This is a genomic window from Novosphingobium sp. FW305-C-30-35, assembly GCF_058783135.1.
In genome coordinates, this window is record NZ_JBYSYJ010000001.1 from 2191623 (window position 1) to 2301903 (window position 110281).

At 65.0% G+C, this 110281-nt stretch carries 116 protein-coding genes, 1 tRNA gene, 1 other RNA gene and 1 pseudogene (2 of these 119 only partly in view); 44 read left to right on the forward strand and 75 right to left on the reverse strand.

The features are described 5' to 3' along the window. Both AC3WLM_RS10790 and AC3WLM_RS10795 read left to right on the forward strand, forming a co-directional pair. Positions 1-382, forward strand: the final stretch of a protein-coding gene (locus AC3WLM_RS10790; protein WP_062344830.1) for a lipopolysaccharide biosynthesis protein. 1097 nt of this gene lie to the left of the window's left edge; only the last 382 of its 1479 coding nucleotides appear in the window; its start codon lies off the left edge, out of view; the stop codon is at positions 380-382. Between the two features lie 31 nt (positions 383-413). Beyond that, the gene (locus AC3WLM_RS10795; protein ID WP_492477355.1) at positions 414-971 is read left to right on the forward strand and encodes a helix-hairpin-helix domain-containing protein; all 558 of its coding nucleotides are present in this window, start codon (positions 414-416) and stop codon (positions 969-971) included. 1 nt (position 972) lies between these two features. On the opposite strand, the gene AC3WLM_RS10800 is transcribed toward AC3WLM_RS10795, so the two are convergent. The 4 genes and pseudogenes from AC3WLM_RS10800 to uvrB all read right to left on the reverse strand — a co-directional run bounded on the left by AC3WLM_RS10800 (position 973) and on the right by uvrB (position 4457). Then, a complete protein-coding gene (locus AC3WLM_RS10800; protein ID WP_052242573.1) occupies positions 973-1539 on the reverse strand; it encodes a hypothetical protein in 567 nt (188 codons plus the stop codon). 7 nt (positions 1540-1546) lie between these two features. Continuing rightward, positions 1547-1897 (reverse strand): addiction module antidote protein, encoded by a 351-nt coding sequence (locus AC3WLM_RS10805; protein WP_492477356.1) that lies wholly within the window; start codon positions 1895-1897, stop codon positions 1547-1549. Beyond that, positions 1846-2004: pseudogene (locus AC3WLM_RS10810) on the reverse strand (type II toxin-antitoxin system RelE/ParE family toxin); the annotation flags it as partial. The pseudogene AC3WLM_RS10810 and the gene AC3WLM_RS10805, both read right to left, overlap by 52 nt. 263 nt (positions 2005-2267) lie before the next feature. Beyond that, the gene (gene uvrB / locus AC3WLM_RS10815) at positions 2268-4457 is read right to left on the reverse strand and encodes an excinuclease ABC subunit UvrB (RefSeq protein ID WP_492477357.1); all 2190 of its coding nucleotides are present in this window, start codon (positions 4455-4457) and stop codon (positions 2268-2270) included. A gap of 133 nt (positions 4458-4590) precedes the next feature. On the opposite strand from uvrB, the gene AC3WLM_RS10820 reads away from it, so the two are divergent. Next, positions 4591-5139, forward strand: a complete 549-nt coding sequence (locus AC3WLM_RS10820) for a DUF3617 domain-containing protein (protein WP_427467647.1) — start codon at positions 4591-4593, stop codon at positions 5137-5139. A 14-nt stretch (positions 5140-5153) separates the two neighbouring features. Here the strand turns inward: AC3WLM_RS10820 and AC3WLM_RS10825 are convergent, their stop codons facing one another. After that, positions 5154-5330: a DUF1674 domain-containing protein gene (locus AC3WLM_RS10825; RefSeq protein WP_082013427.1), complete on the reverse strand. Its 177-nt coding sequence runs from the start codon at positions 5328-5330 to the stop codon at positions 5154-5156. A gap of 73 nt (positions 5331-5403) precedes the next feature. Between AC3WLM_RS10825 and AC3WLM_RS10830 the strand changes: the two genes are divergently transcribed. Continuing rightward, the gene (locus AC3WLM_RS10830) at positions 5404-6663 is read left to right on the forward strand and encodes an RsmB/NOP family class I SAM-dependent RNA methyltransferase (RefSeq protein WP_492477358.1); all 1260 of its coding nucleotides are present in this window, start codon (positions 5404-5406) and stop codon (positions 6661-6663) included. 113 nt (positions 6664-6776) lie between these two features. On the opposite strand, the gene AC3WLM_RS10835 is transcribed toward AC3WLM_RS10830, so the two are convergent. From AC3WLM_RS10835 to AC3WLM_RS10845, 3 genes are all read right to left on the reverse strand, one after another. Continuing rightward, the gene (locus tag AC3WLM_RS10835) at positions 6777-7142 is read right to left on the reverse strand and encodes a hypothetical protein (RefSeq protein WP_492477359.1); all 366 of its coding nucleotides are present in this window, start codon (positions 7140-7142) and stop codon (positions 6777-6779) included. A gap of 452 nt (positions 7143-7594) precedes the next feature. Beyond that, positions 7595-8239 carry a hypothetical protein gene (locus AC3WLM_RS10840; protein WP_492477360.1) on the reverse strand — a complete coding sequence of 215 codons (645 nt, stop codon included), beginning with the start codon at positions 8237-8239 and terminating at the stop codon, positions 7595-7597. A 35-nt stretch (positions 8240-8274) separates the two neighbouring features. Further along, positions 8275-9270: a sterol desaturase family protein gene (locus AC3WLM_RS10845; RefSeq protein WP_492478118.1), complete on the reverse strand. Its 996-nt coding sequence runs from the start codon at positions 9268-9270 to the stop codon at positions 8275-8277. A gap of 282 nt (positions 9271-9552) precedes the next feature. Between AC3WLM_RS10845 and AC3WLM_RS10850 the strand changes: the two genes are divergently transcribed. Then, the gene (locus tag AC3WLM_RS10850) at positions 9553-10083 is read left to right on the forward strand and encodes a biliverdin-producing heme oxygenase (RefSeq protein WP_492477361.1); all 531 of its coding nucleotides are present in this window, start codon (positions 9553-9555) and stop codon (positions 10081-10083) included. Continuing rightward, a complete protein-coding gene (locus tag AC3WLM_RS10855; RefSeq protein WP_492477362.1) occupies positions 10080-12650 on the forward strand; it encodes an HWE histidine kinase domain-containing protein in 2571 nt (856 codons plus the stop codon). The genes AC3WLM_RS10850 and AC3WLM_RS10855 overlap by 4 nt, the downstream gene beginning before the upstream one ends. A 179-nt stretch (positions 12651-12829) precedes the next feature. Here AC3WLM_RS10855 and AC3WLM_RS10860 read toward each other — a convergent pair whose 3' ends face one another. From AC3WLM_RS10860 to glnE, 4 genes are all read right to left on the reverse strand, one after another. Next, complete coding sequence (locus AC3WLM_RS10860) at positions 12830-13543, reverse strand: M23 family metallopeptidase (protein ID WP_039336239.1); 714 nt, start codon at positions 13541-13543, stop codon at positions 12830-12832. A 185-nt stretch (positions 13544-13728) separates the two neighbouring features. Then, positions 13729-14526, reverse strand: a complete 798-nt coding sequence (locus AC3WLM_RS10865) for a ferritin-like domain-containing protein (RefSeq protein ID WP_492477363.1) — start codon at positions 14524-14526, stop codon at positions 13729-13731. 15 nt (positions 14527-14541) lie between these two features. Beyond that, complete coding sequence (locus AC3WLM_RS10870; RefSeq protein ID WP_062345892.1) at positions 14542-15015, reverse strand: peroxiredoxin; 474 nt, start codon at positions 15013-15015, stop codon at positions 14542-14544. Continuing rightward, positions 15015-17687: a bifunctional [glutamate--ammonia ligase]-adenylyl-L-tyrosine phosphorylase/[glutamate--ammonia-ligase] adenylyltransferase gene (gene glnE, locus AC3WLM_RS10875; RefSeq protein ID WP_039336233.1), complete on the reverse strand. Its 2673-nt coding sequence runs from the start codon at positions 17685-17687 to the stop codon at positions 15015-15017. Before glnE ends, AC3WLM_RS10870 begins: the two co-directional genes overlap by 1 nt. Before the next feature lie 109 nt (positions 17688-17796). Here glnE and AC3WLM_RS10880 point away from each other — a divergent pair, with 109 nt between their 5' ends. Then, the gene (locus AC3WLM_RS10880) at positions 17797-18795 is read left to right on the forward strand and encodes an agmatine deiminase family protein (RefSeq protein WP_492477364.1); all 999 of its coding nucleotides are present in this window, start codon (positions 17797-17799) and stop codon (positions 18793-18795) included. Between the two features lie 129 nt (positions 18796-18924). Here AC3WLM_RS10880 and wecC read toward each other — a convergent pair whose 3' ends face one another. Together wecC and wecB are read right to left on the reverse strand one after the other, a co-directional pair. Beyond that, positions 18925-20229 carry a UDP-N-acetyl-D-mannosamine dehydrogenase gene (wecC, locus tag AC3WLM_RS10885; protein ID WP_492477365.1) on the reverse strand — a complete coding sequence of 435 codons (1305 nt, stop codon included), beginning with the start codon at positions 20227-20229 and terminating at the stop codon, positions 18925-18927. After that, the gene (gene wecB, locus AC3WLM_RS10890) at positions 20219-21358 is read right to left on the reverse strand and encodes a non-hydrolyzing UDP-N-acetylglucosamine 2-epimerase (protein ID WP_492477366.1); all 1140 of its coding nucleotides are present in this window, start codon (positions 21356-21358) and stop codon (positions 20219-20221) included. The genes wecC and wecB overlap by 11 nt, the downstream gene beginning before the upstream one ends. Before the next feature lie 106 nt (positions 21359-21464). Between wecB and AC3WLM_RS10895 the strand changes: the two genes are divergently transcribed. Together AC3WLM_RS10895 and AC3WLM_RS10900 are read left to right on the forward strand one after the other, a co-directional pair. Then, positions 21465-22802 (forward strand): nucleotide sugar dehydrogenase, encoded by a 1338-nt coding sequence (locus tag AC3WLM_RS10895; RefSeq protein ID WP_492477367.1) that lies wholly within the window; start codon positions 21465-21467, stop codon positions 22800-22802. Positions 22803-22929: 127 nt separating this feature from the next. Beyond that, complete coding sequence (locus AC3WLM_RS10900) at positions 22930-23928, forward strand: GDP-mannose 4,6-dehydratase (RefSeq protein WP_492477368.1); 999 nt, start codon at positions 22930-22932, stop codon at positions 23926-23928. Positions 23929-24026: 98 nt separating this feature from the next. On the opposite strand, the gene AC3WLM_RS10905 is transcribed toward AC3WLM_RS10900, so the two are convergent. Continuing rightward, positions 24027-24698, reverse strand: a complete 672-nt coding sequence (locus tag AC3WLM_RS10905; RefSeq protein WP_039336219.1) for a glutathione S-transferase family protein — start codon at positions 24696-24698, stop codon at positions 24027-24029. A gap of 131 nt (positions 24699-24829) precedes the next feature. Here AC3WLM_RS10905 and AC3WLM_RS10910 point away from each other — a divergent pair, with 131 nt between their 5' ends. After that, positions 24830-26758, forward strand: a complete 1929-nt coding sequence (locus tag AC3WLM_RS10910; RefSeq protein WP_492477369.1) for a beta-L-arabinofuranosidase domain-containing protein — start codon at positions 24830-24832, stop codon at positions 26756-26758. Here AC3WLM_RS10910 and AC3WLM_RS10915 read toward each other — a convergent pair. The 10 genes from AC3WLM_RS10915 to AC3WLM_RS10960 form a co-directional block, all read right to left on the reverse strand. Continuing rightward, positions 26755-27165 (reverse strand): DUF1801 domain-containing protein, encoded by a 411-nt coding sequence (locus tag AC3WLM_RS10915; protein WP_492477370.1) that lies wholly within the window; start codon positions 27163-27165, stop codon positions 26755-26757. The genes AC3WLM_RS10910 and AC3WLM_RS10915 overlap by 4 nt on opposite strands. Before the next feature lie 43 nt (positions 27166-27208). Next, the gene (locus tag AC3WLM_RS10920; protein ID WP_492477371.1) at positions 27209-29308 is read right to left on the reverse strand and encodes a TonB-dependent receptor plug domain-containing protein; all 2100 of its coding nucleotides are present in this window, start codon (positions 29306-29308) and stop codon (positions 27209-27211) included. Positions 29309-29398: 90 nt separating this feature from the next. Further along, complete coding sequence (locus tag AC3WLM_RS10925; RefSeq protein ID WP_039336211.1) at positions 29399-29650, reverse strand: hypothetical protein; 252 nt, start codon at positions 29648-29650, stop codon at positions 29399-29401. A 21-nt stretch (positions 29651-29671) separates the two neighbouring features. Next, positions 29672-30115 (reverse strand): chemotaxis protein CheW, encoded by a 444-nt coding sequence (locus AC3WLM_RS10930; protein ID WP_039336209.1) that lies wholly within the window; start codon positions 30113-30115, stop codon positions 29672-29674. Between the two features lie 22 nt (positions 30116-30137). After that, entirely contained in the window at positions 30138-30509 is a 372-nt protein-coding gene (locus AC3WLM_RS10935; RefSeq protein WP_082013426.1) for a response regulator, read from the reverse strand. Between the two features lie 23 nt (positions 30510-30532). Then, positions 30533-31090 (reverse strand): chemotaxis protein CheD, encoded by a 558-nt coding sequence (locus tag AC3WLM_RS10940; RefSeq protein WP_052242571.1) that lies wholly within the window; start codon positions 31088-31090, stop codon positions 30533-30535. Position 31091: 1 nt separating this feature from the next. Continuing rightward, complete coding sequence (locus AC3WLM_RS10945) at positions 31092-32111, reverse strand: protein-glutamate methylesterase/protein-glutamine glutaminase (RefSeq protein ID WP_062345870.1); 1020 nt, start codon at positions 32109-32111, stop codon at positions 31092-31094. Then, positions 32108-32977: a CheR family methyltransferase gene (locus tag AC3WLM_RS10950; RefSeq protein ID WP_039336206.1), complete on the reverse strand. Its 870-nt coding sequence runs from the start codon at positions 32975-32977 to the stop codon at positions 32108-32110. Before AC3WLM_RS10950 ends, AC3WLM_RS10945 begins: the two co-directional genes overlap by 4 nt. Further along, the gene (locus AC3WLM_RS10955) at positions 32974-35190 is read right to left on the reverse strand and encodes a chemotaxis protein CheA (RefSeq protein WP_492477372.1); all 2217 of its coding nucleotides are present in this window, start codon (positions 35188-35190) and stop codon (positions 32974-32976) included. Before AC3WLM_RS10955 ends, AC3WLM_RS10950 begins: the two co-directional genes overlap by 4 nt. Next, complete coding sequence (locus tag AC3WLM_RS10960; RefSeq protein ID WP_052242570.1) at positions 35187-35447, reverse strand: STAS domain-containing protein; 261 nt, start codon at positions 35445-35447, stop codon at positions 35187-35189. Before AC3WLM_RS10960 ends, AC3WLM_RS10955 begins: the two co-directional genes overlap by 4 nt. Positions 35448-35648: 201 nt before the next feature. Here AC3WLM_RS10960 and AC3WLM_RS10965 point away from each other — a divergent pair, with 201 nt between their 5' ends. Beyond that, a complete protein-coding gene (locus AC3WLM_RS10965; RefSeq protein ID WP_492477373.1) occupies positions 35649-36677 on the forward strand; it encodes a chemotaxis protein CheB in 1029 nt (342 codons plus the stop codon). 113 nt (positions 36678-36790) lie between these two features. On the opposite strand, the gene AC3WLM_RS10970 is transcribed toward AC3WLM_RS10965, so the two are convergent. Genes AC3WLM_RS10970 through AC3WLM_RS11055 form a run of 18 tightly spaced genes read right to left on the reverse strand, consistent with a single transcriptional unit; the run spans position 36791 to position 51847 of the window. Next, entirely contained in the window at positions 36791-37174 is a 384-nt protein-coding gene (locus AC3WLM_RS10970; protein ID WP_039336200.1) for a flagellar export chaperone FliS, read from the reverse strand. Position 37175: 1 nt separating this feature from the next. Next, positions 37176-38618 (reverse strand): flagellar filament capping protein FliD, encoded by a 1443-nt coding sequence (gene fliD, locus AC3WLM_RS10975; RefSeq protein ID WP_492477374.1) that lies wholly within the window; start codon positions 38616-38618, stop codon positions 37176-37178. Positions 38619-38623: 5 nt separating this feature from the next. Then, positions 38624-39787, reverse strand: coding sequence for an EscU/YscU/HrcU family type III secretion system export apparatus switch protein (locus tag AC3WLM_RS10980; protein ID WP_492477375.1), 1164 nt, complete (start codon positions 39785-39787; stop codon positions 38624-38626). Positions 39788-39796: 9 nt separating this feature from the next. Further along, positions 39797-40579: a flagellar biosynthetic protein FliR gene (gene fliR, locus AC3WLM_RS10985; RefSeq protein WP_062345860.1), complete on the reverse strand. Its 783-nt coding sequence runs from the start codon at positions 40577-40579 to the stop codon at positions 39797-39799. Positions 40580-40583: 4 nt separating this feature from the next. After that, a complete protein-coding gene (locus AC3WLM_RS10990) occupies positions 40584-40859 on the reverse strand; it encodes a flagellar biosynthetic protein FliQ (protein WP_039336195.1) in 276 nt (91 codons plus the stop codon). A 5-nt stretch (positions 40860-40864) separates the two neighbouring features. Next, positions 40865-41593, reverse strand: a complete 729-nt coding sequence (fliP, locus tag AC3WLM_RS10995) for a flagellar type III secretion system pore protein FliP (protein ID WP_052242576.1) — start codon at positions 41591-41593, stop codon at positions 40865-40867. 53 nt (positions 41594-41646) lie between these two features. Then, positions 41647-41928 carry a flagellar biosynthetic protein FliO gene (locus tag AC3WLM_RS11000; protein WP_039336193.1) on the reverse strand — a complete coding sequence of 94 codons (282 nt, stop codon included), beginning with the start codon at positions 41926-41928 and terminating at the stop codon, positions 41647-41649. After that, complete coding sequence (gene fliN, locus AC3WLM_RS11005; protein ID WP_039336191.1) at positions 41928-42233, reverse strand: flagellar motor switch protein FliN; 306 nt, start codon at positions 42231-42233, stop codon at positions 41928-41930. The genes AC3WLM_RS11000 and fliN overlap by 1 nt, the downstream gene beginning before the upstream one ends. Positions 42234-42257: 24 nt before the next feature. Next, positions 42258-43145, reverse strand: a complete 888-nt coding sequence (locus tag AC3WLM_RS11010) for a FliM/FliN family flagellar motor switch protein (protein ID WP_062345857.1) — start codon at positions 43143-43145, stop codon at positions 42258-42260. Positions 43146-43185: 40 nt separating this feature from the next. After that, positions 43186-43785 carry a flagellar basal body-associated FliL family protein gene (locus AC3WLM_RS11015; RefSeq protein ID WP_039336187.1) on the reverse strand — a complete coding sequence of 200 codons (600 nt, stop codon included), beginning with the start codon at positions 43783-43785 and terminating at the stop codon, positions 43186-43188. A 30-nt stretch (positions 43786-43815) separates the two neighbouring features. After that, positions 43816-45051 carry a phosphotransferase gene (locus tag AC3WLM_RS11020; RefSeq protein ID WP_492477376.1) on the reverse strand — a complete coding sequence of 412 codons (1236 nt, stop codon included), beginning with the start codon at positions 45049-45051 and terminating at the stop codon, positions 43816-43818. Positions 45052-45084: 33 nt separating this feature from the next. Next, the gene (locus AC3WLM_RS11025) at positions 45085-45516 is read right to left on the reverse strand and encodes a hypothetical protein (RefSeq protein WP_039336183.1); all 432 of its coding nucleotides are present in this window, start codon (positions 45514-45516) and stop codon (positions 45085-45087) included. Continuing rightward, positions 45513-46850: a FliI/YscN family ATPase gene (locus AC3WLM_RS11030; protein WP_174544611.1), complete on the reverse strand. Its 1338-nt coding sequence runs from the start codon at positions 46848-46850 to the stop codon at positions 45513-45515. The genes AC3WLM_RS11025 and AC3WLM_RS11030 overlap by 4 nt, the downstream gene beginning before the upstream one ends. Further along, a complete protein-coding gene (locus tag AC3WLM_RS11035; RefSeq protein WP_492477377.1) occupies positions 46844-47458 on the reverse strand; it encodes a FliH/SctL family protein in 615 nt (204 codons plus the stop codon). Before AC3WLM_RS11035 ends, AC3WLM_RS11030 begins: the two co-directional genes overlap by 7 nt. Next, positions 47451-48470 carry a flagellar motor switch protein FliG gene (gene fliG / locus AC3WLM_RS11040; RefSeq protein ID WP_062345849.1) on the reverse strand — a complete coding sequence of 340 codons (1020 nt, stop codon included), beginning with the start codon at positions 48468-48470 and terminating at the stop codon, positions 47451-47453. Before fliG ends, AC3WLM_RS11035 begins: the two co-directional genes overlap by 8 nt. Beyond that, a complete protein-coding gene (gene fliF, locus AC3WLM_RS11045) occupies positions 48467-50188 on the reverse strand; it encodes a flagellar basal-body MS-ring/collar protein FliF (RefSeq protein WP_492477378.1) in 1722 nt (573 codons plus the stop codon). Before fliF ends, fliG begins: the two co-directional genes overlap by 4 nt. Before the next feature lie 4 nt (positions 50189-50192). Then, positions 50193-50567, reverse strand: a complete 375-nt coding sequence (fliE, locus tag AC3WLM_RS11050) for a flagellar hook-basal body complex protein FliE (RefSeq protein WP_039336180.1) — start codon at positions 50565-50567, stop codon at positions 50193-50195. Next, entirely contained in the window at positions 50564-51847 is a 1284-nt protein-coding gene (locus AC3WLM_RS11055) for a sigma-54 interaction domain-containing protein (protein WP_492477379.1), read from the reverse strand. The genes fliE and AC3WLM_RS11055 overlap by 4 nt, the downstream gene beginning before the upstream one ends. A gap of 238 nt (positions 51848-52085) precedes the next feature. Between AC3WLM_RS11055 and AC3WLM_RS11060 the strand changes: the two genes are divergently transcribed. Beyond that, entirely contained in the window at positions 52086-52913 is an 828-nt protein-coding gene (locus tag AC3WLM_RS11060) for a flagellin N-terminal helical domain-containing protein (protein WP_039336176.1), read from the forward strand. 145 nt (positions 52914-53058) lie between these two features. On the opposite strand, the gene AC3WLM_RS11065 is transcribed toward AC3WLM_RS11060, so the two are convergent. The 14 genes from AC3WLM_RS11065 to flgB all read right to left on the reverse strand — a co-directional run bounded on the left by AC3WLM_RS11065 (position 53059) and on the right by flgB (position 64154). Next, positions 53059-54285: a S8 family serine peptidase gene (locus AC3WLM_RS11065; RefSeq protein WP_492477380.1), complete on the reverse strand. Its 1227-nt coding sequence runs from the start codon at positions 54283-54285 to the stop codon at positions 53059-53061. 147 nt (positions 54286-54432) lie between these two features. Beyond that, positions 54433-55272 (reverse strand): flagellar motor protein MotB, encoded by an 840-nt coding sequence (locus AC3WLM_RS11070; protein ID WP_193827650.1) that lies wholly within the window; start codon positions 55270-55272, stop codon positions 54433-54435. Positions 55273-55284: 12 nt separating this feature from the next. Next, positions 55285-56148: a flagellar motor stator protein MotA gene (gene motA / locus AC3WLM_RS11075; RefSeq protein WP_039336172.1), complete on the reverse strand. Its 864-nt coding sequence runs from the start codon at positions 56146-56148 to the stop codon at positions 55285-55287. 28 nt (positions 56149-56176) lie between these two features. After that, positions 56177-57097, reverse strand: a complete 921-nt coding sequence (locus AC3WLM_RS11080) for a flagellin N-terminal helical domain-containing protein (RefSeq protein WP_492477381.1) — start codon at positions 57095-57097, stop codon at positions 56177-56179. Positions 57098-57103: 6 nt separating this feature from the next. After that, positions 57104-58447: a flagellar hook-associated protein FlgK gene (gene flgK, locus AC3WLM_RS11085; protein ID WP_193827652.1), complete on the reverse strand. Its 1344-nt coding sequence runs from the start codon at positions 58445-58447 to the stop codon at positions 57104-57106. 3 nt (positions 58448-58450) lie between these two features. Continuing rightward, complete coding sequence (locus tag AC3WLM_RS11090) at positions 58451-58762, reverse strand: hypothetical protein (protein ID WP_039336165.1); 312 nt, start codon at positions 58760-58762, stop codon at positions 58451-58453. Next, positions 58759-59859, reverse strand: coding sequence for a flagellar basal body P-ring protein FlgI (locus AC3WLM_RS11095; RefSeq protein WP_039336163.1), 1101 nt, complete (start codon positions 59857-59859; stop codon positions 58759-58761). The genes AC3WLM_RS11090 and AC3WLM_RS11095 overlap by 4 nt, the downstream gene beginning before the upstream one ends. Positions 59860-59870: 11 nt before the next feature. Next, the gene (locus tag AC3WLM_RS11100; protein ID WP_492477382.1) at positions 59871-60611 is read right to left on the reverse strand and encodes a flagellar basal body L-ring protein FlgH; all 741 of its coding nucleotides are present in this window, start codon (positions 60609-60611) and stop codon (positions 59871-59873) included. 5 nt (positions 60612-60616) lie between these two features. After that, positions 60617-61405, reverse strand: coding sequence for a flagellar basal-body rod protein FlgG (flgG, locus tag AC3WLM_RS11105; RefSeq protein WP_039336161.1), 789 nt, complete (start codon positions 61403-61405; stop codon positions 60617-60619). Positions 61406-61423: 18 nt separating this feature from the next. Continuing rightward, positions 61424-62176, reverse strand: a complete 753-nt coding sequence (locus AC3WLM_RS11110) for a flagellar basal body rod protein FlgF (RefSeq protein WP_492477383.1) — start codon at positions 62174-62176, stop codon at positions 61424-61426. Between the two features lie 26 nt (positions 62177-62202). Then, positions 62203-63030, reverse strand: a complete 828-nt coding sequence (locus AC3WLM_RS11115; protein WP_039336157.1) for a flagellar hook-basal body complex protein — start codon at positions 63028-63030, stop codon at positions 62203-62205. Positions 63031-63048: 18 nt separating this feature from the next. Continuing rightward, positions 63049-63393 carry a flagellar hook assembly protein FlgD gene (locus AC3WLM_RS11120; protein WP_039336156.1) on the reverse strand — a complete coding sequence of 115 codons (345 nt, stop codon included), beginning with the start codon at positions 63391-63393 and terminating at the stop codon, positions 63049-63051. Next, positions 63393-63803 carry a flagellar basal body rod protein FlgC gene (gene flgC / locus AC3WLM_RS11125; RefSeq protein ID WP_039336154.1) on the reverse strand — a complete coding sequence of 137 codons (411 nt, stop codon included), beginning with the start codon at positions 63801-63803 and terminating at the stop codon, positions 63393-63395. Before flgC ends, AC3WLM_RS11120 begins: the two co-directional genes overlap by 1 nt. A 3-nt stretch (positions 63804-63806) precedes the next feature. Then, complete coding sequence (flgB, locus tag AC3WLM_RS11130; protein ID WP_492477384.1) at positions 63807-64154, reverse strand: flagellar basal body rod protein FlgB; 348 nt, start codon at positions 64152-64154, stop codon at positions 63807-63809. Between the two features lie 216 nt (positions 64155-64370). On the opposite strand from flgB, the gene AC3WLM_RS11135 reads away from it, so the two are divergent. The 11 genes from AC3WLM_RS11135 (at position 64371) to AC3WLM_RS11185 (ending at position 73335) form a co-directional block, all read left to right on the forward strand. Then, positions 64371-65093: a MotA/TolQ/ExbB proton channel family protein gene (locus AC3WLM_RS11135; protein WP_492477385.1), complete on the forward strand. Its 723-nt coding sequence runs from the start codon at positions 64371-64373 to the stop codon at positions 65091-65093. Then, positions 65090-65509, forward strand: a complete 420-nt coding sequence (locus tag AC3WLM_RS11140) for a hypothetical protein (RefSeq protein ID WP_492477386.1) — start codon at positions 65090-65092, stop codon at positions 65507-65509. The genes AC3WLM_RS11135 and AC3WLM_RS11140 overlap by 4 nt, the downstream gene beginning before the upstream one ends. 96 nt (positions 65510-65605) lie before the next feature. Further along, complete coding sequence (locus tag AC3WLM_RS11145; RefSeq protein WP_039336148.1) at positions 65606-66130, forward strand: flagella basal body P-ring formation protein FlgA; 525 nt, start codon at positions 65606-65608, stop codon at positions 66128-66130. Positions 66131-66238: 108 nt separating this feature from the next. Continuing rightward, positions 66239-66538, forward strand: coding sequence for a flagellar biosynthesis anti-sigma factor FlgM (gene flgM, locus AC3WLM_RS11150; RefSeq protein ID WP_039336146.1), 300 nt, complete (start codon positions 66239-66241; stop codon positions 66536-66538). After that, positions 66538-66885, forward strand: coding sequence for a hypothetical protein (locus AC3WLM_RS11155; protein ID WP_052242566.1), 348 nt, complete (start codon positions 66538-66540; stop codon positions 66883-66885). The genes flgM and AC3WLM_RS11155 overlap by 1 nt, the downstream gene beginning before the upstream one ends. Positions 66886-66967: 82 nt before the next feature. Further along, positions 66968-67861 carry a lytic transglycosylase domain-containing protein gene (locus tag AC3WLM_RS11160; RefSeq protein WP_231735589.1) on the forward strand — a complete coding sequence of 298 codons (894 nt, stop codon included), beginning with the start codon at positions 66968-66970 and terminating at the stop codon, positions 67859-67861. Positions 67862-67864: 3 nt separating this feature from the next. After that, positions 67865-69973, forward strand: a complete 2109-nt coding sequence (locus AC3WLM_RS11165; RefSeq protein ID WP_492477387.1) for a flagellar biosynthesis protein FlhA — start codon at positions 67865-67867, stop codon at positions 69971-69973. Next, complete coding sequence (locus AC3WLM_RS11170) at positions 69970-70704, forward strand: sigma-70 family RNA polymerase sigma factor (protein ID WP_062345823.1); 735 nt, start codon at positions 69970-69972, stop codon at positions 70702-70704. The genes AC3WLM_RS11165 and AC3WLM_RS11170 overlap by 4 nt, the downstream gene beginning before the upstream one ends. Before the next feature lie 66 nt (positions 70705-70770). Continuing rightward, entirely contained in the window at positions 70771-71751 is a 981-nt protein-coding gene (locus AC3WLM_RS11175) for an NAD(P)H-dependent flavin oxidoreductase (protein ID WP_492477388.1), read from the forward strand. Next, entirely contained in the window at positions 71748-72530 is a 783-nt protein-coding gene (locus tag AC3WLM_RS11180; protein WP_492477389.1) for an SDR family oxidoreductase, read from the forward strand. The genes AC3WLM_RS11175 and AC3WLM_RS11180 overlap by 4 nt, the downstream gene beginning before the upstream one ends. Before the next feature lie 10 nt (positions 72531-72540). After that, complete coding sequence (locus tag AC3WLM_RS11185; protein ID WP_492477390.1) at positions 72541-73335, forward strand: SDR family oxidoreductase; 795 nt, start codon at positions 72541-72543, stop codon at positions 73333-73335. Between the two features lie 45 nt (positions 73336-73380). Here AC3WLM_RS11185 and AC3WLM_RS11190 read toward each other — a convergent pair whose 3' ends face one another. From AC3WLM_RS11190 to AC3WLM_RS11200, 3 genes are all read right to left on the reverse strand, one after another. Next, positions 73381-74064: a L,D-transpeptidase family protein gene (locus AC3WLM_RS11190; protein WP_039336132.1), complete on the reverse strand. Its 684-nt coding sequence runs from the start codon at positions 74062-74064 to the stop codon at positions 73381-73383. Between the two features lie 113 nt (positions 74065-74177). After that, on the reverse strand, positions 74178-75404 hold the full coding sequence (locus AC3WLM_RS11195) for a DUF418 domain-containing protein (RefSeq protein WP_492477391.1): 1227 nt from the start codon (positions 75402-75404) through the stop codon (positions 74178-74180). A 4-nt stretch (positions 75405-75408) separates the two neighbouring features. Continuing rightward, positions 75409-76542: an SPOR domain-containing protein gene (locus AC3WLM_RS11200; protein WP_039336130.1), complete on the reverse strand. Its 1134-nt coding sequence runs from the start codon at positions 76540-76542 to the stop codon at positions 75409-75411. A gap of 335 nt (positions 76543-76877) precedes the next feature. Between AC3WLM_RS11200 and AC3WLM_RS11205 the strand changes: the two genes are divergently transcribed. Genes AC3WLM_RS11205 through AC3WLM_RS11215 form a run of 3 tightly spaced genes read left to right on the forward strand, consistent with a single transcriptional unit; the run spans position 76878 to position 79463 of the window. Then, positions 76878-77603, forward strand: a complete 726-nt coding sequence (locus AC3WLM_RS11205; protein WP_039336128.1) for an AAA family ATPase — start codon at positions 76878-76880, stop codon at positions 77601-77603. 13 nt (positions 77604-77616) lie between these two features. Continuing rightward, a complete protein-coding gene (locus AC3WLM_RS11210; RefSeq protein WP_039336296.1) occupies positions 77617-78141 on the forward strand; it encodes a hypothetical protein in 525 nt (174 codons plus the stop codon). Between the two features lie 20 nt (positions 78142-78161). Further along, entirely contained in the window at positions 78162-79463 is a 1302-nt protein-coding gene (locus AC3WLM_RS11215; RefSeq protein ID WP_492477392.1) for an SPOR domain-containing protein, read from the forward strand. A 257-nt stretch (positions 79464-79720) separates the two neighbouring features. On the opposite strand, the gene AC3WLM_RS11220 is transcribed toward AC3WLM_RS11215, so the two are convergent. Both AC3WLM_RS11220 and AC3WLM_RS11225 read right to left on the reverse strand, forming a co-directional pair. Further along, positions 79721-80950 carry a dihydroorotase gene (locus AC3WLM_RS11220; protein ID WP_062345809.1) on the reverse strand — a complete coding sequence of 410 codons (1230 nt, stop codon included), beginning with the start codon at positions 80948-80950 and terminating at the stop codon, positions 79721-79723. After that, a complete protein-coding gene (locus AC3WLM_RS11225) occupies positions 80947-81972 on the reverse strand; it encodes an aspartate carbamoyltransferase catalytic subunit (protein ID WP_492477393.1) in 1026 nt (341 codons plus the stop codon). The genes AC3WLM_RS11220 and AC3WLM_RS11225 overlap by 4 nt, the downstream gene beginning before the upstream one ends. 87 nt (positions 81973-82059) lie before the next feature. Here AC3WLM_RS11225 and sppA point away from each other — a divergent pair, with 87 nt between their 5' ends. Further along, the gene (gene sppA, locus AC3WLM_RS11230) at positions 82060-83937 is read left to right on the forward strand and encodes a signal peptide peptidase SppA (protein WP_492477394.1); all 1878 of its coding nucleotides are present in this window, start codon (positions 82060-82062) and stop codon (positions 83935-83937) included. 19 nt (positions 83938-83956) lie between these two features. Beyond that, positions 83957-84160: a hypothetical protein gene (locus AC3WLM_RS11235; protein ID WP_193827668.1), complete on the forward strand. Its 204-nt coding sequence runs from the start codon at positions 83957-83959 to the stop codon at positions 84158-84160. A gap of 141 nt (positions 84161-84301) precedes the next feature. Here the strand turns inward: AC3WLM_RS11235 and AC3WLM_RS11240 are convergent, their stop codons facing one another. Continuing rightward, a complete protein-coding gene (locus tag AC3WLM_RS11240; protein WP_492477395.1) occupies positions 84302-84484 on the reverse strand; it encodes a hypothetical protein in 183 nt (60 codons plus the stop codon). Positions 84485-84616: 132 nt separating this feature from the next. On the opposite strand from AC3WLM_RS11240, the gene AC3WLM_RS11245 reads away from it, so the two are divergent. Together AC3WLM_RS11245 and tig are read left to right on the forward strand one after the other, a co-directional pair. Further along, a tRNA-Leu gene (locus AC3WLM_RS11245) sits at positions 84617-84701 on the forward strand. Positions 84702-84770: 69 nt separating this feature from the next. Continuing rightward, a complete protein-coding gene (gene tig, locus AC3WLM_RS11250; protein WP_039336121.1) occupies positions 84771-86339 on the forward strand; it encodes a trigger factor in 1569 nt (522 codons plus the stop codon). 383 nt (positions 86340-86722) lie between these two features. Here tig and AC3WLM_RS11255 read toward each other — a convergent pair whose 3' ends face one another. Further along, positions 86723-86965 (reverse strand): hypothetical protein, encoded by a 243-nt coding sequence (locus tag AC3WLM_RS11255; RefSeq protein WP_156135833.1) that lies wholly within the window; start codon positions 86963-86965, stop codon positions 86723-86725. On the opposite strand from AC3WLM_RS11255, the gene AC3WLM_RS11260 reads away from it, so the two are divergent. Beyond that, positions 86964-87317, forward strand: coding sequence for a hypothetical protein (locus AC3WLM_RS11260; RefSeq protein ID WP_492477396.1), 354 nt, complete (start codon positions 86964-86966; stop codon positions 87315-87317). The genes AC3WLM_RS11255 and AC3WLM_RS11260 overlap by 2 nt on opposite strands. Positions 87318-87363: 46 nt before the next feature. Further along, the gene (locus tag AC3WLM_RS11265; RefSeq protein WP_492477397.1) at positions 87364-88080 is read left to right on the forward strand and encodes a thermonuclease family protein; all 717 of its coding nucleotides are present in this window, start codon (positions 87364-87366) and stop codon (positions 88078-88080) included. 5 nt (positions 88081-88085) lie between these two features. Here AC3WLM_RS11265 and AC3WLM_RS11270 read toward each other — a convergent pair whose 3' ends face one another. Further along, entirely contained in the window at positions 88086-89549 is a 1464-nt protein-coding gene (locus tag AC3WLM_RS11270) for an amidase (RefSeq protein WP_492477398.1), read from the reverse strand. A gap of 199 nt (positions 89550-89748) precedes the next feature. Between AC3WLM_RS11270 and clpP the strand changes: the two genes are divergently transcribed. Both clpP and clpX read left to right on the forward strand, forming a co-directional pair. Further along, entirely contained in the window at positions 89749-90441 is a 693-nt protein-coding gene (clpP, locus tag AC3WLM_RS11275; protein WP_039336292.1) for an ATP-dependent Clp endopeptidase proteolytic subunit ClpP, read from the forward strand. A 150-nt stretch (positions 90442-90591) separates the two neighbouring features. After that, positions 90592-91848 carry an ATP-dependent Clp protease ATP-binding subunit ClpX gene (gene clpX / locus AC3WLM_RS11280; RefSeq protein WP_039336115.1) on the forward strand — a complete coding sequence of 419 codons (1257 nt, stop codon included), beginning with the start codon at positions 90592-90594 and terminating at the stop codon, positions 91846-91848. 97 nt (positions 91849-91945) lie between these two features. Here clpX and AC3WLM_RS11285 read toward each other — a convergent pair whose 3' ends face one another. The 6 genes from AC3WLM_RS11285 to AC3WLM_RS11310 form a co-directional block, all read right to left on the reverse strand. Beyond that, a complete protein-coding gene (locus AC3WLM_RS11285) occupies positions 91946-92521 on the reverse strand; it encodes a fasciclin domain-containing protein (RefSeq protein WP_492477399.1) in 576 nt (191 codons plus the stop codon). Positions 92522-92871: 350 nt separating this feature from the next. Then, positions 92872-93831: a cation diffusion facilitator family transporter gene (locus tag AC3WLM_RS11290; RefSeq protein WP_193827674.1), complete on the reverse strand. Its 960-nt coding sequence runs from the start codon at positions 93829-93831 to the stop codon at positions 92872-92874. A 42-nt stretch (positions 93832-93873) separates the two neighbouring features. Further along, an RNA gene (gene rnpB / locus AC3WLM_RS11295) (RNase P RNA component class A) lies at positions 93874-94284 on the reverse strand. Positions 94285-94291: 7 nt separating this feature from the next. Beyond that, positions 94292-94996, reverse strand: coding sequence for an N-acetylmuramoyl-L-alanine amidase (locus AC3WLM_RS11300; RefSeq protein WP_039336291.1), 705 nt, complete (start codon positions 94994-94996; stop codon positions 94292-94294). A gap of 6 nt (positions 94997-95002) precedes the next feature. Beyond that, positions 95003-95650, reverse strand: coding sequence for a histidine phosphotransferase family protein (locus tag AC3WLM_RS11305; protein WP_039336109.1), 648 nt, complete (start codon positions 95648-95650; stop codon positions 95003-95005). Positions 95651-95729: 79 nt separating this feature from the next. Continuing rightward, the gene (locus AC3WLM_RS11310) at positions 95730-96140 is read right to left on the reverse strand and encodes a M67 family metallopeptidase (RefSeq protein WP_492477400.1); all 411 of its coding nucleotides are present in this window, start codon (positions 96138-96140) and stop codon (positions 95730-95732) included. A gap of 899 nt (positions 96141-97039) precedes the next feature. Here AC3WLM_RS11310 and AC3WLM_RS11315 point away from each other — a divergent pair. The 3 genes from AC3WLM_RS11315 (at position 97040) to AC3WLM_RS11325 (ending at position 99959) form a co-directional block, all read left to right on the forward strand. Next, positions 97040-97456, forward strand: a complete 417-nt coding sequence (locus AC3WLM_RS11315) for a secondary thiamine-phosphate synthase enzyme YjbQ (protein WP_492477401.1) — start codon at positions 97040-97042, stop codon at positions 97454-97456. Positions 97457-97649: 193 nt separating this feature from the next. Continuing rightward, complete coding sequence (locus tag AC3WLM_RS11320; protein WP_492477402.1) at positions 97650-99569, forward strand: methyl-accepting chemotaxis protein; 1920 nt, start codon at positions 97650-97652, stop codon at positions 99567-99569. 39 nt (positions 99570-99608) lie between these two features. Next, on the forward strand, positions 99609-99959 hold the full coding sequence (locus AC3WLM_RS11325; RefSeq protein WP_039336097.1) for an energy transducer TonB: 351 nt from the start codon (positions 99609-99611) through the stop codon (positions 99957-99959). 111 nt (positions 99960-100070) lie between these two features. Here AC3WLM_RS11325 and AC3WLM_RS11330 read toward each other — a convergent pair whose 3' ends face one another. The 4 genes from AC3WLM_RS11330 to ligK all read right to left on the reverse strand — a co-directional run bounded on the left by AC3WLM_RS11330 (position 100071) and on the right by ligK (position 104040). Then, entirely contained in the window at positions 100071-101354 is a 1284-nt protein-coding gene (locus AC3WLM_RS11330) for a Xaa-Pro dipeptidase (protein ID WP_492477403.1), read from the reverse strand. A 61-nt stretch (positions 101355-101415) separates the two neighbouring features. Beyond that, positions 101416-102306 carry an amidohydrolase family protein gene (locus tag AC3WLM_RS11335; RefSeq protein ID WP_492477404.1) on the reverse strand — a complete coding sequence of 297 codons (891 nt, stop codon included), beginning with the start codon at positions 102304-102306 and terminating at the stop codon, positions 101416-101418. Then, a complete protein-coding gene (locus tag AC3WLM_RS11340) occupies positions 102303-103373 on the reverse strand; it encodes a 4-oxalomesaconate tautomerase (RefSeq protein WP_039336091.1) in 1071 nt (356 codons plus the stop codon). The genes AC3WLM_RS11335 and AC3WLM_RS11340 overlap by 4 nt, the downstream gene beginning before the upstream one ends. Then, positions 103366-104040 carry a 4-carboxy-4-hydroxy-2-oxoadipate aldolase/oxaloacetate decarboxylase gene (gene ligK, locus AC3WLM_RS11345; protein ID WP_039336089.1) on the reverse strand — a complete coding sequence of 225 codons (675 nt, stop codon included), beginning with the start codon at positions 104038-104040 and terminating at the stop codon, positions 103366-103368. Before ligK ends, AC3WLM_RS11340 begins: the two co-directional genes overlap by 8 nt. A 105-nt stretch (positions 104041-104145) precedes the next feature. Here ligK and ligR point away from each other — a divergent pair, with 105 nt between their 5' ends. The 7 genes from ligR to AC3WLM_RS11380 form a co-directional block, all read left to right on the forward strand. Then, entirely contained in the window at positions 104146-105297 is a 1152-nt protein-coding gene (gene ligR / locus AC3WLM_RS11350) for an aromatic metabolism transcription factor LigR (protein ID WP_492477405.1), read from the forward strand. Positions 105298-105360: 63 nt separating this feature from the next. Next, positions 105361-106182 (forward strand): NAD(P)-dependent oxidoreductase, encoded by an 822-nt coding sequence (locus tag AC3WLM_RS11355; RefSeq protein WP_062341957.1) that lies wholly within the window; start codon positions 105361-105363, stop codon positions 106180-106182. Next, on the forward strand, positions 106179-107204 hold the full coding sequence (locus AC3WLM_RS11360) for an amidohydrolase family protein (protein WP_492477406.1): 1026 nt from the start codon (positions 106179-106181) through the stop codon (positions 107202-107204). The genes AC3WLM_RS11355 and AC3WLM_RS11360 overlap by 4 nt, the downstream gene beginning before the upstream one ends. After that, positions 107201-107623, forward strand: a complete 423-nt coding sequence (gene ligA, locus AC3WLM_RS11365) for a protocatechuate 4,5-dioxygenase subunit alpha (protein ID WP_427465948.1) — start codon at positions 107201-107203, stop codon at positions 107621-107623. Before AC3WLM_RS11360 ends, ligA begins: the two co-directional genes overlap by 4 nt. Position 107624: 1 nt before the next feature. Further along, complete coding sequence (locus AC3WLM_RS11370) at positions 107625-108467, forward strand: class III extradiol dioxygenase subunit beta (RefSeq protein ID WP_039336079.1); 843 nt, start codon at positions 107625-107627, stop codon at positions 108465-108467. A gap of 71 nt (positions 108468-108538) precedes the next feature. Beyond that, positions 108539-109483 (forward strand): Gfo/Idh/MocA family oxidoreductase, encoded by a 945-nt coding sequence (locus AC3WLM_RS11375; RefSeq protein ID WP_039336078.1) that lies wholly within the window; start codon positions 108539-108541, stop codon positions 109481-109483. 156 nt (positions 109484-109639) lie between these two features. Beyond that, positions 109640-110281, forward strand: the 5' portion of a protein-coding gene (locus tag AC3WLM_RS11380; RefSeq protein ID WP_492477407.1) for a CmcJ/NvfI family oxidoreductase. Its footprint extends 147 nt past the window's final position; the window shows 642 of its 789 coding nt (coding positions 1-642); the start codon lies at positions 109640-109642; the stop codon falls past the right edge of the window.

The following is a 110281-nucleotide window of genomic DNA, read 5'->3' on the forward strand; positions in this document are numbered from 1 at the left end:
GTGGATCAGCTTGGCCACGATTGCGCTGCAAGCGGTGCTGACCATCGTCTTGATTCTCGTCGCCGAGCAGGTGACGCCGGGGCCGATGTACGTCGCCGCTGCCGCTTCGCTGGCTCTGGCGATCTCGCTTGGCCTCTCTTCGGCGGTCAAGTCGCGGGTGCTGACCCGTATTCTCGGCCATTCGATCAGCAACTGGCGCTGGGGCCTCGCCTGGGCGATCGTTCCGGCCATTGCGGTCGGTGTGGCAATGACCTGGGCACCCGAATGGGCTGAACTGGCCGTTGGAATTCCGGCAATTCTCGGTATTTACTGCTACATGTTGTGGGTCCGCGCGTTCGGGCCCGAGGACCGCGTGCTGTTCCGCAAGCAGCAACCGGCCTGAGATCGTCGCTGAGATTTTCGCGTAAGGGGTCATGCAGATGCTGCAATCGCTCGAAGCCAACCAGATTCTGCTGGCGGGCATCGTTCTTCTCGTCGCGTTCGTGGTGTGGTGGGTGTGGGGTCGCGCCAGGCCAGCCCCAAAGCGGCGCGAATACACCGACGTCCTCTCGGATGGCGCCGAAAAGGCCGCCCGCAACATGGCCCTGATCGATGCGCCAAGCGCTGCTGCTCTCGTGACGCCGCCTCCGGGCGTTGGCACCATGGCCGGGATCGGCGAAGTCGTCGCGGCTGCTGCTGCCGAGGAAGTGGTCGAGGCGGCGTCTGTTTCTGCTCCTGCCCCTACGCCGCAGGGCGGCGATGACCTCGGCCGCATCAAGGGCGTTGGCCCCAAGCTCAAGGCCCTGCTCGCCTCGCTTGGCGTCACCAGCTATGCCCAGATCGCAGCGTGGACAGATGAGGACATCGCGAAGATCGACGCCCAGCTTGGCACTTTCGCCGGCCGCGCCACGCGCGATAACTGGGTGGAGCAGGCCAAGCTTCTCGCCAGCGGCGATACCGCCGCCTACGAAGCCAGGTTCGGCAAGGTCTGACCTATTCGGCGATCTGCGCCGGAGCGACAGGCTCCGGTGCGGCAACCGGCGCAGAGCGGCGGCACTTCATGACAAGATCGCGCACCGGCGCTCCGGCCGCAACCTTGATCATCCCCGCCCCCGGCAGCGTGCCGTTGTAGGACCCGCCAAGCACCTTGGTCCGGCTGTCGTCGGCCGAGATCGTCCCCTGCCAGATATAGCCGCGCTGCCCCGGCACCGATGTCGCATCCACGGGCAGCCGCATGATCCCATCGCTCCCGACCAGCGCGAACAGCGCCTGCGCCCCCACTGGTGCGGCAGCATGGCGCGTCACGGTCAGCACGCCTTCGCGGCAGGAAACTGATACCAACGGCGTCTCCCCGGGATGCCCATAGCGCACCGAAAGCCCATCCGAACCCGCAGCCCACGACGCTTGCGAATCTCCATCACGCACCCCCGGCAAGGCCTCGCCCTCAGGCATGGCCATGCGCACCGCACCATCCGGCGCCCCCTCACGCGCGGGCATCGCGGGCGATTTCGAGCAAGCAGCAAGGGCGAGGGCGGCAATGGCTACGATCAGATTTTTCACGACAGTATCAGGCGGCCCGCTTCTGGACGGTTAATTCAAGCCCAAGCACCGACAGCACCGCCACAAGAGTTTCAAGCGTGGGGTTACCGTCTTCCGAAAGAGATTTGTAGAGGGCTTGACGTCCCAGTCCGGTTTTCCGGGCTATTTCGCTCATGCCCTTTGAGCGAGCAATGTTGCCCAACGCCGCGGCGATATGCTTGGGGTCGTTCCCTTCCATCGCGGCCTCAAGGTAGAGAAGGATGTCCTCCTCTGTCTCAAGGTAGTTGGCGGGATAGCTCCATTGGTGCGCTCGATCTCTTCCTTCAGCCGCCTTGCATGGGCAATGTCGGCATCCTGCGTGCGCTTGTCGCCTCCGCAAAGCAGAATGACAAGCTCTTTGCCCCGCTGGAAGAAATACACCCGGTAGCCCGGTCCATAGTCGACGCGAAGTTCGTGAACGCCGCCCTTCAAGGACTTGCTGTCACCAAAATTCCCGTCTGCCTAGCGTTCGAGACGAACCACGATCCTTGCCCGCGCTCGCCGGTCCCGCAAGGAGCCGAGCCAATCCGAGAAGTCGGGCGTTTCCGACAGCTGAAAGGCCTGTCCTTTATAGGGGACATTTGCTCGCGGGTCAACGGATTGAGTCAAGGCCATCTCCTTCGAGAGAATGCCTAGCCCATTGCATTGTTAAGGTCGGGTCTCACTTTTGACCATTTTGGAGGCAGGCGACATCACGGGGGCGCGTGCTCTCACTTCCCCCACTTCGTCTTCTGACTCTTCCCGTACCGCGTCTTGCGCGTCCCCGGTTTGCCCTCGTTGCTCCGCCCGACAATCGGTGCCTTGCGCTCACCCTCCGGCAGGCCAAGCTCCGACGCTTCCAACTGCCTGATCTCGTCGCGCAGGCGTCCAGCCAGTTCGAACTCCAGATCCGCCGCCGCGGCCCGCATCTTCTTCTCCAGTTCCTCGATGTAGCCGCGCAGGTTGTGGCCGACGAGGTTGTTGGCGCCGTCGGCGTCAATGTCGACCAGCACGCCATCGCGGCTTGCCGTGTCGGCAACGATATCGTGGATATTGCGCTTGATCGTCTGCGGGGTGATGCCGTGTTCTTCGTTATAGGCCTGCTGCTTGGCGCGGCGGCGGTCGGTTTCGGCGATCGCGCGCTCCATGCTGCCGGTCATGCGGTCGGCATACAGGATCACCCGGCCATCCACGTTGCGCGCGGCGCGGCCGATGGTCTGGATCAGAGAGGTTTCGCTGCGCAGGAAGCCTTCCTTGTCGGCATCGAGAATGCAGACGAGGCCGCATTCGGGAATATCCAGGCCCTCGCGCAGCAGGTTGATGCCCACGAGCACGTCATAGACGCCCAGCCGCAAGTCGCGGATCAGCTCGATGCGCTCCAGCGTCTCCACGTCGGAGTGCATGTAGCGGACTTTCAGCCCTGCCTCGTGCATGAACTCGGTCAGGTCCTCGGCCATGCGCTTGGTCAGGGTGGTGACGAGCGTGCGATAGCCTTGCTGGGCGGTCAGCTTGCACTCGTTGATGCAGTCCTGCACCTGGTCCTCGACCGGGCGGATCAGCACTGGCGGGTCGATCAGGCCAGTGGGGCGGATGACCTGCTCGGCAAACACGCCGCCTGCCTGCTCCATTTCCCATTGCGCTGGCGTGGCCGAAACCGCGATCGTCTGCGGGCGCATCGCGTCCCACTCGTTGAAGCGCAAGGGCCGGTTGTCGATGCAACTGGGCAGGCGGAAACCATACTCCGCCAGCGTCAGCTTGCGACGGTGGTCCCCGCGCGCCATCGCGCCGATCTGCGGCACGGTCTGGTGGCTTTCATCGAGGAACAGCAGGCAGTTGTCGGGCAGGTATTCGAACAGCGTCGGCGGAGGCTCGCCTGGCAGGCGGCCGGTCAGAAAGCGGCTGTAGTTCTCGATCCCTGCACACGAACCGGTGGCAGCGATCATCTCCAGATCGAAGTTGGTCCGCTGTTCCAGCCGCTGCGCTTCAAGCAGCTTGCCTTCCTCGATCAGCTCCTTGAGTCGCTCGGTCAGTTCGAAGCGGATAGCCTGCGCCGCCTGCTGCATCGTCGGTCCGGGCGTCACGTAGTGCGAATTGGCATAGACGCGCACGTTGTTCAGCTTCGCGCCGCTCTTCCCGGTCAGCGGATCAAACTCGACGATCTCCTCCACCTCGTCGCCGAAGAAGCTGATCCGCCACGCGGTATCGTCATAGTGCGAGGGAAAGATCTCGAGATTGTCGCCGCGCACACGGAAGTTGCCGCGCGCAAAGCCGGCATCGTTGCGCTTGTACTGCAGTGCCACCAGCTTGCGGATGATCTCGCCGCTGTCGACCGTCTGCCCGACCTTCAGGTCGAAGATCATCGCCGAGTACGTCTCGACCGAGCCGATGCCGTAGATGCACGAAACCGAAGCCACGATGATCACGTCATCGCGTTCAAGCAAGGACCGCGTGGCCGAATGGCGCATCCGGTCAATCGCCTCGTTGGTCGAGCTTTCCTTCTCGATATAGGTGTCCGACCGGGGCACGTAGGCCTCGGGCTGGTAATAGTCGTAGTATGAGACGAAGTACTCGACCGCGTTTTCCGGGAAGAAGCTCTTCATCTCGCCATAGAGCTGCGCGGCGAGGATCTTGTTGGGCGCCAGGATCAGGGCGGGGCGCTGCAGTTCCTCGATGACCTTGGCCATGGTGAAGGTCTTGCCCGAACCGGTGACGCCAAGCAGCACCTGCGTCTGGTCGCCATCGCGCGCGGCAGCGACAAGGTCTGCAATCGCGGTGGGCTGGTCGCCGGCAGGCTGGTAGTCGGACACTACCTTGAAACGCTTGCCGCCTTCCACCTTGTCGGGGCGCTGCGGCTTGTGCGGCACAAAAGTGCCCGAGGTGTCGGGCTCTTCGAGTCCCCTGCGAATAACGAGTTCGGCCATCGCCCGAATATGGGGAACAAACCGCGCCCATACAACCGTGCCCGGAAGAGTCTCTGGCAGGGTGACGCGACGCACTGGCGCTTTTTCGGCGGAGTGTTAGCCTGCGTGCCGGAACGAGAGAGGACGAGACCCGATGCGTGCTGCAATTGCCCTGATCCCGCTTGCCCTGCTTGCCGCCTGCAACGATGCCGGCACCGTCGACAAGAAGAACGCCAGCACTGCCGAGGTGGCCAAGTCCGTGGCCGATGCGGGCATGAAGCTCAATCCCGGCCGCTGGGAATTGACCATGCAGTTCAAGAAGTTCGAGGTGGAAGACATGCCGCCCGAGGCCAAGGCCATGATGCAGAAGATGCTCGGCGAGACCAGGACCTTCGCCTCCTGCCTGACCAAGGAAGAGGCCGAAAAGCCCGACGGCAAGTTCTTCGGCCAGCAGGGCGAGGACTGCAAGTACGACACGTTCACCATGGGAAACGGCAAGATCGACGCCACCATGACCTGCAAGGGCACGGGCGAGGATGCCGGCAACATGGCAAAGATGACCCTCGCCGGAACCTACAGCCCCGATACTTACGACATGACCATGGACATGAACGGCACTGCCCCCAACGGCAAGGCCATGGTCATGCAGATGGCTCTCACCTCAAAGCACAAGGGCGAATGCAAGGGGGACGAGCAGGGGTAAACACGCCTGCAATTTCAGAAATCGATCGCGATCCCGTTCTTTTCCCAGTCGCCGAAGCGTGTGGGATCAAGGCCATCGGGATCATCACCGCGCTCCATTGCCTTGGGGGCAGGGGCGGGGTCATTGGTCCAGTGCGCGGGCGGAGTGAAGTCCGCGGGGCGCTTCGTCGCACGGGGAGTGGGCTTTTCCATGCCTGCGCAGATGGGGCTTCCCAAGCCGAACTGCAATTGCATATTGGGGCACAAGCGCCGATAGGCTCCCCTGATGGCCCGCTCCACTCCTGCCGATGAAGTCCCCGGCGTTCCCGCCCGCCGCGCCGCGCTGCGCATGCTTGATGCCGTGCTGCACCGGGGCGATCCGCTCGATCAGGCAGCGCCGCCGATCCTGCGCGCGATCGAACGCGCTGATGACCGCGCGCTTGCCCTTGCCATTGCGCAGGAATCGCTGCGCTGGATGGCCGATCTCGATGCGCTGATCGATGGCGCGACCAAGCAGCCTCTGCCCGAGGATGCCAAGGCCCGCTCGGTCCTGCGCCTGATGCTGGCGCAGGCGCTGCGCCTGAACCTGCCCGGCCACGCCATCGTCGCCACCGGGTTGCCGCTGCTCATGGGCGGCCCGCGTCGGCTTGCGCACGGCGTGTTCTCCGCCGTCACCAAGAGCGGCGCCAAGCTGCCCGAAGCACCCACGCTTCCCCCTGCCGTCGCCGCCCGCTGGCAAGTCGCATGGCCCGAGCGCCTCGGCGCGATCGCCCAGGGCCTCGCCGAACCGCCGCCGCTCGACCTGACCTTGCGTGATCCGGCACAGACCGCGCACTGGGCCGAACGCCTGGGCGGCCAGTCGCTCGCCCCCGGCCACGTCCGCCTCGCCCGCGCCGGTGCCATCGAAGCGCTCGAAGGCTTCCGCGAAGGCGCATGGTGGGTGCAGGACCTCGCCGCAAGCGTGCCCGCGCGCCTGTTGGGCGAAGGAAAGGGCCGTCGCGCCCTCGATCTCTGCGCCGCGCCGGGCGGCAAGACCCTGCAACTCGCCGCCGCCGGGTGGCAGGTCACCGCGCTCGACAAGTCCGCACGCCGCACCGAACGCCTCGCCGAAAACCTCAAGCGCAGCGGCCTCACGGCGCAAGTCGTCGTTGCCGATGCCCTGAACTGGCAGCCCGAACACCCGTTCGACGCCATCCTGCTCGACGCCCCCTGCAGCGCCACCGGCACCTGCCGCCGCCACCCCGACGTCCTCCACCGCCACGCCAACCTCGCCGAACTGACCGCCCTGCAATCCGCCATGCTCGAACGCGCCGCCACCTGGCTCGCCCCCGGCGGCACGCTGGTCTACGCGGTCTGCTCGCTGGAACGCAAGGAAGGCGAGTTGCAGGCGCTGGCCTTCGACAAGCTGACCCCCGCGCCGGTCACCGAGGCCGGACTGCCTGATGGCCTCACCCCCGCCAACGGCCACTTCCGCTCCGATCCCGGTATGCTGGGAGAACAAGGCGGCATCGATGGCTTTTTCGCTGCGCGGTGGGTGAAGGGTTAGGACGCAGCTTGCTTAGTCAAACGGCGGCTATTGAGAGCTGCTGGACCGAAAACCGTCATTCCGCTTGCCACGCCATTGCGGACATTTCGAAGGCCTGCCCTTCGAACACTCTCCTAGCGAAGGTCGATACGCACGCACTCCAACTCCACTGCGTCGCCGACAGCCAGCCCGCGCGGTAATTCTCCGACTTGGAAGATCAACTCGCCAACAGACAACAAGTCGTTTTCGACATCCAAAACTTTCGCAACTCCGAAATGCCGAAAACCTACGTCTCCGGTGCTTTCTATCCGAGGTTCCGCGTCCTCGAACATCAGGCAGATGGCCTCATCGAAGAGTTGCAATGGCTCTGTGACAACTTCGCCTTCGACTGCGTGACATGGATAACTGAAAGCGCGGCAGTGATACTGCCTATCTGTGACAGTCACATCAGCCGATTCAGATTTATGGGCGAAGGGAGTTACGGCAGAAACATACATCATGACATGGTTTTACAGTGCGTGCAGAAGCCTGACCACCGGTAAGGCCGCCATTCGCCAAACCACCCCATTCCCGCCGATAGTACAGCAAGGCTGGAAAACCGATAGCTGCCATTGGTCGAGGTTGGCGGCGAATGGCCGCTTTCGGACATTAGCGACCAAAAGCTGCCGGTCAGGTCACGACGCCATTGCGGTCATTAGCGCATTAGATCACAACGGCTTCATGAAGCGGAGAACGATACTCTTGGCACTCCTTTGTGGACTCATCGGTTCCTGCTTTGGTTTCTGGGTTCGCGGCTACGTTGACAGTGATTCTTGCTATGACGCGGGAGGTGTTTGGGAGAGCCGTGGAGGCTATTGCTATGGAGCGCGTTCAGCGGACGAATAATTTCCGCAAACCACGCAGTTGCGCCCTCCAGCCTAGATGCGGTGCTATCCGGTAGCGGAAGTCGCCCCTAACCCTCCCCCGCCAGCCTCCGCCTAAACATCCGCCGCACCAGCCACGGCTCCAGGAACCGCCCGACCAGATAGAGAAACGCGAATATCCCCGAGAACACATAGGCTGCCGTTGCCGAAGGCTTGCGCTTGCGGCTGCCGCCTTCGCCGTCCTTGGGCTTTTCCGGGGCGGGTGCGCCAAGGAATTTGTCGATCGGGTGCAGGGTCAGGACCGGCTCGTCCTTCTTCTTCTCGTCCTTCTTCGCCCCATCGGCCTTCTCCTTCGCCTCGGCCTGCGCCTTCTGGTAGGCGCCCACGGCGAGCGTCAGCTGGCCAAAGCCGATGAACACGAACGGCAGCAGGAAGCAGAACAGCATGAAGCGGCTGGTCAGGCGATAGCGCAGCACGCGCCCCGTCGCCGTTTCCTCCACCCGCAGCGCACCCTTTTCGAACGTGGCCAGCGTGTCCTGCGCGGCGGGGGAGGGGTTGGCATAGGCAAGGCCTTCGCCCGTCGGCTGAACGCTGTAGCCATCGCTTTCGAACGCCGGCGAAACCCGCGCCAGTGCTTCATCCGCGCCCAGCCCATCGGGTACAGGCACTTCATCTCGCACCGTCCAGATCCAATCGATCAGGCGCTTGGCCGAGCGCGGCTTTTCAGGCGTCATCGGTTGCGTCCAGGGCGATGTCGCAGCCAGACCGCTCATTCCGCCGGAACCGCCGTATGCGCGCCACCGAGTCCACCGCCGAACTTCGCCCGCAGCGTCTTCCATGCCTCGCTGAACGGATAGTGCATCACCTCGCGGATATGCATGCGGCGGCCGCCTTCCATGCCCAGCACTTCGGCCTCGCCGTCGACGCAGGTGCCGAACATCCGGTCGATGATGATCCACGTGCCCGAATAGTTGCTGCGCGTGGCTTCATAATCGAGCGAGTGGTGCACGCTGTGATGCTCGGTCGTGTTGAACAGGAAGCGCCACCAGCGCGGCGTGTTGAAGCGCACGTTGATGTGCTGATAGGTGCTCACCGCCAGGCCGAACGTGCCCGCGATCAGGAAGGCGCGCGGCAGGAAGTCGAAGAAGCCGCCGATGCCGAGGCCGATCAGGAACAGCTCCACCGGATTGCCCACCGCGCCCTTGTTGATGTTGAGCTGGGTGATGAAGTGGTGCGGCGCATGGGTCAGCCACAGCGGATACCAGTTGTGCATGCCGCGATGCATCCAGTACTGGCCGAAGTCGAACACGAACGAGATCAGGAACGCCTGCAGCAGCAGCGGCAGCCCGGTGAACCACGCCACCTTGCCGAAATCGAAATTGCTCTGCAACATGCCGATTACCGCGTCCGAACCGATGAACTGGTCAACGATGCGCAACACTGTGTAGCCAAGGCCGACATAGAACAGGTCGGTCACCAGCTCTTTCCACGTCAGCTGCCATGAACGGAAGCGCGGGTTCACCCACTCCAGGGCGAGCAGCAGCACCTTGAAGCCGATGCCGATGGCAATGCCGGTCGATGCCACGGCCCATTCGTTCGGCGCATAGTACCAGAAGAGCAGGAAGCCGAAGAAGGTGACCGGCTGGAACCAGGTGAAGAATGCCCGCTTGAAGGGACCTCCTTCCACCTTCGGCACGTTTTCCCAACCGACTGTCACTGGCGCGTCTGCGCCGATGATCCGATTGCTAACCTGAACACCTGCCATCTGCCGACCCTCGATCTGCATGCCATGCGGCGGGAAAAAGGCCCCGCTTCGGATCGCACTATGGAGACTCCGCCGTGTAGGTATACGCGTCGAATGACGTATGCCCTTTGTGGCGGGATTTCAGGGGCTTGCTCACGGCTCAGCCCGGGAATCAGGCGATCTGCACAGGATTTGAAGTCGGCGCAGGAAACTTTTGCCACGCGGTGCGTTCATTGTCGTTAACGTTAGTCTTGTGGTCGGTGGCCGTTGTCGATTCCTGAATTCTCCGGCCAGTCGGCCCGCATGCTCCTTCGCGAAAGCACCCGCCCGGATCACGATCGCGTCGACGCCGCCTTTGCCCGGTTCGACCTTGGCGATCCTGTCGATTACCGCGCGTTCCTTCTCGCCCAGGCGTCGGCCTTGCTCCCGATCGAAGCCGCGCTGACCGCTGCGGGCGTGCAGGAGGTCGTCTGCGACTGGCCGCAGCGGCAACGGGCAAGCCGCGTCCTTGCCGACCTCGCGGACCTTGGCCTCGGCACTCCCAGGGCACTGGAGGCGCCGCAGCTTGGCTCAACGGCGCAGATGCTGGGGGCTCTCTATGTCGTCGAAGGCTCGCGCCTCGGCGGAGCGATGCTCGCCCGACGCGTGCCCGCGCATCTGCCCTGCCGCTTCCTTTCGGACTCGGACTCCTCGCGCTGGCGCTCGCTGGTCGCGCTGATCGATCACGAACTCGCCTCTCCCGCAAGCCAGGCGGCAGCCTTTGCCTCTGCCCGCGCGGCGTTCGCCCTTTTCGAAGCCGCCGCTCATGCGCAAGCCGGAGTTCGCGTCCCTTGAGCACTGACCCATTGGGCACTGGCAGCGCGGTCGACCTGACCAACTGCGATCGCGAACCGATCCACATCATCGGCACCATTCAGCCCAGCGGCTTCCTCATCGCGTTGACCGCCGACTGGTTGATCGCCCGCGCCTCGGCAAACCTTCCGGAATTCATCGGCTGGGAGCTTGCCGATACCTACGGGCGCTCGCTTGAAGAGGTTTTCCTGCCGCAGGCCGTGCATGACCTGCGCAACCGCACCACCATGCTCCGCAACGAAGACGCGGTCGAACGCATGTTCGATGTCCCCCTCGTCGCGGGCAAGGGCAACTTCGACGTCGCCGTCCACTACAGCGGCGGCCAGATCGTCATCGAGGCCGAACCTTCGCGCGGCAGCCTCGGCGACGTCACCGGCATGGTCCGCTCTATGTTTGCGCGGCTCGATCAGTGCAAGAACATGACCGCGTTCTACCGCGAAGGCGCCCGCCAGATCCGCGCGCTGATCCAGTTCGACCGAGTCATGGTCTATCGCTTCGCTCCCGACGGATCGGGCGAAGTCGTGGCCGAAGCCTGCCGCCCCGGCATCGGCCAGTTCCTCGGCCTGCATTACCCGGCCAGCGATATTCCGGCCCAGGCGCGCCAGCTCTACTTGCGCAACGTCCTGCGCGTGATCGGCGACGTCCACGCCACGCCCGTGCCGGTGCTTCCCGCGCTGGACGAGACCGGCGCCCCGCTCGACATGTCGCTCTCGCTGTTGCGCTCGGTTTCGCCGATCCACATCGAGTATCTCAAGAACATGGGCGTCGATGCCTCGATGTCGATCTCCATCATCGTCGATGGCAAGTTGTGGGGCCTTTTCGCCTGCCATCATTATTCGGCCAACAACCCCAACTTCGAACGCCGCGCGGTGGCAGAGCTGTTCGCCCAGATGTTCTGCATGCGCCTCGAAAGCCGCGAGCGGCAGGATACGATGGAGTTCGAACGCCGCGCCCGCGATATCTCCGACCAGCTGCTCGGGGCTGTCGCCTCTGATGAAACGCTGCTGCGCGATCCCGACTGGCTGGCCGACATCCTCACGCACGCCATTGCGGCGGACGGCGTGGGCGTCTGGCTCTCGGGCGGTTATGCCTTCTCCGGCCAGTGCCCGCCCACGGAGGACTTCCGCCGCATCATCCGCGCGCTGAACACCACTGCCGCCGGCAAGGTCTACGCGACAGATCATATCGGCTCGCTGATTCCGGATACCTACCGTTTTTCCGACAAGGTCGCGGGCCTGCTTGCCATCCCCATCTCACGCTCTCCGCGCGATTACGTCGTGCTTTTCCGGTCGGAGATGGTGCGCTCGGTCCGCTGGGCAGGAGATCCGCACAAGCCCGTCGAGTACGGCCCCAACGGCCCGCGACTGTCCCCGCGCGAGAGCTTTGCCGAATGGAAGGAACTGGTCCGGGGCAAGTCCAGACCATTCACCTCCTCGGAACTGCGCGTAGCCGAAACCCTGCGCGCCACTCTGATCGAGGTCGTTTTGCGCCTGTCGGACGAGGCCACCGCCGAACGCCAGCAGGCAAGCGACCGGCAGGAACTGCTGATTGCCGAGCTAAACCACCGCGTCCGCAACATCCTCGGCCTGATCCGTGGCCTCATCCGCCAGTCGCAGGCGAGCGATCCGGCGCTGGCGGGCTTCGTCAAGCTGATCGACGGCCGCATCCATGCGCTCGCCAGGGCGCACAACCAGATCACCGAGGACCACTGGGGCCCGGCGCCACTGCAATCCCTCATCGACGCCGAGGCGGCGACGTTCATGGTGGACAGCAGGCGCATCCGCAGTTCGGGCGAGCAGGTCATGCTCAATCCGCTCGCCTATTCGACGATGGCCTTGGTCCTTCACGAACTCGTCACCAATTCCAGCAAGTACGGCAGCCTCTCGGTCCCCGATGGTCATGTCACGATCGCCTGGAATTTCTCAGCCAAGGGTGACCTTCTGGTCGCATGGCGCGAGGTTGGCGGCCCGCCCGTGCGCGAACCGCAGCGGCAGGGCTTCGGCACCACGATCATCCAGCGCTCTGTGCCCTACGATCTCGGCGGCGAGGCTGCGGTGCGCTTTCAGGAAAGCGGGTTCAAGGCTGACTTCTGCATTCCCAAGCGCCACGTTGCCGAGGCCTCGGGTGCAGCGCGCGTGATCCATTTTCCCAAGTCAGGCCCCGGCCACGTCGAGGAACCTCCGCAGAACCTGCTCACCGGTCAGCGCGTCCTGCTGGTCGAGGACAGCCTGATCATCGCGCTCGATGCCGAGGATATCCTCTCCCGTCTTGGCGCCGAGTCTGTCGTGACCGCAGGCTCCGTCGACGCCGCCCTCGATCTGATCGACGCAGCCCGGCCGACCATCGCCTTGCTCGACATCAATCTCGGCATCGGCACCAGCTTCCCGATTGCCGATGTCCTGCATGAACGCGAAGTGCCTTTCATGTTCGCAACCGGATATGGCGAGCAGGCAAAGTTCCCGGACGTCCACCGCGCCCGCCCGGTGGTGCAGAAGCCCTATACCATCGGCAACATCGCAAGAGCTTTGGCGACGCTGCTGCCGGACTGAAGAGGTGCTTGAACTCCCCCTCCCGCAGGCGGGGAGGGGCTGGGGGTGGGCATTCGCCGTCAGGCGAAGTTTGCGCAAAGCCTGAGGCACAAACAGAAAAGGGCGCCGTCACCGGCGCCCTTTTCCGCATCCTCTCCAAGATGCTCCGTGATGAAACGGGTCTTTGGCGACCCTGTTCCTTATTCTTCCGGACCGCCGCGGCCTTCGGCCTTGTCGTTCGAGGCATAAAGCGCGTCGCCCTTGCCCTGCATGTAGGGCAGCGGGTTCACAGCTTCGCCCGAAACGCGGACTTCATAATGGAGGTGAGGGCCGGTCGAACGGCCGGTCGAACCGACGTAGCCGATGATGTCGCCCTTGCGGACCTGCTGCCCTTCGGCAACCGCCACGCGCGACATGTGGCCATAACGGGTTTCCATGCCACCGCCGTGGTCGAGGCCAACGAACAGGCCGTAGCCGCCGAACCATTCAGCCTTTTCCACGACGCCATCGGCGCTGGCGCGGATCGGGGTGCCGGTCGGCGCGGAAAGATCGATGCCCTTGTGGGCGCGGCGGCCGCCGAGCACAGGATGTTCGCGCATGCCATAGCCGCTCGAAAGGCGGGTCATCGCCACAGGCGCCAGCGACGGGATCGAAACCGATGCCTTGCGGATGGTGGTCGGCTTCGAGGAAGGCAGGATGCCGTTGTCGAGCTGCTGCCAGCTGGCGAAGAGGCGGCGGAATTCTTCGTCACCGCGATCGGCCGAGACGCCTGCCTTGGCGGCTTCGGCAGCGCGAAGCGGGGCGGCGATGTCTGCGGAAGCGGCGCTGTTTGCGAATGCCGGCGCGGAAGAGAATGCAACAACTGCCGTAAGGGCGCTGAATACAGTCTTGAAGGTGTTTGTGTTGAACAACATTACGACCCGTACGACCTTTTTCTCGGCTCTCCGCTTCCGGCGTTAGGCCGTGAAGCAGCAAGCCCTGAAACCCCCAGAGCGAACCCGATTTGCGGCAACAGACAGACGTGCGGCCTGTCGCCCGGGATTTTTCAGAGTTGGTCGGAACCCCCCGCCATCTCGTGAATTGGGGTATGCGGGGCAGGTTACTGGCAGGCAACCCCTGCCATCATTTCGCGCGACAAACCGGCTGATCGACGCGCCGAGTCGTTGAACGGTGGCTTAACGACACCGCGAAAGTGCTGCCGGACCAAGGTTTTCCAAAGGTCCGCGGGGGATTCGCCCCTCGTTTGGCAGACTGCGGCGAAATGTGTTGTGCCGAACCGCACATGGCGAATTTCATCGTCAACGATTCTTTGCAGGATACGGGCAGAGCGATCGTCACCGCCTGCCAGAAACCGCTCGACGGTCGCGGGCGTCACATCCAATGCACGTGCTTCCAGCACCATCGGCACCACGGCCAGCCGAGCCGCCACATCGTGCGCGGTCTCGCGCGCCGCATCCCACAATCCGTCATGCGCCGGCATCGCTCCATAGAAGCTGCCCAGCGTGCGCAAGCGGCGGGAAATCAGCGCAAAATGCATCGCTTCGTCCGCTGCGACCGACAGCCAGTCGTCGACGAACTGCCGCCCCATCTCCGCACCGAATCGTCCCGCCGCATCCAGCGCCAGGTCGATCGCCACGAATTCGATGTGCGCCAGCGCATGAAGCAGGGCGAGCCTTCCGTGCGCCGATCCGCGCCCGCGCTTGGGCATGGCACTGGGCGGCAGCAGCTCCGGCTTGTCTGGCCGGGCCGGATAGTCAGGCATCGCCACGTCGAACACCATCGCCAGCTCACCGCCACGCCAGCGGCGCACCACGTCGCGCGCCGCCATGACCTTGTCACGCGGCTCAGGCGTCAGCATCACCGCGCGGATGGCGCGGGCGAGGGTAGGTGCGTTCATTGCTCGTGTTGCCGGTCAGAGCGCCTTGGCTGCAGCCAGCACTTCCTCGGCGTGGCCCTTGACCTTCACCTTGTTCCACACCTGCGCAATCTTGCCATCCGTGCCGACAAGATAGGTCGTGCGCTCCATGCCCATGTAGGTGCGGCCGTACATCGACTTCTCGGTCCAGATCCCCAGCGCATCGGAAACCCCGCCTTCCTCGGCATCGCTGGCGAGCGGCGCGACAAGCGCGTGCTTTTCGGCAAACTTGGCATGCTTCTGCGGCGGGTCCTTGCTGACGCCGAGGACGGCAACGCCCGCGGCCTCGAACTCGCCATGAAGCGCCGAAAAGTCCTTGTTCTCGGTGGTGCAGCCCGGTGTGTCGTCCTTGGGGTAGAAGAACACGACCAGCTTGCGCCCTGCGAAATCCGAAGCCTTCACGCTGCCGCCATCGGGCTTGGTCATCGCGATGTCGGGGAATGCCTCGCCCGTTCCGATCCGCTCGCTCATCATGCAATCTCCAGTTGAATATCGAACACCTGCGCCCAGCCACGGCCCACGCAATGCCGTGCTGCCAGCACCGCATCCAGCAGCGCGTCCCAGCTTTCCAGGCCGCAGGACCGCGCGACGATGCCCCGGCTCGCTTCTGGCGGGAACATGCCATCAGGGGCAACCAGCCGCACCACCACCAGCAATCGCGCCAGCAGGTCATGCGCCTGCCGCATGCCGGCGGGCAGCAGCCCAAGGTCTTCGAGCGCCTGCACCGCCGCGCCAAGATCCGGCGTCTGCGCCAGATGGTCGCGCAATTGCAGGAAATGGACCATGAATTCGATGTCCACCAGCCCGCCCCGCGCCAGCTTCACGTCGAGAGGGCCCTTGGCCGGCTTGTGCTCAGCCATGGTCCTGCGCATTTCCAGCACATCGGCGCGCAGCTTTTCCGGGTTACGCGGGCGCTCCAGCACCCGCGCGATGATCGCCGAAAGCGCCGCCCGGTCCGCGTCGGTCCCGAACATCGCCCGCGCCCGGCACAGTGCCATGTGCTCCCACGTCCAGGCATCCTCGCACTGATACTTCTCGAAGCTGTCGAGGCTTACGGAGATTGGCCCTTGCGCCCCCGAAGGCCGCAGCCGCGTGTCCACCTCGTAAAGCGCGCCCGCCGCCGTCGGCACCGAAAGCGCGGCGATCACCCGCTGCGCCAGCCGGTTGTAGTACAGCGTCGCCCCCAACGGCCTGCGCCCGTCGGATTCGCTCGCATGATCGCCGCTGAACAGGAACACCAGATCAAGGTCCGATGCATGCGTCAGCGCTGCACCGCCCAGCCGCCCGAGGCCGAGGATCGCCAGATCGCTCTCCGGCACCACACCGTGATTGACACGAAACTCCTCGATGGCCGCACGGCCCAGCACCTCGATCGAAGCCTCGGCCACCCGGCTCAGCGCCGCTGCCACCTCAAGCGGATCGCGCTGCCCTTCAACCAGCTGCACCCCCAGCGCAAAGCGCATCTCGCCCACGCGCAGGCGCACTGCATCGAGCAGCCGCTGGTAATCGTCCCCTGCTTCCCCGCGCGAAAGCTCGGCCGCAATCTCGGCAACGCTGCCCGGCAGGTCGAACGCCGACCGGTCGATCAGGATGTCGAGCAGGTCCGACCGTCGCGCCAGCTCGTCCGCCAGGGTCGGTGCGTGGGCCAGCACTCGCATGACGACGGCCAGCAATCCCGGCCGCGCCTCCAGCAGGCGGAACACGTTGATCGCACTCGGCAATCCCTCCAGCAGGTGTTCCCACCGCAGCAGTGCCCGCTCCGGGTCCGGCGCCTCGCACAGCGCACGCAGCAGCTGCGGCCGAATCCGCGCAAACGCTTCGCGCGCCTCGGCGGAGCGCAGGCAACGGTACTGCCCGCCCTCCCAGGCCTGCACCCGCTCGGCAAAGCGATCGACCACCGGGTCGGACTGGTCGGGCACCTCCACTTGCACCGCGCCCGTCGGCGCATACGTCTCGATCAACGCATCGAACCGCCGCCCGACCGTCTCGGAGATTGCCGTCAGTTCCGCCACCAGCGCCGCGCCATCTGCCAGCCCGTCCAGCCGCGCCACGCCATCGAGCGCGGCCGCATCTCCCGGCAGCGAATGCGTCTGCTGGTCCGCCACCATCTGCAAGCGGTGCTCCAGCGTCCGCAGCCGGTCATAGCTCTCGCCCATCACGGCGGCATCCTCGGCCCCGATGATCCCGGCTTCGGCGAGCGCATCAAGGCTCGCCCGCGTACCCCGGAGCCGCAGCGCGGGATTGCGCCCGCCATGGATCAGCTGGTGCGTCTGCGCGAAGAACTCGACCTCGCGAATCCCGCCGCGCCCGCGCTTCAGGTCATAGCCCGGCCCGATCGCCTGCCCTGCCGAATAGTGATCGCGGATCCGCGTCGTCAGCCGCCCGATCTCGGCAATCGCCCCGAAATCGAGGCTGCGCCGCCACACGAAGGGCCGGATCGTATCGAGGAAGGCCTGTCCCCGCGCCACATCGCCCGAAGCCGCCCGCGCCCGGATATAGGCCGCCCGTTCCCACGCCAGCGCGCTCGATTCGTAATGCGTGATCGCCGCTTCGAACGGCAGGGCGAGGGGGCTGACCTCCGAGGCGGGCCTCAATCGCAAGTCCACCCGGAAGACATAGCCATCGCCCGTCACCGCAGACATGATCTCCATCAGCGACCGCGCCACGCGCTGCGCCGCATCGGCTGGATCGTCGCGCTCGCGGCGCGGCAGGACATCGGGATCGTAAAGCAGGATCGGATCGATGTCCGATGAATAGTTCAGCTCCTGCGCCCCGTGCTTGCCCAGCGCTATGGCGGTAAATCCGGTGCTGTCCGCATCGGGCACGCGCCGCCGGATCGCCGCCGCAATCGCCGCGTCGAGCGACCGGTCGGCAAAGTCCGATAGCTCCGCCACCACGCGCCCCAGCGGAAACGCCCCCGCCAGATCGCCGATTGCCACGACCAGCGCCAGCGCCATCCGCTCCCGCCGCAGCGCCACGGCGGCATCCTCGATGCCAGAGCCGGCAGCCTTGGCCCGGGCCAGCGCCCCTTCGGTATCCCCTGCCGCCAGCAAGGACTCGACCTCAGGCAAGCGGCCAAGCGCCATCGACAGAAACGGGGAGTGCGCACGCGCGCGGGCAAGGGCGCTTGGGAAATCGGTCATCGTCCGTCCCGAATGCCCCGCTTGCCGCGCGTGATCAAGCGCCATGGAAAACGCCCGCCTTCTGCTCTAAGGCGCGGGGCCAATTCCTCGGATTCCGGACCAGACAGCCATGACCGCCCACTTCACCATGCCCCCCGAATGGCACCCCCAGGACTGGCTGTGGATCGGCTTCCCGCACCTCGCCGAGGAATGGTCGGGGGTGATCGACAAGGCGCAGGAGCAGATTGCTGCCTTCGCCAGCGCCGTCGCCGACAGCGGCCAGGAAGTGCGCCTTGTCGTGCGCGATGCCGCCAACGAAATGCGCGCAAAGTCGCTGGTCTCTGCGGCAGTAAAGCTTGAACGCCGCACCTATGGCGATGTCTGGCTGCGCGATACCGGCCCGCTCGTCGTGCTCGATGAAGCGGCCAATCGCAGCGCCCGCCTGTTCGGCTTCAACGGCTGGGGCGAGAAGTATCTGATGCCGGGCGATCAGGAGATCGGTGCAGACCTCGCCGTTTCGGCCGGCCTCGAATCCTCGAAGGCTGACTGGATTCTCGAAGGCGGCGCACTGGATGGCGATGGCACCGGCCTCGTCGCCACGACCGAACAGTGCCTCCTCAACCCCAATCGCAACCCGCACCTGACCCGCGCGGACCTCGAGATGCGCCTCAACCGCGATCTCGGCTACACCCGCGTCCTCTGGCTGGGCGACGGGTTGATCAACGACCACACCGACGGCCACGTCGACAATCTCGCCCGCTTCGTCGGCCCGAACCGCCTTGCGCTCCCCCGCGCTACCGGCCCGAACGACCCAAACGCGGCGATCTATGCCGACGCCAAGGCCCGCGCCCAGGCCGCGAGCGTGGACGTGGTCGAAGTTCCGTCGCCGGGCCGCATCGAGTGGGGCGACATGATCCAGCCTGCCAGCTACATGAACTTCGTCATCACCACGAACCTCGTGGTCGTGCCGATCTTCGGCTCGCCCCACGATGAAGATGGCGTCGCCGCTATCGCCGAACTATTCCCCGACCGCGCCACCATCGGCCTGATGGGCGATGCCGTCCTCGCAGGCGGCGGCGGCTTCCACTGCGCCAGCCAGCAGATGCCGAAAGCGGTTTCCAGGCAATAACCGAGCGTCACCGTCACCCCGGGCTTGACCCGGGGTCCCGCTGCCTTCTTGGCCGAGCTGAAACTGAAAAAAGCGGGACCCCGGATCAGGTCCGGGGTGACGAGTTTCTTTATTGATTAGCGGACGGCCTCAACTCGCCAGCCGCAACCCCGCACCAGCCACATCAACCCCCGGCTGATCCGGCCAGATCCCGCGCGTATCGTAGACGACCTTGCCCGAACGCTCGGCCAGCGGCACCACCTTGAACACATCGTGGTCCACCAGCACGATCAGCACGCCGCACTCCTCCAGCGCGGTATCGAGGTCGATCTGCACCGCACCCGTTCCCTCGAACTCGCGCGGCAACTGGCCCGCATAGGGCTCCACCACGTTGATCCGGCTGCCGAACTTGCGTGCCAGGCTCGCCGCCACATAGCGCGCCGGGCTCTCGCGGAAATCGTCGATGTTGGCCTTGAACGCCAGCCCCAGGCAGGCAACCTTCACGCCCGGATGCGCCTCGACCAGCGCCGAGGCCTTGGCGACGACATGGTGCATCTTGCCATCGTTCACGTTGCGCGCGGTGCGGATCAGCGGCGTTTCATCAGGAGCGCCCGCGACGATGAACCATGGGTCCACCGCAATGCAGTGCCCGCCCACGCCAGGGCCGGGCTGCAGGATGTTCACGCGCGGATGGCGGTTGGCCAGCCGGATCACTTCCCACACGTCCAGCCCCATCCGGTCCGCCACCATCGAAAGCTCGTTGGCAAAGGCGATGTTCACGTCGCGATAGGCGTTCTCGACCAGCTTGGTCATCTCGGCCGAGCGCGCATCGGTCGTCACGCAGGTCCCGCGCACGAAGCGCTTGTAGAACGCCAGTGCCTTGCGCGCGCAACGCGGGGTGATGCCGCCGATCGAACGGTCGTTGTTGGTCAGTTCCTCGAGAATGCGTCCCGGCAGCACGCGCTCCGGGCAATAGGCGATGGAAACGTCGGGCGTCTCCTTCGTCTTTCCGGGGAACTTGAGGTCGGGCCGCAGCCCCGCCATCAGATCCCGCATCTGCTCGGTCGTGCCGACAGGCGAGGTCGATTCGAGAATCACCGTGTCGCCTGCCTTGAGCACCGCCGCAACTTGCGTCGCAGCCGCAAGCACATAGGAAATGTCCGGCGTGTGATGTCCGTCCTTCTCGAACGGTGTCGGCACCGCGATCACGAAAACGTCGGACGGCGCGATCTGCGTCGATGCGCGCAGCAGCCCGCGCTGCACCACGCCATGGACGAGTCCATCAAGGTCGACTTCCTCGATATGGATCTCGCCGCGATTGATCGTGTCGACCACGTGCTGCGACACGTCGAGGCCGAGCACCTTGCACCCTGCGCGGGCTATGATGGCAGCGGTTGGAAGTCCGATATAGCCGAGCCCGACAACACAGACGTCCGGCTTCACATCACCCATCATTCGCCAGCAACTCCACGATACGGCGCGCCGATTGCCCATCCCCGAACGGGTTGTGCGCACGCGCCATGGCCGAATAGACAGCCTTATCGTCGAGCAGGGTGAAGATTTCGGTAACGATGGTGTCCACGTCGGTGCCGACCAGCTTCGCGGTCCCGGCAGTCACGCCTTCGGGCCGCTCGGTCGTCTCGCGCATGACCAGCACCGGCTTGCCCAGCGCAGGGGCCTCTTCCTGCACGCCGCCCGAATCGGTCAGCATGATCTCGGCCACGGACAGAAGGCGGGCGAAGTGCGGGTAATCCAGCGGCTCGATCATTGCCACGTTGGGCAGACCGTTGAGCGCCGCGTCCATCACCTTGCGCACATTGGGATTGGGGTGGACCGGAAACACCACTGCCACGTCCTCGCGCGCAGCAATCTGCCGCACGGCCTCGGCAATGTTCTCCAGCCCCCCGCCAAAGTTCTCGCGGCGATGGCTGGTCACCCCGATCACGCGCTTCCCCGCAAACCGCGCCTCGATTTCGGCAAGCCCGGAAGCAAGCGCCGGTTCGGCCTCGATCTTTGCCGAAACCCATTGGAGCGCATCGATCACCGTGTTGCCGGTCACGTGTACGCCCTTGGCATCGACATTCTCCGCCAGCAGCGCCGCTGCCGAAACATCGGTCGGCGCAAAGTGCAGCCTGGCAATCGTGCCGATGATCTTGCGGTTCACCTCCTCGGGCCAGGGGTGATAGATGTTGTGGCTGCGCAGCCCCGCCTCGACATGGGCCACCGGCAGCTTGCGATAATAGGCGGCCAAGGCGCCGGCCATCGCGGTCGCGGTGTCGCCCTGAACCACCACCCAGTCGGGGTTCACCTGATCCATCACCTTGCCCAGTTCCGTCAGCAGCGCAGCCGTCAGCCCGTCGAGCGTCTGGTCCGGCTTCATCAGATCGAGGTCGTATTCCGGCACGATCCCGGCAATCTCCAGCACCTGATCCAGCATTCCGCGATGCTGCGCCGATACGCAGGTCACAACGCGCGTGCGCGGATCGGCCGCAAGCGCGTGGACCACGGGAAACATCTTGATCGCTTCGGGGCGGGTGCCAAACACCACGAGGATCGTCTTTGGGAGGATGGCCTTTTCCGTCATGGCGCTTCCAATATCGGCTGAGTGTTAACCGTGAAATAAGAGCCTCGATTTAAGCAAGGCGGCGATCCGGCGCTTCAAGCGTCAACCATGAAAGGCCGCCTGTCCCGTGACAGTCCAGTTCCCGACGCTTGCTCCTGCTCCAGTTCCCGGTCACCCTCGGGGCCTCGATCCGCTGGTTTCGGCGACTACCCGCGTCACCGTGCTCGGCCTTGGTTACGTCGGCCTGCCGCTGGCTGTCGCGCTCGCCAAGAAGTTCTTCGTCACCGGCTTCGACATCGACGTCCAGCGCATTTCGGAATTGTCCGAAGGGCATGACCGCACACGCGAGATCGAGCCGGCGCTGCTTTCGATGTCGAGCCTTGGCCTCACTTGCGATGCCGGGGTCTGCCCGCCGAGCGACTTCTACATCGTCACCGTGCCAACGCCCATCGACAACCAGAATCGACCCGACCTGCGCCTTGTCGAATCCGCCTCGCGGACGGTCGGCAAGATGCTGCCCGCTGCCGTCAAGGAAGGGCGCGCGCCTGTCGTCGTGTTCGAAAGCACCGTCTATCCGGGTGTAACCGAAGACATCTGCGGTCCGATTCTCGAGGAAGTTTCCGGCCTCAAGTGCGGTCAGGACTTCTTCCTCGGCTACAGCCCGGAACGCATCAACCCCGGTGATCGCGAACATACCATCGAGCGCATCACCAAGGTCGTCTCCGGCCAGACGCCCGAAGTGCTCGATCGCGTGGCCGATCTCTATGGCGCGATCACGTCTGGCGGCGTGTTCCGCGCCGCTTCGATCAAGGCTGCCGAAGCCGCCAAGGTGATCGAGAATGCCCAGCGCGATATCAACATCGCCTTCATGAACGAGATCACCCAGATCTTCTCGAAGATGGACCTCTCGGTCTGGGACGTGCTCGCCGCCGCCGGCACCAAGTGGAACTTCCTGCCCTTCACCCCCGGCCTGGTCGGCGGGCACTGCATTGGCGTCGATCCCTATTACCTCTCGGCCCGCGCCGAAGCCCTCGGCCACGATCCCCAGGTGATTCTCGCCGGGCGCGGGGTGAACGATGGCATGGCGCAATGGGTCGCGCAGCAACTCCATGCCCAGCGCGGCGGCAAGCCGGGCACGGTCCTCGTCCTTGGCCTGACGTTCAAGGAAAACGTGCCGGACCTGCGAAATTCCAAGGTCGCCGATGTCGTCGCCGAACTCCAAGCGCTCGGCCACAAGGTCGCCGTCCATGATCCCCATGCCGACAACGCCGAGGCCATGCTCGAATACGGCATAGAGCTGGCGGGCGACGCCTTCGATCAGACCTTCGACCTCGTCTTCCTCGCCGTGCCGCACAAGTACTACCTTGCCGCAGGAGCAGACCGCATCGCGTCACTGGTGGCGCCGGGCGGCACATTGGCGGACCTCAAGGGCGTGCTGGGTGACCGCGCCGACTGGAAACTCTAATTTATCCCTTTACCCTGCGTCCCCGCGAAGGCGGGGACCTCGGTGTTCTGACGGAACGCCAGCATAAACCGACTGAGGCCCCCGCCTGCGCGGGGGATCAACTGCTTGATTCGAAAGTGAAGCCAACGTGAAAGTCCTCGTTACCGGAGCCGCCGGCTTCATCGGCTATTCGCTCATCACCCGCCTGCTCGCGCGGGGAGACGAGGTCGTCGGCGTCGACATCGTCAACGATTATTACGACGTCAGCCTCAAGGAAGCGCGCCTCGCCCGGCTGGTGGAGCAGGGCGGTTCGCGTTTCTCGTTCTGTCGCAATGACTTCAGCGATCACGCAGGCCTTGTCGCCGCGCTGGAAGGCAAGCAGTTCGAACGCATCGTCCACCTCGGCGCGCAGGCCGGGGTGCGCTATTCGATCGAGAATCCGCACGCCTATGTGCAGTCCAACCTCGTCGGCCACCTCAACCTTCTCGAAGTCGCCCGCCATCGCGGCGCGGAGCACATGGTCTATGCCAGTTCCTCCTCGGTTTATGGTGGAAATACAAAGCTTCCCTTCTCGGTGGACGACCGCGTTGATCACCCGCTCTCGCTCTACGCCGCCACCAAGAAGGCGGACGAACTGATGAGCGAGACCTACGCCCACCTCTACCGCCTGCCGCTGACAGGCCTGCGCTTCTTCACCGTCTATGGCCCATGGGGCCGCCCCGACATGATGATGTGGCTGTTTACAAAGGCAATTCTGGCGGGCGAGCCGATCAACGTCTTCAACCACGGCGACATGTACCGCGATTTCACTTATGTTGACGACATCGTCAGCGGCGTCATCGCCTGCCTCGACAACCCGCCGCCGGACGACGGTTCGGTCAAGGCCGGGGGCAGCGAGAAGCCCCACCGCCTCTACAACATCGGCAACCACAAGTCCGAGCACCTGATGAAGGTCATCGCGATTCTGGAGGAGCAGCTGGGGCGCAAGGCCGAGATGAATCTGATGCCGATGCAGCCCGGCGACGTCCGCCAGTCCTTCGCCGACATCGATGCGATTTCAGGCGACCTTGGCTATCGTCCGACGACGAGCATCGAGGTCGGGGTGCCCAACTTCGTGAAGTGGTACAAGGACTACCACGGGTTGTGACCTTGCGCCCCGGAGTTGCGGGGGAGTTCGCGAGAGTTGCCGCTTTGCCCCCGGGAGTTGGGGGTGAGTCAGGGGTGAGTTGGAAAACCCCGGTTTCGTCAGGCGTTCACGTCGGCATAGTGGCTCGGTGGCTGGATCACGTCCATGCGTTCGGCCAGGAGCGGGCGGAAGCTGGGGCGGCTCTTGAACACCGAATACCACCCGCGCGCCTGCTCGTGCCCCGACCAGTCGATCCCGCCGAGATAGTCGGCCACCGAGATCTGCGCGGCGGCGGCAAGATCGGCAAGGCTCATCGTCGAGCCTGCCAGCCAGGGCCGGTTGTCGATCAGATAATCGATATAATACAAGTGCTCATCGGCCAGCCGCATTGAATCGCGCAACCGCTTGCTGTCTGGCGGGCTGCGATAGACCAGCCGCTTCTTCATCCGCTCTTCCAGCAACGGCAACGTGACGTCGGCATAGAAATTCTCGTCGAACAGGGCCACCAGACGGCGGATCTCCGCGCGGTTCACCGCCGTGCCGTTGATCATCGGCGTCTTGTCGACGGTCTCTTCGAAATACTCGCAGATCGCGCGGCTGTCGGCCAGAACCACGCCGCGTTCAGGGTTCTGGATTGCCGGAGTGCGATAGGCGGGGCTCAGCTTCCCGAACGCCTCGGTCCGCTCCCACGGGTTCTCCCGCACGAGATCATAGGCCACGCCCTTCTCGCTGAGGAGAAGGCGCACCTTGCGGCTGAACGGACACAGGGGAAATTGATGTAGCTGCCACATGCGTGGAAGCTTTGCGCGGGGAGCGACGCAGGGTCAAGGACATGCGGCATGCTGCGTGCTTGACCACAGTAGTGACAAGTCCGCTCTTGGCAGTTAGTCTGACTAATTCCGAACTCTTGCAAGTGGCAGGCATGACTGTAATCCCCCTCGGCCTTGGTGCGACCCGGCGCTCGTTTCTTCAGGGAGCAAGCGCACTTGGCCTGTTCTCGCATGATGTCAGCGCGTTCGCGGCAGCTGCAAAACCGGGGCAGACACAGGCCATGAACCGGGTCCAGCCTTTCGACATGTCTGACATAACGCTGGCCGAGAGTCCGTTTCTCCATGCCCAGCGCATGACCGAGGCCTACCTCCTGCGGCTGTCGCCTGACCGGATGCTGCACAATTTCCGCAGGAATGCGGGGCTCGAGCCGCGCGCGCCGGTCTATGGCGGATGGGAGTCCGAGAAGACCTGGGAGGACATCAATTGCCACGGTCACACCCTCGGCCATTACCTTTCCGCCTGCGCACTTGCCTGGCGCGCCACTGGCAAAGCCGAATATCGCAACCGCATCGAATACATCGCCAGCGAGCTTGCGGCGTGCCAGAAAGCTTCGGGTTCAGGCCTCGTCTGCGCCTTTCCCAAAGGTGCGGCGCTGGTGGTCGCGCATCTGCGCGGAGAGAAGATCACCGGGGTTCCGTGGTACACGCTGCACAAGGTCTACGCCGGCCTGCGCGACGCGGCGCAACTGGCGGACAGCGACAGGGCGAGGGACGTGCTGCTGCGGCTCGCGGACTGGGGCGTGATCGCGACGCGGGACCTTTCCGACGAAGCGTTCGAAGCGATGCTGGATACCGAGCATGGCGGCATGAACGAGATCTATGCCGATCTCTTCGCGATGACCGGCAAGGCGGAGTATCGGACGCTTGCCCTGCGCTTCTCTCACAAGGCCATCCTGCGTCCGCTGGCAGAACGCCGCGATCATCTCGACGGGCTGCATGCCAATACACAAGTGCCCAAGATCGTGGGATTCCAGAGGGTTCATGAAGTGACGGGCGCGCCGGAGTATCACCGCGCCGCGCAGTTTTTCTGGCAGACCGTCACCGGGCCGCGGGCCTTCGCCACCGGGGGACATGGCGACAACGAACATTTCTTTCCCATCGCAGATGGCGCGGCACACGTCTTTTCCGCCAAGGGTTCGGAGACCTGCTGCCAGCACAACATGCTCAAGCTCACGCGCGCCCTGTTCATGGCTGAACCCAAGGCGGAGTACGCCGACTATTACGAAGGGGCGCTGTACAACGGCATCCTCGCCTCGCAGGACCCTGACAGCGGCATGGCGACGTACTTCCAGGGCGCAAGGCCGGGCTACATGAAGTTGTACCACACGCCCGAGGATTCGTTCTGGTGCTGCACCGGAACAGGCATGGAGAACCACGTAAAGTATCGGGATTCCATCTATTTCCACGACGCGGCCGCGCTCTGGGTCAATCTGTTCATCCCTTCCGCTGTGCGCTGGCGCGGCATGGGTGCGGAACTCGCGCAGGAGACCGCTTTCCCGGAAAGGGCAGAGACCTTGCTGCGGTGGAAGTGCGCCCGGCCGTTCGAGGCGACGCTGAACCTGCGTCACCCCAGCTGGAGCCGGACGGCCCGCGTTCTGGTCAACGGGGCAGAAGTCGAGACGTCAAACGAACCCGGGCATTTTCTCGCGGTGCGCAGGACATGGCGCAACGGTGACACGGTTGCTTTGCAACTGAAGATGGAAACGACCGCCCAGGCCCTGCCGGCAGCGGACGACATCGTGGCGTTCAAGCATGGGCCGCTGGTGCTTGCCGGAGCGCTGGACCCGGTTCTGCAGGGTAGCGACATCGTGGTCAACGAGCGGCTCTATGGTGCCTACAACGATGCACCGGTGAAGGTCCCGCACCTGGCTGGCGAGGCTCAAGATCTGGCGAAAGCGATCCGCAGCAGGGCCAAACCGCTGGAGTTCGAACTGCCGGCGGCGGATGGCTCGGCTATCCGGCTGTTGCCGTACTTCAGGATCGCCCACCAGCGCTACGCGACCTATTGGAAACTCGCCTAGCGCTTGCGCGCCGGCTCCTTTGCCAGATTGAACGCCACCGCCGCACGAATCAGTGCGACGAAGGCCTCGCCATCAAGCGCATCGCCCTCGCGCAGATCGATGGCACGGCGCGTGCCGCCGGTCAGGCTGGCATTGAACAGGCGATCAGGATCGGGCAGCGCGGCGCCGTGGACGAAAGTCAGCTTCACGTAGGCCTTGTAGACCTCGCCGGTGCAGATCACGCCGCCATGCTCCCAAGTCGGCACGCCTGCGGGATTCGTGGGTTTTGCCCACTTCACGCTTTCGATCACGCCCGGGTCGGCGCGATGGATAAGCTCCCGCACTCGAGCGAGCATCTCGCCGCGCCAGTCGGCAAGCTCGGCGATGCGGGCGTCTATTCGGCTGGCGGGAGAGGCTTGCTCGGTCATCGTCTGAGGTTGGCAGTCAATGCCTTATAGATAAATAGGAATCTCAGATGCTCCCCTTCACCGTCAGGGTGAAGATCGGGCCGATCAGGCGATCGCGGGTCTCGACGAAGGCGATGGGCGAATTGGGGCGGGGGCCGGCGAAGACCTCGCGGTCCCAGCGCTGGCGGCCGTTGAGCAGGTTGTTGGCGCTCGCTTTCACCGTCAGGCCCATGACGTTCTTGTGCTCGATGTAGACTCCGGCAAACACCGGTCCTTCATAGGCGCGACCACGCTCGAAGCGGCGGTGGTAGAGCGACTGGTGGTTGTATTCGTAGGATGCGCCTGCCGCCCAGTCCGTACCTTGGAAGTCCTGGCGGAAGTTCAGCTCCCAGTAGCGGTCGGTGATGCCGCCATAGGGGATGTGGTTGGCGGGATCGAACGGATCGCGCAGCTTGGTGAAGGTCAGCTCGACGTTGAAATCGAGCCGCGCGCCTTTCCAGCCAAGCGGATCGAACTGCAGCGTGGTGTTGCTGACAATCTGCCGTTCCTGCGCCGATCCGACGTTGCCGATGGATTCGCCGTTCGTGCCGATCGGGATCACGGTCACGTAATCCTGCACATTGCGGCCGACGAGGCGCAGCTTGGTCGAGCCCAGCTTGCCGAAGGTGCGATTGAGTTCGAGTTCGGCCGACCAGTCCTGCTGCGGCACGAGATCAGCGTTGCCGCTGTTGGCATTGCCATCATCGAGGAAGCGGCGGGCAAGGAAGTCGTAGAACGAAAGCTGGCCGACCGAGCGCTTGATCTTGAACGAGACATCGAGGCTTTTTGCGGCCTTCCAGCCCAGCGAGAGCGAGCCCTTGGGCCGGAAGAACGAGCGGCTGAGGTTGCCGTTGGGGCCTGTCGCGCCAGTCTGCATCAGCGTCGATTTCTCGGCGCCGGCGATCAGCTGCAAGGTCAGGGTGCTGGAAAGCGGGCGGCTGAATGAGAGGCTGGCATCATAGCGGTCTTCTTTCACGCCGCCGGTGCCTTCGGGGAAGGGGATCTCCACGAACTGGCCGGTGTCATCGAGTTCGGCAAGGCTGGCGACGTTGCGCAGCGAATTGAACGCGCCTTCTCCCGCGAGTTGCCAGTCTCCGCCCAGCATCTTCCAGGAATATTCGCTGCGAACGATGCGCTCGCTGCTGTCGCCGGTCTGGGCGAACCGGTCACCCACAGCGGGCGAGCCGTCACCAAACGTGGTCACGACCTGCTGGCTGTAGGGCTCGTGCTCCTCGCGGTTGAGGCCGATCAGCTTGAGGCGGCCGGGCCCAAGCGCGAACTCGTAATCGCCGCCGATTTCCCAATTGCGGGCGGAGGATTTGTCAATCAGGTCGCGCACCACGGTCGAGCCATCGACATTGGTACGTACCGAGTGTTCGGTGAACCGGCGGGGCACGCGCTGGAACGAGCCGTTGAGGTTGGCGATGGACGAGCCGGGGCCGTCGATGGTCAGGCGCACAGCGAGCTTGGGATCATCGCGGTTGGCCTTGACGACGTCCTCGCGGGTCTGGATCACCGCGCCGTTGCGGTCGGTGATGATCGTCGGCCCACCGGCTGCGCCGCGATTGGCGTTGTTGGTGAGGCTGATTGTGTATTCGACCGGCCCCTGGCGGCCCGATACCGACACTTCGCCGTTGGTGTAGCGCGGGTCTGCATAGTGTGCGCGGTATTCCGGGCTGTAGCGGAACTGGCCGGAAAAGCTGGAGGAGCGGGCAACGACATTGGCGACCTGTCCCGTGAGGCCGGGGATGTCGAGCTTGGCGCCATCGACCAGTTCGATACGCTCGACGGTGGAGGCCGGGATGCGCGAAAGCTGGGTCCAGATATCGTCCGACTTGGATGACAGGCGCTTGGAGTTGACCAGCACGTTGCCGCTGGCCTGGCCGAGGCCTCGCGCTTCCTCGCCTTCGCGGATGGTGAAGCCCGGAACCTGGCGCAGCATGTCCAGGGCATTGCGCGGGGCGAAGCGTTCGAAGTCCTTGGGCGTGAACGTGCTGCGGCTGCCGGTCGTCTGGGCGGCGGGAGGGGCAGTTTCGGGGGCTTCCTCTGCGGCGCGCACCGGCATGGCAAGGGCAAGCATGGCGCAACCGCACAGCAGCGGGATTTGTTTCGATAGAAACTTCATGCCCCGCCGATGGCGCAACTCTGCAGGGCTGACGCGACAGGCTCGACCAACGACATGCGCGGGCCGACCAAAGCCATGTGTCGGTTGGAATCAGCCCGAAAGGCGCATCCGGTCACGCAGGACGTCGATCGCGATGCGTTCTATCGCGTCAGCAGGGCGATCAGCCAGCAGGAGACGAGCGAGCGTGCGCTGCTTCTGCGCGATAAGGTCGATCGCCTGGAGCTTGTCCATGTGGTTGATGGCCACGCTCATGTCGTCGCACAGGGCGGAGCCAAGTGCTTCGACTTCTTCGGCCAGCTCATCAAGGACGACCGCAATCTGGCGATGGGTGGCTTGTGCCATGGGCCTTTGCCCTCCCTTGGGTCAGGCTGCTTCGGCGATCTGGGCGCCATCGGAAAGGGCGGCGAGGTTCAGGACCATGACCATGCGGTCCTCGATCGCGGCGAGGCCTTCAAGGAAGGGCACCACCGTATCGCCTGCCGTGGTCGGCGGCGGCGGCTGGAGCGCTTCGCTGTCGATGGTCACGATGTCGCTGACCGAATCGACGATCCAGCCTGAGATCTGTGCGCCCTGCTGGGTAACGATGATCGCGTGACGGGGCGTTGCTTCGGTGGCGCGCCAGCCGAGTCGGGCGGCGAGGTCCACAACCGGAAGGACCGTGCCGCGCAGGTTCACGACGCCTGCGACATAGTGCGGCACGCGCGGCAGGCGCGTGGTGGGCGACCAGGCGCGGATTTCGCGGATGGCCATGATGTCGAGGCCGAAGACCTGGCCTTCAACCTCGAAGGTGATCAGTTCACGCAACATGTCTGGTTCCTTCCAGCAGGGTTCAGTGGGAGACGCGGCGGACGGCGGCGACGAGCTTTTCCGGGTCGAACGGCTTGACGATCCAGCCAGTCGCACCGGCCGCGCGGGCGCGAGCCTTCTTCTCGTCCGAGCTTTCGGTCGTCAGCACGAGGATCGGGCGATCGCGGTGGCGGCTGCCCTCGCGCAGGCGCTCGATGAGGCCGAAGCCGTCAAGCCGCGGCATGTTGATGTCGGTAATGACCACATCGACCTCGTTCATGGCCAGCCAGTCGAGCGCGGCCATGCCGTCCTCGGCCTGCGATACGTCGAAACCGTGCCCCGAAAGGGCATGGTTGAGGAGCGCCCGCATGGAGGGGCTGTCGTCTACGGTAAGGATCCGGGTAGTGTTGCTCATGGATGGGACTCGCTTCTCGACGATCAGAACAGTTCGACATCGCCACGAGCAAGTGCCGGGCGCGGGGTGGGCTGGACGGGTGGCGCGAACCGGTCTTCCACAGTGCGGTGGCGGACCTGGCCCGATGCCGGGCGGAAATCGACGCGGCGCGCCTGGGTGCCGCCCAGGTCCTCACGCAGGAGCGCAATGCCTTCACGACGGAGGAATTCGCGCGCGAAATCGGCGTTCATCGAGCCGATGCGCATCATGTTGCGATTGACGTTCGCGCCGCCATAGAGGTGCGCCTTGAGGTTGCCCTTGCGGGCGCCTCGGGCGAGCATCTCGTTGACCAGCAGCTCCATGAGGTAGACGCCGTAGTGCTCGTCGACCTTGGTGCCTGTAGCGTTGGCGGGCGGCTCGGACAGCAGGAAGTGGTTCATGCCGCCGATCCGCGCCTCCGGATCATAGAGGCAGGTGGCCACGCAAGACCCCAGCACGGTCGAGTACTCGATAGAGGGGCTGCCGCTTGCCAGCGCCTGGCCCTGCATGACCGTTACCCGTTCGAGCGGCGGCGCGCCGGGAATGGGGGTTTCGAAGCTCATTTCAGGCCGCCTTGCTGAAAGCGTGGCGCGCGATTGCACCGAGGGGGGCGACAATCCGGGCAGCGCCGAGATGGATGGCAGCGCGGGGCATGCCGAACACGGTGCAGGTTGCCTCGTCCTGGGCAATGGTGCGCGCGCCGCTCTGCGCCATGGCGAGAAGGCCCTGCGCTCCGTCGGCACCCATGCCGGTCAACAGAATGCCAACTGCCCGAGAGCCGACAGTCTTCGCCACGGATTCGAACAATACGTCGACGCTCGGCAGGTGGCCCGAGACCGGGGCTCCGGCACGCAGCTTGCAGTGCAAGGTCGAGGAGCCGCCGAGCGAGAGGTGGCGATCATCGCCGGGGGCGAGATAGACGTGGCCATCCTTGAGCGGCATGTCGGGTTCGGCGACGACGATGCGCGGCGGGCAGGACTGGTCCAGCGTGCGCGCGACGGCGGGGGCAAAGCGCGCGTTGATGTGCTGGACGATCAGCGTGGGCGGGCAGTCGGCCGGGAAACCCGAAAGCACGGTCTGCAGCGCTTCGACGCCGCCGGTCGAAGAACCGATGGCGATCAGGGCAGGGCGATCCGCCAGCAATCCGCGCGCTTCGCTGGCGACGCGGCGCGTTTGTGGGGCGCGCGCGGTGAATTGCACTTTCGCGGCTTCACGGATCATGCCGGCAAGCCGGCCTGCGTCGTCCAGCCCGTGCCCGCCACCCGACTTGGCATAGCAATCGACGGCGCCGAGCGCGAGCGCGCGGGCGGTCATCTCGTTGCCTTCCTGCGTCGAGCCGGACACGATGATCACCGGGGTCGGGCGCAGTTCCATGATCTTGGCGAGGAAATCGAGGCCGTTCATGCCGGGCATCTCGATGTCGAGCGTGACCACGTCCGGGTCCAGTTCACGGATCATCTGCCGGCCTTCGGCGGCATTCGCAGCGGCGGCGACGACTTCGATATCGGGCTCCTTGCCGAGCCGGTTCATCAGGATCGCGCGCATGGTGGGCGAATCCTCGACGATGACGACGCGAATTGTCATGCAGCCCTCTTGCGGTAGATGGTTGGTCCCATGGTGGAGAGTTGGTCGAGAGCCGGGCCGGTAACCCGCTCGGAATGACCGATGTACAGCCAGCCGCCGGGCGCGAGCTTTTCGGCGAAACGGGCGACCAGACGTTCCTTGGTCGGGCCGTCGAAATAGATCATCACGTTGCGGCAGAAAATGGTGTCGAACTGCCCCTGCATCGGCCAGTCACCAAGCAGGTTCAGTGACCGGAAGCGCGCGATCTGCTGCACCGCCGGATCGATCGTGCATTCATCGCCCGCTGTGCGCGTCCAGGCACGGCGGAGGGCTTCGGGAACAGGCTTGAGATCTTCGGCGCGGTATGTCGCGGCACGGGCCTTGGCGAGCGCGTGGCTGGCGATGTCGCTGGCGAGCAGCCGCAGATCCCGTCGGGCAATGGCGTGGCCAGCCCCGGAGTCTTCGCCCAGTAGCGTCATCAGCAACGACCAGGTCTCCTCACCGCTCGAACAGCCTGCTGACCACAGGCGGACCTTGCCGCCGCGCTGGAGTCGATCGACGTATTCAGGCCGGACATCGCTGGCGAAATGCTCGAAGTGATGTGCCTCGCGATAGAAGAAGGTGTGGTTCGTGGTCAGCGCGCAGATGGCCTTCTGCCGTTCGGCAAGGTTTTCGCGGATGCGCAGGACATAGGCCCCGAACGTGACGCATCCGGAATCGCGCACCAGCGGCGCAAGGCGGGAATAGACCAGCATGGCCTTGCCCGGCGGCAGCACGATGCCGGCTTCCGCATGGGCGATCTCCGAGATAGCGCGGAAATCGGCCTCGTCGAACACTCCAGGGCTGACCCCCGGCATGCTCGCGTCAAGAACATCCATCAGGCTCATGCGGCTTCGGCCATGGCAGCGGAGGAGGCCGATGAAAGGCTGCGCGAGACCAGCCCGTCCACGTCAATGATAAGGGCAACCCGGCCATCACCCAGGATGGTTGCCCCGGCGACGCCCTCGACAGACCGGTAATGGGTGTCTAGGCTCTTGATCACGACCTGGCGCTGGTCGCAGATGGCATCGACCATCAGCGCGGCTCGGCCTGCGCCTTCGGTTTCGACCACGATCAGCACGGCCTCGCGCGGGTCGCTGACGGCTTGCGCCGCGCCGACCGAATGGGCCAGCGAGATGACGGGAATGAACCTGCCGCGCACGTTGATCATGCTGCGGCTGGCGCCAAGGCCTTGCACTTCATGCGGTTCCGGGCGAAGGCTTTCGACAACGTTGGCGAGCGGCACGACCAGCGTCTGGTCGCCGACGTTGACGACCATGCCGTCCGAGATGGCCAGGGTGAGCGGCAGGGTCAGGGTAAATGTCGTGCCCTTGCCCGGTTCGGAATCAATCGTGATGCGCCCGCCCAGATCCTTGACGTTCTGGCGGACCACGTCCATTCCGACCCCGCGACCCGAAATGTTCGAGACCTGCTGTGCGGTTGAGAAACCAGGGGCGAAGATCAGCAGATCGATCTCTTCCTTGGACAGGATGGCATCGGGTGCGATCAGGCCCTTTTCGACGGCCTTGGCAAAGACGCGCTCGCGATCGATGCCCTTGCCGTCGTCGCCAATGCGGATGAGAATCCGGCCGGAACGATGCTCGGCCGAAAGGGTCAGCGTGCCCTCGGCCGCCTTCCCCGCAGCGATACGCTCGTCGGCCGGTTCGATGCCATGGTCCACGGCGTTGCGGATGAGGTGGGTCAAAGGTTCGCCCAGACGCTCGATCACGGTCTTGTCGAGTTCGGTGCTTTCGCCCGATACTTCCAGGCGGACATGCTTGCCCGTGGTGGACGACAGTTCACGCAGGATGCGCGGCACGCGGCTGAAGACCGAGCCGATCGGTTGCGCACGGATCGACATGGCCGATTCCTGGATGTCGCGGGTCAGGCCCTCGATCATCGCCATCTCCTCGGCAACAGCGAGGCCTTGTCCGGCAAGGCGCTGCGCCATCATGGCTTGCGCGATCACAAGCTCGCCGACAGCATCGATAAGCTTGTCGAGCTTGCCAAGTTCGATGCGGATGGACTGACCCGGAGCGGGGGGCGCGGGCGGTGCCGAACTGCTCGAGGCGGCGGCGCGCGATGGCGTAGCATCCTCGGCAGCGGCGGGAGCGCTTGAAACGGGGGCAGGCGCCGGTGCCTCGACGGCGACGGGAGCCGGGGTCTGCGGTGCCGCAGGTGACGGCGGCGCAGACTCGGCTATCTGCACCGGCGGCATCTCCGCGTCGGCTCCGAACGCCAGCGAGCAATCATCGCCGACGAAGTCGAAGATGTCGCGGATGCTGGCTTCGGCAACGTTTGAGGGAAAGCTGAACGCCCAGCCGAGGTAGCCGCGGCTGGGATCGAAGGAATCGAGTGGTGGGACCGAGGAAACGTCGCAGACTTCGCACCGGCCGCCCAGAGCCGCCATTTCGCGCAACATCAGCAGCGGCTCGCTGCCATTGCGCATCGCGCCGCTGTGGGGGCGAAGGCGCATGTGCCAGCGTTCCTGCGTCGTTTCGATATCAGGGGCAGGCGCGGCTTCTGGCGTGATTTCGCCTGAAATGTCGTCAAGCAGGGCATCGAGATCGAAGTCGAAATCGTAGCCGTCGTCGCTTGATGCTTCGACGGCAATCGGCTCGACGGCGACTGCCGGCTCGGGCTGCGGGGCTGGCGCCGGAGCTGCGGCAGGGGCGACACCGGCATTGGCAGCCATTGCTGCGGTAAGTTCAGCCTGGAGCGCGCCGTCCTCGGGGGGCTCGGTACCATCGCGCGCGGCAGTCACATGATCGCTCAGCGTATCGAGCGCACGCAGGAGAAGGTCGGTGAGCGGGCCGGTAATCGGCACGGTGCCGTCGCGCACATCGGACAGCAGCGTTTCGAAGGTATGGGTGAAGCCCTGCAGCGCGACGTAGCCGAACGCCCCCGCGCCGCCCTTGATCGAATGGACTCCGCGGAACACGGCGTTGACGGTATCGCTGTCCTGGGTGCCTTCGCGGCAAGCGGCGAGACCCTGTTCGGCTGCGGCCAGCGATTCTTCGCATTCGGCAAAGAAGATCGCCTGGATTTCGTCGGCGGTCATGCCAGCACTCCCGAGAAGAGTTCGTCAGCGAGCCCGGTCAGCGCGGCGGCTTCGCTCAGGGCATCGGAAGGGAGAATCACCGCGCCGTCACCCGTCTGGCGGGCGCTCACCAGCAGTTGCAGCATGGCCTGTCCGATCTGCCGGCACTCGCGCGCATCGATCTCGAGCGGGCCGGATCCCAGCGCTGCCAGCATTTCGGGCAACAAGGCTTCGGCAGCGGCGCGGTCGCAGCGCTCTGGCAGGGTGATCGATGTCATGGAGATGCTCTTCCTCCGGCTCGGTTGGGCCGACCGGGGAGACCCGACGCGGCAACTGGTCTTCCGGAATAGAGCACGAGGGAAAAGGCGGGCTTTCGCCGGGCCTACGGTGAGATACGTAAGGGCCGGAACATGAATTGATGGTGCTTCGCGCGTAGAACGAACCGAGGCGAAACAGCGCCTTGGAAGGTTTCTCTTGAAATGCACGAAGCCCGTGTTCTTGTAGTCGATGATTCCGCAGCAATGCGGGCTCTGTTTTCCGACATCCTCGATCAGTCCAAGAACGTGACCGTGATCGGCGCGGCGGCAAATGCGGCCGAAGCGCGTGAACAGATCAAGGAACTGCGACCCAACGTGGTGACGCTCGACGTCGAGATGCCCGGCATGAGCGGCATCGAGTTCCTGGAAGAGATCATGGGCTCCAACCCCTTGCCGGTGGTCATGCTTTCCAGCTTGACCCAAGCCGGAACCGAGACGTCGCTGAAGGCATATGAACTGGGTGCGGTCGAGTGCTTTCCCAAGCCGCTCAAGGCAACGCCCGAACAGTTCAGCAAGACCGTGGGCAAGCTCGGCAAGATCGTGCTGGCGGCGGCAAACAGCAACGTGAAGGACCGCAAGGCGCCACGCGAACACAAGCAGGCTGAAGCGCACTTCGAATGGAACGGACACCTTCTTGCGCTGTCCGCTTCGATGGGCGGCATCGACGCCCTGACCCAGCTGCTTTCCTATTTTCCCGAAAAGTGCCCTCCCACGGTGATTGCCCTCAACGCCGAGCCAGGCATTGTCGAGACGTTCATCAAGCGCATGGACGGCGAGCTGAAGTGCAGCGTCAAGGCGGCCAAGGACGCCACGCCCCTGACGCAGGGCACCATCCACATTGCATATGACCCCGAACGTCACGTGGTGATAGAGCCGGGCACTCCGGCGAAGTTGCGCCTGATCGATCGTGACCCGGTGGATGGCATGCGGCCTTCGGCCAATCTGCTTTACGGTTCGATCGCGCGCGGTTCAGTCCCGGCGGCAGGCGCGATACTGACCGGCATGGGCGCCGACGGCGCCAAGGGCCTGAAGCTGATGCGCGATAACGGGTGCAAGACTTTTGCCCAGGCGCGTCAGTCGGCGCTGGTCGCCGAAGCCCCGGCTGCCGCCATCGATGCCGGCGCGGCCGAGAGCGAGCTTGACCTCGATGGTCTGGGCGAGGCGCTGATCGCAGCCTGCAACATCGGGTAGGAACCATGTCCTGGAGATCCTGCGCGGTCCGTCCCCGTCCGCGCAGGTGAGGAAGGCCCGGAACCGTCAAGGTTCCGGGCCTTTTCCTGACGGCTAGCGGCCGAGAACCGGTATCAGGCCGGGATGCTGCGCAGCATGGCCTCGCGGATTTCGGTGAAATCCTGTCGGATGGCCTGCAGCGTGCGCGCATCGAAACGCGTCACGCAATCGAGGATCGCATTGCGGGCCGATTGATACAGCTGGATCAGCGCGCCGGCGGTTGGATTGGCGAGGTCCACGCCCATCTGCAGCGCGGTAAGAGCGGAGATTGCACGGGTCAGCGCAGCGCTCTTCGCGGCGTTGTCGCCCCGCTCCTGCGCATGGACGGCGCGGCCGACCGAGCCGATGACCTGTTCGAGGCACAAGTCCACCAGCTGGCGTGAATCGGCCCCGCGAACACGGGCGTCGAAATCAACGCGGCGATAGGCTTCGGTCGGGTCTTTTCGATGGTGCAGCATATCAGTTGTTGCTCGATGCGTTCCAGGCTTCGATCTGGGCCTTCAGGAAGGACAGGGTGGATTGCGAACCGCTGACGCGCGTGTCCATGGCGGCAAAACGGGTGACGAGCTGCTGGCGCAACGTCTCCTGCTTTTCGGCGAGGGTGGCGGACCGGTCTGCCAGCGTTTTCTGCAGGGCTGTGTTGCGCGTGACCGAACTGCCCAGCGAGATTCCGGTCGTTGAATTGGCATTGCGCGCGATCTTGTCGATCGCCGCGAAAACGCCGAAAATGCCGGTCGTCCACATCGCTCCGGCTTCCTGGGGGGAATTCTTGAGCGTCTGGTTCAGGCGAGCCGTATCAAGGCTGAAAGTGCCGTCACGCTCGGTCTTGAGACCCAGGTCCGCCAGGGTTGATGGAGCGCCGGGTGCGGCATTGACCATGATCTTCTGACCGGCGAGCGACATCAGCGCGTTGCGCAGTGCGCGGGCGCCGGGGTCGTTGTTCAGCTCGCCCGTGTCCTTGTTCATGGCCTGGTTAAGCTGCGAGGCAACTTCATTGAGCGCATCTTTCAGGTCGCTCATCGCCGTGGCAATGCCCGACGATGGATCGCTGAAGCTGATCGTTGCCGTATTGCCGACGTTCGTTGCCGTCAGCTTGAGGTTGAGGCCGGGGAGCGCGTCATTGATCGTGTTGCTCGTGCCCGTATAGGCAACACCGTCGAGCAGATAGGCAGCATCGGTTGCGGTTGATTTGAGCTGGGTGGTGTTCGTCGCAGGTGTCCACGCAAGATCCGACAGCGCTTCGCCGCCGACCGCAGGGGTTGCCTCGATGACAAAGCCGCTGTTCGCGCCTTCCTTGCCCTTGACCACCAGTTGCGCGCCTGCAGAACCGTTGGCGACATAGGCCGATACGCCAGCGCCCGAAGCGTTGATGGCGGTGGCTACATCGGCAAGCGTCGCTCCGGCAGGGACGTTGATGTCAACGGCATCCTGCGCGGCATCTGCAGTGAACGCACCGCCCGAAACGGTGCCGAAGCGCAGCGTCAACGTGCCTTCGCCCACGGGCGAGGTCGAAGAGGCGTAGGCCGGCATCACCAGCTTTTGCGCATTGGCAAGCGAAGTCACTTCAAGGCTGTAGGTGCCGCTGCCGCTCAGCGTGCCCTTGCTGACCGTAGCGACGCTGGTGTTCGAGATCGAGGGCTTTACCGCCAGATCGCCGGTGCGGATCAGTGTGCCGATCGATGACGAGAGCGTGCTGATAAGGGACTTGAGGTTCGACGCGCTGGAGATCTGGGCTTCGAGCTTCTCGGTCTTTGCCGAGAGCTGATCGATCCGTGTTGCGAACTGCGCAGCCGCCAGCTGTTCGGCAAGCTGTGCGGTGTTGATGCCACTACCCGCGCCCAGCGCCGAGACGATCTGCGCCGTGGCGGACGTGGATGCCGTGGAGGATGTGGTCGTTGCCATGGTTGTTAGGACGGCTGCCTTGATGCGGTCTTAAGGTCGATCACCGCTTCGGGGCGGCCATCTGCGTCGAACCGCATGTGGATCGGCAAGTCGATGGCGGGCAGTTGCACCTGATCGCCCCGCTTGAGCGAGAGCACGAAGGCCAGGACCGACGCGACGGCGGCATAAAGATCCTCGCGGATCATCTGGTTTTCGCGCGTGGTGAAGTAGACGGAACGGGCAAGCGGCGGCAGTTCGAGCGTAGGAACGCCGAGTTCTGCTGCCAGCTCGCGCATGGCCAGCGCCTTTTCGCCACGTCCCTTGGCCAGCACGACTGGCGCGGGGGCAAGTTCAGGGTCGTAGACCATGGCGACCGAGAAGTGCGTCGGGTTGGTGATGACGAACTGCGCCTTCTGCATCGCCTGCTGCATCGCCCCCATCGCCAGCTGACGCTGCTTGTTGCGGATGGCGGCCTTCTTCTCGGGCGAGCCTTCGGCTTCCTTGTGCTCGTCCTTCACTTCCTGCAGTGTCATGCGAAGACGCAGGAAGCGGCGGACCCATTGGATCGGGAAGTCGATCAGGGCGATCACGATCAGCCCGGACGCAAGCGCGAAGGCAAGCGAGGTGATCGTATCCCACGCGGTGACAAGCTGGCCGTGGATGCTGCCTTGGCCGAGGCCGACGATCGCCGCGATGCGCCCTGACGCCCAGAAGTATGCAATCGAGCCAAGCAGTACGAGCTTGGCGAGGCCCTTGGCCAGTTCGATCCAGCCTTGCGGGCCGAACATGCGCTTCAGGCCCGACAGTGGATTGATGCGCGAAGCCTTGGGCGCGAGATTGGCAGGGATCCAGCGCCCGTCGGACAGGCCGATCTGTGAAAAGACCGAAGCGGCCAGCACCATCAGGCCGAGCAGGAAAACCGGCGGCAGGACGGCAACCATTGCGCCCGTCAGCAGCTTTGCCGGGGCGAAGTCCTCGATAGCCGCGCGATCGAGCGTAAACGAGGCGCGCAGCGTGTCCTGCAGGGCGTCCATCATCCACGGCCCCGCGAACTTCAACCAAACCGCGCCTACCAGCACGCCGACGGCGGTTGCCAGGTCCTTCGAGCGCAAGACATCGCCATTCCTGGCGGCATCCTTCTTGCGCTTCTCTGTCGGGGCAAAGGTCTTTTCGCCTTCCTGCTCGGCCATCCCCGCCTCCTACTTCAGGACCAGCGCGCCGGCATTGGCGACGGCGGTGGCGGAGATCTCGACCATCACGTCGGTCAGCATCGGGGCGGCGGCGATCATGGCGGCAAGGCCGGCAAGCACGCCTGCGGGCAGGCCGAGCGAGAACAGGTTCAGGCTAGGGGCCGAGCGGCTGATGATGCCGGTGGTCACCTGAACCAGCAGCAGGATCAACGTGACGGGCAAGGCGATGAGGATCGCGGTTACGAACATCTGCGTGGCGAACTGGCCGATCAGGTCGATGCGGTTGGCCGCCAGCCACGACGTGCCGGGCGGGAAGGTGCGGTAGCTGTCGACCAGCAGAGCGATCCAGTTGAGGTGCGCGCCGGTGCCGAGGAAGATCACGGTGAGAACGACGGCGAAGTACTGGCCCATCGCCGGGGAGTGCGCGCCGCTGACCGGGTCGGCCGTGGTGGCAATGGACATGCCCATGCCGCCGCCGATCACTTCGGCGGCAAGCGTAGGCGCGGCAAAGGAAAGCTGCAGGGCAAAACCCATGGCAAGGCCGATCAGGACTTCGTTGGCCGCGCTGAGCAGGCCATTGATCGAAAGCAGCGCGGTCGGCGCTTCAACCGGGGTCCAGCCGCACACCAGCATCGCGATCGCGCCCGAGGCGACGATGCGGATCTGGTAAGGCACGGTGCCGGTGCCGAACAGCGGCGCTGCAAACATGGCGGCGGCAATGCGTGTCATCACGAACAGCCAGCGCCAGAAGTCCGCTTCCAGCGCGCCAAAGCCGAAGTTCAGCTGCAGCACAGCATCAGCCTTTTCCGGTCATGGCGATCTGGTCAAAGATTTCCTTGGTGAAATCTCCAACCAGCCCGAGCATGGCCGAACCGAACAGCACAAGCACGAGTGCGGTGACGGCAAGCTTGGGTACAAAGGTCAGCGTCTGTTCGTTGACCGAAGTTGCCGCCTGAATCACGCCGACGACGAGGCCGACGGCGAGCGAAGCAATGAGGATCGGCGCGGCCACCAGTGCGGTGATCCACAGCATCCGGTCAGCCAGCGCGAGGAGGGAGGCAGTGTCTTCCATCGCCCTTACCCGAAGCTGGCCGCAAGGCTGCCCATCAGCAGCGCCCAGCCATCGACGAGGACGAACAGCAGCAGCTTGAACGGGAGCGAGACAATCGTCGGGCTCATCATCATCATGCCCAGGCTCATCAGCACCGAGGAGACGACGAGGTCGATCACAAGGAAGGGCAGGAACAGCATGAACCCGATCTGGAAGGCTGTCTTGAGTTCGCTCGTCACGTAGGCCGGGAGCAGGATCGAATAGGGCACGTCGGCCGGAGTCGCGAACTTGGGCGCCCGTGCCATTTCCGAGAACATGCGCAGGTCGGTTTCGCGGGTCTGGCGGATCATGAAGGCGTGAAATTCGCGCCCGCCGGCAACGAAGGCCTGCTCGGCACCGATTTGCCCGGCGGAATAGGGCTGGATGGCGTTGGCGTTCACCTTGTCGAGCGTCGGGCCCATGATGAACAGCGAGAGGAACAGCGACAGGCCGATCAGCACCTGATTGGGCGGCGATTGCTGCAGGCCCATGGCCTGGCGCAGGATCGACAGGACAACCAGCACGCGGGTGAAGCTGGTCATCATCAGGATCAGCGACGGCAGGATCGTCAGCAGGCCCATGATGAGCAGCAGCTGCAACGACAGCGACAGCGAGCCGCCGCTCTGTGCGCCTGCCATTTGCCCGAAGGCGCGGTCAAGCGCGCCTGAGATTGCGGCCGGTTGCTGGGCCGGGGCGGGGCCGGCAGCCTGTGCCATCGCGTAATGCGGCAGCAGTGTCAGCGTCGTGACAAGGATCGCGAAAAGGCGCTTCACTGTGCGTCCTCCGCTTCCACCCTGGGCCGCGCCGGGGCTTCGGCAAGGCGGACGAGGCCGTTCTTGCCGGCAGAAACGAGAATCTCGCGGCCGTGAAACTCGATCACGGCAAGCCGCAGGGTGGGGCTGAGCATCTGCGTCTCGACGATGCGCACCGACTTGGGCGCGCTGCCCGCCATGAAGCGGCCTTCCATGCGCTTGGCGAACTTGAGACTGGCCCAGGCGAGGCCGCCGATCAGCGGCAGCAGCACCAGGAGCTTGAGGACGTACCAGAACATCAGGCGACATCCCCCTTGGCGGCTTTCTTCGCCGGGGCCGCAGGGGCTTCCTCGGGCTCGCTGCCGGCAAGCTCGACGATCCTGAGGCCGAAGCGGTCGCCTTGTGCAACCACTTCGCCGCGCGCGATGAGCTTGCCGTTGACCATGACATCAAGCAGCTCGTCGGTCAGGCGGTCGAGCATGACCACGGACTCCTCGGTAAGGCCGAGCACGTCCTTCAGCTTCATCGATGTGCGGCCGAGTTCGACGGTCAGGCGAACGTCCACGTCCTTGAGGAAATCGAAACCGCGGGGCTGGAAGGTCATGGGGTCAGGGCCTCTTCGGGTAAATCAGGAAAGCTGGTTGAGCTGGATGGCGACGCGGTCTTCGAGCGCGCCGATAGTGCCGGTGGCGTAAGTCTTGTCGCCGACCTTGACCGGCACGTTGCGTGCGATCGGCACGGGCAGGACCTGTCCGATGCGCAGGCCCGAGACGACCGCGAGCGGGAGCCGCATGTCGACCAGCACCGCCGCAAGCTCGACCGGCAGGTCGGCAAAGGGGGCGTCGGTCGGCTGCGCCGGACCGCGCCGGGGCTTGGTGGGGCGCTTGGCATCGCCGTGGGCGAACATCAGGCCAAGCGTATCGTGCGGGAAGGCAATCGAGATGGCCCAGGGCATCCGTCCCTGCTCGACGACGTTCAGCGTCAGTCCGGCAACCCTGGTCGCATCGGGCATCGCCTGAAGCTGGGCAAGGCTGGCATCGCGCCGCACCGCACGGATTGGACCGCCACTGCCGCCCAATGCGACGGTGAGCGCAGAGGCGACGAGCTGTTCGATCCGGCCGATCATCAGCTCGGCAGAAAGCGGGAATTCCTTCGGCAGCGACGAAGGGGTATCGCCGGGACCGCCAAAAGCGCGGTCGACCAGGCGCAGCACGTTTTCGCCTTCGACGGTGACCATGAAGGGGGCGCTGCCGATGTGCATCAGGCTGTTGGCGGCAAGTCGCGGGATTTCCGAGCAGAAATCGGCAAAGTCCGTGTCCATCGGCTTCATCGGATTGATCTGCGGTTCGGCTCCGCCGAGAAGGGGGACGAGCGCCCCGCGCACCGCCTTGGCCAGGCGTTCGCTCATCCGGGTGAGCGCCGGGATCAGTTCCGCGGCACTGGGACCGGGGCGCAGCAGGGCCGGATCGTGCCGGGCAATGGCACGTTCGGCGATGAAGGCGCGTTCTGGTTTCATGGGGCGCTGGAGCTTTCCGGCTTGCTGGACGATGCCAGAATTACTGAACGATGAAGGTCTTGAAGTAGACGTTGTCGACGCCGCCAAAGCCTTCGTTCTCGGTGAGGACCTTGTTGATCGCGGCAGTCAGGCGCTTCTGCAGGCGTGCCTTGCCTTCCGGGCTGATGACCTCTTCCTCGGGCGTATCGGCAATGGCGATGAGCAGCGCCGAGCGGATTGCCAGCTCGTGCTTCTTCATCCACAGCACCACGCGATAGTCGCGGCGAGTGGAGGCCGAGATGTTCACCTGCAGCAGCGCATCGGTATTCTTGAGGTTCGAGGTGAAGTCCTCGGCGAAGTTGTAATAGACAGTGCGGAATTCGCTGCCGCCTTCACCATCGGTTTCGCCTGCCCCGCCTTCGCCTTCACCTTCCTTGGCGACCGGCGCATAGGGGTCTTCCTCTCCCTTGCGCACCAGCTTGGGATTGTTGTCCACCTTGACGACTTCATGCGTGCCGCCGCCGATGATGCCGGCAGCAACCAGTCCGAACACGCCGCCCGCGCCGACGCCCAGCAGTGCGACAGCGCCGACGATCTTGATGATCATGCCACCGCCCTTCTTCTTCTTGGGCTTGTCTTCCTTGTCGCTCTTGTCGCTCATCGGGGTTCTCTCAGGAAATGGGGATCAGGATCAGGCGTAGATGCCGCGATCGTCGCTGCGGCGGCGGGGCGCTTCTTCCTCGCGGGACGAAGTGCCATTGCCGGAGAATGGGCGGGTCGGAGCCTGCTCGGCCTGGCGCGGCTGCTGGCGCTGGCTTTCGCCCTGGCCGCCCTGCGTGCGCGGATCGGCTTGCGGCTGATGGTTCTGGCCGGCGCTTTCGCCGGAGGTGCGCGCTGCTTCGGCAGTGGCGCTGACCGCGCGCGCAAAGCCGGGATCGGCGCTGGTCATCGCCACCGACATGCCGCGATCCTCGCCCTGGTCGAAGCGCAGGGTGACCCGGCCGAACTCGGCGTGGTTGATCGACGCGGTCACGGCACGCGGTGAGGCTTCCTCGCGAGCGCGGGCCAGATTGTCGACCAGCGCGGCGAAATCGACGCGTTCAATGTGGGCTTCGTGGCGGACCGGCGAAGGGGCAGTGTTGTCTGGCGTTGGGAGGGAACGGTCCGCGAGCAGGCTCGTGGTACTGGTCGCTTCGACGCGCGGTGTTTCGGCCCGTTCGCTGTCCATAAGTGGCTTCGCACCGGCAACCAAGGCAGGCTGCGCCGATGCTTCGGAAGTTTCACCTTCTGCGCCCGTTGACTTGTTCTGGCGAACCTGACGTGCGGCCATGATCTGCGCGGTCGGCGTGGCTGCGACCGCTTCGGGCTGGACCGGGGCAGTAGCCGTCTCCGGCTCTGTCGTCAGTTCGATCTGTGCAGTGCGGGCCAGCGCAATTGCTGTCTGAGCGGGGGATTGGGGTGCAGTCGGTGCTGGCGCCGCCGAGGCAACGGTTGCGCGAGGGAGTTCAGTTGAAGGGCGGGCACCGGTACCCTCGGCCGGCACCAGGCGATCCGGCGCGGCGAAGAGCGCAGCGATAAGGGCCGCGTCTGGCAGAGCGGCGTCCGGCAGTTCCGGTACATCCCGGAAGTCGTCTTCGGCGTACTCGGCATCGGTCCGCGGCGTTGCGGGCTGAGTTTTCACCGGCACATCGGCCGGGCGCACTTGCGGCAAGGCGGCGAGCAGCTTTGCCGCATCCGGCAAGATCTTGCCGCTTTCCGGCAAGGGCGCGTCTGCCGGTTCTGCCGGGGTGAACTGCATGGCAAGGAGTGCATCGAAGGCAATACCAGGGGCAGCAGTGATGCCATCCGCATTTCCGCCATTCTGTAACGGCGCAGCCTGCAGGGCAGGAGCGGCTGTCGGCTGGGAAAGGGCGGCAAGATCGAACATCAGCAAGGCTCCGTGGCGGTGCGTTAACCGTGTTTATTCAAGACCCGTGCCAGATTGCCTTTTGCCGGTAGTAGGTGTTGTTGCGGATGCCACCTTGCGCGCGATCAGACGCTCCTGCGCCTCGGCGCGCTCTTCCACGGCGGCGCGCCGACGTTCTGCGGCGGCGGCCTCCTGCGCCTTGGCATCGGCGATCCTGCGCGCAGCATCGGCATCGGCGCGTGTGCCCGACGTGATCCGGTCGAGTCCGGCCACGAACTGCCGCAATTGCTGCAACCCGTGCGCGTCGCGCGCATCGGTGCGGGCGGCGTACTCCGTCGAAAGACGTTGAGTCCTGTCTGCCAGCCCCTGCAACTGCGCCAGCGTGCCCTCGGCCTTGCCCGCTTCGGCGAGCGCGGTCTGGCGGGCGATGTCCCGGATGCGCTCAAGCCGTTTCAGGCGCGCCAGACGCTCGCGCTCAGCCTTCATGCACCGATCAGCTGGCTGAGCGCGGCGACGCTTGCCGCCATCGACACGACTTCACGCTGCGGCTGGCTGATGAACCCGGTCAGCGCCTCATGCATGGCGATGGCCCTGTCGAGCTGGGGATCGGCCCCGCTGCGATAGGCGCCCATCAGGACCAGATCGCGGTTGGCCTCGTAACTTGCCACAAGCGCACGGAAGGTGCGGGCGGCGCGCTGGTGCTCGGGTGCAGTGATGTCGTTCATCACGCGGCTCAAGGATGCCGCAATGTCGATGGCCGGGTATTGCCCACGCTGCGCCAGATCGCGCGAGAGCACGATGTGTCCGTCGAGGATCGAACGCGCGGTGTCGACCACCGGATCGTCCTGGTTGTCGCCATCGGCAAGGACCGTGTAGAGCCCCGTCACCGACCCGCCGCTTTCCGCCGAATTGCCGGCGCGTTCGACCAGCTTGGTGATCGTCGCGAGGGCCGAGGGCGGATAGCCGCGCGCCGCGCCCGGTTCGCCCAGCAGCAGCGCGATTTCACGGCCCGCGTGGGCCACACGCGTCAGGCTGTCCATGATCAGCAGCACGCGCTTGCCTTGGGCTCGAAAGTATTCGGCGAGCGCCGTCGCCATCATCGCGCCGCGTATGCGCAAGTTGGGCGCATGGTCGGCAGGGACCGCGACAACGACGGAGCGTTCGCGCTTGGAGCCCTGCATGTGCCGCTCGACGAAGTCGGAGACTTCTCGTGCACGTTCGCCAATCAGGCCGACGATGACGATCTCGGCCTCGGCGCCATGCGCGATCATGTCGAGCAGCACCGACTTGCCGACGCCTGATCCCGCCATGATGCCGATACGCTGGCCGATGCCGAAGGTCGTCAGCGCATTGAGCGCGCGCACGCCGGTATCGAAGCTCTCGCGCACTGGCGAGCGGTCGAGCGCGGCGGCCCGAATGCCGCCTGCCGGCCATTCGCGGCGGTTGTGGATCGGCCCCTTGCCATCAATCGGCTTGCCCTCGCCATCGATCGCGCGGCCGAGAAAAGCCTCGCCTACCGGCACCATCCCGGGGCGGCCTTCGGGCCTTACCCTGGCGCCGGGGCGCAGCAACACCGGATCGCCCAGAAGCATCATCAAGGTACGACCATTGCGGAAGCCGATGGTCTCTGCCGTCAGCGATCCCGACCCATGAGCGATGCGGCATTGCGTGCCAATGGGGACCGACAGCCCCGACACTTCAAGCATTCCGCCATCACACGCGGCCAGCAAGCCATAGCGCGCAGGCGTGAAGTCGGGTTCGCACAGTGCCAGGGAATCCAGCGCCCGGTCGAGCACGGAGAAAGTGGGTCCCATCAGCATTGGCGGAGCGCCTCATGGATGGCCCGGCGCCATTGTTCAGGTCCATCCTCGACTCCGCCGGTCGCGCCTTCCACGCGCAGAGCGCCGCGTTCGAGCGAAGCGTCGGGTTCGAAGTGCCAGTCTTCCGGCAATCGCGCGGCAATCAGGGCAAGGTCTTCGGGATGGAGCCGTATCACGCGCTGGTCTTCGGCGCGGGCGAGCATGGTGGCGGCTGCCTCGACCCGGCGGGTCAGCGCGTCGGGGTCAAGGGCCGCAGGCGCAATGGCAGCCTCGCACAAGGCGATCACCGTCTCGCGCAGTCGGTCTTGCAGTTCGGTCTGCATCGCCACATCGAGCTTGCCGAGCGCGAATTCGATCTTCTGACGCGCTGCTTCCTGTTCGGCAATGAGCTGCGCGGCGGCTTCCTGCGCCTCGCCCAGACCCTTGGCATAGCCATCGGCCCACGCCTCCGCGATAGGTTCGTGCAGCTCGCGCTCGTCTTCCACCGGCACCATGACAGGTTCCGGTTCGGGCGCTGCAAATTCGCGGAAGAAGCGGCGATCACGCGCGAAACCTGTGGGCACTTGCCCAAGGTCCGCCAGCGAGATCGCCCGCAAGCTGTCAGACATAGTCGTCGTCGCCCGCGCCGAACACGATCACGCCTTCGGCCGAGAGACGGCGGGCTGCCGTGACCATGGCCTTTTGCGCCTCGATCACTTCGGCCATCTTCATCCGGCCACGCGCGGCAATCTCGTCGCGCACGCCGTCCGCAGCACGGCTCGACATGGCGCGGAAGAAGCATTCGCGCTGCTCTTCGGGGATGCCCTTGAGCGCGGCGATCAGCGCATCGCTGTCTACCTCGCGCAGCAGTGCTCCCATCGACTTGTCGTCGAGCGCGAAGAGGTGCTCGAACTTGAACATTTCGTTTTCGATAGCCTTGGCAAGCTGGCGATCCTGCTTGGCAATCTCGGGCATGACGCGCTTTTCGACCGCTCGGACCGAGGCGTTGATGATGTCGGCCGCTTCGCGCGGCCCGCCCATGGCAAAGGCGCCCTGGCCGTGCCGTTCGCCGATACGCTGGTGGAGCATTTCCTCGAGCATCGCGATGGCTTCGGGTGCAACCGGTCCGAGCGTGGCGATGCGGTGGACGACCTGCGGTTGCACCTCGTCGGGCAAGCCATGCAGGACAGCCGCGGCCACTTCCGGATCCAGCTGAACCAGCAGCACGGCAATCGCCTGGGGATGCTCGTCACGGATCAGAGGCACGATCACTTGCGGAGTCAGCCATCTGGCAAGCTCGATGCTGGGCGTGCGCGAGGGGTCGTCAGGCAGGATGCGCTGCATCAGGCTGTCTGCCTTTATCTCGCCCACGGCGCGAGTCATGAGCGAGCGCACTTGTCCGACGCGATCGTGCGCGATCAGGCCAAGCCGCTCGGTCTTCTCGACAAAGCCGGCAATCGCCTGTGCGATCGCAACCGGGCCGATCTCGCCCAGCGCACACATCTTTTCGCCCAGCAGGCGAAGTTCTGCGGGCTCCAGCTGCGCGAGGATCTGCGCGGCCTGATCGTCCTCCAGCAGCATGACCATGACGGCTGCGCGTTCGGGATCGGAAATGGCGGGGGCTTCCATCAGATCGCTCATGCGCTGGCACCTTCCTCTTCAGGCTCTTTCAGCATCTGCTTGAGGGCAACCAGCGCACTGTCGGGCTTTTCGACGACAAGCCGCTGGGCAAGGCTGACCTGCCGGGCCAGTGCCTCGGCATCGACGACGCCCGTTTCGGGATCTTGCGCGGGCTGGATTGCCTGTGCGACTTCATCAGCGGTGACAGCCTCGATCGCCCCTTCTTCGGCCTCTCTGGCGTCCTCGTCCTCGTCGCCCGTCGCTTCACCTTTCTTGCGCTTCTTTGCAACCTTCACTTCGGCCGGCGCGGGTTCCTTCTTCAGCGCCTTGATCAACGGACGGACGCCGAGCAGCAGGACAAGCAGGACCGCGATCAGCGCCACGGCATTGCGCAGGATCGTGGCGAACCACGGCGTTTCCCAGAACGGTGCGGGGGCAACGTCTGCGGGCTTGAAGGCACGGACGGCCACGGCAACCTGATCGCCGCGGGCGGGGTCGGCGCCGACCGCAGCGCTGACCAGCTGCTTGATCTGCTCGATGTCCTGCGGCTTTGCCTTGGCCATGGTCTCGGCGCTCAGCGCGACAGCGACGGACAGGCGCTTGATCTTGCCGGGGGTCTGGTTCGATACCGCAACCTCGCGGCCGAGTTCATAGGTGCGCGAGGAACTGGATTCGCCGTTGGCGCCGGGGGTTGCCGCAGCCGCGGGCGTTCCTTGCGGGGCGCCGGGCTGGGCAGTCGTGGCAGGGGGCGGCGTGTTGGCGGTGACGCCGGGCACGCCCTGGGCAGTGCCGGCGCCGGTCTGCTGCGAGGCGCTTTGCGTTTCCTGCCGGACGACGCCTTGCTTGTCATAGCTTTCGCGCGCCGACGTCACCTGGTCCATGTCGAGATCGAGCTGGATCTCGGACGAGAAGTTCCCTTCGCCCAGCATCGGCGTGAGCAGTTGCGCGACCTGCTGGCGAAGCTTCTCCTCCATGCGCTGCTGGAGTTCGAGCCGGTCGCCATCGGGGCCGGACGGGTCGGACAGCAATGCGCCGTGCTGGTCAACGACCCGCACCGCGTCTATCGAAAGCCCGGGCACGGAACCCGCGACCAGGTTGACGATCGCGCGGACCTGGCTTTCGGAAAGCTGGCGACCGCGCTTCAATTTGACCATGACCGAGGCCGATGGCGGCACGTTCTCGCGCACGAAGACCGACTTTTCCGGTTCGGCGAGATGGACGCGCACGGCCTCCACGCCGTCGATCTCCATGATCGTCAGCTCAAGCTCGCGCTCGCGCGCGGCCTGCAGGCGCTGGCCCTCAAGCCCCCGGCTCGCGCCCATCGGCAGCTTGTCGAGCATCTGCGTTCCGGTTTCGGGCGTCGCGATCGCGCCATCCGATGCGGCGGCCATGCGCGCCCTGTAAAGGTCGTCCTCGCCCACAGTGATCGCACCGGTTGCGTTGTCGATCTGGTAGGCGATGTTGGCCTTTTCGAGGCTGGCGGTAACTTCGGACCGCTCGCTGTCGGAAAGCTGGCTGTAGAGCATGCGCTGCGGTGCGGGCGCCATGGTCAGCCACAGCACGCCGGTCAGGCCGGCTGCGGAAACGCCGGCGAACCACGGAAGGGTGCGCCTCACGGGCGGCTGCGCCAGAAACGCCTTGGCCCGCGTGCCGAAGCTTCCGGCTGCGGGATCGGTCAGGACGCCGAAAGTGGATGGAGCTGGCGTGGCAAGGCCAGAGGCGGGAACGAGGTCAGCCATTCAATCACACTCCCATCCGCATGATGTCCTGGTAGGCGTTCAGCAGCTTGTTGCGCACCTGCAGCGTGGCCTCGAAGGCAACCCCAGCTTCCTGCCGCGCCAGCATCACCTTGGCCACGTCGACCACTTCGCCTTTTTCATAGGCTTCGCTGATCGCACTTGCCTTCTGCTGGCTGGCGTTGACGTTATCGAGCGCACCCTTGAGGCTCTCGGTAAAGCTACCAGCCGGGCCGGTGCTGGCCTGTGGTCCTTGTGCACCCTGCGTCGCTTCGGGTGACTTGACCTGCTGGAGCAGCTGCGAGCGCTCCATGATCTGCTGGCGCAGCGCCATGATGTCCTGGATGCCGGAAGCCCGGCCGCCGATGCCGGAAACGCTCATCGCCTGCCACCGACGGCTCTACCGTCCACTGACCGGCCGTTCACTTCAATCCCGGCCTCACGGAAGCTGGCGAGGCGATAGCGCAAGGTGCGTTCGGAAATGCCGAGCTGGCGGGCAGCGGCAACGCGGCTGCCGTTGCAGGCCTCGAGCGTCGAAAGGATCGCGCGGGCTTCGGACATCTGCACGATGTTGGAAAGCTTGGCATCGGCCGCGGCAGGAACCGCAACCGGTTCGTTGATCAGGCGGGCAGGGCGATCGAACACGATATGGTTCGGCTCGATCACGGAAGCGTTCCCTGCAAGCACCAGAGCGCGACGCATCACGTTCTCGAGTTCGCGCACGTTGCCGGGCCAGCTATGCGCCGCCAACATCGCCAGCGCTTCGTCGGAAATCCAGGGAGCGACCTGCGAATGGCGCATCGCCATCGCGAAGGCGAGCGGCGCGATATCGTCGGGCCGCTCACACAGAGCGCGCAGGGCCAGCGGGAAGACGTTTAGGCGGTAATAGAGATCGGCGCGGAAGCGGCCTTCCTCGACTTCCAGCGGCAGATCGCGGTTGGCGCAGGCGATTACCCGCACGTCCACCTTTACCGGCTGCGTTGCCCCCAGCGGCACCACTTCGCCTTCCTGCAGCGCGCGCAGCAGCTTGGCCTGCAGCGTCAGCGGCATCTCGGCGATCTCGTCGAGGAGCAGCGTGCCACCGTCAGCCGCGCGGAAGAAGCCTTCGCTGGCTGCATTCGCGCCGGTGAACGCGCCCTTCTGGTGGCCGAACAGCAGCGCCTCGAGCATGGCTTCGGGCATGGCGGCGCAATTGATGGCGATGAACGGCTTGTCGGCGCGGGCCGAGTGTTCGTGAATGAAGCGGCTCAGCACTTCCTTGCCAGTGCCGGTCGGGCCGTTGATCAGGACGGGGATGTCGGTGGCGGCGATGCGTTCGGCCAAGGCAAGGACAGACAGGCTTTCAGGATCGGCGGCAATGGGCGCGCCTGGCTTCGCGGCGCAGGCCAGCAGTGCCGACAGCGCAGCCTCGCCCGCCCCATCGGTGTATCGCAGGGTCGCCGTCCGGCTGCCGGGCTGGCGCTCGATCGCTGGCATAGCCGAACGCTCCAGCAGCACCACCTGCTTGCGCGGCGGGAGCTTCGCGTCCTCGAAGGCATCAGCCAGCATCGACTGTCCTTCCGCACCGTAGCTCGAAAGCACCGAAGCTGCGCGCTGGACAAGCGCTGCGTGGGCTTTCGCCGCCGCTTCGGTGAACTGCAGTGCCCCGCAATCGCGAATCATTTCAAGACCCCTGTTAACCATCCTGTCTGTGACCTTCTTTCGCGCGGGACCGACAAACAGGTTGAAACTTTAAGGGGACGGGTAACCCTAAGGGCGACTACGTAAGTCCGGCATTCTTTTGCCGGGCGGCAACTTAAAACCGGCTGCCATTTGCCGGTCTTAGTCCCGACAGCCGTGTCGATCCTCTGACCCGGCGGTCCTTTCGGGAACGACACACCACCCTACCGGAGAATGGAAAATGGCGGTTATCAATACAAACATCAGCGCCTTGAAGGCGACGAACTCCTCCAACACGGCCAACAAGATGCTTGGCCAGGCGATGGAGCGACTGTCGACCGGCAAGCGCATCAACGGCGCCAAGGACGACGCGGCCGGTCTGGCAATTGCCACCAGCATGACTGCCCAGATCAAGGGCATGAACCAGGGCGTTCGCAACTCGAACGACGGCATCTCGCTGGCACAGACCGCGGAAGGCGCGCTGAACGAAGTTTCGAACATGCTCCAGCGTGTCCGCGAACTGGCCGTGCAGTCGGCTTCGGGCACGTATCAGGACGCCACGGACCGTGCCTACATGCAGACGGAAGTTGACGAACTGACCGCGCAGATCGGCCAGATCATCGACAACACCAAGTTCAATGGCACTCAGCTGTTCGACGGCTCGCAAGCGACCGTGACCGTTCAGACTGGTGCGAACGGTTCTGACACCGTCGACCTGACCATGGCAGACCTCACCACCCTTTCGGCGAACGGCGGTGCTGCAGGGTCGTACGACGTGTCCAGCGCAACGGCGGCGAACACGCTCCTCGGCACGCTTGACACCGAGCTGGACTCGATTTCGAGCGCCCGTGCAACGCTCGGTGCCGGCATGAACCGCCTTGAATCGGTGGTGAACAACCTCAACGACAACATCACCAACCTGTCGGACGCCCGTTCGCGCATTCAGGACACCGACTACTCGACCGAAACGACGCAGATGGCCAAGGCCCAGATCCTTTCGCAGGCATCGACCGCGATGATCGCCCAGGCCAACCAGAGCCAGCAGAACGTGCTGTCGCTGCTGCGCTAAGCCATGACCTCCGCCTGTCTCCACCAGGCGTGATCACAAGCCCGGCGGCCCATCCCAGGCCGCCGGGCCTTCGTGCGTTCCCCGGTAAAGAAGAAGGGCGGCTCCTTGCGGGGCCGCCCTTCGACGTTTCAGCAAGGCGCCGTGATCATTTCACGCCGATCGGGAACCCGACGCCATTCGGCGCTGCGGTGGACAGGCGCCCGTCGCTGCGCGGGCCACCGATGAGGACAAGACCGGCAAGGTGCGGTGTCGCCATGGATGTGCCGGAGATCGTGTTGTAGCCGCCGTTGAGCCACGTCGAGAGGATCGACACGCCCGGTTCGGCAAAGTCCACCGGATCGTTGATCACGGAGTAGTTCGAGAAGCTGGCAAATGTGTCCGAGCTGTTCACCGCCGCCACGGTGTAGATATACGGGCCATCGGCGCGCGCGGGCGAGTGATTGTTGGCATCATCGGTTTCGTTACCGGCGGCAAGGGCAAAGATGACCTTGCTGCTGTTGGAGGCGTTGATCACTGCCGTGTCGAGTGCGTCGGATACTGGTCCGCCAAGGCTCATGTTGGCGACGTCGCCCGCCTGGCCCACCGAGGCGACGTAATCGACTCCAGCGATGACATCGGAATAGGCACCGCTGCCACGGCGATCGAGCACGCGCACCGCGACGACCTTTGCCCCGGCTGCTACGCCGACGACGCCGGCGCCATTGAGCTTGGCGGCAATCGTACCGGCTACGTGCGTACCATGGCCGTTCAGGTCATTCGGCGAGGTTTCGCGCGCCACGAAGTTGCGGCTGAGGGCGGTGTCGACGTTCAGATCGGGATGCGTTAGGAAGATGCCGCTATCGATCACGAATGCCCGTCCGGAGCCGGCATAAGCCGCTCCACCACCAACTCGCGTGATGCCTGCGGGCGTCGTCTCGGTGGTTGAACCGCCGCCGCCGCCCGGCTTCGCCAACGCATTGATCGGGTCGATCACGGTGGCGACCTGGTCGGCCTCGCAATACTCGATGTTCGGGTTGTGCTTGGCGACGGCTGCGGCACCTTGCGCTGGCAGATTGATCGAGAAGCCCTGCAGTGCGTAACGGTAGACATGCCCGATCTTGCCGCCAGCCTTGCCGGTGACCTTGCTGGCCTCGGCCTGCTCGGCACCCGGCGCGACGCTGCCCTTCTTGAAGACACAGATCCAGCTGTCGGGGATGGCCGATCCGGCGACTGCCGCTGCAGTGGGCCGGGCTGAAACTGCGGCAATAGAACCCGACGTTGCGGGCAGCAGCACCGCTCCCGAACCCGTGACCTTCCCGCCCCCCGCGGCGGCAAAAACGATTCCGGCCAATGCCACCGCCGATACGGTGGCCAAAGCTGCAAACTTGCGCATCTGGATTGAACTCCCTGTCCTTTGGGCGTTGCGGTTCGTGGCTTGCGCACGACGCACCCCGCAATGACAGGAAGCTGCAGTGAAGCAGTTGCACTTGCAACCGGAACTTTCACCAATATTTCATGATGGTGTCAGTTTGTTGCTTAATCAGCCGGTAATCAAAATCGACATACGCCGATTGCGCGGGTCGGCCGGATTGTTCTGCACCAGCGGTTCGCGGTCGGCAACGCCCTCGATCCGGCGGAAGCGGGGCTCGGCAATGCCCTGGCGCATCAATGTCTGGCGTGTCGTTTCGGCGCGACCGGCTGACAGCGACCAGTTGTTGGCCACGCCGTTCTTCCACGGCAGGGAGTCCGTGTGGCCGCGGATCGTCAGCTGGGTCGGGTCGGGCGCGATGGCCTGGCCGATCGCGCGGAGAAGTTCGGCGGCGTCAGGCGTCAGCACGGTCGTGCCCAGCAGGAACATCGAGAAATCCGCATCGTCCACCAGATCCAGGCGGACGCCTTCGGGAGTCTCGGTCATGCGAACCTGCCGGGCCAGCTTCTTGAGCTTTTCGGATTGCGCGAGCTTCTGGGCGATACGTTCCTTCATCACCTGGGAGCGCTTGATCTTGCTGCCGCCCTCCTTGGGGCCGCCTGTGGCATCGCGGGGCACCGACAGGGTCTTGTTGCCGGTCTGGCCGGCGCGATGCGGATAGTCGTCGACATCGGTCAGCGATGATCCGCCGAGTACGCCATACCCGCCGGCACTTCCCTGCCGCATCTTGACGAGTGTAGGAGTGAAGTAGTCGGCAATGCCCTTGCGCTGCTTTTCGGTGGTTGCGCCCAGCAGCCACATCAGCAGGAAGAACGCCATCATCGCGGTCACGAAGTCGGCATAGGCCACTTTCCAGGCGCCGCCGTGATGCCCACCGGCAACGATGGTGATCTTCTTGACGATGATGGGCTTCGGGGGTTCATTCTTCCCCTTGGTCGGTGCCTTGGCCACGTGCAGGGCTCCTTAGCGGCCGCGCATCGCGTCGAGCAGTTCGGAAAGTCCCGGGCGGAAGGCATGCCCCAGACCGGAGCGCGCGCTTTCGACGACGAGGGGTTGCGGCCAGCCGTGGAGGCTGGCGATGATGACCTGCTTTACCGCCTGGAAAATCATCTCGTCCTGCTCGAGCACCTGCTTGAGCCGGCCTGCGATCGGGCCAACCATCCCGTAGGCGAGCAGAATGCCGAGGAACGTGCCGACGAGCGCCGAACCGATCATCGCGCCGAGAATGGCCGGCGGCTTGTCGATCGATCCCATGGTCTTCACCACGCCGAGCACTGCCGCGACGATGCCCAGCGCCGGCAGCGCATCCGCCAAGCCCTGGATGGCGTGCTGGGCTTCGTGCTCCTCATGGAAATGCGTCTTCATCGCATGATCCATCACCTCCTCCACCGCATGCACTTCCAGCGTGCCCGAAGATACGACGATCAAGGTCAGCGTGTCGCAGATCAGCGAAGTCAGGGCAGGGTTGGCCAGTAGGCGGGGATACTCGGCGAAGATCGGAGAGTTCTTCGGATCGGTGACATGGCTTTCAAGCGCGACCGGTCCATCGCTGCGCAAGATCTTCATCAGTTTGGTGCACAGCACGATAACGTCTACGTGATCCTGCTTGTTGTGCTTGGGGCCCTTGAAGGTCTTGGTGAAGCCAGCGCCGATGCCTTTGAGTTCGTGCATCGAGTTTCCAGTGACGAGCGCGCCGACGGCGGCCCCGCCGATGATGAGCATCTCGTGGGGAAGTGCATGCAGGACCGGTCCAAGGTCACCGCCAGTGATGGCGAAGCCGCCGAAAACCATGGCGAGCAGGATGACGATGCCGACAATCACGAACATGAAACAGGTTCCCGGTGAGCTTGCGCGCTCAGTTCAGCACGCTGAACAGCGAAAGGTTGGCGAGCTTGGCAAAGCTCGCCTGGCTGGCCTGCAGCACCAGCATGGTGTTCTGCAGGCGGGCGATGGATTCGGTCAGGTCCGCGCCGCCGACCTCGGTTTGTTCGGTGGTGCGCATCTCGGAAAGCGTGGTGCGGCGCTCGGTGTTGAGGTCGATCCAGTTGAGCCGCGATCCGACCACGGTCTGCGCCGTGGTGATTGCATTGAGGCCATCACCCAGGGCGGTGAGGGCGGCATTGGCCGTGGCCACGCCACCGGCACCGGATTTCAGGTCGTCCGCCAGGGCCTTGGTCATTGCCAGCAGGTCAACCGTTCCGCCTCCTGACTGGAACTGCAGGAACTCGGGTCCTGTCACCCCCCGCGCGACAGATTGACCGCCGCCGATAGAGATGGTCCCTGCCGCGCTGGTGCCGGCATACGTGGCGTTGCCCGAAGCATCGAGGGTGTAGGCATCGGCCGCACTTTCGCCACCGAACAGGGCGTTGCCATTGCCATCCCGCGAATTGGCCAGTGCGACGAGGCTGCCCCGCAATTGCGCTATTTCCTCGCCGATGCCCGCGCGCTGGCTGTCGTTGACGGTCGAGTTCGCGGCCTGCGTCGTCAACTCCTGCAGGCGGGTGACGATGCTGGCGAACTGCGACAGCGCGGTGTCGGTCAGCGTCAGGTCAGTCGTGGCGCGGTTGGTCGCGGCGGTGTCGATGTCGTCGAAAACCCCTGCGCGGGCGAGCTGGCGCAGCCGCGAGGCGGCGACCGGGTCGTCGGAGGAGCGCTGCAGGCGTTCTCCGGTCGACATCTCGGCCTGCGTGTCCTCGGCCTGCTTGCGCAAGGCAGTAAGGTCCATGAGGGACCGCTCGAAGAACGCGGCTGTAGATGTGCCAAAGATCGTGCTCATGGCCGGTTACCTGATTCCCAGAAGGGTGTCGAAGATGTCGGATGATACCTGCATGACCTTGCCGGACGCCTGAAAGGCCTGCTGGAATCTTACTAGGTTGACCGCTTCCTGATCGAGATCGACGCCCGATTGCGCAGAGAGGGCAACTTTCGCGGTGTCGGCAATCGTCTGTAGCGCGCCCAACGTCACGTTGCGCCCGGCCAGCGTGCCTGAAACGTCGAACAGGATCGCATCCATCGTGCCCGACGGATTGACGCCCGCCAGCGCTGTGCGGATCGCGGTAAGGTTTGCCGCATCGCGGCTGCCCGGCGTCGTCTCGCTGGCAGGAGCGGTGGCGATCTTGCGGCCGTCCTCGACAGCGAGTGCCATCGTCGCGGCGCTCGTGCCCGAGAAGATTGCGACACCCATCGCGCCGTCGAGATCGCGACCCCCGGTCTGGGCGGTGTTGAAGGCATCAACGATGTCACCGGCAAGCGTGTCGAGATCGGTCTTGAGCTGTGCGCCCTTCGCCAATGCGAGTTGCTGTCCTGCCAGCGATCCGCCAGCCAGAGTCAGCGCCGTGCTGCCCACAGTGAAGCTGATGGTGCCGTCAGTTGGAGATGTGGTCATACCCAGGGTGGCGGCAGTGTTGCCCGTCACGAGGTCCGCCCCGCTGCTCCCGCCGATCTTGATCGCAACCTGCCCATCGGCCGAGAATTCGGTCGAGATGTTCGCAAAGCCGCTCAATTCCTCGAGCAATTGGTCGCGCTGATCGAGCAGGGCGGTCTTGTCGCTGCTGGCGTCGGACGCGCGGGCAAGGCGGGTGTTGGTGCGGGCAAGCTCCTGGGCAATGCGGTTGACCTGCGTCACCCCGTCCGAGGCCAGAAAGCGCAGACCGTCGGCCGCCGCGTCCAACTCCTGCGAGGCGATCTGGAACGTGCCGGCCATGGTGCGCGCCTTCTCGATCACCGAGGCGCGCAGGCTCGTATCCGTGGGGTTCTGCGTCAGTTGCTGGAGAGAGGACTCGAAGCCGACAATTGCGTCATAGACGCCCGACTGCTCGATCGCGGCTTCGATGTTCTCCAGCCCAGAAACTTCGGCACTGGCTCGCGCCACGTCCGAATTGGTACGGCGGACTTCGGCCTGGCGAAAAGCATCGGCATTGCGCACGATGCTGGTCAGCCGCACGCCTGAAAGGGAAAGATCGCCAATACGATAGGCGCCGCCAGTCGAAGCCACTTCGCTGAACGCGGCCGAACGCCGGACATAGCCGGTGGACGAGGCATTGGCGATGTTCTGCGCCGTGATGTCTAGGCCGATGCGGGCAGCCTGGACGCCGCTGCGAGCGATCGAGAGGAGATCGGATGCCATGGCTTAGGCGCCTCCCTCTGGCGTAGTGCCTTGGGGCAGGAGCGCGGCAAGGTGGTTCTCGATCTGCCGGGCAAAGCCGAGCGCGCCGGTCTGCGAGGCGATTTCGGCAAAGCGGTCGTCGCGCATCTGCACGAAAGTCTGATCCATCTTTCCGAAGACGTCATCGTCCCCGAAGTTGCTGGCGCGCGCGGCGGACAGCATCTGGCGCACGAAAATCGCCTCGAACTGCTTCGCCGCGCCCGAAAGCTTCTCGCGCTCGGTCTGCGCCTTAGGCGTGAGCGAAAGGTTGGCGGCGGATGTGGAAATCGTGGTCATATCACCACCATCTCTGCCTTGAGTGCGCCTGCCTGCTTGAGCGCTTCGAGGATTGCGACGAGGTCCGAAGGGCTGGTGCCGAGCTTGTTCAGCGCATCGACCAATGAAGAGAGCGAGGCACCAGGCTTGAACAGGGCAACCTTGGCCTCCTTCTCGACCGCGTCGATCTGGCTGTTGGGGACCACGGCCGTCTGGCCGCGGCTGAACGGAGCGGGCTGGGAGACCTGCGGCTTCTCGTCGATCTTCACCACCAGCTTGCCGTGGCTTATCGCTGCGGGAGAGAGACGCACTGCGCTGTTGATCACCACCGTGCCGGTGCGGCTGTTGACGATGACCTTGGCCGCGGTTTCGGCAGGCGTCACCTCGAGCATCTCGATCGCCGCCATCGTCGTCGCGCGGCTGTCGGCGCCTGCCGGCAGGCGCAGCGCCAGCGTGACGCCGTCCTCGATCGTTGCGGACTGGGGAAAGCGGGCGTTGATCGCGTCGCGCACGCGCTGGGCGGTCATGAAATCGGCGTCGAACAGGTTCCAGCGCAGCACTTCGCCACTGTCGAACCCGGTAGCGACGGCCCGCTCTACACTGGCCCCTTCGGCGATGCGGCCCACGGTTGGCACGTTGACGGTCAGTTGCGAGCCATCGCGGGCGGCAATGCCGAGGCCGCCGACGGCAAGGTTGCCCTGCGCCATCGCGTAGATCTGGCCGTCCGCACCATAGAGCGGTGCAAGGATCAGCGCACCCCCGCGCAGCGACTTGGCCTTGCCGATGGTCGAGACAGTCACGTCGATGCGCTGGCCGGGCTTGGCGAAGGCGGGAAGCTCTGCCGTCACCAGCACGGCGGCGGCGTTCTTGAGGCCGGGCGAAATGCCGGCGGGGAGCTGCACGCCCAACCGGCCTGCGGTGCCCTTCATCGCCTGGGTCAGGTATTCGAGATTGTCGTCGCCCGTTCCGGCAAGGCCAACCACCACGCCATAGCCGGTGAGCTGGTTTGCGCGCACGCCCTGGAACTCGCCAAGGTCGCGCACACGCTCGGCCAGGGCGGGCATGGGCAGGGCCGCCGCGAAGGCTGCAAGAACAGGGAGGATGTACCGGACCAGCATTGCATCAACCTTCAGAAGGGCGAAATCGCGTTGAAGAACTTCGAAAGCCAGCCTTCGCGGCTTGCCCGGCCGACCGACCCGTTGCCGGTGTATTCAACCCGCGCATCCGCGACCTGGCTGGAAAGAATGCGGTTCTCCTGATCGATGTCACCAAGTCGCACGATGCCCGAGAACTGCACCCATTCCTGTCCCTGGCTCAGCATCATGCGCTTTTCACCGCGTACCAGTGCCGTGCCATTGGACCTCACTTCCGCGATCGTCACCGCAACCTCGCCGGCAAGCGTGCTCGTCTGCGAGGCATTGCCCTGACCATTGAACGACGAACCGCCCGAAGCATTAAGGGCGCTGGGCTTGATGAACGACAGCGGGCCGGTGGTTGGCGGTGTCACGGAGAACTGGCCGGACTTCTGCGTCTTCGATCCGGCCGTCTTGGCGCTGGTCATGTTCTCGACCAGCATGACCGTGACCAGATCGCCCACCGCATGGGCACGGCGGCCCTCGACAAAGCCGGTGTAGCCGGCGCTGGCATTGAAGATCGAACCAGCGGTCGGTGCTGCGGTCTGGACCGGCAGAGGCGGCGCGACCACCGGCTCGAAGCCTTTCTTGGGCTTGGCGGCAGAGGCCGGCTCCATGCCGAAAACGACGGCGGCGGCCACCAGCGATCCCACCAGAAGCGCGCGCAGGGCGGTTCGGCGGCGGCGAGGGCTGCCGAAGCGTTCGGGGGTGAAATGGCGATCGAAGGGCGTTTGCATCGGTGTCACAGAGTCTGGTTCGCGTTCTGGAGCATGTCGTCGACGGCCGAGATCATCTTGGAATTGATCTCGTAGGCGCGCTGGCATTCGATCATGTCGACCAGTTCCTCGACCACGTTGACGTTCGAACCCTCAAGGTAGCCCTGGCGAATGTTGCCGCGTCCCAGTTCTCCCGGAACGCCCACCTGTGCCGCGCCCGAGGCTGCGGTTTCCTGCAGGAAGTTGTCACCCATCGACCTGAGGCCGCCCGGGTTGGCAAAGCTGGCGACGGTGATCTGGCCAAGCTGCGCGGGCTCGTTCTGCCCGGCAATGGTTGCAGATACGGTGCCGTCATTGGCGATGGTGATGGCGCTCGCGCCCTCGGGAATGGTGATCGCGGGGTTGAGCGGATAGCCCTGCGCGGTCACCAGCACGCCTTCCGCCGAGCGCGAGAAGTTTCCGGCGCGTGTGTAGGCCAGCTGTCCGCCCGGCATCGTCACCTGAAAGTAGCCGTCGCCATCGAGCGCAAGGTCGAGCGCGTTGCTGGTGCTTTGCAGCGTGCCCTGGCTGTCGATGCGGGTGGTCGCCTGCACGGCAACGCCGGTGCCGAGGTTGAGGCCCGTGGCATAGGCGGTCTCGTTCGACGATTGCTGGCCCGCCACGCGCGCGTCCTGATAGGCAAGGGTGGCGAAGTTGGCGCGGTCGCGCTTGAAGCCGGTGGTGCCGACGTTGGCAAGATTGTTGGCAATCACGCGCATCCGCGTGTCCTGTGCCTCGAGACCGGTGCGGGCGACGTGAAGAGCTGAGCTGGGCATCGTGGGTTACCTTTGCGATCAGGAAATGCGCATCAGCGATGCGCTGGATTCGTCGACTTCCTTGGCCTGGGCGACGACCTTGGTGCGCATGTCGAACAGGCGCTGGGCTTCGACCATCTCGACAAGGATGCGGGTGGGATCGACATTGGACTGTTCAAGGCTGCCGACCATCAGCTTGGCCTCTTCGTCCTGCGGCAGGATGCCGGGCTGGCCATTCTGGCCCGGGACGCGGAACAGGCCATCAAGGCCTTTCTCGATCCTGCTGCCGGTGGTCGATGCGATCTTGATGCGCCCGACCAGCTGGGGGGGCTGGTCGGGCGTCTCGGGATTGGCGACGGAAACGCCGCCATCGGGGGAAATCGTGACCTTCGAGCCGAGCGGAACGGTGATCGGCCCGTTTTCGCCGATGACCGGTCGGCCATCGCCGTTTTCCAGAACGCCGCCCGCGCTGACCGACAGATCGCCGCGCCGCGAATAGGCTTCGCTGCCATCTTCTGCCTGCAGTGCAAGCATGGTGTCGCCGGTGAGCGCAACGTCGAGCGGCTTGCCGGTGGAGATCAGCGTGCCCTGCGCCATCGACGATCCGCGCACTTCGTCTTCGGTCATTGCCCGCGCTTCGAGGCTGGGGCCCTTCAGTGTCATCGGCGTGGCGGTCAGCATCTCGGCGCGAAAGCCGATCGTCTGTGCGTTCGCCATGTTGCTGGCGATCACGCGCTGGCGCACGGTCGAACCGGTCATGCCGGAATAGGCGGTGTAGATCAGGCGGTCCATTTGTCAGGCTCCGGGAGCGTTCAGGATCAGCTTTGCAGCTGGATCACCGTCTGCGAGATCTGCGTTGCCGTATCGATCGCCTTTGCGTTGGCCTGGAAGTTGCGCTGCGCGGTGATCAGGCTGACCAGTTCTTCGGCGATGTCGACGTTCGAGCGTTCAAGAGCGCCCGAAAGCAACGAGCCGTACTGACCTGTGCTGGGCTGGCCAAACGTTGGGGCACCCGAGATGCCGGTCGTCACCCAGTTGGACGAGCCGACCTGCTTCAGCCCTTGCGGCGCGATGAAGCTGGCCAGAGCGACCTTGCCGATGATCACGTTGGAACCATCGGCGTACGAGGCGGTCACGGCCCCATCGTCGCCCACGGTGATGCCGGCGAACTCGATCGGATTGCCGTTGGCGTCGGTTCCGTTGGTCGCTGGGATCAGCGCATCGGCAGGGGTGGTCGAGGTGATCGTGCCCACTGCATCCGTCGGGAAAACCTGCAGCCGGTTGCCCGAGCCATCGCTGATGTATCCTGCGCCATCGACCGTCAGGCTGCCGTTGCGGGTAAACAAGGTCTGGCCGGTGACGACATTTTTCGTGGTAAAGAAGCCATCGCCGTTGATGGCAAGGTCGAGCGCCGAACCCGTCTGCTCGACCGGACCGAGCGCGAAGTTCTGGTTGATCGATTCCACCGCCGCGCCGATGCCGACGACCAGCTTCGGGTTGGTGAAGGCGCTGCCCACCACGATGTCGGCAAACTCGGTGCGGCTCTTCTTGAAGCCGGTGGTTTCGGCATTTGCGATGTTGTGGCTGATTACGCCAAGATCGGTCTGGGCATTCTTGAGGCCGTTGAGCGAGGTGTAGAAGGACATGCGCGTCTCCTGCGGGGCTTAGGCGTTGGTCGAGGTCGAAGTGGGCTGGCTGGCCAGTAGTTGCGCCACGGTGCTGTTCAGCGTGTCGAGCTTGGTCGCGATGGCGGAAAGCGTTTCGGACTGCCCGGTAATGGTGCCGAGCGAGTCCTTCATGTCGTTGAGGTTCGACAGCGACGAGAACTGCGCCAGCTGGGCCAGCATCTGGGTATTGTCGACCGGCTCGGTCGGGTCCTGGTTCTGCAACTGCGTGGTCAGCAGCTTGACGAAGTCCTCCGCGCCCATTGCGCCCCAGCCTTGGCCGGCTTTCGAGGAGGTAGTGGCGCCGTTGACGCCGGTGCTGGAAGTGACGGAAGCGATCGACATTATTTCATCCTCATCGTTTCGAGCATGAGCTGCTTTGCGGTCTGCATCGCCTCGACCACGTTCTGGTACTGGCGCGAGCTTTCGAGCATCTCGACCATCTCGGCGTTCTCATCGACCGGTGCGGTCCAGACATCGCCATTGGCATCGGCGAGCGGGTGGCCCGGATCGTGCTGGCGAATGGGCGTGGCGTCCGAGCGCTGGACTGCGGCAACGCGCACGGTCGAAAGGCCATTGGCCTGATCGAGCTGCTCGGCAAAGACCGGACGCAGGGGGCGATAGGCCTCTTGTTCGGTCGTGGTGACGGTTCCGGCATTCGCGAGATTCGACGCGGCGGCGTTCATCCGCACGAGTTGCGCCGACATCGCCCGGCCGGTGACCTGGAACAGGGTAAGGGGAGTGCTGCCAGCCATGGCTTATTCTCCCTTGATCGCGCGGGTGATCGTCTCGACCCGGCCCTTGAGGAAATTGAGCGTGGCCGAGTATCCCACGGCATTTTCGGCAAATGCCGTCTGTTCGGTCGCCATCTCCACCGTGTTGCCATCAAGGCTCGCCATTACCGGCACGCGGAAGCGCGTGGCCGAGGCGATCGCCTTGTCCTCGCTCATGCCGGCGGTGCGGGCCTTGAGCGCAGCTGCGAAGTCTATGTCCTTGGCCTTGAAGCCGGGCGTCGCGGCATTGGCGATGTTCGAGGTCAGCAGGCCCATGCGTAGCGAACGCAATTCCAGCGCCGCGCCGTGAATGCCGAAAAGTGAGTTGCTCATGGGGTTGCCTTCACTGGCTGTCGAAACTCTGCCGGTGTTTCAGCAAGGGGCGTGCCAATTGCCCGAAGGCGCCGGAAACCGGCACCATTCGAGGTACTGGCAGGCGATGACCGGCAAGGGCTTGCCGGATGGCGGCAGAAACGCGCCCGTCGCTTTGCAACAGACTGAAATTCCAGAAGGCGCGGCCGTTCTCTTGTGACAGGAGACGTTCCGCTCATGCCACCTGCCATTCTTTTCGACGGCCTGTCATTGTCGATTGTCCTTGCCGGAACTGCGCTGGCCACCGTGCTGCGCTCGGGCCGGCATGAACTGGTGGTCACTGGCCGGGCCATTGCCGGACTGTTTGCGAAGCGCTTCTCTTCTGTTCAGGCCAAGGCTGATCTTGCCGCACAGGTTTCGGCAATCCGCCGCGATGGGCTGCTGCGCGCCAGCACCAGCGCGATCGGCGATCGCGAGTTCGACGACGTGACCGACGTGCTGATCCGCTCGCGCTCGCTCGATGCCTTGATCGAACGACACCATGACCATCGCCGCAACAGGATCGCGGCAGCCAACGCGGCTGTCCGCACATTGGCCCAGGCCGCCGAACTCGGGCCGGTGTTCGGCATGGTCGGCACGCTGGTCTCGCTCAGCCGCCTGCCCGCGACCGGGCTTGAACAAGGCGCACTCAGCGGCGCGATCTCGATGGCCGTGCTGACCACGCTTTATGGCCTGTTGCTGGCCAATCTCGTGCTTGCGCCCCTTGCCCGGGCGGTTGAGCGGCGCTCCCAGGACGAGGAACGGCACCGACAGGAGGTGATCGACTGGCTCTCGGCGCAGATCGAACCGGCCTTGCCATCCTCGCTGCACCCAACATCGGTATCTCTGGTATCCGGCGCTTCGCATGGGCACGGCCATGGAATGCGCCCCCAGCACGGCCATGGCGGCACCGCCGCATGATCGTTCGCGCCGGAACTGGGTGGCAATACGCCCTTGCCGACCTTTCCCTGATCCTCTTTCTCGCCACTGCTTCCGCGCTTTCCCAGGCAGGTGACAAGGCTCACCAGTCGGCCACTGCCGTCCTGCCCGTTGCCGCTGTTTCCGAAAGCGAACCCGTTGCGGTCTGGAGCGCGGGCAGCAACGCGCCACCCTTGGACACATGGTTGGGGCAGGTCGCCAAGGATCCTCGGCTCGAGGTGCGGATCGTCATCCGATATACTGGCGACAGCCGCTCAGCAGCGATGGCGCAGGCGGCGCAATTGGCTGAGAGTGGCGGCCCGCGCGCAAGTCAGGCGCGCATCTTCGTTGAGCCCGGCCAGCGTGCGGGGGCCAGCGTGACGCTGGTCTACACCAGCGAAGTCTCGGCCAGGCGGTAGACCAACGACGCGGCCCGTCCGGTGATCCAGTCTGGAACCTAGGGCTCTGGCACGATGATTGCTGGGCATGGGCATCTCCAGTCAGGATGCCTGAAAATGACCAATCGTAATCCTCTTGCCAGTACCCTTGTCGCCAGTGCGATCATTGCCTGCGCCGCTGCTGCGCCCTCTTCGGCGCAGAGCTCTCCGTTCCACGATCTCGTTGCGATCGACCGCGCCGTGGCGGCTTTTACCGGCGCCGGTATCGGTGAGCCAGGTGGCGCAACGCTGCCGGTTGACCGCCGTCTGCGCCTTGCTGCGTGCCGCTCGCCCTTGTCGCTAGACTGGCAGGGCAACCGGCAGGATACAGTTCTCGTCCAATGTCCCGATGCCGGAGGCTGGCGGCTTTTCGTGGCGCTATCCGGCAACGCCCGGCAAGCTCCTGCCGCTGCACCGGCAATCTCGCGCGGCGAAGCGGTAACGATCACTGCAGCGGGCGAGGGATTCTCGGTCGCGCAGTCAGGCGAAGCTTTGGATTCGGGTGCCTTGGGCAGCTGGATCCGCGTGCGGACCAGTGCTCGCGCCACCCCGATCCGCGCGCGTATCGAGCGGCCCGGCCTTGTCGTCGTGCCTATCGACTGACGCCTGCGATCGCCAATTTTAACAAACCGGCAAAAATTTTCCGCTCCCGCCCTTAAGAGATCGGCAAGACCACCGTTCTTGCCTGTATCAAACGCTAGGAGCGGAACCATGTCACCTATTGAAATCGGTGCATCGCGCCCGGTTGGGCCGGTGCAGGTCAGTACGCCCAAGTCCACGAAGGCTGCAGTGGCGGCCCCGACCGTCGACAATGCCCCCGTTGCCGATGCCGGCGCAGCTGCACAGATCGAACGCTCTGTCGCACTCGACGCAGGGCAGGCCGCGCCGGTCGATGCCGAGCGGGTCAAGGACATCCGGCACGCCATCGAGACCGGAAACTACCCCATCATCCCCACCAAGATCGCCGACGCCATGATCGCGGCCGGCATGCTGCTGAGGACTGCACAGTAATGGCCACCTCTACCGTTGCTCGCCCATCGGACCTTCGCGAGACGCTTCGGCAGATGCTTGCCGTCCTGCAGCAGGAGCGGCATGCGCTTGCCGGGCTCGATCTCGACATGATCATGGGCTGTGCGTCGAACAAGGCGGATCTGTGCGGCACGCTCGCCGATGTCGACCAGACCCTGGTGGACGAGGAATGCCGTGGCCTTCTTGAAGCCGCGCGCCGCCAGAACGAGGCCAATCGCAAGGTCCGCAACCTGATTGCGGCCAATGTCTCGGCCCGTCTCGACGCGCTTTCGGGATCGGCGCCGCTCTACCGCGCGAACCCGCAGGTCCACCGCCTTCGCACGGCCTGATTTCCGGGCGCTCCCAAATTGGCACGCCCCTTGCTGAACGCTCTCCGACACGCCGCCAACCTGCGGCCGGAAGGACAGTTCAGTGAGTTCAGCCGAGACCTTTGCCTTACCCCAATCCCCGGCCGCCATCAGCGGAGCCGGGGTAAGCGTGCGTGGGGCGATTGCCGGGGCCGCGCAGGCTACGGGCACCGACTTTGCCTATCTCATGGCGCAGGCCAAGCTGGAGTCGAGCCTCGATCCGTCCGCCCGGTCGCGCACATCGAGTGCTTCGGGGCTCTACCAGTTCACCACCGGAACCTGGCTGCGCACGCTCGAAAAGCATGGCGCCGAACACGGCCTCGCCTGGGCCAGTGACATGATCCGCAGCGGCGCGGCGAGCGATCCTGCTGCCCGCGCCCAGTTGCTTGCACTGCGTTTCGATCCGCAAGTCGCCGCAACGATGGCGGGTGAGCTGGCGGGCGACAATGGCGATTACCTGAGCGGGGTGCTCGGCCGACAGCCTGACCATGCCGAGCTTTACCTTGCCCATTTCTTCGGAGCCGAAGGGGCAGGGCGCTTCCTGACCGCCCTGGGCAACGATCCCTCGCAATCAGCCGCCGCCTTGCTGCCTTCGGCAGCGGCTGCCAATCGCTCCACCTTCTACGACCGCAGCGGATCGCCGCGCTCGGTCAGCGACGTCATGTCCCTTATCCGCAACCGCATGGCAGCAGCCAGCGAGGGTGCAAGCGGCGACGAAGCCCTGCAATGGGCCGCGAGCTTGGGCGTCACCCCGGCCACGGCGCAGGCGCAGCAATTCACCGGCGGACCGATCGCCCGCGAATTCCAGAGCGCGGCGGCAGGTAGCGGCAATCCTGTGCCGGCGGCAGCCAGCTCGATGGCCGATACACTCAAGCAGGCCTTCGCCCTCAACGACGGCGCATCGGCGCCCGCGCATGTGCGGCAGGCCTATGGCCGCCTTTCGGCAATGGGGCTCTAGGCCATGCTGAAGCGCTTCGGCTCCCCCGCCGCGATGGCCTTGCCCGCTGGCATCCTCATGCTCATCGTCCTGATGGTCGTGCCGATCCCGGCCATCCTGCTCGACGTATTCTTCGTGCTGAACATGGCGCTTTCGGTCGCCATCCTGATGGCGGCGATGAATGCTGAAAAGCCGCTCGATTTCTCGGCGTTCCCCTCGGTCCTGCTTTTTGCCACGCTGCTGCGTCTGGCACTCAACGTCGCATCCACACGCATCGTGCTGGTGAATGGCCATGAGGGCGGCGCGGCAGCAGGCCACGTCATCGAGGCCTTCGGCGCGTTCCTGATCGGCGGCAACTTTGCGGTCGGCCTGTTCGTCTTCATGATCCTGATGATCATCAACATGGTCGTCGTCACCAAGGGCGCGGGCCGCGTCTCGGAAGTGTCCGCCCGCTTCACGCTTGACGCCCTGCCGGGCAAGCAGATGGCGATCGACTCCGATCTCGCCGCTGGCCTGCTCACGGCCGATGAAGCCAAGGCCCGCCGCCGCGAAGTTGCGACCGAGGCCGATTTCTACGGCTCGATGGACGGTTCGTCCAAGTTCGTGAAGGGCGATGCCATCGCCGCGCTGTTGATCCTGGGGGTGAATATCATTGCCGGCTTCTGCCTGGGCATGATCAGCCACGGCCTGACCGCATCCCAGGCCGCAGAGTTCTATATCACGCTCGCCATCGGCGATGCGCTGGTGGCCCAAGTCCCCTCGCTCCTGCTCTCGATCGCCGCTGCCGTGATCGTCACCCGCGTGTCGGACAGCCGCGACCTTACCGGCCAGATCGGCGGCCAGTTCGCCAACCCTGCAATCTGGCTGCCCGTTGCCGTGATCATGGGTGCGATCGGCGCAATTCCGGCGATGCCGCAGATCGTGTTCCTGCCTGCCGCCGCGCTTGCCGGTTGGCTGTGGTGGGCGCTCAAGAAACGCGCCGAACGCCCGGTGGTCGAGCCTGTCGTCGCGCCAGAGCCGATTGATCCCAACCGCATCACGCTCGAGGATGTCAGCGACCACACCCTTGTGACCATCGAGATGGGCTATGGCCTGATCCATCTGGTCGACGAAAGGCGCGGCTCGCCGCTGGTCGCCAGGCTCACCGGGGTGCGCAAGCAGCTCAGCCAGGCCTTCGGCTTCATCGTTCCCCAGTTTCGCGTGCGGGATTCGCTGGAACTTGGCGCCAACGCCTACCGTATCCTGCTCGGCGGCGTGCCCGTCGGCGTTGCCGACATGCGCCCGGACAAGATCCTCGCCATCGATGCGGGCGACGCCAGCCCGGACCATGGCCTGCGCGGCGAAGCCACCCGCGATCCCAGCTTTGGCTGCCCGGCTATCTGGATCGATCCGGCGCAGCGCGATCTGGCCATTGCCGAGGGTTTTCTCACGGTCGATGCCAGCACCGTCGTTGCCACGCATCTCAATCAGGTTCTGGGCGACCGTCCCTCGGCGCTGCTCGGCCCCGACGAGGTCAAGGCCATTCTCGAGGGCGTCAAGGAACGCGCCGCGGGCCTTGTCGAGACGATCCATCCGCAGCCGATGTCCCTTGGTGCGCTTACCCGCCTGTTCCATGCCCTGCTCGACGACGGCATCTCCATCGCCCACCCGCTCCCGATCCTTTCGGCGCTGAGCGAGGCACTGCAGCAGACGAACGACCACGATCGCTTGGTGGACCTGCTGCGCGCAGACCTTGGTGCCATGATCGTCGGGCGCATTTGCGGTCCTGACGAGTGCCTGCCTGTCGTCACGCTCGAAGCCGGGCTCGAACAGATGATCGTTGGCGGAATGCACGATCCTGCCACCGGCCAGCCGGTGATAGAACCCGATCTCGCGCGCGGCATCGGCGAGCGCATCTCCACGCTGATCGCCGAGCGCGGGCCTGCCGCGCCATCGATTGCCCTGATCGTCCAGCCCCGCGCCCGCCGCCCGCTTGCCGCATTGCTGCGCCTGCGCGCGCCGAACTGCCTTGTCATGTCGATTTCCGAACTGCCGCCTTCGCAGCCGATCGAGGTCATCTCGGTCATCGGCGGAGAAGCACCGCCGCAACCTGCCCGTCCAGAGCTGCCTATCCCTGAGGGACTTGCCGCATGAAACACGACCATCGCGGTTTCGCCGCCGCCCGCGCCTATGCGAAGAACGAGGCCGCCGACAGAATCCGCCGCTTCCTGCCGCTGGTGAAGCGCCTTGCCTGGCACGTCCACGGATCGGGCCGAGCCGGGATCGAGATCGAGGACCTCATCCAGGCGGGCCTCGTGGCGCTGACCGAATGCGCCCAGCGCCACGATGGCCCCACCGAGGATGGCTTTGCCGCCTATGCCAAGCTGCGCGTGCGTGGCGCCATGGTCGACCTTGTCCGCCGCTCGACGCCGCTCTCGCGCTCGGCGACCGAACGCCGCCGGCTTCTGCGCGAGAAGACCACGGCGCTGACGAACGATCTCGGTCGTCCGCCCAGTGATGCCGAACTTGCCGCTGCCATGGGCCTGACCGAGCGCGAGCTGGCAGACCAGCAGGCCGCCGACGAACCCCTGCGCTTCGAAACCATCGACGATGCCTATTCCGACAGCAACGCTGCCTTTGCTGACGATCGCCCGGATGCCTTCGCCATGCTCGCGGATGACGAGATGCGCGGCGCGGTAGCGTCGGCGGTCGCCGACTTGCCGGAGCGGCTGCAGATGATCATTCAGCTCTACTTCGTCGAGGAACTGAACCTTGCCGAGATCGCCGAAGTCCTCGGCGTCAGCATCCCGCGGGTCCACCAGTTGAAGGCCCAGGCGCTTGACAAGCTGCGCGCCTCGCTTGGCGAAGGCTACGATATTCTCTGACCCCGCTTGCCAAGTTCCCTGAGTCAGTTTAACCGATCAGTTAAACGTGCTTTGGGAGAGGCAGGAATGGCGATCAGGACCCGTATCACCGAAATGCTCGGCATCGAGCATCCGATCGTGCAGGGCGGCATGATGAATGTCGGCTATGCCGAACTGGCAGCCGCGGTCTCCAACGCCGGCGGCCTCGGCATCATCACCGCGCTGACCCAGCCAACGCCTGAAGCCCTGCGTGATGAGATCGAGCGCACCAAGGGCATGACCGCGAAGCCCTTCGGCGTGAACATGACGATCTTCCCGACCGTCAATTCGCCCGACTACAAGGCCTATGCCCAGGCGATCATCGACGGGGGCGTGAAGATCGTCGAGACGGCGGGCACGCAGGCGGTCCGCGAGATCTGGGAAATGCTCAAGCCCCATGGCGTGACCATACTCCACAAGTGCACCGCCGTGCGCCACGCGCTTTCGGCCGAGCGCGCCGGTTGCGACATCATCTCGATCGACGGTTTCGAATGCGCCGGGCACCCCGGAGAGGACGACATCCCCGGCCTCATCCTGATCCCGGCAGCGGCTGACAAGGTGAAGATCCCGATGCTCGCCTCGGGCGGCTTCGGCGATGGGCGCGGCCTCGTCGCGGCGCTTTCGCTCGGGGCGGAGGGCATCAACATGGGCACCCGCTTCTGCGCGACGGTCGAGGCGCCGATCCATGACAACGTCAAGCAGGCCTATATCGACAACGACGAGCGCGGCAGCTTCCTGATCTTCCGCAATTTCAAGAACACCGCCCGCGTCGGCCGTAGCGAAGTGTCCGAAGAAGTCGTCCGCCGCCTGTCGAAGCCCGATGCGAAGTTCGAAGACGTGCAGGAACTGGTCAACGGCCGCGCCGGCAAGCAACTGCTCGAGACTGGCGACTTGTCCAAGGGCGTGTTCTGGGCGGGCATGGTGCAGGGCCTTATCCATGACATCCCGACCTGCCAGCAACTGATCGATCGCATCGTCGGCGATGCCGAGGAGATCATCCGCGGTCGCCTCGGGAGCCTGCTGGCATGAAGATCGATGGTTCGATCAGCGCTGTCGTCACCGGGGGCGCATCCGGGCTTGGCCGCGCGACAGCAGAAGCACTGGCCGCGGCGGGCGTGAAGGTCGCGATCTTCGACGTCAACGAGGAGCAGGGCGAAGCCGTGGCTCAGGCCATCGGCGGCCTGTTCTGCAAGGTCGACATTACCTCGGAGGACTCGGTCGTCGCAGGCTTCGCCACGGCCCGGGCGGCCCACGGGCAGGAGCGCGTCTGCGTCCACTGCGCGATGACCCATCGCAAGGGCAAGACCGTCAGCCGCAACCGCGAGACCGGTGAGTTCACAAGACTTTCGACCGAGGACTACGAGTACGCCGCGCAGGGCATCCTGATTGCCAGTTACCGCATCGCCTCGCTCTCGGCGCTGGGCATGGCGAGCCTCGAACCGCTCGAAGACGGCGAGCGCGGTTCGATCATCCTGACGGCCTCGGTTGCCGCGCAGGACGCGCAAGTGGGGCAGGTCGCCTATGGCTCGCTGAAGGCCGGGGTCAACGGCCTCGTCCTGCCGATGGCGCGCGATCTGATGGACCTCGGCATCCGCGTCAACGCGATCATGCCGGGGATCTTCGGCACGCCACTGCTGGGCCGGCTGCCCGACAAGGTGCTCGACAGCCTCAACGCTTCCGTCCCGTTCCCCAAGCGCCTCGGCAAGCCCGAGGAGTTTGCCAGCCTCGCCATGGAACTGGTTCGTAACAGCTATTTCAACGGCCAGGCGATCCGTCTCGACGGCGCGATCCGCATGGCCCCCCGCTGAGGATTTCCGCATGACCCACTCCCCGTTCCGTGACGACGTCCTCGCCGGAAAGACCGCGTTCATCGCGGGCGGCACCAGCGGCATCAACCTTGGCATTGCCAGGCGCTTTGCAGAACTTGGCGCCCGCGTGGCGGTGCTTGGCCGCAATCCCGAGAAGGCTACCAACGCTGCTGCCGAGATCGGCCATGACGCTGTATGGCGAGCCGCCGACGTGCGTGATTACGGCGCGATCTGCGAAGCGATGAAGTCCGTGCGCGATGAAATCGGCGCGCTCGACATTGTCATCTCGGGCGCGGCGGGCAACTTCCTCGCGCCCGTCCTCGGCATGTCGGCCAATGCCTTCAAGACCGTGGTCGATATTGATCTGCTCGGCACGTTCAACGTCTTTCGCGGCTGCCACGAACTGCTCAACCCCGGCGCCTCGCTGATCGCGATCACGGCGGGGCAAGCCGAACAGGCGATGGCGATGCAGGCCCATGCCTGCGCGGCCAAGGCCGGGATCAATCAGCTTGTCCGCACGCTTGCGATTGAGTGGGGCCCGGACGTGCGTGTCAACGGCATCTCGCCTGGGCCGATTGCGGACACCGAAGGCATGGCGCGTCTTGCACCCGACGAGACCACCCGGCAGGCACACTACGCCCGCATCCCGATGAAGCGCTGGGGTACAGCTTATGAGATTGCTGAAGCTGCAGTCTACCTGTCCACCCCCGCCGCCAGCTACGTGACCGGCGCAATTCTCGATGTCGACGGGGGCAGCTCGGTCGGCGATGCTTCAAGGACCAGCACGAGCAAAGGCCTGGCCTGATCTTGCTCCCCTCCCTCAAGCGGGAGGGTTGGAGGTGGGCACTCGTCAGCTGGCGTGTTCGCCTGTCAGGATCGGGTCGCCCACCTGCATGGTCCTGCCGTCGGTAACGATCACCTTGTCGCCCAGGCTGGCGATGCGAAACAGCTTTTCGGCAAAGGCATCGGGCACGCCAATGCAGCCATTGGTGGCATAGCCTTTTTCCACCTTGCTGCCGTGGATCGAGATACCGTCATTGGTCAGGCGCATCATCCACGGCATTGGCGCGTCGTAGATGTTCGATACGTGGTCGGCGTCCTTTTCGGTGATCGGGAAAACGCCGGTCGGGGTCGGCTTCTCGCCATAGCCCTTGAGGATCGCCGCCGCACCGATCTCGTGCCCGTCGCGGAATACCGAGATGACCCGTGCGGCAAGGTCGACGGTCACCACCAGCGCGCCCGAAGCAGGTGCGCGGCTTTCGTCCCAGTAGAACTTGCCGAAGCGGATCGGCTCGTTGATCGGCAGGATCGACTTGACCACGAACGGCCCGTCGACCGGCTTTGGCGCCACGGCGGGAACGGGCTTGGGCACTGCGACAATGGCAGGCGCGGCTTCTGCAGTGCCGTTGCCAAAGGCGATTTGCGCGATGTCTTGTCCGGCGTGGAAGGCGAGCAATGAAGCGGCGCCCGTGGCGATCATGCCCAACGGCATCCGCACCCAGCGCTTTGTCCACCAACCCGATTGCCCGGCCATTCGCGCCACTCCTTTCCCCTTAAGGAATAGGCGTTAACGCTTGGGGGTGCCAGTCCCGATCCGCCCGCGTCCCGCTGCGGGACGGCGGGGATTTGGCAGATTACCAAGCTTGGTTAACGCGCCCAAAGCGCCAGTCGGCGCCACGCCCGCTCCAGCGGACCTTGCCCGAAGCGCCGCAGCCACCACTGTGGCCAGGCCAGCATCGCCACCCAGCCCAGCAGCACGAACGCCGGAAGCCAGGCGCGCGGCATCTCCGGCCCAAGGCCAAGGCCGTACCCCGAGAAGATCGCCGTCATCAGCACGGTCGTCCCGAGATAGTTGCTGAACGCACAGCGCCCCGCGGCGGCCAGCGCCTTGCCGATCCGCCACTGCCGCACGGTTGGGAAGATCAGAACCAGCAAGGCGGCATAGCCCAGTGCCATCAACAGGTGCGGCAGGGCCATGCCGTCCTCGATCGCCAGAAACATTGCCTGCGGCGGCCAGCCGTGCCCTTCCAGCCACCGCACCGCAATAACGGTCGGGACCCCACCGATGACAATGCCCGACCCGGCCAGCATTGCCAGCCGCCGGCGTGGCCAGCCCGTGAAGAACCCGCCGCGCACCATCGCCATGCCCAGCAGCATCAGCGGCACCGTCTCGGTGAAGGTTGAAAGCGTTGTGGTCAGAGGCTGGAGGGGGTTGTCGGTCAGCTTGAGCCAGATTGCCTGGAGGAACCCCGCGTTCAGCACAGCGGTGTCCTTTGCCACCGACGCGGCAATGCGCCCCACCATCGCGGCATGTCCGGCAACGTCGGGCTGGGACGCAGTGCCCGCCAGCACTGCCTGCTCGGTCAGCGCGCCGGGCAGGGCGGTCAGCGCTTCGATAACGTGAACCAGCACGTAGAAGGGCAGGGCGATCAGTACCAGCTGTCGCGGCTCCAGCCGGCGCAGCAGCAGCGCAGCCAAGCCGCACACCGCGTAGAGAAACAGGATGTCGCCCCACCACAGCAGCGCGAAGTGCAGGTAGCCGAACAGCGCGAGCCACAGCAGCCGCCGGATTTGCGCTACGTCAGGGTCCACGCCCTTGCGCTCCGCAGCTTGGGCGAACAGCACCATGCTGGCTCCGAACAGCATGCTGAACAGCGCCCGCATCTTGCCCTCGAACACCACGAAGGCAAACGCGAACCAGCCGTAAGAGGCAGGCTCGGCTCTGGGTATCGCCGGGGAGAAGGTGGCGAGCGAGGGCCCCCAGAACCCGGTGACATTGATCGCCAGAATCCCCAGCACGGCCACGCCGCGCAGGAAATCGATCGCGTCTATGCGGGCAGTGGCAGCGCGGGTAGGGGGAAGGTCTTCGTCCAAGTCATCAGGGCTTTACCACCAGGCAAGTGAAGCCACCAGCCTTGAGCGCGCCGCAAGCCCTGTCTGCCTCGGCCTGACCGGCAAACCCCCCGGCAAGCAGGCGCGTGACCGAACCGGACGGAAGATCGATGCGGCCGTGGCCTGCCAGTTCGGGTCGGGCCTTGACCTTGCTCCACAGCCCATCCGCATTGGACTTCACGCCGAATGCACCCAGCTGGATGCGCCAGTTGCCTTTGGCCTGTGGGGCAGGGGGAACAGGAGCAGCGGCAGCAGGCTTCGGCGCTTTGGGTGCGACCGGCTTTGCTGCCGGAAGTTCCGCCATTTGCGCAGCAGCCGATGGTGCCTTCACGATCGGCTTTGCTGCCGGGGCATTGCTGCCGACCACGCGCTTGGGGGCGGGCATTGGCACCGGATTGGCAAAGTCTGCGCCTGCGGTAATGATCGATGGCGGCACCTCTGTCTTCTCCAGCGAGCTCGTCGGGGTGCTCGGACGGACCGGCGCGGTCGGCATGGCCTTGGCACCCAGATCGGCCGCCGCAAACTGCTCCGCGCGCTTGGCCTGTGCCTTCTGTTCAAGGTCGGCCGCCAGCGATACGCCAAGCTGGCGCTGTTCGAGCGGAACCATGTTGTCCATCATGGCCAGCGCCCGCGTGGCCTGTTCCAGCCCGTTCGACGAGGCCCGGCTCATCAGGGCATAGGCGCGAACCCAGTCCTTGCCCACCGTGTCGCCATTGAAGTGCGCAATGCCCAGGATGTACATCGCGCGCGGCTCGCCGCGTTCGGCCGATGCCTGCAGGAAAGGCATGGCATCGGCCTTGCGGTTGTCCTGGAACAGCAACAGCCCCAGCGTGTCGGACGCCTTGATATGGCCCAGCTCGGCGGCCTTGCGATACCATGCTTCGGCGCGCTTCAGATCCTGCGGCACCCCTTTGCCCAGCTTGTAGGCCTGCCCCATGTTGAACTGCGCATCGGCATCGCCCTTGGCAGCAGGGCCGAGCCATTCCTTCACCGCCGCTTCATGCTCCCCGCGCGACCACGCCTCGACGCCCGTCTTGGTATCGGCCTGTGCCGGAGCAGCGGCAAGCGTCATCGCCGCAGCGGTGATCGCCAGACTGGAATTGCGCTTGAAGTCTCTCATGGTCGCCAAAGTCCGTCCCGGTGGAATGCCAGTAAAAAGTCTTGTCCCGATCGTTCCTGCAACCCGCAGCCACCCCGTTCGGTCAGTGCCAGTTGCGATCCTGGACTTGCTGCGCGAGCCGTATAGTCAACGAGGCGTTAGCGAAGTCTTAGCAACGGATTGTGGCTGAAAAGTGCAGTGGCCCCGACGTCTGGCCGTAGCACGTCGCCGATTGGCCATCCGCGGAATGGAACCGACGTTAACCGAAATTTCAGCCCGATCTGCGAATCCGGACGCGAAGAGAACGTGGCGTGCGCCTGCATCATTGCGAGGTGCGAATATCAGGGGGTTTGGCTTTGCGCGTACTGGCATTGGCATCGCAGAAAGGCGGATCGGGCAAGACTACGCTGTCCGGTCACCTCGCCGTCCAGGCCCAGCGCGCTGGAGCAGGGCCCGTCGTGCTGATCGACATCGACCCCCAAGGCTCCCTTTCCGATTGGTGGAACGAGCGCGAGGCCGAATTTCCGGCCTTTGCCCAGACGACTGTTGCCCGCCTCGCTTCCGACCTCATGATCCTGCGCCAGCAGGGCTTCAAGCTTGCGGTCATAGATACCCCGCCCGCCATCACCATGGCCATCCAGTCGGTGATCTCGGTCGCCGAACTGATCGTCGTGCCAACCCGCCCGAGTCCGCACGACCTGCGCGCCGTCGGTGCCACGGTTGACCTGTGCGATCGCGCCGGCAAGCCGCTGATCTTCGTGGTCAACGCCGCCACGCCCAAGGCGCGCATCACCTCGGAAGCCGCCGTGGCACTTTCGCAGCACGGCACGGTAGCCCCGGTGACGCTGCATCATCGCACCGATTTTGCCGCCTCGATGATCGATGGCCGCACCGTCATGGAATGCGATCCCGGCGGCAAGTCGGCGGCGGAAGTGGCTGCATTGTGGACCTACATTTCCGAGCGACTCGAAAAGAACTTCCGCCGCACCGTCTTTGCCGTGCCGCAGCAGGCCGCTGCCATCCCGATGGCAGGCGCGCCGCGCCCGATGGGTGGCTTCGGCCGCCGCGTCGTCGGTTCCTGAGGAGGCGCCGCCCATGAGTGCCGCCAAGCCTCTCGCCTCGCTTTCGCCGAGCCTGCTTGCCCGCAAGGGGGCTGCCCGTCCGGCGATGCGCCCGCAACTGGCCATCAGCTACGATGAGCAGAGCCGCTTCCTCTCGCAGGACGATCTCGGCTGGAATGACCTTGGCGAAGACATCGCCGAAGTCGCCGCTCCGGCTCAGGTGGAGCAGCCCGTGGTCGTCCAGCAGATCGAAGCGCTGGCCGAAAAGGTCGCCGCCTTCGAGAAGCCTGCGCCGTCGAACGAATTTGCCTCGGCAGCTTCGATCAAGATCGTCCGCAATCGCCTGAAGGGCGGCAAGCCGGTCCGGTCCGCACTGCAGGAAGGCCGCAAGGCCGCTTTCACGCTACGCCTCGATAACTACCGCCACATGCGCCTTCGCCTGGCCTGCACGCTCGAAGATCGCAGCGCGCAGGAACTGGTGACCGAGGCGCTCGACCGCTTCCTGGCCGAACTTCCCGGGCTTGAAGACCTCGCCCGCCGCGCCGTGACGCGCAACTGACGCCTGAGGGGACCATGGACATGATCACCGCATTCGCACCCAACCGCGCCGCCCGCCTGGTGATGTCCACCGCGCTGGCCGCCGGCGTCCTGACCGGCTGTGCCAGCGGCGGCGCCCACCCCGACAAGTACGCATCGTCGGCCCAAGCCGCACTGGCCAAGGGCACCACGACGGCCGCGATCGAAAATGCCGAGAAGGCTGTCCTCGCCGATCCGCGCAACGCCGCCTACCGCGTGCTGCTCGGCAATGCCTACCTCAAGGCCGGGCGCTTTGAATCCGCGCGTCAGGCCTATGACGATTCAATGGAGCTTGGCGAAGACTCGAGCCGCACCGCGCTCAGCCTCGCGCTCGCCGACATTGCCCTTGGCCGCCATGCCGAGGCGATCGACACGCTCAATTCCTACCGCGACAGCATTGCCGCTTCGGACTACGGCCTCGCGCTGGCGCTCGCCGGCCAGCCGCAGCAGGGGGCACAAGTGCTTGCCCAGGCCCTGCGCGGTGGTGAGAACACGCCCAAGGTTCGGCAGAACCTCGCGCTTGCCTATGCGCTGGCTGGCCAGTGGCGCGAAGCGCGCACCATGGCCGCGCAGGACGTGCCTGCCAGCGAGCTTGGCGACCGCATGGAGCAGTGGGCGCTCATGGGCTATTCCGAACGCACCCGCGATCGCGTGGCCGGTCTGCTCGGCGTGCCGCTGCGTGGCGATACCGGCCAGCCGCAGGCGCTGGCGCTGGCGAACTTCCCAGCGACCGAACAGCTGGCCGCAGAAGCCGCCACCCGCGCGGAACCTGCCGCCGCTCCGGCACTGGCCGAAGCTGCGGTCAGGGAACTGCCTGCAACCGAGCCTCAATCACCAACCCCTTCGCTCGCCGATTCCTCGTCGCAATCGCAGCAGGCGCAGCTTGCCCTGATTGACCTGCCTGCTTCGCAATCGGCTGCGTCGCAGCCTTACGCCCGCCCCGCCGCCGTTCCGGCGCGCAAGAAGGTGCCGGCTGCAAAGCCCGTCGCGGCCCCGGCAAAGGCTGGCACCCATCTGGTCCAGCTCGGCTCCTTCTCGACGCCGGAGGGTGCCCGCCGCGCCTGGCGCCATTACACCGCGCGCAATCCCGAACTGAAGGGCTTCACGAACGTGACCACCAAGGTCTCGGTCAATGGCAAGGCGTTCTGGCGCGTGCAGGCTGCCGGCTTTGGCGGACAGGCTTCAGCGAGCAGTATGTGCGGGTCGGTCAAATCGCGCGGCGGCGTGTGCCTTGTCATGCGTGGCAGCGGTGCAGCGATGCCCGGCCCGCAGCGCCCGACCGAAAGCCGCATGGCCAAGCGCTGAGTTTCTAGAGCACTTTCCGACCAATCGGGCTTACCGTGATTGTCGCAGGGAGCTTCTCGGCAAGGAGCCTTGTGCAGGGCGGGCTGGTTGCCCGTCCAAGCAAGGCGACGCTGTCCGAGGGGCTCCCTCCTCGATCCTCGCGCTCGGCCAAAATCGGCTCCGTCACGGTGAGCCAGATTGGTCGGAAAGTGCTCTAAAGTTACCGTGTGAGAGCGGGCGGGGGGCGCGGTACCGAAAGGTTCCGCGCCCTTGCCGTATCAGTCGATCCGCGCGCCGCCCTTGAACAGCGCGGTCACGCGGCCTTCCACGGGCCTGCGATCGAACGGGGTGTTCCCGGCAGCCGCTGCCATCTTGTCGGAATTGACGATCCACGGCCGGGCAGGATCGACCACCGCGATGTCCGCTTCCGTGCCCACCTCAAGCCGCCCGGCCTCCACGCCCAACAGCCGCGCCGGGTTGGCGCAGAGCAGTTCGAATGCGCGGGCCATCGTGATCACGCCATCGCGGACCAGCGTGAGCGTCAGCGGCAGCAGCGTTTCGGCCCCGGCCATGCCCGGTTCCGCATCCGCGAAGGGCAGGCGCTTGTCCTCCGGCCCGCGCGGATCGTGGCCGGATGAGATCACGTCGATCGTGCCGTCGCCGATCGCCGCGATCACCGCCTTGCGGTCCGCATCCTGCCGCAGCGGCGGGGACATCCGGCAGAAGGTGCGAAACCCGACGAGTTCGAGGTCAGACAGGATGAAGTGCGCCGGCGTAACCCCCGCCGTCACCTTCACCCCACGCGCCTTGGCTGCGCGCACCAGATCGAGCGCCCGCGCGGTCGTCACCTGCCGGAAATGGACATGCGCGCCGGAAATCTCGGCTAGCGCGATGTCGCGCGCCACGGCCAGTGCTTCGGCCTCCGCTGGCGCGCTTGGCAGGCCCAGACGCGTCGCCACGTCGCCTGCCGTCGCCACGGCGCTGCCGGTTATGCCTGCGTCCTCGGCATGGGTGACGACCACCAGCCCCAGCATCGCGCAATAGCGCAGCAACCGAAGCATCACGCCCGAATCCGCGATCCAGCCGCGCCCGGTCGCCACGGCCTTCGCGCCCGCATCGCGCATCAGCGCCAGTTCGGCCAGCTCGCTGCCTTCAAGCCCGCGCGTCGCCGCGGCCAGCGGGTGAACCCACATGTCCGGCTTGCCAGACTGTGCCGCGAAGCGCACCCGCGCCGGATGGTCGAGCGGCGGCCCCTGGTCGGGCATCAGCGCCGCCCGGGTGATCCCGCCGAAGTGGAACGCGGGCTTGTCGATGGCAAAAACGCCCAGATCAACGAGGCCCGGCGCGATCAGCTTGCTGCCCGCGTCGAAGACGTCGTCGCCGTCCTGCGGCGTCACATCGCCCAGCGCCACAATGCGCCCGCCCTCGCAGCGCACGGCTCCGGCAACAGGCTCGCCCGCACCCAGTACCAGCTTGCCGCCGGTGATTGTCAGGGGCCGCGCGATCATGCCGGAACTCCTTCCGTTTCCCAGCCCGGCACGCCGCGCGTCCGGCGGGTCAGCACTTCCAGGCAGGCCATGCGGATCGCCACTCCCATTTCCACCTGCCGCGTGATCAGGCTGCGCGTTGGGTGGTCAGCCACGGTCGAATCGATCTCGATCCCGCGGTTCATCGGACCCGGATGCATCACGAAGGCATCGGGCTCGGCCTTGGCCAGCCGCTCCGGCGTCAGCCCGTAAAGATGGCGGTATTCGCGGGGCGAGGGGATGAACTGCCCGCTCATGCGCTCCTGCTGCAGGCGCAGCATCATCACGATGTTGGCGCCCTTCAATGCCGCATCGAAATCGTGGAACGGCGTCACTCCCATCGCCTCGACCTCGGCCGGCATCAGCGCAGGCGGCGCGCAGACCCGCACGTCCGCGCCCAGCGCCGTCAGGCTCAGGATGTTGGATCGCGCCACGCGGCTGTGCAGGATATCCCCGCAGATCGTCACCTTCAGCCCGTTGAGGTCTGACCCCACCGGCAGCCCCAGCGCGTGGCGCATCGTCAGCGCATCCAATAGCGCCTGCGTCGGATGCTCGTGCTGCCCGTCGCCTGCGTTGAGCACCGGGCAATCGACCTTCTCGGCAATCAGCCGCACCGCGCCGGAACTCGCATGGCGGATCACGATGGCATCGGCGCGCATGGCGTTGAGCGTCATCGCCGTGTCGATCAGCGTCTCGCCCTTTTTCACGCTGCTGGTGGCGGCGTGCATGTTGACCACGTCCGCGCCCAGCCGCTTGCCCGCGATCTCGAAGCTCAGGAGCGTCCGGGTGGAGTTCTCGAAGAAGGCGTTGATGATCGTCAGACCGTTCAGCAGATCGGTCTTCTTCTTCGGCTGCCGGTTCAGCTCCACCCACTGCTCCGCCTCGTCGAGGAGGTAGAGAATCTCGTGGCGCGCCAGCTGGCCGATGCCGGTCAGGTCACGGTGCGGGTAGGCGAGGCCGCCCGCTGGATAGCGGTCCGCTTGGGGTTTGGTTGAGCTTTGCATTAAAGCCAGTTCCCTAGAGGGCAGGCCCACCATTCTCAAGCCGTTTCCCGCTGGCAAAGCGCGCCCGTCCACAATAGTCTGCGCCCCATGAGCTTTGCCAAATCGGTCTGGAAGATCCTCGTCGCCATCAAGGACGGTCTCGTCCTGCTGTTCCTGCTGCTTTTCTTCGCAGGCCTTTACACCGTCCTCACGCTGCGGCCCGCTCCCGGCATGGTCCGCGAAGGTGCGCTCTACCTGCCGCTCGAAGGCCGCGTGGTGGAAGAAGCGAGCGAGATTTCGCCCACGCAATTGCTGTCAGGCCAGACGCCCGAACCGGAATACACCGCGCGTGACGTCTCGCGCGCCATTGCCGCTGCGGCAGACGACAAGCGCATCAAGGCCGTCGTGCTCGATCTCGAAGCCTTCGGCGGCGGCTCGGCCGTCCACCTCAGCCAGATCGGCGCAGCGATGGACAAGGTGCGCGCGGCAAAGAAGCCCGTGCTCGTCCGCGCGCTGATCTACACCGACGATGCGATGCAACTGGCCGCGCATTCGTCCGAAGCGTGGGTCGATCCCATGGGCGGCGTTGCCATCAGCGGCCCCGGCGGCACGCTGCTGTTCTACAAGGGCCTGATCGACAAGCTGAAAGCCAACGTCCACGTCTTCAAGGTCGGCACCTACAAGAGCGCGGTGGAGCCCTACATCCGCGCCGAAATGTCGCCCGAAGCGCGCGAGGCGATGCAGGCAGTCTATGGCACGCTGTGGCAGAACTGGCAGGACGAGGTGAAGAAGGCCCGCCCCAAGGCCGACCTGACCCTCGCCACCACCGACCCGGCCAAGTGGGTGCGCGACAATGGAAACGACGCTGCACAAGCCGCGCTCAAGTCCGGCCTTGTCGACAAGATCGGTGACCGCGTGGCTTTCGGAAAGCGCGTGGCCGAGATTGCCGGGGCCGACGAAGACGCCGGGCTTGGCGCCTTCAAGGCCACCGAACTCCCGGTCTATCTGGCTGACAAGCCCGTCTCGAAGCAGGGCAGCGCCGTCGCCGTCGTCACCGTCGCGGGCGAAATCGTCGATGGCGATGCCGGCCCCGGCACCGCGGGCGGCGATCGCATCGCCGATCTGGTCGACGGCGTGGCGCAGAGCGATGACTATGCGGGCCTCGTCCTTCGCGTCGATTCGCCGGGCGGCTCGGTCATGGCGTCCGAACGCATCCGCGCGGCGGTGGAGCGGGTGAAGGCCAGGGGCCTGCCGGTCGCCGTCTCGATGGGCAGCCTTGCCGCCAGCGGCGGGTACTGGGTCTCCACGCCTGCCCAGCGCATCTTTGCCGAACCCAGCACGATCACCGGCTCGATCGGCGTCTTCGCCGTGCTGCCCACGCTCGAACAGACGCTGCCGCAATATGGCGTGACCACCGATTCGATCCGCACGACCCCGCTCTCGGGCCAGCCGGACCTTCTGGGCGGCCTCAGCCCGCAGGTCGAAGCGCTGCTGCAGGGCCAGGTCGAACAGACCTACACCCGCTTTCTCGGCCTCGTCGCCAAGGCGCGCGGCAAGTCATCGGCCGACATCGACAGAATCGCGCAGGGGCGCATCTGGGACGGTGGCACCGCCCGCCAGCTCGGCCTCGTCGACCAGTTCGGCGGCCTGGATGATGCGGTGGCATGGGTCGCCAAACAGGCCAAGGCAGAAACCTTCCACGCTGCCTACATCGAAGACGAACCCAGCCCCTTCGCCCAACTCCTCCGCCAGATGGAAACCGGCGAAGCGCCCGAGGCACGGGCACACGATCTGGCGGGCGCTTTGGCGGCACAACAGCAGGGCCTGCTGGCGCGGATGCAGGCGGACGTGATGCGCCTGATGGAAGGCGGCGGGATCAGGGCTTATTGCCTGGAGTGTGAAAGCAACTCCAACGGCTCGGCACCCTCGAGTTCCGACGCGTCATCCAACGCAACTTGGTCACTGATCGCCAGGCTTCTGGCATGAGGCAATAGCGAGATCACCCATGCCGATGGTTGAAGTCTATGGCGAAGATGAAATGAAGCCCATGTTCAAGGGTGAATTTTCGTTCTTGCCCCGCTTGGGCGAATACATTTCGAAGGATGCGGGAGGCTACTTCGACTATTGGACAGTGAAGGAAATCTGGCACAGAGAAGAGGGTGAAACGGGCGTCTTTCAAGCGTGTCTGCGCGTGGAAATAAATGACTGACAACAGTCATCACGCCTGCAGATTCGTCACCCTGAACTTGTTTCAGGGTCCATATCTCCCTTTGCAAGGTCCGTGGTTGGCGAGAAATGGATGCTGAAACAAGTTCAGCATGACGACGCTTTCAACCAATCTCCTGCTGCTTCAATCCGGTGCAGCTGGCACCTCCTGCGGCGCGCCCGGTTGCACCTGATCCGGCTCGACCACCGGCGTCTCATCGGGCTGGATGACGGGCGGCACGCCGTCCGGTTCGGTCACCGGCGGGCTTTCGGGCGGGGACTGGGGTTCGATTCGGTCTGGCTGCGGGGAATCGGGGGTCGTGGCCATCGTGCGGCTCCTTTGAAGATTTATGCTTTCTTCCCCAACTCAGGCCGTCATACACTGTTCCGAGCCGTAATTCCAAGGCGCTTGCCCTTTTCAAGCCACTGCGATAGGGGCACCGCTCGCTTTTCGCCGGATGCGGGCGTGGCGGAACTGGTAGACGCAGCAGGTTTAGGTCCTGCCATCGCAAGATGTGGGGGTTCGAGTCCCTTCGCCCGCACCAGTCCGCGCGCCGGCGTCCGAGTCAGCTTTTCCCGCGCAAGCGCGTGACATACATGAAAGTTGGATCAGGATGCAGATCGTCGAAACCACCAACGAGGGCCTGAAGCGCGCCTACACCGTCACCATCCCCGCGGCCGACATCGCCGCTCGGGTCGAAGGTGAGGTCAAGAAGATCGCGCCGCAGGTGCGCATGCCCGGCTTCCGCCCCGGCAAGGTGCCCGCCAACCTCGTCCGCAAGATGCACGGCCCGGCGCTCCACCAGGAAGCGCTGCAGACCACCATCCGCGAAGCGATGGACAAGCTGGTTGCCGACAATAAGCTGCGCCCCGCGATGCAACCCGCCGTCTCGCTCGGCGAAGGCTATGACGAAGGCAAGGACGCCGAACTGACCGTCGAGCTGGAAGTCCTGCCGCAGATCGAAGCGCCCTCGCTCGATGGCCTGAAGCTTGAAAAGCTGACCGTTCCCGTCACCGAAGCCGAAGTCGACGAAGCCGTTGCCCGCATCGGCGCTGGCCAGAAGTCCTTCACCGACGCCAAGAAGGGCGCGAAGGCCAAGGACGGCGACCAGATCATCATCGACTTCCTCGGCAAGGTCGATGGCGTTGCTTTCGAAGGCGGCGCGGCTGAAGACACCCCGCTGGAACTCGGCGCTGGCCGCTTCATCCCCGGCTTCGAGGAACAGCTTGTCGGCGTGAAGGCCGGTGACGAAACCGTCATCACCGTGACCTTCCCGGAAGACTACCCGGCCGAAAACCTCAAGGGCAAGGAAGCCACCTTCGACATCAAGGTCAAGGCGGTGAAGAACCCCGGTGAGTTCGAAGCCAACGACGAATTCGCCAAGATGCTCGGCCTCGAAAGCCTCGAGCAATTGAAGACCCTGCTGCGCGGCCAGCTGGAGCAGGAAACTGCCGGCCTGACCCGCACCCAGATGAAGCGCGCGCTGCTCGATCAGCTTGCCGCCGGCCACGATTTCGCCGTGCCGCCTTCGATGGTCGATGCCGAGTTCGAGCAGATCTGGGCCCAGCTTCAGCAGGAAGCCCAGAACGAAGAGAACCCGGAAGAAGCCCTGAAGGAAATCGAGGCCGAGAAGGACGATTACCGCAAGATCGCCGAACGCCGCGTGCGCCTCGGCCTGCTCCTGTCGGAAATCGGCCAAGCCAACGGCGTGACCGTTTCTGCCCAAGAAATGGAAATGCTGATCCGCCAGGCTGCGCAGCAGTACCGCGAACAGGACCGCCAGCGCTTCGTCGACTACGTGCGTTCGGAACCGCTTGCCGCCGCCCAGCTGCGCGCGCCGCTCTATGAAGACAAGGTCGTCGACTTCCTGTTCGACAAGGCCGAAGTCACCGAGCGAGAAGTGACCAAGGAAGAGCTGCAGGCCGCGATCGAGGCTGAGGAAGGCGCCGCCGCCGCTCCGGCCAAGGCCGCCAAGAAGGCTCCGGCCAAGAAGAAGGCTGCCAAGGACGAAGCTCCGGCCGAGGAAGCTGCTGCTCCTGCTGAAGCTGAAGCCGAAGCGCCGAAGAAGAAGGCCGCTCCCAAGAAGAAGGCTGCCGAGGAAGCCCCTGCTGCCGAAGCCGCCGCTGAAGAAGCGCCTGCTCCGAAGAAGAAGGCTGCACCGAAGAAGAAGGCCGAAGGCTGATCTCCATTTCGGATTGATCCGGCTTGCGAAGGCCGGATTTCGGACGGCCCGGCGCGCATCAGCACGCCGGGCCGTTGGCGTTTCTGGCCATGCGCTACGTAATTGCGCGCCGCTTGAATGCGTATTTCGTTAGGAAAAGTGCAGACCATTCGGTTTCCGATCCATCTCCCGTTCGCACCCGAGTCGCATTGTGCCAGCATCCATCGGCAAGGAACCTCGTCTGGGGGAACTGCCATGCACACCGTTCGCAATCGTGTTGCCTCGCGTCCACGTCCGCCCCGCGCTTCCATCAGGGGGAAAGCGCCTCGCTCCAAAGTGTCGGCAGTCTCGCTGCGAGAGCCTTCCTTCCTGCTGCGCCAGGCAAATCCGCCAGCCTTTCCCGATCACCTTATCCTGCCAGCACCGCGCGGCGCGGTGATCGCCAGCATCCCGTGGCCTGAAGCGCCAGCCACGCCCTCATCGAAGAAGCCCCGCAAGGTCGCCAAGGGGAAGAGCGCAAAGCGCCGCCCCACCACCGCCCGCAAGGCCAGCCGCAAGAAGCCCGCAAATCGGACCAGGGCCTCCGCGAAGCGAGCTTCGGCTGCAGCAATCGCTGCGCTGCCGTCCACGGAGGCTCCGGCTGCCATGACCACGATCGACCTGCTCGACCGCGCGCTCGCGCTGGAGCCCGAAGTTCCCGAAGCACTGCCTGAACGCCATTCGGCCACAGCCTCCGCAACCGTGGCCGAACCCACCCCGCTGCCGCGCTCGCACGCCCCCATGCGTCCGCGCGGCAGCGGCCTTCTGGAAGTCATCTCGCAGTGGTTCCACAGCCTGGCGGTCTGGCGCAGGATGCGCAGGGACACCGCGCAGAAACGCAGCAGCCTCGCTCGCGCCAATGCCCGCCAGCGCGCGCTGCAATCGCAATTCGAAGCCCTCGAAGCCCTGCAGTCGCAGACGCAAATTCAGGCGCAATTTCAGGCGCAAACCAAATCCTAACCCTGCTTGCGCGAAGGAATGGCCTGCCCCGGTCAGGAGATTCCCTTTGCGCGCCTTCATAGCCCTGCTGCTCGCCACGACCCCGCTACCCGCTGCCGCGCAGATCATCAGCGGCAATGCCACGGCACTCGATGGCGACACGATCGACATGACCGGCCAGCGTATCCGCCTGTTCGGCATCGACGCGCCCGAACTCGGCCAGAAATGCGCGCGCGGCGGCACAAACTGGGACTGCGGCGCAGATGCGAAGCGTCATCTTGGCCTGCTGTTGCAGACGGGTGAGGTGAAATGCAGCGTCCGGGCGCAGAACGCGCAAGGCCTCGCGGTTGGCCAGTGCATGATTGACGAACGGGACCTGTCCGAAGCCATGGTCGCCGCCGGGTTTGCCGTTGCCATTGAAAACAGCCCCGGCGACGCGCCCTATCTGGAAGTGGAGCAGGCCGTGAAGACCGCGAAGGCCGGCATCTGGGCGGGCACTTTCGATCGGCCATCAGACTGGAGGAAGGCCCATCCTCAGGCCGGTATTGCGGCCAGCGCCAGCCAGAGGGCGCAAGGGGTTGCGCGATCGACGCGGACTAGCAGGGCCCAGGTCTATCGCAACGCCTTCGGCTGCGCGATCAAGGGCAATGTCAGCCAGCGCAATGGCGAGTACATCTATTACCTGCCCGGCATGAAGTACTATGACGGGACCCGGCCCGAGCGGCTCTTCTGCACCGAGGAAGAGGCCCAGGCAGCAGGCTTCCGCCGGTCCCGCGGCGGCTAGGGACCTTACTCCCCCCAGCGCTTGAACGAGGGGACAGGCACTGCCGTGGTCCGGGCGCGTTCGTAGGCAGCGCCCGCTTCCAATACGCGCTTGTCGTCCCACTTCGCGCCCATGATCGAAAGGCCGATGGGCAGGCCCTCTACCGCGCCCATCGGCACGGACAGATGCGGATATCCCGCGATGGCCGAGAGATTGCCGGCGCCCACGCCAACGAAGTGATCGCCCAGCACCAGGTCGATCGGCCAGGCCGGGCCCTCGGTCGGCGCGACAAGGAAGGTCACCTTGTTCTCGCGCAGCAGCCTGTCGATGCCTTCGGCCCCGGCGAGCTTGAGCGAATTGGCGCGTGCGGCGTTATAGCCGATCTGGTCGGTCGTCGCTTCGGCCTGCTCGAAAACGTCCTGCCCGAACCAGCGCAGTTCGTCTGGATGCGCCTTGTTGAAGGCGATCAGGTCGGCAAGCGACTTCGGCCCCTGCTTGGCGGGCAGGGAGCGCAGGTAGGCGCCCATGTCCTCGCGCAATTCGTAGAGCAGCACGGTGAACTCGTCGCGGCCCATTTCGGGCGAGGGTTCGAACGCGATCTCGACCAGCTCCGCGCCCGCCGCATTCAGGTCGGCCAGCGCCTTGTCGAACAGGGCAAGCAGGGCAGGGTGGTTGCCCGCCTGCTTGCGCAGCACGCCGATGCGGACGCCTTTCAGGTTGGCGGTGGCGAGGCCTGCGGTGAAGTCTGCCTTGCGCTTGTCGGCCTCGGCGGTGGCGCTATCGGCGGGGTCGGTCCCGGCGAGCGCGTTCATCAGCAGCGCGGCATCGGCGACGCTCCGGGTCATCGGTCCCGCCGTGTCCTGGCTGTGGCTGATCGGGACCACATGGGTGCGGCTGACCATACCGACGGTAGGCTTGAAGCCGACGATGCCATTGACCGAGGCCGGGCAGGTGATCGACCCGTCGGTCTCGGTGCCGATGGCTGCCCAGGCAAGACCCGCGGCCACCGCAGAGCCGCTGCCTGATGACGATCCGCACGCCGTCCGGTCGATCGCGTGGGGGTTCTTCGTCTGTCCTCCGATCGCGCTCCAGCCGCTGGACGAGGAGGACGAACGGATGTTGGCCCATTCCGAAAGGTTGGTCTTGCCCAGGATCACTACTCCCGCCTTGCGAAGCCTTGCGACAAGCGGAGCGTCGCGGCCGGTGACGTTGTCTTTCAGGGCCAGGCTTCCGGCGGTCGTGGCCATTGGGCCTGCAACCTCGATATTGTCCTTGATCAGCACCGCCTTGCCCGCAAGCGGTCCCTTGACCTTTCTGGCGGCAGCCTCCTCCTTCGCCGCATCGGGGTTGATCGCCAACACCGCGTTGAGCTTCGGTCCGGAGTCGTCGACCGCCGCGATCCGTGCCAAGTAATCGGACACGCTCTGCGCCGCGCCGCATGAAGGTAGTGCACCAGCGGCCATGGCAGAGCAAAGAAACAGCATTCTCATCAAGCCGACCCCACGCCAGAATCTCCGCCGGATGCTGCGCACGGCCCGCCGCACTTGCAAGCGCCTTGATGGCGGCAGCACCTTCGGGCGTGTCACCAAACCGGCTTTCGACCCGCAAATCCCCGGATTCGGGGTTAACGCCCTTGAACATCGCGTCGTGGCACGCGACATAGCGAAGCCTAACCATATGAGGATTTCCATGCTCGACCTGTTCGGCGCATCGAGTGCGCAAGGCAAATTCACCACCGATCCCGTCACCGGCGCGCTGATCCCGGTCGTGGTCGAACAATCGAGCCGCGGCGAACGCAGCTTCGACATCTATTCGCGCCTGCTGCGCGAACGCATCATCTTCGTGACCGGCGAAGTCGAGGACCACATGGCCTCGGTGATCATCGCCCAGCTCCTGTTCCTCGAATCGGAAAATCCGTCGAAGGACATCTCGATGTACATCAACTCGCCGGGCGGCGTGGTTACGGCAGGTCTCGCGATCTACGACACCATGCAATACATCCGCCCCCGCGTGTCGACCGTGTGCATCGGCCAGGCTGCGTCGATGGGCTCGTTCCTGCTTGCTGCCGGTGAGCCGGGCATGCGCATCGCGCTGCCCAACGCGCGCATCATGGTCCACCAGCCTTCGGGCGGCGCACGCGGCATGGCCTCGGACATCGAGATCCAGGCGCGCGAGATCCTGCGCATCCGCAAGCGCATGAACGACCTTTACGTCAAGTTCACCGGCCGCTCGCTCGACGAGATCGAGAAGGCGATGGACCGCGACACCTTCCTCGAAGCCGAGGAAGCGAAGAACTTCGGGCTCGTCGACAAGGTGTTCGAATCGCGTCCGGTGACCGATTCGGTCGGCGGCGAAGAAGGTTCGGGCGGCGCACCCGCATAAGGAATAACCCTGAGGGTCAAGGCCTTAAGCCCAGCGAAAGGCTTTGCCCCTTAGGATCACGTTACTGTAATCGAGTCCGGTTGATTAATGCCCTTGCGGTAGTAGGATGATCGGGCCCGCCTCTCGTGGAGAGGCGCCTGGGATGGACGAATGACCAAGCTTTCCGGATCGGATACCAAGAGCACCCTCTACTGCAGCTTCTGCGGCAAATCGCAGCACGAAGTGCGCAAGCTCATCGCCGGGCCGACCGTGTTCATCTGCGATGAATGCGTCGAACTGTGCAACGACATCATCCGTGAAGAGACCAAGGCCGGCATCGCCGGCAAGAAGGATGGCGGCGTACCAACCCCGCGCGACATCTTCGAGACTCTGAACGACTACGTGATCGGCCAGGACCGCGCCAAGCGCGTGCTCTCGGTGGCGGTCCACAACCACTACAAGCGCCTCAAGCACAGCGGCAAGGGCGGCGATGTCGAACTGTCGAAGTCGAACATCCTGCTCGTCGGCCCGACCGGTTCGGGCAAGACGCTGCTGGCACAGACGCTTGCCAAGACCTTCGACGTGCCCTTCACCATGGCCGATGCCACCACGCTGACCGAAGCCGGTTACGTGGGCGAGGACGTGGAGAACATCATCCTCAAGCTGCTGCAGGCGTCCGACTACAACGTCGAGAAGGCGCAGCACGGTATCGTCTACATCGACGAGATCGACAAGATCAGCCGCAAGGCCGAGAACCCCTCGATCACGCGCGACGTTTCGGGCGAAGGCGTGCAGCAGGCGCTGCTCAAGCTGATGGAAGGCACCACCGCCTCGGTTCCCCCGCAGGGCGGGCGCAAGCATCCGCAGCAGGAGTTCCTGCAGGTCGACACCACGAACATCCTGTTCATCTGCGGCGGCGCCTTTGCGGGCCTCGACAAGATCATTGCCGACCGCCTGCAGAAGCGCTCGATTGGCTTCGGCGCGCACGTTGCCGATCCCGAAAAGCGCCGCGTGGGCGAACTGCTCCAGAAGTCGGAACCTGAGGATCTCCTCAAGTTCGGCCTGATCCCCGAATTCGTCGGCCGCCTGCCGGTGATCGCGACCCTGAACGACCTCGACATCGAGGCGCTGGTCAAGATTCTCAAGGAGCCGAAGAACGCGCTGATCAAGCAGTACGCCAAGCTGTTCGAGCTGGAAGACGTGACGCTGACCTTCACCGACGACGCCCTTGAAGCGATCGCCAAGAAGGCCATCGAACGCAAGACCGGCGCGCGCGGGCTTCGCTCGATCGTCGAAGGCCTGCTGCTCGACACCATGTTCGACGTGCCGACCGAGACCGACATCAACGAGGTCGTGGTCGACAAGGACGTCGTCGAAGGTCGCAAGGAACCGATCCGCGTCCACAAGGGCAAGGAAGAAGCGGCCTGATTTCTGGCTTCGACTGAACATGAAAGAGGGCGGGTACCGAGAGGCACCCGCCCTTTTTGTTGGCCACTGCCCCCCTGTTTGGAAGGGGCAAGCAAGATCAGTTCGGCAGCGAGACCGCGTCGGTCACATGGATCACGCCGTTCTTCTGCATCACATCGGCTTGCGTCACGTGGGCCATGCCGCCCTTTTCGTCGGTGAGCATGACGGTATCGCCCATCAGCGAGGCCGTGAGCTTGCCGCCCGCGACGGTGGTGAGTTCGGTCTTGCCGCCATCGGCCTTGATCTTGGCGACGAGCTGCGCCGCCGTCACCTTGCCCGGCACGACGTGGTATGTCAGGACCTTGGTCAGCGCGGCCTTGTTTTCGGGCTTGAGCAGGGTATCGACAGTGCCCGCAGGCAGCTTGGCGAAGGCAGCGTTGGTGGGAGCGAAGACGGTGAACGGGCCGGTGCCATTCAGCGTATCGACAAGGCCGGCTGCCTTGACCGCGGAGACCAGCGTGGTGTGATCGGCCGAGTTCACCGCGTTCTCGACGATGGTCTTCGAGGGGTACATTGCGGCGCCGCCGACCATCTTGGTCTCTTCATGGTGGTTGGCGAAGGCAGGCGTGACGAACGCGGGTGCTGCAGTGGCGGCGGTAGCGGCGAGGGCCGCGATCAGGAACTTCGAGCTCATCGGTAACTCCTTGGTCGAAACGTGGCTGTATCCGGCGCAAGATCTGAGGCTGCCGGCCCGCCCCTCCGCGACCAGAGGTGGTAGCTGCACGGGGCGATTCCACATGGCCCATGGTGCATGTGCTTGATTACGAAGTGTAATTGGCAAAAAATAGGCGCGCTGCGTGGGGCAGCGCGCCTGAAGAATTGGTACCCCGGCCGAAGGGAACGAGTAGCCGGGGATCAAGGGAGGAACCGGGGCGGAGGGGTAAGTCTGCCCCGATCGGAACGTCTCCTGATGCCGATATGGCCCTCTGTCCCGTGCCCTGCGACCTGTCTCTTGGGACATTGAGGGATGCACGATGGGGCTGTTTACACCACGTTATCGTGCAACAGCGCGCATTCGTGGCCATCGATCGTCTCGACCTGGACGGTTGCGTGGCCAATGCCGAAATCATGGTCCAGTTCATGCGCGAGCTGGTGGAGGAAGCTGTCACCCGGATGGCCGCCCGGCATCACGAGGTGCGCGGTCAGCGCGGTCTCAGTCGTGCTCATCGGCCAGATGTGCAGATCGTGCACCGCCTCGACCCCGCTCAGCGAGTTGAGGAAGTGCCGCACTTTCTGCTCGTCGATTCCGGGCGGAACGGCGTGCAGGCCCATGCGCAGCGAATCCTTGAGCAGCCCCCATGTGCCTGCGGCGATGATGCCGACAATGACAAGGCTGGTGACCGGATCGATCCATTGCGCACCTGTCAGCGTGATCAGCAGGCCTGCGACAACGACGCCGGCCGAAACCGCAGCGTCTGCAGCCATGTGCAGGTAGGCGCCGCGGATGTTGATATCGTGCTTGCGCCCCCGCATGAACATCAGCGCCGTGACGGTGTTGATCACGATGCCGACGGCGGCTACCGCCATGACCGGACCACCCGCAACCGGCTCGGGCTCTATCAGCCGGCGGATCGTCTCGACCAGGATGGCGCCCAGCGCGACCAGCAGGAACGCGGCATTGCCGAGGGCGGCCAGGATCGAGCTGGACTTGAAGCCATAGGTGAAGCGGGCCGAGGGCGGCCGCGCTGCCAGCACGCTGGCGGTCCAGGCGATGACGAGTCCCAGCACGTCGGACAGGTTGTGTCCGGCATCTGCCACCAGCGCCATCGAACCGGCCATCACACCGTAGACCGCCTCGACCACGACAAAGCCGAGGTTCAGCGTGATGCCGACGGCAAAGGCCCGGCCGAAGCTGGCGGGAGCGTGGGAATGGCCATGGCCATGGTGGTCATGCCCGTGCCCATGCCCATGATGATCGTGATGGTGATGATGGCCGCCGGACATGGACCCGTCCTAACAACTTGCAGCGCTGTAGGAAACCATCGAAGCGCCAGGGGGCCTGTAAGCCGGGTTCTGTAGCGCCGACGGTATCCCACAAGTGGACCGTATCGCCGCTGGCAGCCATTCCTCTAGGCGGACCGTTGCCGGAACGCTCAAGCAATCAACCCGGACTGCTGGCCCGAAACAAGCCTGCTCGGAAGAGCGCGCAGTCCCTATTCGATCTTGCTCCGGGTGGGGTTTGCCGTGCCGCTTCCGTTGCCGGTCGCGCGGTGCGCTCTTGCCGCACCCTTTCACCCTTACTCGTCCTTGCGGACTAGCGGTCTGCTCTCTGTGGCACTTTCCCTTGACCTTCCACCTTGCGGTGTCAGGCCCGGCGGGCGTTACCCGCCACCCTTGTTTCGTGGAGCCCGGACTTTCCTCGGGATCTTGCGATCACGCGGCTGCCCGGCCCCCTGGCGAGCGGTCACCTAGCATGACCGAGATCGCGTTCCAACAGGAGTTCGAACAGCAATGCGCCGATCTGGCCATCGACCTGCCCATCGATCCGGTGTGGCCGCCAGCGCCGCTGGAAGGCGCGCACTGCGGCTTCCTGATCGGAAATGTCATAGCCGAAGCGTTCGAGGGCGAGGAAGAACGCAGCCTCGTTGTCGTAGAGCAGCCGCATCGAGAGCTTGGGTGTGGGCAGGCAGAGGCGGTGCCGAGCGAGCAATTCCCACGGGAACAACTCGCCCGGATCTTCCTTGCGCGCCGGGGCAACGTCGGAATGGCCGACAACGTTGGCGCGGGGCACGTTGTGCCGCTTGACGATATCGGCGAGCAGCGGCAGCAGCGCCTCGATCTGTGCGTCGGGGAACGGGCGGTAGCCGAATTCGTGGCCGGGATTTACCAGTTCGATCCCGACGCTCGCCGAGTTTATATCGGTGATCCCGCGCCAGGAGGACCGCCCGGCGTGCCAGGCGCGCTTGTCCTCGTCCACCAGGCCGGTGACGGTGCCGTCCTCGTCGATCATGTAGTGCGCCGAGACTTCCGCTGCCGGATCGCAGAGCCGATCAAGCGCCGCCTGTGCGGTCTCCATGCCGGTATAGTGCAGCACCACCATGGTGACCGGCAGCTTGCGCTCGTTCCAGTTCGGCGATGGCACCTCGCGATGGACGAGCCAGCGGCGCATCATGGATCAGGCTGCCGGGAGCACTGCGCCCATGACCAGGCTTTCCGCCGTGACGTGGACCTGCACCCCGCCGCCGACCGAGGCGGCAAGCTGCTGGACCATCGCGGCGGGCGCCGTCTTGCTGGACAGTTCGCTTGCAGCCAACGTGCCTTCAAGCGCCTGACCGACCGCCGGATCAAACGCCACGCGCTGCCCGGCGGCGCGCACGACGATCTCGATCGCGCCGCCGTTCACTTCTGCACCGATATCGAGCGTGCCGCCGCGGACCAGCGCGTCGAGCCCGATCAGGGCGAGGTTGAGCAGGGTCTTCACCGCGGGCTTGGCCAAGGCATCGACGCCGAACATCCAGTTCACCGCGACACGCCCGTTGCTGCCGGCCAGCGCATCGATCAGGGCGCGCGCCTCGTTCACCGGCACGGAATCGCCGAAGCCGCCGGCCGCACCGAAGGCGAGGCGGAAGAACTTGAGCTTGTCTGCCGACGCCTTCGCGCTCTGTTCGAGCAGTTCGAAGCAGCGCTGACGCATTTCGGGGTCCTTCTCCTCGACTAGGAGTTCGAGACCGTTGGAAAGCGCGCCTACCGGGCTGAGCATGTCATGGCAAAGGCGCGAGCAGAGCAGGCTGGCGAGATCGAGCGCGGAAGCAGGTGCTGTCATGTTCTGATGGAAGGCCTTTTTGGATCAGTGGTCTGCGCAAGGGGCTCTGTGCGAGCAAACGGGTTGATGCCTTACAGCCTTAGCCAGCGATGACCGCATAGGAAAGCGCTTCGAACCCGTTCGGGCCATCGTGCCAACACGTAATTGCCCACGATCCGTCGCGGACCGGCGCGGCAATCGCCCAGACCTTGCCATCGTGCGCGGCGCTGGCTGCGTCGGTGGATGACGGGCGGGCAAGGCCGTTGGGATGCGTGTGAAAATAGCCGAGAACGTCCGGCCCGCCAGCCCGCGCCGCCTTGTGCGCGGCGATGAGGGCGGCGGGATCGATCTCGAAATGGCGCGCCGGGTCGGCCGCGACATTGGCGGTGCGAACGGCGGTTTCCACGCGGGTGCCACAGCCAAGCAGGAGGCCGCACGCCTCGTCGGGGCAGGCATCGCGGGCCGCCACCGTCATCGTCGCAATTGCGCTGCTGGCTATCTCGAACGGCATGGCGTTGCTGTGGCGGGGAGAGGCGGTGGTTGCAAGGGGGGCGCCTGATTTGCCACCCCCGCTCCCCCGTCCTTCGGCTCGTCGCGCAGGCGGGGGCCTCAGTCGGTTTACTGTGAGGTTCCGTAAGAACACCGAGGTCCCCGCCTGCGCGGGGACGCAGGGGTGTTATGAGTAGGCATCCGCTGGCGAATACGGACCGGTGCGCCGGTGGGAAGTGACAGATCGCGCGACCGGTGCGGTGCCGTTTGGCACGCAAGGGATGGGGCGCGGGACCGGTTGCGAGTGGCCGGGGGGCGGTTCCGGACCCCTTGTCGGCTCAGCCTGAGGGCGGACACATGTGAAAGGACGAAGCCTTGGCAGCGGCTCGCTTGCTGCCTTGGCTTCTGGCAAGCGGCTGCGTGAAAAGAACCTGTCGTTTGCGCCGACATTGTCACGCAAGTCATGGCGGGTTCCGCATCCGCAGCGTCGCTCAGGGTTCGGCGCCGTGCTATCAGCCCTGGGTTGTCCTGTCTGTCCTTGGGTAACGGCAGGGAATGCCCGGTGGGTCTTGGGCTTTACGCCCCTCGTTGAACCCGCTGCGCACCTGCCGCACCGATCGCGCCGGAAGCTTTCCGCACACAGCGTCAGCTTCCGAAGGAGAGGAGCGGGTTGGCCTTGTGCCCTCTCCTGACCTGAGGGTGGGGCGTATAACCTATATGGTTCTTTTTGTCAAGTTGTTCCAGCACCACCCTTCATCGTCATCCCGGGCTTGACCCGGGATCCCGCTTTCTTGTTGCGAGGGTGTGCAGGAAGAAAAGCGGGACCCCGGGTCAAGCCCGGGGTGACGGTGTTGTGTGGGGTGTGGGTCGGACGGCTGCGAGGTCTGGCGCGGCGAGGGCATATGCTGCCATAAGGCCGTCATGCGCCAGTCTGCCACCGAGATCACCATCGCTACCCCGGGCCAAGGCCTGCATGAGATAACCCGCGATGTGGTGCGCTGGACTGGCGAACAGGGCATGGCCACCGGCTTGCTGACCGTGTTCTGCCGCCATACCTCGGCTTCACTGACAATCCAGGAGAACGCCGCGCCTGAAGTGCGGGGCAATATCGTTCGCTGGCTTTCGCGTCTTGCGCCGGAGAACGGTGGCTATGCCCATGACGATGAAGGTCCCGACGACATGCCGGCGCATTTGAAGTCGATACTCACGGGCGTGTCGCTATCGATTCCGCTGGTCGGGGGGCGACTGGCACTGGGCACGTGGCAGGGCATATATTTGTGCGAGCACCGCCGGGCAGGCCATCGTCGGCGCGTGACGCTGCATCTTCTGGGCGCTTGACCCCCCGGCAACATTAACCATGAAGGTGGCCCGTATCGGGCCGAAAGCTGCGCAAACAGTAGCGTTGTGACAATCTGGCTGGAGAAAACCTTTCTAGGCCAGTGCGCGACTCTACGGGGCCGTCGCGATACGGAAAGTTCCCCCCTCCCGGCATAAGCGGGTGACATGCCGCAAGGCCTGTCGGGGAACATTGATGTTCAGCTTCAACATAACCAAAAAATTCATCGCTGCTTTTGCACTGCTGCTTGCGGCGATGGCAGGCATGGGCCTGTTCGCGATTTCGAAGATCGGCGAGGTCAATGCCATTGCCGCCGAACAGCGCGACATCTGGATACCCAGCGCGGAAAAGCTCGGCGATATCCACGCCTTCACCTCGCAATATCGCCTCAAGCAGGACGAGATGTTCAGTGGGGAGACGCCCGAGGCCGTGGCGCGCGGCCAGAAACTGCTCAGGAATGCGCGCAGCGCGATCGATGCGGAAATCGTCGAGTTCGAGAAACTTGCCATCACGCCGGATCAGAAGACCGGGACGGCCGCGCTGAAGCAGGCCTGGGCGACTTTCCTTGCCCAGGATGAAACCATGCAGGCGATGGCGATCGGCGGCGACACCCGGGGCGCCCAGGTGATGCACGATGGCGAGGGCATCGATACCTTCTATGCCCTGGAAGACACGATCCTCGCCGTGATCGAGGCCAACAAGAAGGACGGCGCTGCGGTCGCCGCCAATGCCGAGAAGATCTATGCCTCGGCGCGCAAGTTCACCCTTGCGGCGCTTGGCCTTGCTCTGCTCAGCGCGGTTGTCCTGCTGGTCTATCTCATTCGCAACATCGCCAAGCCGGTGGTGTCGATGTCGGACGCCGTGTCGCGCCTGATCGATGGAAATCATAACGTCGCCGTCCCGGGCCTTTCCCGGTCCGACGAACTTGGCCAGCTTGCCCGCGCGCTTGATCGCTTCCGCGATGTCTTCGCATCCGACCATGCCCGCGCCGAAGCCGAGAAGCAGCGCGCCCGCGAAGTGCAGCTGACCATCGATGAGATCGGCGAGGGACTGACCGCGTTGGCCGAAGGAAACCTGACCTTCCGCGTCAAGGAGAACGGATCGGGCGCGCTGGCAAAGCTGCATGTCGACTACAATGCTGCCGTGACCGCGCTTGAGCGGGTGCTCGGCAAGATCGTCGAGGGTTGCCACACGATCAAGCTTGGTACGGACGAGATTTCGAGCGCGGCATCGGACCTGGCGCTGCGCGCCGAGCAGCAGGCGACATCGCTGGCTGAAACATCGCGCACGATCACCGAGTTCAGCTCCTCGGTCAGGACCACGGCCGAGAACGTGAAGCAGACGAGCACCCGCCTGTCTGTGGCCCGCAACACCGCCGACGGTGTTGGCGATACCGCCAATCGTGCCGTGGCCGCCATGCGCAGCATCGAGGCCAGTTCGCGCGAGATGGCCGAGATCGTGGGGGTCATCGACGGCATTGCCTTCCAGACCAACCTGCTGGCGCTCAATGCCGGAGTCGAGGCCGCGCGTGCCGGTGATGCCGGCAAGGGCTTTGCGGTGGTCGCCACCGAAGTGCGTGCCCTGGCGCAGCGGTCTGCCGATGCCGCCAAATCGATCCGCGACCTGATCGGCAAGAGCACCGAAGAGGTCAGCGGCGGGGTTGCCCTGGTCGAATCGAGCGGTGAGGCCCTGCGGCAGATCGTCAACGAAGTCAGTGCGGTCTCGGAGCTGGTAGACCAGATCGCCGAGGCTGCCGGACAGCAGGCGGCCGGCATTGCCGACATCTCGGCGATGGTCGGTTCGATGGACAGCTTTACCCAGCGCAATGCCGCGATGGTCGAGGAAAGCTCGGCCGGAACGCGCAATCTCTCGAACGAGACCATTGCGCTGGTCGAGCAGGTCGGGCGCTTCCGCCTTGGTACGAGCGGCCAGGCCCGCTCATCGGCACTGCTCTCCGCCAAGCCGCAAGCTTCTGCGCCCGCAGCGTCGAAGCCCGCTCCGCTGCCCGTGGCTACTGCGACGGCAGAGCCCGCCGCGCAGCCTGCAGCGCGCCCCGCTCCGGTCCTCGGCAATACTGCCCTGAAGGTCGACGAGGACGATTGGTCCGAATTCTGAAAGCCGCAACGTCATTCAAGAAGATCGAAGGAACGACCCATGAAGATTATCGACAGGATCGCACTTGGCATTGCCTCGCTTGCCTTTGCCGCAACCGCCATGCCTGCCTTTGCGCAGTCTGCCGAGTGGCAGAAGCAGGTGACGCGCATCATCGCGTCCAAGCAGACCTATCCACGCACGGCGCAGATGCGCGGCGAGGAAGGCACGGCCAAAGTCAAGGTGTTCGTCGGCGCTGGCGGCAACATCGAGCGAACCGAACTTGTCGCGCCCTCGGGCTCAAGCACGCTCGACAAGGAGGCGCTGGCCATGCCGACGCGCGCCGGTTCGGTGCCGCCACCGCCGGGCGGCGCCACGGCCATCGTCGTGCCGGTGACGTGGAAGTTGCTCTGAGCGAGCAGTGATTGCCATCTGGCGGGCCGTCCCCCTCCGGCCCTGTCGGCTCTTGCCGGTCCTCCCTTGCCGGCAGATCGGGGCGGCTCGATCCGGGCCGCCCCTTTTCGCTCATTTCACCAATTCGCCACCCTTCATGACATGGCGCACGTCTTCGAGGACGGCGATATCGGCCAGGGGGTCCCCGGTGACTGCGATCATGTCGGCCCAATGGCCGGGCGAGAGGGCGCCGACGTCCTTGCTCCAGCCGAGCAGGTCGGCGGCGACGGTGGTGGCAGACTGGATTGCCTGCATCGGCGTCATTCCGTAGCGGACCATGTACTTGAACTGCCGCGCATTGGCGCCGTGGGGGAAGACCCCGGCGTCGGTGCCATAGCTGAGCCTGACCCCGGCCTTGACCGCCTTGCGGAAGCCTGCGCGCTGGGCTTGGGTGGTCTCGTCGTTCTTGCGCAGCATGTCGGCAGGCCAGCCATCGCGCTTGCCGACCTCGGCGATGAAATCCCCGTTGTAGATATCCATGTCGAGCCAGACGCCGCGCGCCTTGGCAAGGGCAATGCCTTCATCGTCGATCAGGCTGGCATGCTCGATCGCCTTGACGCCCGACTGGATGGCAAGCTTGATTCCGGCGGCGCCATGGGCATGGGCGGTGACCCATGATCCGCGCTGGCGGGCAACGTCGACCGCTGCCTTCATCATCTCGCCCGACAGTTCGATCTGGCCGGGTTCGGTGCCTTGCGCCAGCACTGCGCCGGTGGCGATCAGCTTGATCGAATCCGCGCCGTTCTGGAACAGCGCGTTGACCTTGCGGGTAACGTCCGCCGCATCGGTGACGACGCCGGCGCGCATGTCGGCAGGGACGGTGACATCGGGCGAGAAGCCGGTGACCTCGCCGCCGCCGCCGGGGATGGTGACATAGGCCCCCACCGCGCTGACGCGAGGGCCGGGCACGTCGCCACGGTTGATGGCGTTGCGCAGTTCGACATCGGCATAGGCGCGGAAGGAGCCGACATCGTGCACCGAGGTAAAGCCTGCGAGCAGGGTCTTCCTGGCATTGCGCGCGCCAATGAAGCCGATCTCCATGGCTGAATGGAGCAGCGGCTCGGCGACGTTGCTGGACTGTTCGACGTCGGCGAGGTGCACGTGGCAGTCGATCAGGCCGGGCAGGACGGTGAAGGCCGACCAATCCACGATTTTCGCGCCTGCGGGCAAGGGACCATCGGGCTGGACAGCCACGACGCGCCCTTCCTCGACCTTGATCACCTGCGCGGCGAGAACCCGTCCGGCTTCCGGATCGATCAGCCGCCCGGCACGGACATAGAGCGTTTCGGCGCTTGCCGTGGTGGGGATCAGGGCGAGTAGCGCGAGGACGGTGAGAGGCAGATGGCGATGCAGCATGGTTCGCAGACTATCGCACCATGCTGCAAGCGCAATCGGTTGAAGCTCTCGCCCGCCGTCCTCAATCTGCCCAGTACAGCTTCATCGGGTTGTCGATGAGCAGCTTGCGCTGGAGTTCCTCGGTCGGCGCGATGCGCGGGATCATGTCGACGAGGTGGCCGTCGTCGGGGATTTCGGTGTCCATGTTGGGGTGCGGCCAGTCGGTGCCCCACAGCACGCGGTCCTGATAATCGGCCACCAGCGGCGCCACGGCATCGGCAAAGGCATTCCACGGATCGCCCGCGCCGCCTTCCTTGATGGCATCGAGGCGGTCGGGGCAGGTGGCCTTGAACCAGATGTCATCGCGACTGTCGAGGAAGGCGCGGAAGGCCTTCATGTCGGCACCGTCCGGTCCCTGGCGCACGTCGGGACGGCCCATGTGGTCGATCACGAGGGGGACGGGGATGGCGTCCATGAACGGGCGCAGTTCCTCGAGGATGTCGGCCTCGAAATAGATCACCACGTGCCAGCCCTTGGGCAGGCGCTGCGCGACTTCGAGGAACTTGTCCTTGGGCGCGTCGTCGACAAGGCGCTTCAGGAAGTTGAAGCGGATGCCGCGGATGCCGCCTTCGTGCAGGGCGTGGAGGTCTGCTTCGGAGATCGCGGGATCGACCACGGCGACGCCGCGGGCCTTTCCGTTCGACTTGGCGATGGCATCGAGCGTGGCGGCATTGTCGGTGCCGTGGCAGCTGGCCTGAACGATGACGTTGCGTTCAAAGCCCAGGTGATCGCGCAGGGCGAAGAGCATGTCCGGGCCGGCATCCTGCGGCAGGTACTTGGCCTTGGCGCTGAACGGGAACTGCGCCATCGGGCCGAAGACATGGCAATGCGCATCGACCGCGCCGGGTGGCGGGGTGTAGCGCGGCTTCGATGGATTGGCGTGCCAGCTGATGATGCGGTTCTGGTCGGTCATGCAAATACTACTCCATCCATCAGCTTGCGCGCGGTGCGCAGGAGGGCGGCGGTGCGGACTTCGCCGGCGTCGTCCACTTCCAGAACGCAGCTCATTTCGCCGGTGGGGTGTTCGACCGAGAGCAGCTTGCGGCTGCCTTCGGGGATCGAGGCTACCTCGGCGGCGGGCGAGCCGGGGATCAGGCAGGCGGTGGCGACGCTGACCGCGCCGAGGACGCCGATGGTGGCGTGGGCGCGGTGGGGGATAAAGCTGCGCACGGTTACCGCGCCGCCATTCTTCGGCGGGGCGACGAGCATCATCTTGGGGACGGACTTTTCCTTCACGTCACCCAGATTCATGCGTTCGCCGACGGCGAGGCGGATGTCTTCGATCTTCGCTTTGAGATCGCTCGCATTGTCGAGCCAGTCGCGGTCTTCGTAGCCGGTGATGCCGAGATCCTCGGCCTTCATCACCACGCAGGGCATGCCGTTGTCGATCAGGGTGACAGCCACGCCATTCACTTCGTCGACGGCGTTGCCGGTGGGCAGGAGCGCGCCGCACGAGGAACCGGCGGTATCGCGAAATTCGAGTGGCACCGGCGCGTGGGAGCCGGGGACCCCGTCGATCTTCGCATCGCCCTTGTAGGTGACCTTGCCATCGGGCGTGCTGACCGTGGCGACGGCGACCTGGCCGGTGTTCTCCATGAAGATGGCGACGCGGGTTTCATCGCCGGTGGCCGCTACCAGCCCGCGCTCGATCGCGAAGGGGCCTACGCCGGCAAGGATATTGCCGCAGTTCTGCGCATCGGTGACGATCGCCTGATCGACGAAGACCTGCAGGAACAGGTAGTCGACGTCGATGCCCTCGCGGCTGGACTTGGAAACGACCGCGACCTTGCTGGTCAGGGGATCGGCGCCGCCCATTCCGTCGATCTGCACGGGATCGGGGCTGCCCATCATGGCCAGGAGGAAGGCATCGCGCTGGGCCGTGTCCTGCGGCAAGTCATCCTTGAGAAAGTAGCCGCCCTTGGACGTGCCGCCGCGCATCCACATGCAGCGAATGCCTTGGGGCATGCCTGCCTCAGACATACTTGAGGCCTTCCTTCTCCAGCCGTTCGCGCATCTTGTACATGTCGAGGCCGAGGACGCCGGCAGCGAGCTTCTCGCGCTTTTCGCCTTCGTTGGCTTCGCGCGCCTGCGCGGCCTTGAGCACTTCGGCGGCCTTTTCGCGGGGCACGACGCAGACGCCGTCATCGTCGGCCACGATCACGTCACCGGGATTCACCAGCGCGTTGGCGCAGACCACGGGCACGTTGACGCTGCCGAGCGTGTTCTTGACTGTTCCTTGCGCGTAGATCGCCTTGGACCAGACGGGGAAGTTCATTTCCGTGAGGTCGCGCACGTCGCGCACGCCAGCGTCGATCACCAGGCCACGGCAGCCGCGCGCCTGCGCGCTGGTGGCGAGAAGATCGCCGAAGTAGCCGTCTTCGCACGGTGAGGTCGGGGCGAGGAGCAGGATGTCTCCGGCCTGAAGCTGTTCGATGGCGACGTGGACCATCCAGTTGTCACCCGGAGGCGCGCTGATGGTGACGGCGCTGCCGGCGATGCGCGCGCCGCGATAGATCGGGCGCATGTAGGAGGCGAGCAGGCCGGTGCGGCCTTGCGCTTCGTGGACGGTGGCGACGCCGCAGGCGGCAAGGCCATCGATCACGGCTGGATCGGCACGTTCGATGTTCTGGACGACGATTCCCGACATTTCCGGCTCCCATGAAAAATCTTCGCCGGTTCCATGCGACTGCGGGGCGCGAGGAACCAATGCAATGTTTGGCACTGCCCATAAGGAAATGCTAAGCGATGCACCATGCAACTCCTTGCGATCAATGTCCGCCACATCGCGGCGTTCGCGGCGACCGTGCGCCACGGCAGCGTGACGCGGGCGGCGCGGGCGGTGAACCTGACGCAGCCTGCATTGACGCAGGCGATCGCCCGGCTGGAGGCGGACCTGGGATGTGCGCTGTTCGAACGTGGGCCGGCCGGCATGACGCCGACCGAGCCCGCGCTGCTGCTTGCACCGCGTGCCGAAGCTGCGATTGCGCATGTCGGCTCTCCGCGCGTGACTGGCACGCAATTGCGGGCGTTCCTCGCGCTGGCAAGGGCTGGGTCCTATGCAGTGGCGGCGGAAGCGACGGGGCTTTCGTCGGCCTCGCTGCACCGGGCGGTGGCGGATCTTTCGGTCGCGCTGGGGCAGCGGCTGGTGGACCGGCGCGGGCGTTCGGTGATGCTGACGCCTGCGGGCGAAAGGCGCGCACGCGGGTTCGGCCTGGCGATGGCGGAACTGCGTTCAGGCCTTGCCGAAGTGGCGGCCTGGCAGGGCAAGGCGGCGGGGCGGGTGGTGGTTGGCGCCATGCCGCTGAGCCGCGCGCGCTGGCTGCCCGAGACGATCCTGCGCTTTGCCGGAGCCCATCCGGGGGTGGATGTGGCAGTGGTGGAAGGGAGCCATGCCGAGCTTTCCGGACCTTTGCGCGACGGTGAAGTGGACCTGATGCTGGGCGCGCTTCGTGATGCGGCGTCTCTCGATGATCTGGCGCAGGAGGCGGTGTTCGAAGATCGTCCTGCACTGGTGATGCGCGCCGGGCATCCCTTGCTGGCAGGCACGGTGAATGGCGCCGCGTTGGCGGCGTTTCCGTGGATTCTGCCCGCCAGCGACACGCCGTTGCGCCACTACTGGGAAGGCATGATGCGCGGCGCCGGGGCGGAGCCGCCGCGGGTGGGGATCGAGTGCGGATCGGTGCTGACGGTACGGCAATTGCTGCTGGGATCTGACGCGCTGACGCTGCTGTCCCCGGCGCAACTGGCGGTGGAACTGGACGCGGGCGTGCTGGCCACGCTGCCGCCGCCGGTGCCGGTGGCGCGGACCATCGGCATCACCACGCGAGAAGGCTGGCGGCCAACTGCTCCTCAGGCCGCCTTCGTCGCCCTGCTGCGCGAGGTTGCCGCAGAAGGGTTTGCATAAATTTATACCTGTGGCGATGTTTGCATTTGTTCCTTTGCGCCTTGCCGCGCAGGACCGGGCGCCATGGAGAGCGTGATTGCCCTGATCGGCTTCGGTGAGGCCGGGTCCACTTTTGCCAAGGCGGCAGGCTGGGAGTCTGCGGCGCTGGCCTTCGACATCAACCCGGCACGACGGGCGGTGATGGAAGAGGCGGGCGTGGTGATCTGCGGCTCGGCCGAAGATGCGCTTGGCGATGCCGACGTGGTGCTGTCGCTGGTGACGGCGGATTCGGCGCTGCCTGCGGCTGAGGACTATGCCGGTCTGCTGAAGCCGGGCGCGCTCTGGTGCGACATGAATTCGGTGGCACCCGACACCAAGCGGGCCGCCGCCAAGGCGATCGAGGCATCAGGCGGGCGTTATGTCGACGTTGCGGTGCTGGCCCCGGTCAACCCCGCTCGGATGAATGTGCCGCTGCTGATTTCGGGTGCCCATGCTGCAGAGGCCGAGGCGCGGCTGCAGGCGGCAGGCTTTGCCAAGACGCGAGTGGTTGGGGACGAGATCGGCCGGGCCAGCGCAATCAAGATGATCCGCTCGATCATGGTAAAGGGCATCGAGGCGCTGACCGCCGAAATGATGCTGGCGGCGACGAAGGCCGGCGTGGTGGACGAGGTTTTGTCCTCCCTGGACGCCAGCGAGAAGACGCAGAGCTGGTTCGATCGCGCCGAGTACAATGTCGAGCGCATGACGACGCATGGGCTCCGTCGTGCGGCCGAGATGGAAGAGAGCTGCAAGACGCTGGAATCGCTGGGCATCGAGCCGGTGATGACCAGCGGGACCGTGAAGCGCCAGCGCGAGCAGGCGGGCAAGACAATCGCATTCAACGCTAAGAGGACTGAAGTCGCATGACCATGATCATCGACTGCCACGGCCACTACACCGTGCTGCCAAAGGCGCACGACGAATGGCGCGAGAAGCAGAAGGCCGCATTCAAGGCCGGGACCGAGTGCCCGCCCTATCCCGAAATCTCGGATGACGAGATCCGCGAGACGATCGAATCGAACCAGCTGCGCCTGCTGAAGGAGCGTGGCGCGGACATGACGATCTTCTCCCCCCGCGCTTCGGCCATGGCCCCGCACGTTGGCGATCAGTCGGTCGCGGTGAAGTGGGCGCAGGTCTGCAACGACCTGATCGCGCGCGTTGTCGGGCTTTACCCTGACACCTTCGCGGGCGTGTGCATGCTGCCGCAGTCTCCGGAAGCGGACATGTCGTCCTCGATCCGCGAGCTGGAGCGCTGCGTGAACGAGCTCGGCTTCATCGGCTGCAACCTCAACCCTGATCCGGGCGGTGGCCACTTCAAGCATCCGCCGCTGACCGATGAATACTGGTTCCCGTTCTACGAGAAGATGTGCGAGCTGGACGTTCCGGCGATGATCCACGTATCGGGATCGTGCAACCCGGCGATGCATGCGACGGGCGGGTACTACATCGCGGCTGACACCATCGCCTTCATGCAGCTGCTCGAAGGCGACCTCTTCAGCAAGTTCCCCACCCTGCGCTTCATCATTCCGCATGGCGGCGGCGCGGTGCCCTACCACTGGGGACGCTATCGCGGCCTTGCCGACATGCTCAAGAAGCCGTCGCTCGACACGCACCTGATGAACAACATCTTTTTCGACACCTGCGTCTATCACCAGCCGGGCATCGACCTGCTGGCCGACGTGATCGAGAACAAGAACATCCTGTTCGGGTCGGAAATGGTCGGCGCGGTGCGTGGGATTGACCCGACCACCGGGTTCTATTTCGACGATACCAAGCGCTATGTCGACGCACTCGACATCAGCGATGCCGAACGCCACGCGATCTTCGAGGGCAACGCGCGCCGCGTGTTCCCGCGCCTTGACGCCAAGCTGAAGGAGAGGGGCCTGTGACCGAAAGAGCCAAGCCGACCCAGAACATCCACGAATACCTCGCCGAGTTCGAGGACATTCCGGGCACCCGCGTCTACACCGCTGCCCGCGCCCGCAAGGGCTACTGGATCAACCAGTTCGCGATGAGCCTGATGAAGCCGGAGAACCGCGAACGGTTCAAGGCCGACGAGCGCGCCTATCTCGACGAGTGGAAGATCAGCGAGGAAGCCAAGCAGGCGCTGCTTCGGCGCGACTACAACGCGTTGCTCGACCTTGGCGGGAACGTCTACTTCCTCTCGAAGCTTTTCTCTTCGGACGGGCTGCCGTTTGCCGAGGCGGTCAGCACGATGACCGACATGACCTGGCCTGAATATCGCCAGATGATGCTGGAAGGCGGCCGCAAGCCCGAAGGCAATCGCTCGATCAAGGGAGGCTACTGACATGGCCAAGATTACTGCTGGCGTCGGCTCCAGCCACGTTCCGCTGCTTGGCGTCGCTGTCGACCAGGGCAAGTGGCAGGACGACTACTTCGGCCCGATCTTCAAGGGCTACGAGTGGACCCGCGAATGGGAAGCCCGCGAAAAGCCCGACGTGGTGATCCTGGTCTACAACGACCACGCTTCGGCCTTCGACGCGAACATCATCCCGACTTTCGCGATCGGCTGCGGCGAGCACTACAAGTCGGCCGACGAAGGCTGGGGCCCGCGCCCGGTGCCGGACGTGGAAGGCCATGCCGACCTCGCTTGGCACATCGCGCAGAGCCTGATCCTCGAAGACTTCGACATGACCATCATCAACGAGATGGACGTCGACCACGGGTTGACGGTGCCGCTTTCGATGATGTTCGGCCAGCCGGAGAAATGGCCGGTCAAGGTCGTGCCATTGGCGGTGAACGTCGTCACCTACCCCGTCCCCTCGGGCAACCGGTGCTGGGCGCTGGGCGAGGCGATTGCCCGCGCCGTGGAAAGCTTCCCCGAGGACCTCAACGTGCAGATCTGGGGCACCGGCGGCATGAGCCACCAGCTTCAGGGCCCGCGCGCCGGGCTACTCAACCGTGAGTGGGACAACAAGTTCCTCGACATGCTGGAATCGGACAATGACGATGTCCGCCACATTCCGCACATCGAGTACCTGCGCGAAACCGGCAGCGAAGGCATCGAGATGGTGATGTGGCTGATCATGCGCGGGGCGCTGGGGAAGAAGGTCAAGCGCCTCAACCGCCATTACCACATTCCGTGCAGCAACACCGCGATCGGGCACATCGTGCTCGAACCCGCGGACTGACAAACCCAATCCACCCTTGCCGGGCAACCTCACCGGTTGCCCGGTCCTTTTTTGCAAGAAAGGGAACAGACATGCGCATAGCCTTGGCCGGCGCCGGCGCGTTCGGCGAAAAGCACCTCGATGGCCTGAAGAACATCGACGGCGTCGAAATCACCTCGATTATCAGCCGCACCGGCGAACAGGCCGCTGCAGTTGCCGCCAAGTACGGCGCCAAGCACTCGTCGACCGAGCTGGAAGACGCACTGGCGCGCGACGATGTGGATGCGGTGATCCTGTGCACGCCGACGCAGATGCACGCCTCGCAGGCCATCGCCTGCATGAAGGCGGGCAAGCACGTGCAGGTGGAGATCCCGCTGGCCGACAGCTGGGCGGATTCGCAGGAAGTGCTGCGCGTTCAGGAAGAGACCGGCAAGGTCTGCATGGTCGGCCACACCCGTCGCTTCAACCCCAGCCACCAGTTCGTGCACAACCGGATCAAGGCAGGCGAGTTCAACGTCCAGCAGATGGACGTGCAGACCTACTTCTTTCGCCGCAAGAACATCAATGCCAAAGGCGAGCCGCGTTCGTGGACCGATCACCTGCTGTGGCACCACGCCGCGCACACGGTTGACCTGTTCGCTTATCAGGCGGGCAAGATCGTCAAGGCCAATGCCATCGAAGGGCCGATCCATCCCGAGCTGGGCATTGCCATGGACATGTCGATCCAGTTGAAGAGCGAAACCGGTGCGATCTGCACGCTGTCGCTTTCGTTCAACAACGACGGACCGCTCGGCACCTTCTTCCGCTACATTGGCGATACCGCGACCTACATCGCGCGTTACGACGATCTGGTGAATGGCAAGGAAGAGCCGATCGACGTTTCGAAGGTCGACGTCAGCATGAACGGCATCGAACTTCAGGACCGCGAGTTCATCGCCGCGATCCGCGAGGGGCGCGAGCCGAACAGCTCGGTGCAGAAGGTGTTCGACTGTTACCGCGTGCTGGGCGAGCTGGAACAGCAGCTGGCGGCCGGTTGATCTGGAAAAGGCCCGCCCGAAACGGCGGGCCTTTTTCGTTGGGGTGCGATCACACTGCCCTCCATTGTCGTCACTCCGGGTCAGGCCCGGGGTGACGTGAATTGAAAGCGTTAAAGCCGGACCCGCGCCAAAAGCAGGCCGGCAGAGGAGAGCATGATGGAAGCGCTGATTGCCTACTCGGGCCGCAAGTTCGCGCGGCCGCGCTACTATGCCAACGCCCATGAGCGCGACGAGGTGGACATCGTCCCCGTGCCCATGACCATGACCGATGCGCGGGGGCTGGGCACCAGCATCGACCGCGAGGGCTTCGAGCTCGTCCCGCACAAGAGCGCCGTCACTGACTTCGCCGACCGCGACAAGGTGACGCGCGTGCATATGCGCGAAATCGAGGACCTGGTGCAGGCGCGTACCGGTGCGGACTTTGTCCACGTTGGCGCGCCGGGGCTGCTGCGCTTTTCCGAGAAGAGCGGCAAGGCGGGGAGCCTCGACAATTCGATGCCTGCACGTTTTGCCCATATCGATATCTCGGACCGCACGGCGCAGGCCTTCGGCGAACGAGGGGCGAACGGGCGGATCTTCGTGCGATGCGCGCACTACAACGTGTGGCGCGCCATCTCGCCGCCGCCGCAGGACGTGCCGCTGGCGTTCTGCGACGCGCGCAGTATCTCTGCGCAGGACCTGATCGCAGCCGATGCCGTGTTCGATGCGCCGGGGCAGCCAGAGTGGTCGTTCGAGGGGGTGGTCGTCGCGCACAATCCGGCGCACCGCTGGCACTGGTTCTCGCAGATGACGATCGAT

Excerpts from the sequence above, each read along its gene's own strand:
- AC3WLM_RS11240 (WP_492477395.1), bottom strand. The coding sequence starts at position 84,484 with ATGGCCACGACCCCCGATTCCCCGCAGCCAGACCGAATCGAACCCCAG.
- uvrB (WP_492477357.1), bottom strand. The coding sequence starts at position 4,457 with ATGGCCGAACTCGTTATTCGCAGGGGACTCGAAGAGCCCGACACCTCG.
- AC3WLM_RS11325 (WP_039336097.1), top strand. The coding sequence starts at position 99,609 with ATGAAGATTATCGACAGGATCGCACTTGGCATTGCCTCGCTTGCCTTT.
- clpX (WP_039336115.1), top strand. The coding sequence starts at position 90,592 with ATGACCAAGCTTTCCGGATCGGATACCAAGAGCACCCTCTACTGCAGC.
- AC3WLM_RS11255 (WP_156135833.1), bottom strand. The coding sequence starts at position 86,965 with ATGGCAGCCGGAGCCTCCGTGGACGGCAGCGCAGCGATTGCTGCAGCC.
- AC3WLM_RS11215 (WP_492477392.1), top strand. The coding sequence starts at position 78,162 with ATGATCACCGCATTCGCACCCAACCGCGCCGCCCGCCTGGTGATGTCC.
- AC3WLM_RS11220 (WP_062345809.1), bottom strand. The coding sequence starts at position 80,950 with ATGATCGCGCGGCCCCTGACAATCACCGGCGGCAAGCTGGTACTGGGT.
- fliP (WP_052242576.1), bottom strand. The coding sequence starts at position 41,593 with ATGGCACAGGCTGCCGGCCCCGCCCCGGCCCAGCAACCGGCCGCAATC.
- AC3WLM_RS10950 (WP_039336206.1), bottom strand. The coding sequence starts at position 32,977 with ATGAGCCTGATGGATGTTCTTGACGCGAGCATGCCGGGGGTCAGCCCT.
- AC3WLM_RS11095 (WP_039336163.1), bottom strand. The coding sequence starts at position 59,859 with ATGCTGGTCCGGTACATCCTCCCTGTTCTTGCAGCCTTCGCGGCGGCC.
- flgK (WP_193827652.1), bottom strand. The coding sequence starts at position 58,447 with ATGGCATCCGATCTCCTCTCGATCGCTCGCAGCGGCGTCCAGGCTGCC.
- AC3WLM_RS11055 (WP_492477379.1), bottom strand. The coding sequence starts at position 51,847 with ATGATTCGCGATTGCGGGGCACTGCAGTTCACCGAAGCGGCGGCGAAA.
- AC3WLM_RS11115 (WP_039336157.1), bottom strand. The coding sequence starts at position 63,030 with ATGTCCTTCTACACCTCGCTCAACGGCCTCAAGAATGCCCAGACCGAT.
- AC3WLM_RS11355 (WP_062341957.1), top strand. The coding sequence starts at position 105,361 with ATGGAGAGCGTGATTGCCCTGATCGGCTTCGGTGAGGCCGGGTCCACT.
- fliE (WP_039336180.1), bottom strand. The coding sequence starts at position 50,567 with ATGAGCGTTTCCGGCATCGGCGGCCGGGCTTCCGGCATCCAGGACATC.
- AC3WLM_RS11015 (WP_039336187.1), bottom strand. The coding sequence starts at position 43,785 with ATGAGCGACAAGAGCGACAAGGAAGACAAGCCCAAGAAGAAGAAGGGC.
- AC3WLM_RS11200 (WP_039336130.1), bottom strand. The coding sequence starts at position 76,542 with ATGAGAGACTTCAAGCGCAATTCCAGTCTGGCGATCACCGCTGCGGCG.
- AC3WLM_RS10945 (WP_062345870.1), bottom strand. The coding sequence starts at position 32,111 with ATGACAATTCGCGTCGTCATCGTCGAGGATTCGCCCACCATGCGCGCG.
- AC3WLM_RS11340 (WP_039336091.1), bottom strand. The coding sequence starts at position 103,373 with ATGTCTGAGGCAGGCATGCCCCAAGGCATTCGCTGCATGTGGATGCGC.
- AC3WLM_RS10915 (WP_492477370.1), bottom strand. The coding sequence starts at position 27,165 with ATGACCGAGCAAGCCTCTCCCGCCAGCCGAATAGACGCCCGCATCGCC.
- AC3WLM_RS10870 (WP_062345892.1), bottom strand. The coding sequence starts at position 15,015 with ATGAGCGAGCGGATCGGAACGGGCGAGGCATTCCCCGACATCGCGATG.
- AC3WLM_RS10845 (WP_492478118.1), bottom strand. The coding sequence starts at position 9,270 with ATGGCAGGTGTTCAGGTTAGCAATCGGATCATCGGCGCAGACGCGCCA.
- AC3WLM_RS10820 (WP_427467647.1), top strand. The coding sequence starts at position 4,591 with ATGCGTGCTGCAATTGCCCTGATCCCGCTTGCCCTGCTTGCCGCCTGC.
- AC3WLM_RS10955 (WP_492477372.1), bottom strand. The coding sequence starts at position 35,190 with ATGACCGCCGACGAAATCCAGGCGATCTTCTTTGCCGAATGCGAAGAA.
- AC3WLM_RS11165 (WP_492477387.1), top strand. The coding sequence starts at position 67,865 with ATGCTGAAGCGCTTCGGCTCCCCCGCCGCGATGGCCTTGCCCGCTGGC.
- AC3WLM_RS11260 (WP_492477396.1), top strand. The coding sequence starts at position 86,964 with ATGACCACGATCGACCTGCTCGACCGCGCGCTCGCGCTGGAGCCCGAA.
- AC3WLM_RS11155 (WP_052242566.1), top strand. The coding sequence starts at position 66,538 with ATGGCCACCTCTACCGTTGCTCGCCCATCGGACCTTCGCGAGACGCTT.
- AC3WLM_RS11225 (WP_492477393.1), bottom strand. The coding sequence starts at position 81,972 with ATGCAAAGCTCAACCAAACCCCAAGCGGACCGCTATCCAGCGGGCGGC.
- AC3WLM_RS11235 (WP_193827668.1), top strand. The coding sequence starts at position 83,957 with ATGCCGATGGTTGAAGTCTATGGCGAAGATGAAATGAAGCCCATGTTC.
- AC3WLM_RS11030 (WP_174544611.1), bottom strand. The coding sequence starts at position 46,850 with ATGCTGATGGGACCCACTTTCTCCGTGCTCGACCGGGCGCTGGATTCC.
- AC3WLM_RS10925 (WP_039336211.1), bottom strand. The coding sequence starts at position 29,650 with ATGGCACAAGCCACCCATCGCCAGATTGCGGTCGTCCTTGATGAGCTG.
- AC3WLM_RS11020 (WP_492477376.1), bottom strand. The coding sequence starts at position 45,051 with ATGTTCGATCTTGCCGCCCTTTCCCAGCCGACAGCCGCTCCTGCCCTG.
- AC3WLM_RS11270 (WP_492477398.1), bottom strand. The coding sequence starts at position 89,549 with ATGAGAATGCTGTTTCTTTGCTCTGCCATGGCCGCTGGTGCACTACCT.
- AC3WLM_RS10935 (WP_082013426.1), bottom strand. The coding sequence starts at position 30,509 with ATGAGCAACACTACCCGGATCCTTACCGTAGACGACAGCCCCTCCATG.
- AC3WLM_RS10860 (WP_039336239.1), bottom strand. The coding sequence starts at position 13,543 with ATGTTGTTCAACACAAACACCTTCAAGACTGTATTCAGCGCCCTTACG.
- AC3WLM_RS11035 (WP_492477377.1), bottom strand. The coding sequence starts at position 47,458 with ATGTCTGACAGCTTGCGGGCGATCTCGCTGGCGGACCTTGGGCAAGTG.
- AC3WLM_RS11305 (WP_039336109.1), bottom strand. The coding sequence starts at position 95,650 with ATGACAGCACCTGCTTCCGCGCTCGATCTCGCCAGCCTGCTCTGCTCG.
- flgB (WP_492477384.1), bottom strand. The coding sequence starts at position 64,154 with ATGAGCAACTCACTTTTCGGCATTCACGGCGCGGCGCTGGAATTGCGT.
- AC3WLM_RS11120 (WP_039336156.1), bottom strand. The coding sequence starts at position 63,393 with ATGTCGATCGCTTCCGTCACTTCCAGCACCGGCGTCAACGGCGCCACT.
- AC3WLM_RS10795 (WP_492477355.1), top strand. The coding sequence starts at position 414 with ATGCAGATGCTGCAATCGCTCGAAGCCAACCAGATTCTGCTGGCGGGC.
- flgC (WP_039336154.1), bottom strand. The coding sequence starts at position 63,803 with ATGGCTGGCAGCACTCCCCTTACCCTGTTCCAGGTCACCGGCCGGGCG.
- AC3WLM_RS11290 (WP_193827674.1), bottom strand. The coding sequence starts at position 93,831 with ATGTCCGGCGGCCATCATCACCATCACGATCATCATGGGCATGGGCAC.
- AC3WLM_RS11060 (WP_039336176.1), top strand. The coding sequence starts at position 52,086 with ATGGCGGTTATCAATACAAACATCAGCGCCTTGAAGGCGACGAACTCC.
- AC3WLM_RS10830 (WP_492477358.1), top strand. The coding sequence starts at position 5,404 with ATGGCCCGCTCCACTCCTGCCGATGAAGTCCCCGGCGTTCCCGCCCGC.
- AC3WLM_RS10840 (WP_492477360.1), bottom strand. The coding sequence starts at position 8,239 with ATGACGCCTGAAAAGCCGCGCTCGGCCAAGCGCCTGATCGATTGGATC.
- AC3WLM_RS11370 (WP_039336079.1), top strand. The coding sequence starts at position 107,625 with ATGGCCAAGATTACTGCTGGCGTCGGCTCCAGCCACGTTCCGCTGCTT.
- AC3WLM_RS11175 (WP_492477388.1), top strand. The coding sequence starts at position 70,771 with ATGGCGATCAGGACCCGTATCACCGAAATGCTCGGCATCGAGCATCCG.
- AC3WLM_RS11330 (WP_492477403.1), bottom strand. The coding sequence starts at position 101,354 with ATGCTGCATCGCCATCTGCCTCTCACCGTCCTCGCGCTACTCGCCCTG.
- AC3WLM_RS11285 (WP_492477399.1), bottom strand. The coding sequence starts at position 92,521 with ATGAGCTCGAAGTTCCTGATCGCGGCCCTCGCCGCTACCGCCGCCACT.
- AC3WLM_RS11090 (WP_039336165.1), bottom strand. The coding sequence starts at position 58,762 with ATGACCACGATTTCCACATCCGCCGCCAACCTTTCGCTCACGCCTAAG.
- AC3WLM_RS10930 (WP_039336209.1), bottom strand. The coding sequence starts at position 30,115 with ATGTTGCGTGAACTGATCACCTTCGAGGTTGAAGGCCAGGTCTTCGGC.
- AC3WLM_RS10965 (WP_492477373.1), top strand. The coding sequence starts at position 35,649 with ATGCACGAAGCCCGTGTTCTTGTAGTCGATGATTCCGCAGCAATGCGG.
- fliD (WP_492477374.1), bottom strand. The coding sequence starts at position 38,618 with ATGGCAACGACCACATCCTCCACGGCATCCACGTCCGCCACGGCGCAG.
- AC3WLM_RS10835 (WP_492477359.1), bottom strand. The coding sequence starts at position 7,142 with ATGATGTATGTTTCTGCCGTAACTCCCTTCGCCCATAAATCTGAATCG.
- AC3WLM_RS10910 (WP_492477369.1), top strand. The coding sequence starts at position 24,830 with ATGACTGTAATCCCCCTCGGCCTTGGTGCGACCCGGCGCTCGTTTCTT.
- AC3WLM_RS10905 (WP_039336219.1), bottom strand. The coding sequence starts at position 24,698 with ATGTGGCAGCTACATCAATTTCCCCTGTGTCCGTTCAGCCGCAAGGTG.
- AC3WLM_RS11335 (WP_492477404.1), bottom strand. The coding sequence starts at position 102,306 with ATGACCGACCAGAACCGCATCATCAGCTGGCACGCCAATCCATCGAAG.
- tig (WP_039336121.1), top strand. The coding sequence starts at position 84,771 with ATGCAGATCGTCGAAACCACCAACGAGGGCCTGAAGCGCGCCTACACC.
- fliN (WP_039336191.1), bottom strand. The coding sequence starts at position 42,233 with ATGACCTTCCAGCCCCGCGGTTTCGATTTCCTCAAGGACGTGGACGTT.
- AC3WLM_RS11025 (WP_039336183.1), bottom strand. The coding sequence starts at position 45,516 with ATGAAGGCTGAGCGCGAGCGTCTGGCGCGCCTGAAACGGCTTGAGCGC.
- glnE (WP_039336233.1), bottom strand. The coding sequence starts at position 17,687 with ATGACCGATTTCCCAAGCGCCCTTGCCCGCGCGCGTGCGCACTCCCCG.
- AC3WLM_RS10970 (WP_039336200.1), bottom strand. The coding sequence starts at position 37,174 with ATGCTGCACCATCGAAAAGACCCGACCGAAGCCTATCGCCGCGTTGAT.
- AC3WLM_RS11320 (WP_492477402.1), top strand. The coding sequence starts at position 97,650 with ATGTTCAGCTTCAACATAACCAAAAAATTCATCGCTGCTTTTGCACTG.
- AC3WLM_RS11315 (WP_492477401.1), top strand. The coding sequence starts at position 97,040 with ATGCGCCAGTCTGCCACCGAGATCACCATCGCTACCCCGGGCCAAGGC.
- AC3WLM_RS11145 (WP_039336148.1), top strand. The coding sequence starts at position 65,606 with ATGACCAATCGTAATCCTCTTGCCAGTACCCTTGTCGCCAGTGCGATC.
- AC3WLM_RS11065 (WP_492477380.1), bottom strand. The coding sequence starts at position 54,285 with ATGCGCAAGTTTGCAGCTTTGGCCACCGTATCGGCGGTGGCATTGGCC.
- ligK (WP_039336089.1), bottom strand. The coding sequence starts at position 104,040 with ATGTCGGGAATCGTCGTCCAGAACATCGAACGTGCCGATCCAGCCGTG.
- AC3WLM_RS10980 (WP_492477375.1), bottom strand. The coding sequence starts at position 39,787 with ATGGCCGAGCAGGAAGGCGAAAAGACCTTTGCCCCGACAGAGAAGCGC.
- AC3WLM_RS10880 (WP_492477364.1), top strand. The coding sequence starts at position 17,797 with ATGACCGCCCACTTCACCATGCCCCCCGAATGGCACCCCCAGGACTGG.
- sppA (WP_492477394.1), top strand. The coding sequence starts at position 82,060 with ATGAGCTTTGCCAAATCGGTCTGGAAGATCCTCGTCGCCATCAAGGAC.
- AC3WLM_RS11080 (WP_492477381.1), bottom strand. The coding sequence starts at position 57,097 with ATGAGCACGATCTTTGGCACATCTACAGCCGCGTTCTTCGAGCGGTCC.
- AC3WLM_RS11210 (WP_039336296.1), top strand. The coding sequence starts at position 77,617 with ATGAGTGCCGCCAAGCCTCTCGCCTCGCTTTCGCCGAGCCTGCTTGCC.
- motA (WP_039336172.1), bottom strand. The coding sequence starts at position 56,148 with ATGTTCGTGATTGTCGGCATCGTCATCCTGCTCGCCATGGTTTTCGGC.
- AC3WLM_RS10940 (WP_052242571.1), bottom strand. The coding sequence starts at position 31,090 with ATGAGCTTCGAAACCCCCATTCCCGGCGCGCCGCCGCTCGAACGGGTA.
- AC3WLM_RS11185 (WP_492477390.1), top strand. The coding sequence starts at position 72,541 with ATGACCCACTCCCCGTTCCGTGACGACGTCCTCGCCGGAAAGACCGCG.
- AC3WLM_RS11170 (WP_062345823.1), top strand. The coding sequence starts at position 69,970 with ATGAAACACGACCATCGCGGTTTCGCCGCCGCCCGCGCCTATGCGAAG.
- AC3WLM_RS11375 (WP_039336078.1), top strand. The coding sequence starts at position 108,539 with ATGCGCATAGCCTTGGCCGGCGCCGGCGCGTTCGGCGAAAAGCACCTC.
- AC3WLM_RS11110 (WP_492477383.1), bottom strand. The coding sequence starts at position 62,176 with ATGGACCGCCTGATCTACACCGCCTATTCCGGCATGACCGGTTCGACC.
- AC3WLM_RS11180 (WP_492477389.1), top strand. The coding sequence starts at position 71,748 with ATGAAGATCGATGGTTCGATCAGCGCTGTCGTCACCGGGGGCGCATCC.
- fliG (WP_062345849.1), bottom strand. The coding sequence starts at position 48,470 with ATGAGCGATCTGATGGAAGCCCCCGCCATTTCCGATCCCGAACGCGCA.
- flgM (WP_039336146.1), top strand. The coding sequence starts at position 66,239 with ATGTCACCTATTGAAATCGGTGCATCGCGCCCGGTTGGGCCGGTGCAG.
- AC3WLM_RS11135 (WP_492477385.1), top strand. The coding sequence starts at position 64,371 with ATGCCACCTGCCATTCTTTTCGACGGCCTGTCATTGTCGATTGTCCTT.
- AC3WLM_RS11310 (WP_492477400.1), bottom strand. The coding sequence starts at position 96,140 with ATGCCGTTCGAGATAGCCAGCAGCGCAATTGCGACGATGACGGTGGCG.
- wecB (WP_492477366.1), bottom strand. The coding sequence starts at position 21,358 with ATGACGGAAAAGGCCATCCTCCCAAAGACGATCCTCGTGGTGTTTGGC.
- AC3WLM_RS11010 (WP_062345857.1), bottom strand. The coding sequence starts at position 43,145 with ATGAAACCAGAACGCGCCTTCATCGCCGAACGTGCCATTGCCCGGCAC.
- fliF (WP_492477378.1), bottom strand. The coding sequence starts at position 50,188 with ATGGCTGACCTCGTTCCCGCCTCTGGCCTTGCCACGCCAGCTCCATCC.
- AC3WLM_RS11100 (WP_492477382.1), bottom strand. The coding sequence starts at position 60,611 with ATGCAAACGCCCTTCGATCGCCATTTCACCCCCGAACGCTTCGGCAGC.
- flgG (WP_039336161.1), bottom strand. The coding sequence starts at position 61,405 with ATGCCCAGCTCAGCTCTTCACGTCGCCCGCACCGGTCTCGAGGCACAG.
- ligR (WP_492477405.1), top strand. The coding sequence starts at position 104,146 with ATGCAACTCCTTGCGATCAATGTCCGCCACATCGCGGCGTTCGCGGCG.
- AC3WLM_RS10990 (WP_039336195.1), bottom strand. The coding sequence starts at position 40,859 with ATGGAAGACACTGCCTCCCTCCTCGCGCTGGCTGACCGGATGCTGTGG.
- AC3WLM_RS10960 (WP_052242570.1), bottom strand. The coding sequence starts at position 35,447 with ATGACATCGATCACCCTGCCAGAGCGCTGCGACCGCGCCGCTGCCGAA.
- AC3WLM_RS11300 (WP_039336291.1), bottom strand. The coding sequence starts at position 94,996 with ATGCGCCGCTGGCTCGTCCATCGCGAGGTGCCATCGCCGAACTGGAAC.
- AC3WLM_RS11190 (WP_039336132.1), bottom strand. The coding sequence starts at position 74,064 with ATGGCCGGGCAATCGGGTTGGTGGACAAAGCGCTGGGTGCGGATGCCG.
- clpP (WP_039336292.1), top strand. The coding sequence starts at position 89,749 with ATGCTCGACCTGTTCGGCGCATCGAGTGCGCAAGGCAAATTCACCACC.
- AC3WLM_RS11000 (WP_039336193.1), bottom strand. The coding sequence starts at position 41,928 with ATGTTCTGGTACGTCCTCAAGCTCCTGGTGCTGCTGCCGCTGATCGGC.
- AC3WLM_RS10825 (WP_082013427.1), bottom strand. The coding sequence starts at position 5,330 with ATGGAAAAGCCCACTCCCCGTGCGACGAAGCGCCCCGCGGACTTCACT.
- AC3WLM_RS11140 (WP_492477386.1), top strand. The coding sequence starts at position 65,090 with ATGATCGTTCGCGCCGGAACTGGGTGGCAATACGCCCTTGCCGACCTT.
- AC3WLM_RS10850 (WP_492477361.1), top strand. The coding sequence starts at position 9,553 with ATGCTCCTTCGCGAAAGCACCCGCCCGGATCACGATCGCGTCGACGCC.
- AC3WLM_RS10865 (WP_492477363.1), bottom strand. The coding sequence starts at position 14,526 with ATGAACGCACCTACCCTCGCCCGCGCCATCCGCGCGGTGATGCTGACG.
- AC3WLM_RS11360 (WP_492477406.1), top strand. The coding sequence starts at position 106,179 with ATGACCATGATCATCGACTGCCACGGCCACTACACCGTGCTGCCAAAG.
- wecC (WP_492477365.1), bottom strand. The coding sequence starts at position 20,229 with ATGATGGGTGATGTGAAGCCGGACGTCTGTGTTGTCGGGCTCGGCTAT.
- AC3WLM_RS10920 (WP_492477371.1), bottom strand. The coding sequence starts at position 29,308 with ATGAAGTTTCTATCGAAACAAATCCCGCTGCTGTGCGGTTGCGCCATG.